General features: G+C 62.7%; 100 protein-coding genes, 1 tRNA gene and 3 pseudogenes (1 of these 104 running past the window's edge). 63 read left to right on the forward strand and 41 right to left on the reverse strand.

All coding sequences use genetic code 11. The features are described 5' to 3' along the window. Positions 1-114: 114 nt before the first annotated feature. From ACYCCG_RS18015 to pdxB, 3 genes are read left to right on the forward strand one after another with little or no spacing between them, the layout of a single operon-like run. Positions 115-312, forward strand: coding sequence for a hypothetical protein (locus ACYCCG_RS18015; RefSeq protein WP_209964602.1), 198 nt, complete (start codon positions 115-117; stop codon positions 310-312). Between the two features lie 21 nt (positions 313-333). Next, positions 334-576, forward strand: a complete 243-nt coding sequence (gene tusA, locus ACYCCG_RS18020) for a sulfurtransferase TusA (RefSeq protein ID WP_209964605.1) — start codon at positions 334-336, stop codon at positions 574-576. A gap of 60 nt (positions 577-636) precedes the next feature. Then, a complete protein-coding gene (pdxB, locus tag ACYCCG_RS18025; RefSeq protein WP_339444589.1) occupies positions 637-1,779 on the forward strand; it encodes a 4-phosphoerythronate dehydrogenase PdxB in 1,143 nt (380 codons plus the stop codon). A 114-nt stretch (positions 1,780-1,893) separates the two neighbouring features. Here pdxB and ACYCCG_RS18030 read toward each other — a convergent pair whose 3' ends face one another. Further along, the gene (locus ACYCCG_RS18030) at positions 1,894-2,067 is read right to left on the reverse strand and encodes a PA1571 family protein (protein ID WP_176684833.1); all 174 of its coding nucleotides are present in this window, start codon (positions 2,065-2,067) and stop codon (positions 1,894-1,896) included. 212 nt (positions 2,068-2,279) lie between these two features. Between ACYCCG_RS18030 and ACYCCG_RS18035 the strand changes: the two genes are divergently transcribed. The 3 genes and pseudogenes from ACYCCG_RS18035 to ACYCCG_RS18045 all read left to right on the forward strand — a co-directional run bounded on the left by ACYCCG_RS18035 (position 2,280) and on the right by ACYCCG_RS18045 (position 5,831). Beyond that, positions 2,280-4,043 carry an ABC transporter transmembrane domain-containing protein gene (locus ACYCCG_RS18035; protein ID WP_209964613.1) on the forward strand — a complete coding sequence of 588 codons (1,764 nt, stop codon included), beginning with the start codon at positions 2,280-2,282 and terminating at the stop codon, positions 4,041-4,043. Positions 4,044-4,787: 744 nt separating this feature from the next. Beyond that, positions 4,788-4,898 (forward strand): annotated as a pseudogene (locus ACYCCG_RS18040) (hypothetical protein); the annotation flags it as partial. Between the two features lie 228 nt (positions 4,899-5,126). Then, positions 5,127-5,831, forward strand: coding sequence for a methyl-accepting chemotaxis protein (locus tag ACYCCG_RS18045; RefSeq protein ID WP_370844432.1), 705 nt, complete (start codon positions 5,127-5,129; stop codon positions 5,829-5,831). A 106-nt stretch (positions 5,832-5,937) separates the two neighbouring features. Here the strand turns inward: ACYCCG_RS18045 and ACYCCG_RS18050 are convergent. Both ACYCCG_RS18050 and ACYCCG_RS18055 read right to left on the reverse strand, forming a co-directional pair. Then, positions 5,938-6,014 (reverse strand) — tRNA-Pro (locus tag ACYCCG_RS18050). 79 nt (positions 6,015-6,093) lie between these two features. Then, positions 6,094-6,315: a YgdI/YgdR family lipoprotein gene (locus ACYCCG_RS18055; protein ID WP_003248738.1), complete on the reverse strand. Its 222-nt coding sequence runs from the start codon at positions 6,313-6,315 to the stop codon at positions 6,094-6,096. 188 nt (positions 6,316-6,503) lie between these two features. Between ACYCCG_RS18055 and moaB the strand changes: the two genes are divergently transcribed. After that, a complete protein-coding gene (gene moaB, locus ACYCCG_RS18060; RefSeq protein ID WP_176684836.1) occupies positions 6,504-7,043 on the forward strand; it encodes a molybdenum cofactor biosynthesis protein B in 540 nt (179 codons plus the stop codon). A gap of 22 nt (positions 7,044-7,065) precedes the next feature. Further along, positions 7,066-8,253, forward strand: a complete 1,188-nt coding sequence (locus ACYCCG_RS18065; protein WP_459671450.1) for a molybdopterin molybdotransferase MoeA — start codon at positions 7,066-7,068, stop codon at positions 8,251-8,253. Here the strand turns inward: ACYCCG_RS18065 and ACYCCG_RS18070 are convergent. Further along, entirely contained in the window at positions 8,242-9,489 is a 1,248-nt protein-coding gene (locus ACYCCG_RS18070) for a glycosyltransferase family 4 protein (protein WP_209964619.1), read from the reverse strand. The two genes, ACYCCG_RS18065 and ACYCCG_RS18070, sit on opposite strands and share 12 nt — an antisense overlap. A gap of 256 nt (positions 9,490-9,745) precedes the next feature. Between ACYCCG_RS18070 and yegS the strand changes: the two genes are divergently transcribed. Next, complete coding sequence (gene yegS / locus ACYCCG_RS18075) at positions 9,746-10,633, forward strand: lipid kinase YegS (RefSeq protein ID WP_176684838.1); 888 nt, start codon at positions 9,746-9,748, stop codon at positions 10,631-10,633. On the opposite strand, the gene ACYCCG_RS18080 is transcribed toward yegS, so the two are convergent. The 3 genes from ACYCCG_RS18080 to ACYCCG_RS18090 all read right to left on the reverse strand — a co-directional run bounded on the left by ACYCCG_RS18080 (position 10,617) and on the right by ACYCCG_RS18090 (position 13,038). Continuing rightward, positions 10,617-11,276: a response regulator gene (locus ACYCCG_RS18080; protein ID WP_252458328.1), complete on the reverse strand. Its 660-nt coding sequence runs from the start codon at positions 11,274-11,276 to the stop codon at positions 10,617-10,619. The two genes, yegS and ACYCCG_RS18080, sit on opposite strands and share 17 nt — an antisense overlap. After that, positions 11,266-12,162, reverse strand: coding sequence for a sensor histidine kinase (locus ACYCCG_RS18085; protein ID WP_459671384.1), 897 nt, complete (start codon positions 12,160-12,162; stop codon positions 11,266-11,268). Before ACYCCG_RS18085 ends, ACYCCG_RS18080 begins: the two co-directional genes overlap by 11 nt. 366 nt (positions 12,163-12,528) lie before the next feature. Continuing rightward, entirely contained in the window at positions 12,529-13,038 is a 510-nt protein-coding gene (locus ACYCCG_RS18090; RefSeq protein WP_209964625.1) for a histidine kinase, read from the reverse strand. A 351-nt stretch (positions 13,039-13,389) separates the two neighbouring features. On the opposite strand from ACYCCG_RS18090, the gene ACYCCG_RS18095 reads away from it, so the two are divergent. Both ACYCCG_RS18095 and ACYCCG_RS18100 read left to right on the forward strand, forming a co-directional pair. Next, positions 13,390-14,325 (forward strand): chemotaxis protein CheV, encoded by a 936-nt coding sequence (locus tag ACYCCG_RS18095; RefSeq protein WP_003248753.1) that lies wholly within the window; start codon positions 13,390-13,392, stop codon positions 14,323-14,325. 55 nt (positions 14,326-14,380) lie between these two features. Further along, positions 14,381-15,184, forward strand: coding sequence for an MOSC domain-containing protein (locus ACYCCG_RS18100; RefSeq protein WP_459671386.1), 804 nt, complete (start codon positions 14,381-14,383; stop codon positions 15,182-15,184). Positions 15,185-15,286: 102 nt separating this feature from the next. Here ACYCCG_RS18100 and ACYCCG_RS18105 read toward each other — a convergent pair whose 3' ends face one another. Next, entirely contained in the window at positions 15,287-17,212 is a 1,926-nt protein-coding gene (locus ACYCCG_RS18105; protein ID WP_209964630.1) for a transglycosylase SLT domain-containing protein, read from the reverse strand. Between the two features lie 220 nt (positions 17,213-17,432). On the opposite strand from ACYCCG_RS18105, the gene ACYCCG_RS18110 reads away from it, so the two are divergent. Beyond that, positions 17,433-19,361: an ATP-binding cassette domain-containing protein gene (locus tag ACYCCG_RS18110; RefSeq protein ID WP_209964632.1), complete on the forward strand. Its 1,929-nt coding sequence runs from the start codon at positions 17,433-17,435 to the stop codon at positions 19,359-19,361. A gap of 107 nt (positions 19,362-19,468) precedes the next feature. Here the strand turns inward: ACYCCG_RS18110 and ACYCCG_RS18115 are convergent, their stop codons facing one another. After that, complete coding sequence (locus ACYCCG_RS18115) at positions 19,469-19,909, reverse strand: universal stress protein (protein WP_176684846.1); 441 nt, start codon at positions 19,907-19,909, stop codon at positions 19,469-19,471. A gap of 109 nt (positions 19,910-20,018) precedes the next feature. Here ACYCCG_RS18115 and ACYCCG_RS18120 point away from each other — a divergent pair, with 109 nt between their 5' ends. From ACYCCG_RS18120 to ACYCCG_RS18150, 7 genes are all read left to right on the forward strand, one after another. Beyond that, positions 20,019-20,456: a hypothetical protein gene (locus ACYCCG_RS18120; protein ID WP_003248762.1), complete on the forward strand. Its 438-nt coding sequence runs from the start codon at positions 20,019-20,021 to the stop codon at positions 20,454-20,456. Between the two features lie 612 nt (positions 20,457-21,068). After that, positions 21,069-23,216, forward strand: a complete 2,148-nt coding sequence (fadB, locus tag ACYCCG_RS18125) for a fatty acid oxidation complex subunit alpha FadB (protein WP_176684847.1) — start codon at positions 21,069-21,071, stop codon at positions 23,214-23,216. A gap of 31 nt (positions 23,217-23,247) precedes the next feature. Further along, complete coding sequence (gene fadA, locus ACYCCG_RS18130) at positions 23,248-24,423, forward strand: acetyl-CoA C-acyltransferase FadA (RefSeq protein ID WP_010953128.1); 1,176 nt, start codon at positions 23,248-23,250, stop codon at positions 24,421-24,423. Positions 24,424-24,499: 76 nt separating this feature from the next. After that, positions 24,500-24,751: a DUF1653 domain-containing protein gene (locus ACYCCG_RS18135; RefSeq protein ID WP_459671390.1), complete on the forward strand. Its 252-nt coding sequence runs from the start codon at positions 24,500-24,502 to the stop codon at positions 24,749-24,751. A 100-nt stretch (positions 24,752-24,851) separates the two neighbouring features. Next, the gene (gene topA / locus ACYCCG_RS18140) at positions 24,852-27,461 is read left to right on the forward strand and encodes a type I DNA topoisomerase (protein ID WP_176684848.1); all 2,610 of its coding nucleotides are present in this window, start codon (positions 24,852-24,854) and stop codon (positions 27,459-27,461) included. Positions 27,462-27,650: 189 nt separating this feature from the next. Then, positions 27,651-28,166, forward strand: coding sequence for a DUF6586 family protein (locus ACYCCG_RS18145; RefSeq protein WP_028697562.1), 516 nt, complete (start codon positions 27,651-27,653; stop codon positions 28,164-28,166). A 50-nt stretch (positions 28,167-28,216) separates the two neighbouring features. Beyond that, on the forward strand, positions 28,217-28,450 hold the full coding sequence (locus ACYCCG_RS18150; protein WP_003248777.1) for a hypothetical protein: 234 nt from the start codon (positions 28,217-28,219) through the stop codon (positions 28,448-28,450). A 50-nt stretch (positions 28,451-28,500) separates the two neighbouring features. Here the strand turns inward: ACYCCG_RS18150 and sulA are convergent, their stop codons facing one another. Both sulA and lexA read right to left on the reverse strand, forming a co-directional pair. Continuing rightward, positions 28,501-28,977, reverse strand: a complete 477-nt coding sequence (gene sulA, locus ACYCCG_RS18155) for an SOS-induced cell division inhibitor SulA (protein WP_104962209.1) — start codon at positions 28,975-28,977, stop codon at positions 28,501-28,503. A 13-nt stretch (positions 28,978-28,990) separates the two neighbouring features. Continuing rightward, positions 28,991-29,599 (reverse strand): transcriptional repressor LexA, encoded by a 609-nt coding sequence (lexA, locus tag ACYCCG_RS18160; protein WP_010953131.1) that lies wholly within the window; start codon positions 29,597-29,599, stop codon positions 28,991-28,993. A 286-nt stretch (positions 29,600-29,885) separates the two neighbouring features. Between lexA and ACYCCG_RS18165 the strand changes: the two genes are divergently transcribed. Both ACYCCG_RS18165 and nagZ read left to right on the forward strand, forming a co-directional pair. Beyond that, positions 29,886-30,593: a TetR/AcrR family transcriptional regulator gene (locus ACYCCG_RS18165; protein ID WP_003248784.1), complete on the forward strand. Its 708-nt coding sequence runs from the start codon at positions 29,886-29,888 to the stop codon at positions 30,591-30,593. A gap of 183 nt (positions 30,594-30,776) precedes the next feature. Further along, complete coding sequence (gene nagZ, locus ACYCCG_RS18170) at positions 30,777-31,775, forward strand: beta-N-acetylhexosaminidase (RefSeq protein WP_459671452.1); 999 nt, start codon at positions 30,777-30,779, stop codon at positions 31,773-31,775. Positions 31,776-32,219: 444 nt separating this feature from the next. Here nagZ and ACYCCG_RS18175 read toward each other — a convergent pair whose 3' ends face one another. Genes ACYCCG_RS18175 through mfd form a run of 3 tightly spaced genes read right to left on the reverse strand, consistent with a single transcriptional unit; the run spans position 32,220 to position 39,573 of the window. After that, a complete protein-coding gene (locus tag ACYCCG_RS18175) occupies positions 32,220-35,537 on the reverse strand; it encodes a DEAD/DEAH box helicase (protein WP_209964641.1) in 3,318 nt (1,105 codons plus the stop codon). Between the two features lie 4 nt (positions 35,538-35,541). After that, on the reverse strand, positions 35,542-36,114 hold the full coding sequence (locus ACYCCG_RS18180) for a CsiV family protein (RefSeq protein WP_209964642.1): 573 nt from the start codon (positions 36,112-36,114) through the stop codon (positions 35,542-35,544). A 9-nt stretch (positions 36,115-36,123) separates the two neighbouring features. Next, positions 36,124-39,573, reverse strand: coding sequence for a transcription-repair coupling factor (mfd, locus tag ACYCCG_RS18185; RefSeq protein ID WP_176684852.1), 3,450 nt, complete (start codon positions 39,571-39,573; stop codon positions 36,124-36,126). 167 nt (positions 39,574-39,740) lie between these two features. Between mfd and ACYCCG_RS18190 the strand changes: the two genes are divergently transcribed. The 3 genes from ACYCCG_RS18190 to sthA all read left to right on the forward strand — a co-directional run bounded on the left by ACYCCG_RS18190 (position 39,741) and on the right by sthA (position 43,981). Beyond that, complete coding sequence (locus tag ACYCCG_RS18190; protein ID WP_176684853.1) at positions 39,741-41,204, forward strand: glyceraldehyde-3-phosphate dehydrogenase; 1,464 nt, start codon at positions 39,741-39,743, stop codon at positions 41,202-41,204. Positions 41,205-41,383: 179 nt separating this feature from the next. Next, positions 41,384-42,382 (forward strand): FAD:protein FMN transferase, encoded by a 999-nt coding sequence (locus tag ACYCCG_RS18195; RefSeq protein ID WP_339444458.1) that lies wholly within the window; start codon positions 41,384-41,386, stop codon positions 42,380-42,382. A 204-nt stretch (positions 42,383-42,586) separates the two neighbouring features. Beyond that, entirely contained in the window at positions 42,587-43,981 is a 1,395-nt protein-coding gene (gene sthA / locus ACYCCG_RS18200) for a Si-specific NAD(P)(+) transhydrogenase (RefSeq protein ID WP_176684855.1), read from the forward strand. 48 nt (positions 43,982-44,029) lie between these two features. Here sthA and ACYCCG_RS18205 read toward each other — a convergent pair whose 3' ends face one another. Beyond that, the gene (locus ACYCCG_RS18205) at positions 44,030-44,746 is read right to left on the reverse strand and encodes a glycerophosphodiester phosphodiesterase family protein (RefSeq protein ID WP_176684856.1); all 717 of its coding nucleotides are present in this window, start codon (positions 44,744-44,746) and stop codon (positions 44,030-44,032) included. 31 nt (positions 44,747-44,777) lie between these two features. Further along, positions 44,778-45,362, reverse strand: coding sequence for a PilZ domain-containing protein (locus ACYCCG_RS18210; protein ID WP_209964644.1), 585 nt, complete (start codon positions 45,360-45,362; stop codon positions 44,778-44,780). A 93-nt stretch (positions 45,363-45,455) separates the two neighbouring features. On the opposite strand from ACYCCG_RS18210, the gene ACYCCG_RS18215 reads away from it, so the two are divergent. The 3 genes from ACYCCG_RS18215 to ACYCCG_RS18225 are packed head-to-tail and all read left to right on the forward strand — an operon-like array spanning position 45,456 to position 48,699. Beyond that, positions 45,456-46,706, forward strand: a complete 1,251-nt coding sequence (locus ACYCCG_RS18215) for a lipoprotein-releasing ABC transporter permease subunit (protein WP_459671398.1) — start codon at positions 45,456-45,458, stop codon at positions 46,704-46,706. A 7-nt stretch (positions 46,707-46,713) separates the two neighbouring features. Beyond that, positions 46,714-47,397, forward strand: a complete 684-nt coding sequence (lolD, locus tag ACYCCG_RS18220) for a lipoprotein-releasing ABC transporter ATP-binding protein LolD (RefSeq protein WP_172402812.1) — start codon at positions 46,714-46,716, stop codon at positions 47,395-47,397. A 60-nt stretch (positions 47,398-47,457) separates the two neighbouring features. Continuing rightward, on the forward strand, positions 47,458-48,699 hold the full coding sequence (locus ACYCCG_RS18225) for a lipoprotein-releasing ABC transporter permease subunit (RefSeq protein ID WP_026031816.1): 1,242 nt from the start codon (positions 47,458-47,460) through the stop codon (positions 48,697-48,699). A gap of 39 nt (positions 48,700-48,738) precedes the next feature. Here the strand turns inward: ACYCCG_RS18225 and cinS are convergent, their stop codons facing one another. After that, complete coding sequence (gene cinS / locus ACYCCG_RS18230) at positions 48,739-50,091, reverse strand: two-component system sensor histidine kinase CinS (RefSeq protein ID WP_176684861.1); 1,353 nt, start codon at positions 50,089-50,091, stop codon at positions 48,739-48,741. Further along, a complete protein-coding gene (cinR, locus tag ACYCCG_RS18235; protein WP_176684862.1) occupies positions 50,088-50,768 on the reverse strand; it encodes a two-component system response regulator CinR in 681 nt (226 codons plus the stop codon). Before cinR ends, cinS begins: the two co-directional genes overlap by 4 nt. A gap of 201 nt (positions 50,769-50,969) precedes the next feature. Between cinR and ACYCCG_RS18240 the strand changes: the two genes are divergently transcribed. Then, positions 50,970-51,479, forward strand: a complete 510-nt coding sequence (locus ACYCCG_RS18240) for a cupredoxin domain-containing protein (protein WP_176684863.1) — start codon at positions 50,970-50,972, stop codon at positions 51,477-51,479. Between the two features lie 68 nt (positions 51,480-51,547). Continuing rightward, the gene (gene queF, locus ACYCCG_RS18245) at positions 51,548-52,378 is read left to right on the forward strand and encodes an NADPH-dependent 7-cyano-7-deazaguanine reductase QueF (RefSeq protein WP_021785410.1); all 831 of its coding nucleotides are present in this window, start codon (positions 51,548-51,550) and stop codon (positions 52,376-52,378) included. Between the two features lie 32 nt (positions 52,379-52,410). On the opposite strand, the gene ACYCCG_RS18250 is transcribed toward queF, so the two are convergent. Then, positions 52,411-52,674 carry a DUF4404 family protein gene (locus ACYCCG_RS18250; RefSeq protein WP_003248815.1) on the reverse strand — a complete coding sequence of 88 codons (264 nt, stop codon included), beginning with the start codon at positions 52,672-52,674 and terminating at the stop codon, positions 52,411-52,413. Between the two features lie 122 nt (positions 52,675-52,796). After that, complete coding sequence (locus ACYCCG_RS18255) at positions 52,797-53,360, reverse strand: phosphonoacetaldehyde phosphonohydrolase-related protein (RefSeq protein WP_459671402.1); 564 nt, start codon at positions 53,358-53,360, stop codon at positions 52,797-52,799. Between the two features lie 201 nt (positions 53,361-53,561). Here ACYCCG_RS18255 and ACYCCG_RS18260 point away from each other — a divergent pair, with 201 nt between their 5' ends. Next, positions 53,562-54,269 carry an MlaA family lipoprotein gene (locus tag ACYCCG_RS18260; RefSeq protein ID WP_176684866.1) on the forward strand — a complete coding sequence of 236 codons (708 nt, stop codon included), beginning with the start codon at positions 53,562-53,564 and terminating at the stop codon, positions 54,267-54,269. A 34-nt stretch (positions 54,270-54,303) separates the two neighbouring features. Here ACYCCG_RS18260 and ACYCCG_RS18265 read toward each other — a convergent pair whose 3' ends face one another. Beyond that, a complete protein-coding gene (locus ACYCCG_RS18265; RefSeq protein WP_176684867.1) occupies positions 54,304-54,603 on the reverse strand; it encodes a PilZ domain-containing protein in 300 nt (99 codons plus the stop codon). A 271-nt stretch (positions 54,604-54,874) separates the two neighbouring features. Here ACYCCG_RS18265 and rssB point away from each other — a divergent pair, with 271 nt between their 5' ends. Both rssB and rssC read left to right on the forward strand, forming a co-directional pair. Beyond that, positions 54,875-56,059, forward strand: coding sequence for a two-component system response regulator RssB (gene rssB, locus ACYCCG_RS18270; RefSeq protein WP_176684868.1), 1,185 nt, complete (start codon positions 54,875-54,877; stop codon positions 56,057-56,059). After that, positions 56,056-56,538 carry an anti-sigma factor antagonist RssC gene (gene rssC / locus ACYCCG_RS18275; protein WP_176684869.1) on the forward strand — a complete coding sequence of 161 codons (483 nt, stop codon included), beginning with the start codon at positions 56,056-56,058 and terminating at the stop codon, positions 56,536-56,538. The genes rssB and rssC overlap by 4 nt, the downstream gene beginning before the upstream one ends. 148 nt (positions 56,539-56,686) lie before the next feature. On the opposite strand, the gene ACYCCG_RS18280 is transcribed toward rssC, so the two are convergent. The 3 genes from ACYCCG_RS18280 to dusA form a co-directional block, all read right to left on the reverse strand. Further along, positions 56,687-58,537 carry an alkaline phosphatase D family protein gene (locus ACYCCG_RS18280; protein ID WP_459671405.1) on the reverse strand — a complete coding sequence of 617 codons (1,851 nt, stop codon included), beginning with the start codon at positions 58,535-58,537 and terminating at the stop codon, positions 56,687-56,689. 180 nt (positions 58,538-58,717) lie between these two features. Continuing rightward, complete coding sequence (tal, locus tag ACYCCG_RS18285) at positions 58,718-59,644, reverse strand: transaldolase (protein WP_021785403.1); 927 nt, start codon at positions 59,642-59,644, stop codon at positions 58,718-58,720. Between the two features lie 156 nt (positions 59,645-59,800). Next, the gene (dusA, locus tag ACYCCG_RS18290; RefSeq protein ID WP_339534402.1) at positions 59,801-60,811 is read right to left on the reverse strand and encodes a tRNA dihydrouridine(20/20a) synthase DusA; all 1,011 of its coding nucleotides are present in this window, start codon (positions 60,809-60,811) and stop codon (positions 59,801-59,803) included. Positions 60,812-60,908: 97 nt separating this feature from the next. Between dusA and ACYCCG_RS18295 the strand changes: the two are divergent. The 3 genes and pseudogenes from ACYCCG_RS18295 to ACYCCG_RS18305 form a co-directional block, all read left to right on the forward strand. Then, positions 60,909-61,046 (forward strand): annotated as a pseudogene (locus ACYCCG_RS18295) (site-specific integrase); the annotation flags it as partial. 13 nt (positions 61,047-61,059) lie between these two features. Beyond that, positions 61,060-61,172 (forward strand): annotated as a pseudogene (locus ACYCCG_RS18300) (site-specific integrase); the annotation flags it as partial. A 125-nt stretch (positions 61,173-61,297) separates the two neighbouring features. Continuing rightward, the gene (locus ACYCCG_RS18305) at positions 61,298-61,606 is read left to right on the forward strand and encodes a chorismate mutase (RefSeq protein WP_012053142.1); all 309 of its coding nucleotides are present in this window, start codon (positions 61,298-61,300) and stop codon (positions 61,604-61,606) included. A gap of 45 nt (positions 61,607-61,651) precedes the next feature. Here the strand turns inward: ACYCCG_RS18305 and ACYCCG_RS18310 are convergent, their stop codons facing one another. Next, on the reverse strand, positions 61,652-62,269 hold the full coding sequence (locus tag ACYCCG_RS18310; protein WP_209964726.1) for a LysE family translocator: 618 nt from the start codon (positions 62,267-62,269) through the stop codon (positions 61,652-61,654). Positions 62,270-62,471: 202 nt separating this feature from the next. On the opposite strand from ACYCCG_RS18310, the gene ACYCCG_RS18315 reads away from it, so the two are divergent. Next, positions 62,472-63,035: a TetR/AcrR family transcriptional regulator gene (locus ACYCCG_RS18315; RefSeq protein ID WP_209964728.1), complete on the forward strand. Its 564-nt coding sequence runs from the start codon at positions 62,472-62,474 to the stop codon at positions 63,033-63,035. Continuing rightward, complete coding sequence (locus tag ACYCCG_RS18320; protein ID WP_339444448.1) at positions 63,032-64,006, forward strand: DMT family transporter; 975 nt, start codon at positions 63,032-63,034, stop codon at positions 64,004-64,006. The genes ACYCCG_RS18315 and ACYCCG_RS18320 overlap by 4 nt, the downstream gene beginning before the upstream one ends. A 71-nt stretch (positions 64,007-64,077) precedes the next feature. Here the strand turns inward: ACYCCG_RS18320 and ACYCCG_RS18325 are convergent, their stop codons facing one another. The 4 genes from ACYCCG_RS18325 to ACYCCG_RS18340 all read right to left on the reverse strand — a co-directional run bounded on the left by ACYCCG_RS18325 (position 64,078) and on the right by ACYCCG_RS18340 (position 67,214). Further along, the gene (locus ACYCCG_RS18325) at positions 64,078-64,917 is read right to left on the reverse strand and encodes an AraC family transcriptional regulator (protein WP_339534404.1); all 840 of its coding nucleotides are present in this window, start codon (positions 64,915-64,917) and stop codon (positions 64,078-64,080) included. A gap of 128 nt (positions 64,918-65,045) precedes the next feature. Next, positions 65,046-65,435, reverse strand: a complete 390-nt coding sequence (locus ACYCCG_RS18330; protein WP_176684880.1) for a GFA family protein — start codon at positions 65,433-65,435, stop codon at positions 65,046-65,048. Positions 65,436-65,516: 81 nt separating this feature from the next. Next, positions 65,517-66,221 (reverse strand): SDR family oxidoreductase, encoded by a 705-nt coding sequence (locus ACYCCG_RS18335; RefSeq protein WP_252459333.1) that lies wholly within the window; start codon positions 66,219-66,221, stop codon positions 65,517-65,519. Between the two features lie 99 nt (positions 66,222-66,320). Then, positions 66,321-67,214 carry a LysR substrate-binding domain-containing protein gene (locus ACYCCG_RS18340; protein WP_459671454.1) on the reverse strand — a complete coding sequence of 298 codons (894 nt, stop codon included), beginning with the start codon at positions 67,212-67,214 and terminating at the stop codon, positions 66,321-66,323. 214 nt (positions 67,215-67,428) lie between these two features. On the opposite strand from ACYCCG_RS18340, the gene ACYCCG_RS18345 reads away from it, so the two are divergent. The 10 genes from ACYCCG_RS18345 to ACYCCG_RS18390 all read left to right on the forward strand — a co-directional run bounded on the left by ACYCCG_RS18345 (position 67,429) and on the right by ACYCCG_RS18390 (position 78,525). Next, positions 67,429-67,983 (forward strand): helix-turn-helix domain-containing protein, encoded by a 555-nt coding sequence (locus ACYCCG_RS18345; RefSeq protein WP_459671409.1) that lies wholly within the window; start codon positions 67,429-67,431, stop codon positions 67,981-67,983. A gap of 27 nt (positions 67,984-68,010) precedes the next feature. Beyond that, positions 68,011-69,357 (forward strand): glutamine synthetase family protein, encoded by a 1,347-nt coding sequence (locus ACYCCG_RS18350; protein WP_459671412.1) that lies wholly within the window; start codon positions 68,011-68,013, stop codon positions 69,355-69,357. Between the two features lie 72 nt (positions 69,358-69,429). Further along, positions 69,430-70,203, forward strand: a complete 774-nt coding sequence (locus ACYCCG_RS18355) for a gamma-glutamyl-gamma-aminobutyrate hydrolase family protein (protein ID WP_209964745.1) — start codon at positions 69,430-69,432, stop codon at positions 70,201-70,203. 69 nt (positions 70,204-70,272) lie between these two features. Beyond that, positions 70,273-71,631, forward strand: coding sequence for an aspartate aminotransferase family protein (locus ACYCCG_RS18360; protein ID WP_459671415.1), 1,359 nt, complete (start codon positions 70,273-70,275; stop codon positions 71,629-71,631). 183 nt (positions 71,632-71,814) lie between these two features. After that, positions 71,815-72,369, forward strand: a complete 555-nt coding sequence (locus ACYCCG_RS18365) for a helix-turn-helix domain-containing protein (RefSeq protein WP_176684887.1) — start codon at positions 71,815-71,817, stop codon at positions 72,367-72,369. A 123-nt stretch (positions 72,370-72,492) separates the two neighbouring features. Next, on the forward strand, positions 72,493-73,008 hold the full coding sequence (locus tag ACYCCG_RS18370; RefSeq protein ID WP_176684888.1) for a ProQ/FinO family protein: 516 nt from the start codon (positions 72,493-72,495) through the stop codon (positions 73,006-73,008). A gap of 402 nt (positions 73,009-73,410) precedes the next feature. Next, positions 73,411-73,893, forward strand: a complete 483-nt coding sequence (locus ACYCCG_RS18375) for a formate dehydrogenase subunit gamma (protein WP_209964750.1) — start codon at positions 73,411-73,413, stop codon at positions 73,891-73,893. Further along, the gene (locus ACYCCG_RS18380) at positions 73,887-75,446 is read left to right on the forward strand and encodes a formate dehydrogenase beta subunit (protein WP_176684890.1); all 1,560 of its coding nucleotides are present in this window, start codon (positions 73,887-73,889) and stop codon (positions 75,444-75,446) included. The genes ACYCCG_RS18375 and ACYCCG_RS18380 overlap by 7 nt, the downstream gene beginning before the upstream one ends. Beyond that, positions 75,443-78,325 (forward strand): formate dehydrogenase subunit alpha, encoded by a 2,883-nt coding sequence (gene fdhF, locus ACYCCG_RS18385; protein WP_209964752.1) that lies wholly within the window; start codon positions 75,443-75,445, stop codon positions 78,323-78,325. Before ACYCCG_RS18380 ends, fdhF begins: the two co-directional genes overlap by 4 nt. Further along, complete coding sequence (locus ACYCCG_RS18390) at positions 78,322-78,525, forward strand: formate dehydrogenase subunit delta (RefSeq protein ID WP_021785376.1); 204 nt, start codon at positions 78,322-78,324, stop codon at positions 78,523-78,525. Before fdhF ends, ACYCCG_RS18390 begins: the two co-directional genes overlap by 4 nt. A gap of 114 nt (positions 78,526-78,639) precedes the next feature. Here the strand turns inward: ACYCCG_RS18390 and ACYCCG_RS18395 are convergent, their stop codons facing one another. Beyond that, positions 78,640-79,503: a universal stress protein gene (locus ACYCCG_RS18395; RefSeq protein ID WP_209964754.1), complete on the reverse strand. Its 864-nt coding sequence runs from the start codon at positions 79,501-79,503 to the stop codon at positions 78,640-78,642. Positions 79,504-79,657: 154 nt separating this feature from the next. Between ACYCCG_RS18395 and ACYCCG_RS18400 the strand changes: the two genes are divergently transcribed. Beyond that, on the forward strand, positions 79,658-80,275 hold the full coding sequence (locus tag ACYCCG_RS18400; RefSeq protein ID WP_003248869.1) for a MiaE family protein: 618 nt from the start codon (positions 79,658-79,660) through the stop codon (positions 80,273-80,275). Between the two features lie 22 nt (positions 80,276-80,297). Here the strand turns inward: ACYCCG_RS18400 and ACYCCG_RS18405 are convergent, their stop codons facing one another. After that, positions 80,298-80,618 carry an ElaB/YgaM/YqjD family protein gene (locus ACYCCG_RS18405; protein WP_176684893.1) on the reverse strand — a complete coding sequence of 107 codons (321 nt, stop codon included), beginning with the start codon at positions 80,616-80,618 and terminating at the stop codon, positions 80,298-80,300. Between the two features lie 127 nt (positions 80,619-80,745). On the opposite strand from ACYCCG_RS18405, the gene ACYCCG_RS18410 reads away from it, so the two are divergent. After that, the gene (locus ACYCCG_RS18410; protein ID WP_003248880.1) at positions 80,746-81,009 is read left to right on the forward strand and encodes a hypothetical protein; all 264 of its coding nucleotides are present in this window, start codon (positions 80,746-80,748) and stop codon (positions 81,007-81,009) included. 17 nt (positions 81,010-81,026) lie between these two features. Here ACYCCG_RS18410 and ACYCCG_RS18415 read toward each other — a convergent pair whose 3' ends face one another. After that, entirely contained in the window at positions 81,027-81,509 is a 483-nt protein-coding gene (locus ACYCCG_RS18415) for an LEA/WHy family protein (protein ID WP_209964757.1), read from the reverse strand. A gap of 131 nt (positions 81,510-81,640) precedes the next feature. Here ACYCCG_RS18415 and ACYCCG_RS18420 point away from each other — a divergent pair, with 131 nt between their 5' ends. Together ACYCCG_RS18420 and ACYCCG_RS18425 are read left to right on the forward strand one after the other, a co-directional pair. Further along, a complete protein-coding gene (locus ACYCCG_RS18420; RefSeq protein ID WP_209964759.1) occupies positions 81,641-82,765 on the forward strand; it encodes a sigma-70 family RNA polymerase sigma factor in 1,125 nt (374 codons plus the stop codon). A gap of 228 nt (positions 82,766-82,993) precedes the next feature. Next, positions 82,994-85,420: a TonB-dependent receptor gene (locus ACYCCG_RS18425; protein ID WP_459671456.1), complete on the forward strand. Its 2,427-nt coding sequence runs from the start codon at positions 82,994-82,996 to the stop codon at positions 85,418-85,420. 420 nt (positions 85,421-85,840) lie between these two features. Here the strand turns inward: ACYCCG_RS18425 and ACYCCG_RS18430 are convergent, their stop codons facing one another. Next, complete coding sequence (locus ACYCCG_RS18430; protein WP_209964761.1) at positions 85,841-86,731, reverse strand: LysR family transcriptional regulator; 891 nt, start codon at positions 86,729-86,731, stop codon at positions 85,841-85,843. Between the two features lie 102 nt (positions 86,732-86,833). Between ACYCCG_RS18430 and ACYCCG_RS18435 the strand changes: the two genes are divergently transcribed. From ACYCCG_RS18435 to ACYCCG_RS18460, 6 genes are all read left to right on the forward strand, one after another. After that, positions 86,834-87,913, forward strand: coding sequence for an extracellular solute-binding protein (locus ACYCCG_RS18435; protein WP_339534413.1), 1,080 nt, complete (start codon positions 86,834-86,836; stop codon positions 87,911-87,913). Between the two features lie 25 nt (positions 87,914-87,938). Continuing rightward, complete coding sequence (gene speB, locus ACYCCG_RS18440; protein ID WP_339534415.1) at positions 87,939-88,904, forward strand: agmatinase; 966 nt, start codon at positions 87,939-87,941, stop codon at positions 88,902-88,904. A 232-nt stretch (positions 88,905-89,136) separates the two neighbouring features. Beyond that, positions 89,137-89,454, forward strand: coding sequence for a hypothetical protein (locus ACYCCG_RS18445; RefSeq protein ID WP_209964766.1), 318 nt, complete (start codon positions 89,137-89,139; stop codon positions 89,452-89,454). A gap of 22 nt (positions 89,455-89,476) precedes the next feature. Then, positions 89,477-90,622: a PQQ-dependent sugar dehydrogenase gene (locus ACYCCG_RS18450; protein ID WP_459671420.1), complete on the forward strand. Its 1,146-nt coding sequence runs from the start codon at positions 89,477-89,479 to the stop codon at positions 90,620-90,622. 42 nt (positions 90,623-90,664) lie between these two features. Continuing rightward, positions 90,665-91,771 (forward strand): cell division protein ZapE, encoded by a 1,107-nt coding sequence (gene zapE / locus ACYCCG_RS18455; RefSeq protein WP_176684901.1) that lies wholly within the window; start codon positions 90,665-90,667, stop codon positions 91,769-91,771. A 13-nt stretch (positions 91,772-91,784) separates the two neighbouring features. Beyond that, the gene (locus ACYCCG_RS18460; protein ID WP_176684902.1) at positions 91,785-92,366 is read left to right on the forward strand and encodes a DinB family protein; all 582 of its coding nucleotides are present in this window, start codon (positions 91,785-91,787) and stop codon (positions 92,364-92,366) included. 75 nt (positions 92,367-92,441) lie between these two features. Here ACYCCG_RS18460 and ACYCCG_RS18465 read toward each other — a convergent pair whose 3' ends face one another. The 6 genes from ACYCCG_RS18465 to trhP form a co-directional block, all read right to left on the reverse strand. Then, entirely contained in the window at positions 92,442-93,440 is a 999-nt protein-coding gene (locus ACYCCG_RS18465; protein WP_459671422.1) for an alpha/beta fold hydrolase, read from the reverse strand. A 75-nt stretch (positions 93,441-93,515) separates the two neighbouring features. Then, positions 93,516-93,953 (reverse strand): YqaA family protein, encoded by a 438-nt coding sequence (locus ACYCCG_RS18470; protein WP_003248912.1) that lies wholly within the window; start codon positions 93,951-93,953, stop codon positions 93,516-93,518. Further along, complete coding sequence (locus ACYCCG_RS18475) at positions 93,953-94,381, reverse strand: DUF411 domain-containing protein (protein WP_176684904.1); 429 nt, start codon at positions 94,379-94,381, stop codon at positions 93,953-93,955. Before ACYCCG_RS18475 ends, ACYCCG_RS18470 begins: the two co-directional genes overlap by 1 nt. Positions 94,382-94,395: 14 nt before the next feature. After that, positions 94,396-95,280: a copper resistance protein B gene (locus ACYCCG_RS18480; RefSeq protein WP_209964776.1), complete on the reverse strand. Its 885-nt coding sequence runs from the start codon at positions 95,278-95,280 to the stop codon at positions 94,396-94,398. After that, positions 95,273-96,970, reverse strand: a complete 1,698-nt coding sequence (locus tag ACYCCG_RS18485) for a copper resistance system multicopper oxidase (protein WP_459671457.1) — start codon at positions 96,968-96,970, stop codon at positions 95,273-95,275. Before ACYCCG_RS18485 ends, ACYCCG_RS18480 begins: the two co-directional genes overlap by 8 nt. A gap of 81 nt (positions 96,971-97,051) precedes the next feature. After that, entirely contained in the window at positions 97,052-98,386 is a 1,335-nt protein-coding gene (trhP, locus tag ACYCCG_RS18490) for a prephenate-dependent tRNA uridine(34) hydroxylase TrhP (protein ID WP_401100134.1), read from the reverse strand. A 133-nt stretch (positions 98,387-98,519) separates the two neighbouring features. Here trhP and ACYCCG_RS18495 point away from each other — a divergent pair, with 133 nt between their 5' ends. Further along, a complete protein-coding gene (locus ACYCCG_RS18495; protein ID WP_209964782.1) occupies positions 98,520-99,581 on the forward strand; it encodes an AI-2E family transporter in 1,062 nt (353 codons plus the stop codon). 474 nt (positions 99,582-100,055) lie between these two features. On the opposite strand, the gene phnX is transcribed toward ACYCCG_RS18495, so the two are convergent. Together phnX and ACYCCG_RS18505 are read right to left on the reverse strand one after the other, a co-directional pair. After that, positions 100,056-100,883 carry a phosphonoacetaldehyde hydrolase gene (gene phnX, locus ACYCCG_RS18500; protein WP_209964784.1) on the reverse strand — a complete coding sequence of 276 codons (828 nt, stop codon included), beginning with the start codon at positions 100,881-100,883 and terminating at the stop codon, positions 100,056-100,058. A 34-nt stretch (positions 100,884-100,917) separates the two neighbouring features. Continuing rightward, on the reverse strand, positions 100,918-102,024 hold the full coding sequence (locus tag ACYCCG_RS18505; RefSeq protein WP_339444690.1) for a 2-aminoethylphosphonate--pyruvate transaminase: 1,107 nt from the start codon (positions 102,022-102,024) through the stop codon (positions 100,918-100,920). 112 nt (positions 102,025-102,136) lie between these two features. On the opposite strand from ACYCCG_RS18505, the gene ACYCCG_RS18510 reads away from it, so the two are divergent. From ACYCCG_RS18510 to ACYCCG_RS18530, 5 genes are all read left to right on the forward strand, one after another. Then, positions 102,137-103,000 carry a LysR substrate-binding domain-containing protein gene (locus tag ACYCCG_RS18510; protein WP_176684934.1) on the forward strand — a complete coding sequence of 288 codons (864 nt, stop codon included), beginning with the start codon at positions 102,137-102,139 and terminating at the stop codon, positions 102,998-103,000. 57 nt (positions 103,001-103,057) lie between these two features. Next, positions 103,058-104,080 carry an AraC family transcriptional regulator gene (locus tag ACYCCG_RS18515; protein WP_209964789.1) on the forward strand — a complete coding sequence of 341 codons (1,023 nt, stop codon included), beginning with the start codon at positions 103,058-103,060 and terminating at the stop codon, positions 104,078-104,080. 144 nt (positions 104,081-104,224) lie between these two features. Beyond that, positions 104,225-108,670 (forward strand): NEL-type E3 ubiquitin ligase domain-containing protein, encoded by a 4,446-nt coding sequence (locus ACYCCG_RS18520; protein WP_459671426.1) that lies wholly within the window; start codon positions 104,225-104,227, stop codon positions 108,668-108,670. A gap of 122 nt (positions 108,671-108,792) precedes the next feature. Then, complete coding sequence (locus ACYCCG_RS18525) at positions 108,793-110,439, forward strand: acyl-CoA synthetase (RefSeq protein WP_209964792.1); 1,647 nt, start codon at positions 108,793-108,795, stop codon at positions 110,437-110,439. A 13-nt stretch (positions 110,440-110,452) separates the two neighbouring features. Then, a protein-coding gene (locus ACYCCG_RS18530; RefSeq protein ID WP_021785354.1) for an SDR family NAD(P)-dependent oxidoreductase crosses the window boundary here: on the forward strand, positions 110,453-111,050 show its 5' portion. The gene runs 170 nt beyond the window's last position; only the first 598 of its 768 coding nucleotides appear in the window; it begins with the start codon at positions 110,453-110,455; its stop codon lies off the right edge, out of view.

Consider the following 111,050-nt stretch of genomic DNA (forward strand, 5'->3'; position numbering starts at 1 on the left):
GCTCCCATCATCCGGCCCCTGCGCTGCGCTCCGGGGTCCCCTCACTCCGGCCTTGCTCCCGGCAGGACCGCGCCGAAGGCCCCATCCTGGGGCCTCAGCGCTTGACGGGCATCCATGCCCGTCACCTCCCTCCGCAAGGCCTGCGTTCGGCCTCCTGAAGTCGCGAAGATCAAGATCAAGATCAAGATCAAGATCAAGATCAAGATCAAGATCAAGATCAAGATCAAGATCAAGATCAAGATCAAGATCAAGATCAAGAGCGCTGGGTTTGAAAGCCGTGCTTGGACCGCGTCGCGCTATGCGCGACAATAGCGATCATTTTCGGAGCCCCCCATGACCGATTTCACCCCCGACGCCATCCTCGATGCCACCGGCCTGAACTGCCCAGAACCCGTGATGATGCTGCACCAGCACGTACGCAACCTGGCCGCCGGTGGCCTGCTCAAGGTCATCGCCACCGACCCGTCGACCCGCCGCGACATCCCCAAGTTCTGCAACTTCCTCGGCCACGAGCTGCTGCTGCAGCAAGAGGACGCCGGCACTTTCCTGTACTGGATCCGCAAGAAAGCCGACTGAATCGCTCTGGAACACGCCCGGCGTTGCGCCTACACTGCGCTCCCCAGACAGGAGAGCGCCATGCTGATAGTTGCCGACGAGAACATCCCGCTGCTCGATGCCTTCTTCCAGGGTTTCGGTGAAATTCGCCGCTACCCCGGCCGAAGCCTCGATGCTGCCAGCGTCAAGGACGCCGATATCCTGCTGGTGCGCTCCGTGACCAAGGTCGACCGTCAGCTGCTCGAAGGCAGCCGTGTACGCTTTGTAGGCACTTGCACCATCGGCACTGATCACCTGGACCTGGATTACTTTGCAGAAGCCGGCATCCGCTGGAGCAGCGCACCTGGCTGCAATGCCCGCGGCGTGGTCGATTACGTGCTGGGCAGCCTGCTGACCCTGGCCGAGCTGGATGGCGTGGCATTGCCTGAGCGCGTGTATGGCGTTGTGGGCGCGGGTGAAGTGGGTGGTCGCCTGGTGCGGGTGCTGCACGGTCTGGGCTGGAAGGTGCTGGTGTGCGACCCGTTGCGCCAGGCCGCGGAGGGCGGCGACTACGTCAGCCTCGAAACCATCCTGCAGCAGTGCGATGTGATCAGCTTGCATACCCCGTTGCAACGCGGCGGCGAGTACCCGACCTGGCACCTGCTGGGGCAGGCGCAGCTGGCACAGTTGCGCCCAGGTGCCTGGCTGGTAAACGCCAGCCGTGGCCCGGTGGTGGACAACGTCGCCCTGCGCGAGCTGCTGCTGGACCGCGAAGACGTGCACGCAGTGCTGGATGTGTGGGAAGGGGAGCCGCAGGTGGACCTGCAGTTGGCCGACCTGTGCACCCTCGCTACGCCGCACATTGCCGGCTATAGCCTCGATGGCCGCCAGCGTGGCACGGCGCAGATCTACCAGGCGCTGTGTCGCTACCTGGGTGTGGACGAGCAGGTGCGACTGGCCGAGCTGCTCCCCAGGCCGCCGCTGGCGCAGATCGAACTGGATGCCAGCACCGACCTGTCCTGGGCCTTGGCCACCCTGTGTCGCGCCGTGTATGACCCGCGCCGCGATGATGCCGATTTCCGCCGTAGCCTGAGCGATGATCCGCAGCAGCAGCGAGCGGCGTTCGACCAGTTGCGCAAGCAATACCCGCCACGGCGCGAGATCGAGGGGCTGGCCGTACGCTTGCACGGGGAGGCGCCGCAGTTGGCGCAGTTGGTCAGTGCCCTGGGTGGGGTGTTGGTCTAAGCAAGCCTTGTCTTGATCTTGCAGGTAGGTGTGGTTACCCGTTGGGGCGGCCAAGCCCGCTGGCTGGGCCGATAAAAACCCGGCGCAAGCGCCGGGTTGCAAAAAAATCGCCGATCAACCTTTGCGTACGCGCTCGACACGGCTTTCTTCCAGAGCCTTGCAGGCCTGCTGGATCATCTGCTCGGTGATCGGCACTTCGCGCCCCTTGGCGTCGATGATCGAACCGCATACTTGCGGTTGCGGGGAGGTCTGGGGCTTCTGGTTATCATTGCCATGCTGCAAGCTCATGCACTGTCTCCTCTTCAGGTTCAAGCTCAGGGTAGCCCTGCGCCGTGACTGGCCTGTGACAGCTTCTGGGTCACGGCAGCAACAGTCCAGCAGAAACCCTGTGAAAGCTCCATAATCTGGTTAGATCGATGCGTTATAGCAACCTGCATGCAGTCTCCCGACCGGGATGAGTGGTAGGCTGCGGCTTCCCCACCCTTTGTGGTTGTGTTGTCATGCCTGAATCGGTTTCCCCGCGCCAACGCCGTGCCTTGCGCCTGGCTTGGCAGTTCGTTCGCCCTTATCGCCGGCAGGTGCTGCTGGCATTGCTGGCGCTGGTAGTCACCGCTGCCATCACCCTGTCGATGGGCCAAGGAATCCGCTTGCTGGTGGATCAAGGCTTCATGACCCGCTCCGCGCATCAGCTCAATCAGACTATCGGGCTGTTCCTGCTGCTGGTGCTGGCGCTGGCAGTGGGTACCTTCAGCCGTTTCTACCTGGTGTCGTGGATTGGCGAGCGCTGTGTGGCCGATATCCGTCGTGCCGTCTTCGACCACCTGATCGGCCTGCACCCAGGTTTTTTCGAAGACAACCGCAGCTCCGAGATCCAGTCGCGGCTGACAGCGGACACCACCTTGCTGCAATCAGTGATCGGTTCATCGCTGTCGATGTTCTTGCGCAACGCGCTGATGGTCATTGGCGGTGTGGCATTGCTGTTCATCACCAACCCCAAGCTCACCAGCATCGTGGTGGTAACGTTGCCGCTGGTGCTGGCACCGATCCTGTTGTTCGGCCGTCGGGTGCGCAGCCTGTCGCGGCAGAGCCAGGACAGGGTCGCCGATGTGGGCAGCTACGTGGCTGAGACGCTGGGGCAGATCAAGACCGTGCAGGCCTACAACCACCAGGCGCACGACCGCGAACTGTTCGCCGATACGGTCGAAGCAGCGTTTACTGTTGCCCGCAAGCGGATTACCCAGCGTGCCTGGCTGATTACCCTGGTGATCGTGCTGGTGTTGGGGGCGGTGGGGGTGATGCTGTGGGTCGGCGGCATGGATGTGATCGCCGGGCGTATCTCCGCAGGCGAGCTGGCTGCATTCGTGTTCTACAGCCTGATCGTCGGCAGCGCTTTCGGTACCCTCAGTGAGGTGATCGGCGAGCTGCAGCGGGCCGCGGGTGCCGCCGAGCGCATTGCCGAACTGTTGGCCGCGCGAAGTGCCATCCTGCCGCCCGTCGTGGCGCAGGTGCTGCCACAGCAGCGGGCGAGTGGGCGTATCGAACTGCAGCAGGTGGTGTTCGCTTACCCTTCACGGCCCACGGTGGCGGCTGTCGACGGCCTGAGCCTGACCATCGAGCCCGGCCAGACCGTCGCCCTGGTAGGCCCTTCCGGGGCAGGCAAGTCGACCCTGTTCGATTTGTTGCTACGCTTTTACGACCCCCAGCAAGGCCGCATCCTGCTTGATGGCCAGCCAGTTACCGAGCTTGATCCCGACCAGCTGCGCCGGCAGTTCGCCTTGGTAGCACAAAACCCCTCGCTGTTCCGTGGCACGGTGGAGGCCAACATTCGGTATGGCCGGCCCGAGGCGACCTTGGCTGAAGTCGAAGCAGCAGCCCGCGGCGCCCATGCCGACGAATTCATCCGGCAACTGCCCCAAGGCTACCAGACACAACTGGGGGAAGGTGGCATAGGCCTTTCCGGCGGGCAGCGTCAGCGCTTGGCGATCGCCCGGGCTTTGCTGGTCGATGCGCCGATCCTGTTGCTGGACGAAGCCACCAGTGCCCTCGATGCCCAAAGCGAATACTTGATCCAGCAAGCGCTGCCCAGCCTGATGGCCGGCCGTACCACGCTGGTGATCGCCCATCGCCTGGCCACGGTGCAGCATGCCGAGCGCATCGCGGTCATCGACCAGGGCCGGCTGGTGGCTGTGGGCACCCACCGTCAGTTGATCGAGGACAGCCCGCTGTATGCGCGGCTGGCAGCGCTGCAGTTCACCACGGGCTAGCGTGTCGTGGCTTTGTAACATTTCTGTAGTAATTGCCTGAGAAGATTTGCCTCAACTGTTGCGTAAGTGCTCGACCTGGCTGCCATTGCGTGATGGCAGCTTTTTTTTGGCCTGCCAGTAATGAGGCTGTACAGCGGCCTCAGCCTACTCCCTCTGGTTCCGAGACCCTCGATGTTGCGTAAATCCCTCAGAGTGCAAATTCTCTCGCTGCTCGGCGGCAGTGTGCTGGCGATGCTGCTGATCGCCTTGGTGTGTTTCCAGTTCCTGTCGTCCAGCGTGCGTGGCTACGCCGAGCTGGTCGACGGGCCACTGCGGGCCTCGCAATTGATTGACGAAGCCAACCTGCAGTTCAAGATCCAGGTGCAGGAATGGAAGAACGTGCTGTTGCGCGGGCGCCAGCCTGCGGAGATGGACAAGTACTGGCAGCAGTTCCAGGCCCGCGAACAGCAAGTACAACAACTGCTCGGGCAATTGATCGACAATAGCGATGCCAGGCTCAAGGCGTCGCTGCAGGAATTGCGCGACAGTCACCGCCAGTTGGGCCAGGCCTATGCGCAAGGCCGCCAGGCCTTCCTTGCGGCAGGCGGCGACCCGGTAGCGGGCGACCGGGCGGTCAAAGGCGTGGATCGTGCTGCCAGTGAGCAGATGAGCGAACTGGTGGAGCAACTGCGCGCCGATGCCCGTCAGCGTGCAGCCAGCATCAATGCCAGTGCCGAGCGTACGGTATGGTTGGGCCTGCTGGTGATGCTGGCTTCTGCGGTGCTGGTGGGGCTGCTCAGCCTGTGGCTGGTCAACCGTAGCCTGATCGAGCCGATCCGTCAGTTGATCGAGTACGTCGCGCAGCTCAGCCAGGGCTGCTTTGCGGCCCGGGTCGACAGCCGTCGGGAGGATGAGTTGGGGCGCCTGGCGCGGGCGGCCAACACCCTGCGTGACTTCCTTGCCGACACTGTCGGCCGGCTGCAGGACAACGCTCAGGAGCTGGAAGGTGCCAGCGGCCAGTTGCGCAATATTGCCGGTGACATGGCCCGCGGTACTCATGACCAGTTCCAGCGTACCGACCAAGTGGCCACGGCCATGCACGAAATGTCCGCCACTGCCCAAGAGGTCGCTCGCCACGCCGCCGAGGCTGCCCGTGCGGCCGATGACGCCGACCACAGCGCCCAGGCAGGCGAGCAGGTGATGCAGCAGACCATCGATATCATCGGGTTGGTCAACCGTGAGATTGCTGGCACGGCGACGGTAATTCGCGATCTGGAGCATGACAGCACACGTATAGGCAAAGTGCTGGAAGTGATCCGTGGCATTGCTGAACAGACCAACCTGCTGGCGCTTAACGCGGCCATCGAAGCGGCCCGTGCTGGCGAAGCCGGGCGTGGTTTTGCGGTGGTCGCCGATGAGGTGCGTAGCCTGGCCCAACGCACGGCAGCGTCGATTGCAGAGATCCACCAGATCATCGAAGCGGTACAGTCGGGGGCTGTGGAGGCGGTCAAGGCCATCGAAAGTGGCCAGCAACGTAGCCAGGAAGGGGCTGAGCAGGTCGAGCAGGCCGGGCAGATGCTGCAACGTATCACCCTGGCCGTGGAAGCGATCCGTGACATGAACCGGCAAATCGCTACAGCGGCCGAGGAGCAGACCAGCGTGGCCGAAGATATCTCGCGCAACCTGATCGAAATTACCCGCATTGCCACAGCCAACCAGGAAGCGGTCCAGCATACCGAGCAGGCGGGGCAGCGCCTGCATGGTTTGTCAGGGCAGTTGGGCGAAGTCACCTCCCGCCTGAGCGCCTGACTCGGCTTGCAGTGGTTGGAGGGGACCACGGTGGCTGAAGCTGCGCACTGAGTATTTCTCGCACACAGCAAAAAGCCCGCACATGGCGGGCTTTTTGACAAGGATTTGGTCGGAGAGACAGGATTCGAACCTGCGGCCTTCTCGTCCCGAACGAGACGCGCTACCTGGCTGCGCTACACTCCGATGAACAAAATCCTACTGCATCCCGTTTTTGCTCGCAAGCCCTTGTTGTTTAAAGGGCCATGGCCTGAACGGGGCCTGATCAGAGCTCTTTGACGGTGCGGATCTGGTCCTTGTTCAGGCGTGTGCGCTTGCCGTCGAGTTGCTCGAATTCATAGAAGCCCGAGTCTTCGTCGTAGGACGGTTTGTCGGTTGCCTGGATCTCCCGGCCATCGTTCAGGGTAATGACGGTTGGGGTCGAGCAGCCAGCGAGGGCGCCCAAGCCCAAGGCGAGCAGGAAGGCGGGTAGGGTCCGTTTGATCATCGTGTTTCTCCAAGTGCGATGGTGCTAGATGACATTTATGACGCAGGACGTTAGTGCAAGTTCACTCCAAGTGCAGCATAGCGACTAATTCGTCCCCTTGACCCAGGGCAAGGCTGATGGGGGTAGCGCCGGATAAAGGTACGCTGTGATATAACTGCGCCCATCTCATCCTGTTGTGACGGACACCCATGAAAGCCAAGGCAGATACCCCCTTCGTGGCGCTGAACATCGCCGTGCTCACGGTCAGCGACACCCGTACCTTCGACACCGACACCTCTGGCCAGATGTTCGTCGACCGCCTGAGCGCCGCCGGTCATCGCCTTGCCGAGCGTGTGCTGCTCAAGGATGACCTGTACAAGATCCGAGCCCAGGTCGCCACATGGATTGCCGATGACAGCGTGCAAGTGGTGCTGATCACGGGCGGCACAGGGTTTACCGGTCGCGACAGCACCCCCGAGGCGGTGGCCTGCCTGCTGGACAAGCAAGTGGACGGTTTTGGCGAGCTGTTCCGGCAGATTTCCGTGGCCGACATTGGCACCTCAACCGTGCAGTCGCGTGCCTTGGCCGGGCTGGCCAACGGCACGCTGGTGTGCTGCCTGCCGGGCTCGACCAACGCTGTGCGTACCGGTTGGGATGGCATCCTGGCCGAGCAGCTTGATGCCCGTCATCGCCCGTGCAACTTCGTGGCGCACCTGAAGCAGGCAGCGGCCTGCGACAGCCGTGGCTGAGGTCAGCCAAGCCCGGCCGCTGATGCCGGTGGAGCAGGCGCTGGAGCAATTGCTGGCACTGGCCGAGGCTGCGCCGATCCGCGAGATCGAAAACCTGCCGCTGGCCGAAGCCGAAGGCCGCGTGCTGGCCACCGACCTGGTGGCCTCGCTCGACCTGCCGCCTTGGCCGAACAGCGCCATGGACGGTTATGCCTTGCGCCTGGCTGACTGGCAGGGCCAGCCGCTGCCGGTCAGCCAGCGTATTTTCGCCGGCCATGCGCCCCAGCCGCTGCAACCGGGTACCTGCGCGCGGATCTTCACCGGTGCGCCTGTGCCGGAGGGGGCCGACTGCGTCGAGATGCAGGAAAACACCGAAGTACTCGAAGATGGCCGGGTGCGCTTTCTCGAAACGTTGCGCACCGAGCAGAACATACGCCCTCAAGGCCAGGAAACCCGCAAGGGCGAGCAGGTGATGAGCGCCGGTACCCGCCTCGGGCCGATCGAACTGGGCCTGGCGGCGACCTTGGGGCATGGTCGCCTGGACGTGATGCGCAAGGTGAAAGTGGCGGTGCTGTCCACCGGCGACGAACTGGTCGAGCCCGGCCTGCCGCTGGGGCCCGGGCAAATCTACAACAGCAACCGCAGGCTGCTGGTCAGCTGGTTGCAGCGGCTGGGTTGCGAAGTGGTCGATGCCGGCATCTTGCCGGATGACCTGGCGCGCACTCGCGCCTGCCTGGCTGAACTGGGTGGCGTAGACCTGATTCTGTCCACCGGAGGCGTCTCGGTGGGGGAAGCCGACTACCTCGGCGCTGCCCTGCGCGAGGCCGGCGAACTGGCGTTGTGGAAGCTGGCGATCAAACCGGGCAAGCCGCTGACCTTCGGCCACTTCCAGGGCGTGCCGGTGATCGGCTTGCCGGGCAATCCGGCCTCGACCTTGGTCACCTTCGGTCTGCTGACCAGGCCCTACCTGCTGCGTCGTCAGGGTGTAGTTGACGTCACGCCGCTACGTTTCGACGTGCCGGCTGGGTTTGACTGGCCCAAGCCTGGTACGCGCCGCGAATACCTGCGCGCGCGCATCGAGCAGGGTCGGGTGCGCATCTACAAGAACCAGAGCTCGGGTGTGCTGCGTAGCGCAGCCTGGGCCGAGGGGCTGGTGGAAGTGCGTGAAGGCAGCACGCCGAAACAGGGCGACAGCGTGCCATTCATCCCCTTCAGCGAGCTACTTGGCTGAGCGGCCCAGCCAGGCACTGGCCAGCGGCGCGGCTTCGGCCGGTGCCGCCTGGGTCAGGCGTATGTGCACATTCTCCAGTTGTTGGGCGGCCACGCTCCAGTCGTGGCGCTGGCGGGCAAACTGGCGCCCGGCAGCGCTCAATTGGCTCATGCGCCAAGGCTGGTTGAGCAGTTGGGTGATCAGCAGCGCCAGCAGATCACCGTCGTCACTGCCCAAGTAGTGCTCGCCGTTATTCACGCTCAGGCCTGAAACGCCCTTGTCGGTGGTGATCACGGGTAAGCCGGCGGCCATCGCTTCGAGGATTTTCACCTTCGAGCCACCGGCATAGCGCAGGGGGGCGAAGAACAGCGCTGAACATCGTTGCAGTTCACGCAGGTCGGGTCGGTAGCCGAACCATTCGATGCGTGGGTCGTTCCAGTGAAGTTTCCAGTTGGCCGGCATGGCATGCCCGGCAATAGCCAGACGCACCGCCGGGTTGCTCATCCACACCTTCGGCATGATGTCGTCCAGTGCCCACTCGATGGCCTCCAGATTGGCGCCATATTCGAAATTGCCGACGAACAACAGACGCTGGCTGTGCATCGCAGGTTGCACTTGCTGGTAGTAGTCACAATCCACGCCGTTGACCACCACATTCACCGGACGCCCGCTGATCTGCGCGATCAGCTCGGCATCGTGGGCGCAGACGGCCACCAGTTCGGTGGGTTGGCGCAGCACACGGTGTTCCCAGCGCCGGTAGCGCCAGCGGTCGAAGGCGTTGAGCGGGCGCAGCCACAGCGGCAGGCGGTCGTGGCAGGCACCGCCCATTACCGACTCCAGGTTGTGCTCGCTAAGCATGTAGGGCAGCCCGCGAGCCTGCAGGGCTTTTTCGAACGGCTGGAAGCTGTAACTGTGCTCGATCTGGATCACGTCCCAGGGTTCGTCCAGTAATTGCTCGAACCGGTGCCGCAGGCGAGGCGCCAGGCCATTGATGATTGCCCGCATGGGGTAGTCGATGATGGGTGAAGCGAGCAGGTTGAGTGGACTGTGCAGTGGTCTGCGGGGTAGCACGACAATGCGTTCGAGGAGTGGCTCCAGGGCCTCACGTGCTGCATCGCTGAGAGGGATTTTCGACTGCACCAGCAGGGTGATCCGGTGGCCGCGCTGCGCCAGTGCGCGCAGCAGATGGTATTGCCGGGTTTTGTGGCCGCTGGTGGTCGGCCAAGGCAGGTAGGGCAGTGTCCAGAGAATGCGCATGACCCGAAGTCCTCGCGAAAGGCTGCAGATAGCAAAACGCGCCCGTTGGCAGCAGTGGGGGAGCCACTGCCGGGCGCGTCCATGGCAATAGGGGTATCTGCTGAGCATAGCCGGGATTGCCACATGTGGAAAAAATGACCGGCAACGCGATCAGTCGCAGAAGCGCCGCTTGGCCAATGTTTTTTCCAGGGCATGCAACGATCCGGGCGGGCCAGTGGTCGAGATTTGGGTTGGTCCATTTTACGGAGATGCGCACATGCAAGGGCGCAAGGCAATGCTGGTGCTGCACGGCAAGCAGGCGATGAACGAAGAGGTGCGCAGCGCCGTGCGCGACCTGCGCGAGAGTGGCTGGGTGCTGGATGTACGGGTGACCTGGGAGGCGGGCGATGCCCAACGGCTGGTTGCCGAGGCACTGGCGGCGGGTTACAGCCATATCGTCGCCGGTGGCGGGGACGGCACGTTGCGTGATGTGGCCGAGGCCATGGGATTGGCTGCTACCAAAGCCAGCCTGACCTTGTTGCCATTGGGCACTGCCAACGATTTTGCCAAGGCCGCTGGCATTCCCCTGGAGCCGGCGTCGGCGCTGGCCTTGCTGAATGTCGCGCCACAACCCATAGACCTGGGGCAGGCTGGCGATCAGCTGTTCCTCAACATGGCCACGGGTGGCTTTGGCAGCCAGGTCACTGCCAATACCTCCGAAGACCTCAAGAAAGTGCTGGGCGCTGCCGCTTACCTGTTCACCGGATTGTCCCGCTTCAGTGAGCTTCAGGCGGCTTCGGTGGAGCTACAGGGGCCGGGTTTCCATTGGCAAGGGGATTTGCTGGCGCTGGGTATCGGCAATGGCCGCCAGGCCGGGGGCGGGCAGGTGTTGTGCCCCGAAGCCCTGGTCAACGATGGCTTGCTTGAAGTCGCCATTCTGCCTGCGCCACAGGAGATGGTGGGAGCTCTGCGTGACCTGTTGGGCGGTGACGGCCTGTTCATTCGGGCCAGGCTGCCATGGGTCGAGATCAAGAGTTCGCAAGGGTTGGACATCAACCTCGATGGCGAGCCGTTGCAGGCCGCCAACCTGCGCTTTCAGGCGAGACCGGCGGCGTTGCACCTGCACCTGCCAGCCGGGTCGCCGTTGCTCAGTCATCCAGGCTGATGATTTTTTCGCGTACGGCGAACAGCACCAGGCCGGCCACGTCGTGAATCTGCAGGCGCTTCATGATTTGCGATCGGTGAGTTTCCACGGTTTTGATCGACAGGCCAAGGCCTGCAGCGATTTCCCGGGTGGACTTGCCGCGCACGATCAGGCGCAGGATCTCAAGCTGTCGTGAAGTCAGATTATGCCGTTCGCCAGCGCTTTGCTTGCCTTGTCTGGTGTGCCGCAGCGCCTGGTTGATGACGGTGTGGGCGATGGCCGGGCTGAGGTAGCGCTCACCGTGGCGTACCGCACCCAGCGCCTGTTCCAGCTCGGTGGCGCTGGTGTCTTTGAGCAGGTAGCCGTGGGCGCCGCTTTCCAGGGCGCGCATGATCAGGTCCGGGTCGGTGTGCATGGACAGGATCAGCACTTTGCAGGTACTGCCGCTGGCCCGCAGTTGGGTGAGGGCGTCCAGGCCGCTGGTCGAACGCATGGAGATGTCCAGCAAGATGATGTCGGGCGTCAGTGTGCGTACCTGGTCGAGTAGCTGGTTGCCGTCGTCGGCTTCGCCGATCACGTCATAGCCGGGGATATCGCAGACCAGTGCGCGCACCCCGGCGCGGATCAGCGAGTGGTCATCTACCAGCAGTAGTCTACAGGTCATGGTTGGTAATACTCCTGGCGCGTTGCTGGGTGCGCGGGGACCACGGGAACATCGCTTCGATCTGCGTGCCTCGGCCAGGCTGACTGGTGATGTCGAGGCTGCCCTGCAGCGCGATTACCCGCTCCTGCATGCCGGCCAGGCCGCGCTGACCGGCCTCGGCCGGGTGCCGGGCAGGGGCGAAACCACGACCATCGTCGTGGATCGACAGCGCCAGCCCCTCAGGGGTGCGTTGCAGGCGGATGACCAGGTTGTGTGCCTGGGCGTGGCGCAGCATGTTGGTCACCGCCTCCTGGGTAATACGGAACACTGCCATGGCCACGGCTTCGTCGATGCCGCCCAGGCGCTGGTTGCACGCCAGGCTCCAGTGCACGCCGCTGCTGGCCAGGGTGCGTACCAGGTGCGCGCGCAGGCTGGCTTCCAGACCAAGGCTGGCCAACTGTCGGGGGTTGAGCAGCGCGGAAACATCGCGCACATTACCAAGGGTGTCATCCAGCGTGCTGCGCAGGGCGTCGCAGTGCCCCTGCAACTCGTCGGGCATTCGCCGCTGCAGCCACTGCAGTTGCAGCTTGGCAGCGGTGAGCAGTTGACCGATGTCGTCGTGCAGTTCCCGGCCCAGATGCTGACGCTCGTCTTCTTGCACCTTGAGCATGCGCTCGGCCAGCTCAGCCGGGCGCAGGTGGATCGACCTGGCGCCCAGGCCCAGTAGCACAGCAGCGCCCAGCGTGGCGACCAACTGCAGCACCAGCAGGCTGGCCGGGATTGTCTGGTTGGCCAGGTACAGCGCCATGTTGGCAACCAGTGAGGCCACGCACAGCCCGACCGTTGCCCAGCGCAGCACGGCGGCGCGGGAGCAGCAATGCAAAGAAGTCTTCAAGCGTGGAAACATAGGTAGGGAGGCCACTGAAGTATTGCTGATGGAGGCCTTGCACAATGCTGCTCAGAGGCTTTGGCGCAGTACTTTCGTTGTTTTTTTGAACACGTATTCTTGCCACCTTTGTTCCGGTCGCAAGCGTTTGTGGGGGCGCATATTACCACTTTGCATTGCATCGGTCGCGGCCGGGTAACGCGTTGAAACGCCTACTGGTCGGGCGCTTTCGGGTAGCAAAGTGCCACCCTTTAATCGCGCTGTACCCACTTGTGCTGTAACTAGTGCGGCAATGATTCAACGGCATGCACCGAAAGCCTGGTGAACTTTCCAAGTTCGACCATGGTCGGGTTTCAATAAAGTTGCTTAGTTGCACTTTGCGTCAGGTTAATGCGTGCGGTTAGAGGGGTTAGAGCGGGTGCCGGTTGCCGCGTCACTGTGCGGGTGAATGCAGGTGCTGCCTTCTTCATCGCAGGACGCACAGGCTGGCGCAAAGGGGGGGTGTACGACCTTGGCCAATTCACCCAGCAGCACCAGTTGCTCGCCGATGTCCAGGTTCAGCCGCCCTGTACGGCTATCGACCAGCTCCAACTGCCAGGCCAGCAAGGTCAGGCACGCCCCTATCGCGGGCAGGGCTTCACGCTGCAGGCAACCACCGTGACAGGCCGGGGCGAGCAACTGTTGCAGGGCGGTGGTGTAGTGGGCAACTTCACGCAGGCCCAGGCGCGTAGCTTGACGGGCGATAGTGTCGAGGGCGCTGCTCAGGCAACTGCAGGCATCCGGATCATTGTCTATCAGCTCCAGATGCTGCAGGCATTCCTGGGCCTGGGTCAGCAGTACCTGGGCATCCAGCAGGAAGCCCTGCAGGGCGTCATCGAACGATAAGGCAGTGTCCATCATCAAGTCCCCGCGCGTGGGGTAGGCGCAGGGGGCGGGCACGCCGAAACGATAGCTAGCAAAAGCCTGACTCCATTCATGCAATGAGAATGGCGTCACATTAATGGCTAAAGGATATCGCGAACATCAGGTTGCACCCGATTGCCGCTAAGGGTTTCCCTGATCAAGGGCTAGGGTAGGGAACTTTTGCCGTGCCCCTGATTTGCCCCGATGTGTCGGCAGTAAAGCATGATGTTAAAGTGATATCAATTATCCGCGCGGCATTTTCCCGCAGGGGTCAAGGTGTGCGTGAAGCCGCCGATACAGGGTAAATGATTTCACCTTTTTCGACTCAAGCCTGGGGGCTTTCCAATGGCTGGCATTCTCGACACGGTAGACCAACGCACGCAACTGGTGGGTGAGAACCGCCTGGAAATTCTGATGTTTCGCCTGGCCGGTCGCCAGCTGTTCGCGATCAACGTGTTCAAGGTGCAGGAAGTACTGCAACTGCCCAAGCTGACCCTGATGCCCCAGCGGCACGCCTATGTCTGCGGTGTGGTCAACCTGCGCGGGCAGACCCTGCCGGTGATCGACCTGTCCCAGGCGATCGGTATGCGCCCGCTACAGCCGGGGCCGGACAGCACCATCATCGTCACCGAGTACAACCGCTCGGTGCAGGCCTTCCTGGTGGGCGGTGTCGACCGCATCGTCAACATGAACTGGGAGTCGATCATGCCGCCGCCTTCCAGTGCCGGTCGCCAGCACTACCTGACTGCCATCACCAAGGTCGATGAGAAGCTGGTGGAAGTGATCGACGTGGAAAAAGTGCTGGCCGAAATCGTGCCCTACAACGCCCGGGTTTCTGGCGACAAGCTCGCCGACCCGGTGCTGGCCCGGGCCCGCGGCCGCGAGGTGCTGCTGGTGGACGACTCCAGTGTGGCCTTGGCGCAATTGCGCGACACCCTGTCCCAACTGGGCATGAAGCTGCATGTGGCCAGTGATGGCCTGAAGGCGCTGCGCATGCTCAAGGGCTGGGCCGATGCTGGCGAGGACGTGTGCGAGAAACTGCTGATGGTGTTCACCGATGCAGAAATGCCGGAAATGGACGGCTATCGGCTGACCACCGAGATCCGCAGCGATGCCCGCCTGCGCCAGCTCTATGTGGTACTGCACACGTCGCTGTCAGGCAGTTTCAACGAATCCATGGTGAAGAAGGTGGGTTGTGACAACTTCCTTTCCAAGTTCCAGCCTGATCGCCTTGTCGATGTGGTCAAGCAGCGCCTGTTGCTGGATACCACCGCTGCGTGAACGTTGTGCCTGCCAGGTATAAGCTTGGCTTTTGGCATGACGCGAGGCAGCAGGGATGTTTCTCAGTGAGTTGTATCGATACCCGGTGAAGTCGGGGCAGGCGCAAAGCCTGAAGGCATCACCGGTGGGGTTGCTGGGGTTGCAAGGCGACCGGCGCTGGATGGTGGTCGAGGAAGAAAACGGACGCTTTCTGACCCAGCGTGCCTGGCCACAACTTGGCCAGATCGACGCGAGCGATGACGACAGCGGCCAGTTGCTGCTGCAAGCCCCTGGACAGGCGCCGTTGCGGGTGCCTGTACCGCCAGCCGATGACGCCCTGCGCGGCGTGACGATCTGGCGCGATACCCTGCGTGTGCCGGACGCTGGCGATGCGGCGGCGGCCTGGTTGAGCGAGTTGCTGGGCAAGGCCGTACGCCTGGTGCATTGCCCGGAGCAGCGTGCGCGATACCTGCCCAATGGTTATGGCTTCAACAGTGACCGTGCGGCGTTTCCAGATGGCTTCCCCTTGCTGCTGATTGGGCAGGGCTCGCTGGATGAGCTTAATCGGCGTATTGGCCGGCCCATGTCGATGCTGCGCTTTCGGCCCAACCTGGTGGTGCACGGCGCGGAGCCGTTTGCCGAGGATGGCTGGAAGCGGGTTCGCATCGGCAGCGTGGCGTTTCGCGTGCTCAAGCCCAGTGTGCGGTGCATCTTCACGACCATCGATCCGGCTACCGGGGCGCGCGCCGCCGACCGCGAGCCGATGGCGACGCTCAAGACCTTTCGCGAGAAGGAGGGGGATGTGCTGTTCGGGCAGAACCTGGCGGTGGATGGCAGTGGGTGGCTGGAGGTGGGGATGGAAGTAGAAATCCTGGAATAGGTGTGTTGCCTGAGCCGGCCTCTTCGCGGGTGAACCCGCTCCTACAAGGTCGTTGTAGGAGCGGGTTCACCCGCGAAGAGGCCGGTACAGGCTCAACAGCAATCACATGTCATCGAAATACCGCTCATGCCAATCCACCAGCGGCTGCGGCGAATTCAGCTTTTGCCCGTAGATCACCGAATACGACAGCACGTTCTGCACATATTGGCGTGTTTCGTCGAACGGGATCGACTCTACCCACACATCGAAGCTCAGGTGCTTGGCGCCTTTGAGCCACTGGCGAACGCGCCCGGGGCCGGCGTTGTAGGCTGCCGAAGCCAGCACCCGGTTGCCGTTGAACTGGCTGTGTACCTGGCTCAGGTAGGCTGCACCCAGCTGGATGTTCTTGTCCGGGATCAGCACTTGCGCCGGTGATGTCAGCGGGATACTGAACTTGCGTGCGGTTTCCTTGGCCGTGGCCGGCATCAGCTGCATCAGGCCGCTGGCGCCCACGGGAGAGCGTGCGTCCTCCATGAAGGCGCTTTCCTGGCGAGTGATGGCGAATACCCAGCTCGAATGCAGGCCGCGAACCTTGGCTTCACGCACCAGCGTGTCGCGGTGGGCCATGGGGAAGCGGATGTCCAGGTCGTCCCAGTAGCGGGCCTGGCTGATGGTGCGGATGGCTGGAAAGTACCAGCGCAGCTCGTAGGCCAGGCGAGCCTGTGCAACCATTTCGTCACGGGTGAAGTGGCGGCTGACGTGGTACCACTCACGGCGGCCGTCGACAATCTGGCCACGGGCGTGGAATTCCAGTGCGCGCTGGATACCGGGCGTGTTACGGACCTTCTTGACCAGTTGCGGGCTCAGCAGCAGCGGCTTGTTGTTCAGCTGGTACGGTGCCTGTGCCCGGTCGGCGGCGAGAAAGCCATAGAAGTCACGCTCACGCGCTGCGGCCTTGTAAAGCAGCGGAACCTGCGGGTTGTTTGGCTGTGCCAGTTCCAGGCTGCGAGCCTGCCAGTACCTCCAGCGGCTGGTGCTGGCCAGGTCCTGGGGAAGGCGCTTGGTCAGCTCGTAGGCGTCCTCCCAGCGGCCCAGGCGCAGCAGCAGGCGAAGGCGCCATTCGCTGACGGTGTTGTCACGCAGCTCGGGGTCGTAGCGGGTCATCAGGCCGAGCGCGCGTGGGTCGTAGCGGCGTGCGAGGGTCAGGCCGATTTCGCGGGCGATGGCCACCTTTTCATCACGCGAGAAGTGCATGCGCTGGGCGTAATCGTCGAGCAGTGCCATGGCCCGCTCCGGGTTCTGCCGGGCCAGGCGGCGAAGGCCGAGGCTGACCACGTCGGACATGGCCTCGTTGACCGGGGTAAAGCGCGACGGCTGGTTGAGCAGCTCAGGCTTCTGCGCTACGTCGACCAGCAGGCGCCCCTGCGGGCGGAGGGTGGTCAGGCCCTTGGCCAGCGTGTTTGCCAGGCCGTAGTTGCGCGCCTGGGCTGCCAGCTTGGTGCGTGCCCAGCGCTTGGCTTCGGTCAACTGGCCTTCGGCTGCCCACATGCCGAACAGCGCGTCGCAGGCGGCAGGTTGCGATTTGCCGACGTTCCACAGCTTGTCGGCGGTGGCGTAACCTTCGGCGCGCAAGCCGTGGCTGAGCTGGTATTGGCCGTTGAGGCAGTCCAGTTCGGTAAAATTGAGCTTGGGGTCATAGTACTTGACGAAGGTATCCCACTCGCCACGTTCGGCCAGCCAGCGCAACCAGCGCAGCTTCATCCAGTTGGCCTGGGGCAGGTCGCCATGCTTGGCAAGAAAGCCTTCGATTTCCTGGTTGCTGGCGCTTTTCAGGCGTGCGGTGAGTTCATCGTAGGCCAGGTAGGGCGTCAGCGGGTAGTCCTTCAAGGCCTGGGCATAGCGCAGGTACGGGCCTTTGTCGCCTTTGGCCAGCGCTCGCTTGGCCTCGTCGTAGTACTGGCGTTGCAGGGTCAGGTCGGCGGCCTGCGCCACGCAGGTGGCGGCGGTAAGCAGCAGGCAGGATGCAATATGTAACAGGCGGCTGCGCATGATACGTCCGGGCAGTTGAACCATGGGGAGTGTCGGCGGAGCCAGCACTGTTGGAAGCTATTGCCTTAGCTTAGCCGTTTGCCGGCGGTGGGTGAAAGCGCTGTGCGTGTATCGGGATATTAAGTTCGACCAGATGTCGCCAGGCGTTCGCCGGTTGGCCTGGCGGATGCCGTCGGGGCCCAAGTCAGGTAGAATGCGCGCCCGATTTATGGAGACCAACATGACCCTGCTCAAATTCAGCGATGTGTCCCTCGCATTCGGCGCCATGCCGCTGCTGGACAAAGTGTCCTGGCAGATCGCTCGTGGCGAGCGGGTGTGCATCATCGGCCGCAACGGCACCGGCAAGTCGAGCATGCTGCGCCTGGTCAAGGGCGAGCAGAAGGGCGACGACGGCGAAATCTGGCGTGCCCCGGGCCTGAAGATCGGTGAGCTGCCACAGGAGCTGCCGGTGGCCGACGAGCGAACGGTGTTCGACGTCGTAGCCGCTGGTCTGGACGGCGTGGGCGAGTTGCTGGCGCAGTTCCACCACCTGAGCATGAACATCCAGGGCGATGAAGACCTGGAAAAACTCATGCACGTCCAGCATGAGCTGGAAGCCCGCGACGGCTGGCGCCTGCAGCAGGTGGTGGAAAGCACGCTCAGTCGCCTGCAACTGCCGGCCGACAAGACCCTGGCCGAGCTGTCCGGTGGCTGGCGCCGCCGCGTGCTGCTGGCCCAGGCGCTGGTGTCCGAGCCCGACCTGCTGCTGCTCGACGAACCGACCAACCACCTGGACATCGGTGCCATTGCCTGGCTCGAAGAGGCCCTGCGTGGCTTCAACGGCGCGGTATTGTTCATCACCCACGACCGTTCGTTCCTGCAGAACCTGGCCACCCGCATCCTCGAGCTGGACCGTGGCGGCCTGATCGACTGGAACGGCGACTACGCCAGCTTCCTGGTGCACAAGGAGGCCGCACTGGCCGCCGAGGAAACCGCCAACGCGCTCTTCGACAAGCGCCTGGCCCAGGAAGAAGTGTGGATTCGCCAGGGTATCAAGGCCCGCCGTACCCGCAACGAAGGCCGTGTGCGTGCACTGAAGGCCCTGCGTGTGGAGCGTGGCGAGCGCCGCGAACGACAGGGCAAGGCCAACATTCAGATCGAAGCAGCGGACAAGTCCGGCAAGCAGGTGATGGTGCTGGAAAATGTCAGCTTCCATCACCCGGACGGGCCTCTGCTGGTCAAGGACTTTTCCATGGTCCTGCAGCGGCAGGACCGCATCGGTCTGCTGGGCGCAAACGGCACTGGCAAGACCACTTTGCTCAAGATGATGCTGGGCGACCTTGAGCCTACTGCGGGCAAAGTGGAGCGTGGCACCAAGCTTGAGGTGGCTTATTTCGACCAGATGCGCCACCAGCTCGACCTGGAAAAGACCGTGATCGACAACCTGGCCGAAGGCCGTGATTTCATCGAGATCGATGGTCAGAACCGCCACGTGCTGAGCTACCTGGGCGACTTCCTGTTCAGTCCCCAGCGTGCGCGCACGCCGGTCAAGGCGCTGTCAGGTGGTGAGCGTGCGCGGCTGCTGCTGGCCAAGCTGTTCAGCAAGCCGGCCAACCTGCTGGTGCTCGACGAACCGACCAACGACCTGGACGTGGAAACCCTCGAGCTTCTGGAAGAGGTGCTGTCCAACTACAAAGGCACCGTGCTGATGGTCAGCCACGACCGGGCCTTCCTCGACAACGTCGTTACCAGCACGCTGGTGTTCGAAGGCGAGGGTAAGGTGCGTGAGTATGTGGGCGGCTACGAGGACTGGATTCGCCAGGGCGGCTCGCCGAAATTGCTGGGTGTGACCGAGAGCAAGGGCGGCAAGTCTGCGCTCAACAGCGCGGTGGTTGAGAAGGTCGAGGCCAAGCCTGAACCTGTTGTTGCGGCGGTGGTGGAAGAGCCTTCGAAGAAGAAACTCAGCTACAAGCTGCAGCGTGAGCTGGAAATGCTGCCGGGGCAGATCGACGAGCTGGAACAGCGGATGGCCGAGGCTCAGGAAGAAGTGAATGCGGCGGGCTTCTATCAGCGGCCAATTGCAGAAACTTCGGCGGTGCTGGCACAGATCGAGAAGCTGCAGGGCGAGCTGGATGTATTGGTAGAGCGCTGGGCTGAGCTGGAAGGCTGATTGGCGTTAGCCTGTTCCGGCCTCTTTGCGGGTAAACCCGCTCCTGCAGGGATCGCCATACCCTTGCAGGCGCAGGCTTGCACGCGAAGAGGCCGGTTCAGGTCGAATCAATCCTTCTTCAGCAAGCGTACCGCCAGCACGTCACACGGCGCGCCGTGCAGCACATCGTTGGCCGTGGAGCCCAGCAGCAATGCCAGGCCGTGACGACCATGGCTGCCGACCACGATCAGGTCGCAGTTCTGGTCCTTGGCCAGCTGGTGGATTTCCTGGCGCGGTTGGCCGTAGGTCAGGTGCGAGTCGCCGCGGTTGATTTCCGGGTATTTGTGGAACAGGCGGTCCATGCGCTCCTTGGCCTGGTCGAACTGCTGCTGTTGCAACTGCGACAGGTCCATCGGTACGTCACCGCCGAAAGCCATGGCCATCGGCTCGACAATATGCACCAGGGATACCTTGGCATTCGAAGGTTCTGCCAGCGCCATGGCGCGCTTGATCACCGGGTCGCACTCTTCGGTCAGGTCGACAGCGACCAACAAATGTTCGTATTTCATGAGCGGTACTCCTGACAATCGCGATAGAAGAAGTATGGTCGCTTTAGGGCGGGTCCACCGTGAAAATGGCTAACCAGCTCATTTGCAACGTTTTATGGGAACTACTGATATGACGGTATTGCTGGTGGTGTCAATCCTTGCGCTGATTCTCAGCCCGCTTTCCTGGCTGCGCAGTTCGCGCAAGCAGAGCGAGCAGATGAAGTTGCGCCTGGAGGCTCGGCGCATGGGATTGGCCATGCAGCTGGCGCCTCAGCAGTGGCCGCACTGGCTGGAAAAAGAGCCGCCAAGCCCCTGCCCGCAATATCACCGAGCCCGGCGTCGTGGGCATGAGGACAGTTTCAGCTTCTGGCAGGTCAGCCCCGGGGTGTGGTGGAATCAGTGGCGCGAGCCCTGCGAAGACCCACGCTTCATGGGCGCCTTGTCGCGTTTGCCGGCGAGTGTGTACAAGGTGGAGGCCGATGCGCGGATGATTGCCTTGTACTGGACCGAGCGCGGCGATACTGCTGTGTTGCAGGATGTTGCCTACGCCCTCGAAACCTTGGCTTGAGCTCAGCCCATATGCGCCCCTGTAGGCGAGGATTCACCTGCGAACACCGGCAGGGCCGGTGCCAAGCTCCGCGGTGCCTGCTTCGCGGGTAAACCCGCTCCTACGGGGGCGGAATCCAGCCTGGTCAATCTGTTCTATAACGACAAAGCGGCGGCTCGGCATGACCCTGAAGGGGTGGGGTGCCAAGTCGCCGCTTTGCGTTCTGCTGCGCAGAAAAGGCCAGGCAGGCCGGGTATTCATGCAAGCAAGTGCCAGTGTAGTCGCCCTGGCTCGCCGCGCAAGCGCAAAGCACTCCAGCCAATACGTGTGGTCAATCGCTGACATGAATGACCGGCGATCACTGTCATCATGTTTTGTACCCGGGCGATAGAAAATGACTGGAAAGTCGCGCTTTCGCCGTGCTCGTGAGCATTTGACAACGCCCATCTTTTCGGAGAATGTGTGCACACCCAAATCAAACGGGCGTATGAATTGAGCGTTTGTATGTCATCACGCCAAGCCATACTTCCGACTAGCGCGCTGACGGGTGTGCCTGGGGCAGGGCAGCTAGGCCTGCTTTTGCTGCAGCGATCGGCGTGTACAGTTCAGCTTCCATATCGTGGAGATCAGTTGATGATTTACGAAGGTAAAGCCATCACGGTTAAGGCTCTTGAAAGTGGCATCGTCGAGCTCAAGTTCGACCTCAAGGGTGAGTCCGTCAACAAGTTCAACCGCCTTACCCTGAGCGAGCTGCGCCAGGCCGTCGATGCCATCCAGGCCGATGCCTCGGTCAAGGGCGTGATCGTCAGCAGTGGCAAGGACGTGTTCATCGTCGGCGCCGACATCACCGAGTTCGTCGACAACTTCAAGCTGCCTGAGGCCGAGCTGGTCGCTGGCAACCTGGAAGCCAATCGCATCTTCAACGCCTTCGAAGACCTCGAAGTGCCGACCGTTGCCGCCATCAACGGCATCGCGCTGGGCGGCGGCCTGGAAATGTGCCTGGCGGCCGACTACCGGGTCATGTCCAGCAGCGCCAGGATCGGCCTGCCGGAAGTCAAGCTGGGTATCTACCCGGGCTTTGGCGGTACCGTGCGCCTGCCGCGCCTGATCGGCTCGGACAACGCCATCGAGTGGATCGCCGCCGGCAAGGAAAACCGCGCCGAAGACGCCCTGAAAGTGGGGGCCGTCGACGCCGTGGTCGCCCCTGAGCTGTTGCTGGCCGGTGCCCTCGACCTGATCAAGCGTGCCATCAGTGGCGAGCTGGACTACAAGGCCAAGCGCCAGCCGAAGCTGGAAAAGCTCAAGCTCAATGCCATCGAGCAGATGATGGCCTTCGAGACCGCCAAGGGCTTTGTCGCAGGCCAGGCCGGGCCGAACTACCCGGCCCCGGTCGAAGCGATCAAGAGCATCCAGAAAGCCGCCAACTTCGGTCGCGACAAGGCCCTGGAAGTCGAAGCCGCGGGCTTTGCCAAGCTGGCCAAGACCTCGGTCGCCGAGAGCCTGATCGGCTTGTTCCTCAACGATCAGGAACTCAAGCGCAAGGCCAAGGCGCATGACGAGATCGCCCACGACGTGAAGCAGGCCGCCGTCCTCGGCGCCGGCATCATGGGCGGCGGTATCGCCTACCAGTCGGCGGTCAAAGGTACGCCGATCCTGATGAAGGACATCCGCGAGGAAGCCATTCAACTGGGTCTGAACGAGGCCTCCAAGCTGCTCGGCAACCGCGTCGAGAAGGGCCGCCTGACCCCGGCCAAGATGGCCGAGGCCCTCAACGCCATTCGCCCGACCCTGTCTTATGGCGATTTCGCCAATGTCGACATCGTCGTCGAGGCTGTGGTCGAGAACCCGAAGGTCAAGCAAGCGGTACTGGCGGAAGTGGAAGGCCAGGTGAAGGACGATGCGATCCTCGCTTCCAACACCTCCACCATCTCCATCAACCTGCTGGCCAAGGCGCTCAAGCGTCCGGAAAACTTCGTCGGCATGCACTTCTTCAACCCGGTGCACATGATGCCGCTGGTTGAAGTGATCCGTGGCGAGAAGTCCAGTGAAGTGGCGGTTGCCACCACCGTGGCCTACGCCAAGAAAATGGGCAAGAACCCGATCGTGGTCAACGACTGCCCGGGCTTTTTGGTCAACCGTGTGCTGTTCCCGTACTTCGGCGGCTTCGCCAAGCTGGTCAGCGCCGGCGTCGATTTTGTGCGCATCGACAAGGTCATGGAAAAGTTCGGCTGGCCGATGGGCCCAGCCTACCTGATGGACGTGGTCGGCATCGACACCGGTCACCATGGCCGCGATGTGATGGCCGAAGGTTTCCCGGACCGGATGAAGGACGAGCGTCGCTCGGCCGTTGACGCGCTGTACGAGGCTAACCGCCTGGGTCAGAAGAACGGCAAGGGCTTCTACGCCTACGAAACCGACAAGCGCGGCAAGCCGAAGAAGGTTTTCGATGCCACCGTGCTCGACGTGCTCAAACCGATCGTGTTCGAGCAGCGTGAAGTGACCGATGAAGACATCATCAACTGGATGATGGTCCCGCTGTGCCTGGAGACTGTGCGCTGCCTGGAAGACGGCATCGTCGAAACCGCCGCCGAAGCCGATATGGGGCTGGTCTACGGCATTGGTTTCCCTCCCTTCCGCGGTGGTGCGCTGCGTTACATCGACTCGATCGGTGTGGCCGAATTCGTTGCCCTGGCCGATCAGTACGCCGACCTGGGGCCGCTGTACCACCCGACCGCCAAGCTGCGTGAAATGGCCAAGAACGGCCAGCGCTTCTTCAACTGAGCGGTCAACGAGCTAGAGCGAGAGATTTGATATGAGCCTGAATCCAAGAGACGTGGTGATTGTCGACTTCGGTCGCACGCCAATGGGCCGCTCCAAGGGTGGCATGCACCGCAATACCCGCGCTGAAGACATGTCGGCGCACCTGATCAGCAAACTGCTGGAACGCAACGGCAAGGTCGACCCGAAAGAAGTCGAGGATGTGATCTGGGGCTGCGTCAACCAGACCCTGGAGCAGGGCTGGAACATCGCCCGCATGGCGTCGCTGATGACCCCGATCCCGCACACCTCTGCGGCGCAGACCGTCAGCCGCCTGTGCGGTTCGTCGATGAGCGCCCTGCACACGGCTGCCCAGGCGATCATGACCGGTAACGGTGATGTGTTCGTGGTGGGTGGCGTGGAGCACATGGGCCACGTCAGCATGATGCACGGTGTCGACCCCAACCCGCACCTGTCCTTGCATGCCGCCAAGGCTTCCGGGATGATGGGCCTGACTGCGGAAATGCTCGGCAAGATGCACGGCATCACCCGTGAGCAGCAGGACCTGTTCGGCTTGCGTTCGCACCAGCTGGCCCACAAGGCCACTGTCGAAGGCAAGTTCAAGGATGAGATCATCCCGATGCAGGGCTACGACGAAAACGGCTTCCTGAAGGTGTTCGATTTCGACGAAACCATTCGCCCGGAAACCACCCTCGAAGGCCTGGCGTCGCTCAAGCCTGCGTTCAACCCGAAAGGCGGTACTGTCACTGCCGGTACCTCGTCGCAGATTACCGACGGCGCATCGTGCATGATCGTGATGTCCGGCCAGCGTGCGATGGACCTGGGTATCCAGCCATTGGCGGTGATCCGTTCGATGGCAGTGGCCGGTGTCGACCCGGCAATCATGGGCTATGGCCCGGTGCCGTCGACCCAGAAAGCCCTCAAGCGTGCCGGTCTGACCATGGCTGACATCGACTTCATCGAGCTCAATGAAGCCTTCGCTGCACAGGCCCTGCCAGTGCTGAAAGACTTGAAAGTGCTCGACAAGATGGATGAGAAGGTTAACCTGCACGGCGGCGCGATTGCCTTGGGCCACCCGTTCGGTTGCTCCGGGGCGCGGATTTCCGGCACCCTGCTCAACGTCATGAAGCAAAATGGCGGTACGCTGGGTGTTGCGACCATGTGCGTCGGCCTGGGCCAAGGTATCACCACTGTCTTCGAACGCGTCTGATCGCGTAGCGGGACAGCAACCGGGGCCTTGTGCCCCGGTTTTGTTTTTTCAGGTTTTATTCAAGAGGGTGTGCAACATGCAGATACAACCAGGCGTCTACCGGCATTCCAAAGGGCCTGAGTACCGTGTCTTCAGTGTTGCGCGGCACTCCGAAACCGAAGAGTGGATGGTGTTCTACCAATGCCTGTATGGTGATTACAGCTTCTGGGTACGCCCCCTTTCGATGTTCGAGGAGTCCGTAGAAGTTGACGGCGAGCAGGTGCCACGCTTTGCTTTGGTCAAGGCCGAAGAGGGGCTGCCCGGGTTGCTGGGCAAGTCGCACGACTGATCGTCCGAGCTTGACCTCACACTTTTGCCACTATATATAGCGGTGCCGCGTCTGGCACTTGGCGCGTTTTTTATCTTCAGATTCAGGAATACTCCGATCCATGGGCAAATCGCTGGTCATTGTGGAATCCCCGGCCAAGGCCAAGACCATCAACAAGTACCTGGGCAACCAGTACGTGGTGAAGTCGAGTATCGGCCATATCCGAGACCTCCCCACCAGCGGTTCGGCCAGCGCGAGCAAAGAGCCGGCCGCCAAGCGTGGCAAGGCTGCGGGTGAGGCGCCGGCGCTTTCGCCGAAAGAAAAGGCTCGCCGCCAGCTGGTGGCGCGCATGGGCGTCGACCCCGACCATGGCTGGAAGGCCAAGTACGAGATCCTGCCTGGCAAGGAAAAGGTGATCGAAGAGCTGCGCCGCCTGGCCAAGGATGCCGACACCATCTATCTCGCAACCGACTTGGACCGCGAAGGTGAAGCCATTGCCTGGCACCTGCGCGAGGCCATCGGGGGTGACGACACCCGCTACAAGCGCGTGGTGTTCAACGAAATTACCAAGAAGGCCATTCAGGAGGCCTTCTCGCAGCCGGGCGAACTGGACATCGATCGGGTCAACGCTCAGCAGGCGCGGCGTTTCCTCGACCGCGTGGTCGGTTACATGGTTTCGCCGCTGCTGTGGGCCAAGATTGCCCGCGGCCTGTCCGCTGGCCGTGTGCAGTCGGTAGCGGTAAAGCTGGTGGTGGAGCGTGAGCGCGAGATCCGCGCGTTCATCCCGGAAGAGTACTGGGAAATCCACGCCGACCTCGGCACCGCCAAGAACGCCAAGGTGCGTTTCGAAGTGGCGCGCGAGAAGGGCGAGGCCTTCAAGCCGCTGAACGAAGCGCAGGCCATGGCGGCGCTGGATAAGCTCAAGGCTTCCAGCTACAGCGTGGTCAAGCGCGAAGACCGTCCGACCAGCAGCAAGCCATCGGCACCGTTCATTACTTCCACCTTGCAGCAAGCGGCCAGTAACCGCCTGGGCTTCGGTGTGAAGAAAACCATGATGATGGCCCAGCGCTTGTACGAAGCCGGTTACATCACCTACATGCGTACCGACTCGACCAACCTGTCGGCTGACGCCCTGGAGATGGCCCGCAGCTACATCGAGCGGGAGTTCGGCAAGCAGTACCTGCCGGAGGCACCACTGGTTTACGGCAGCAAGGAGGGCGCCCAGGAGGCACACGAAGCGATTCGACCTTCTGACGTGAATACCCACCCGACCAAGCTCAGCGGCATGGAGCGTGATGCCGAGCGCCTGTACGAGCTGATCTGGCGCCAGTTCCTGGCTTGCCAGATGCCGCCAGCGCAGTACCTGTCCACCAGCGTCACCGTCGCGGCCGGCGATTTCGAGCTGCGTGCCAAGGGCCGCATCCTCAAGTTCGACGGCTACACCCGTGTGCTGCCCCAGCAGAGCAAGCCGGGCGAAGACGACGTGCTGCCAGAAATGGTTCAGGGTGAAGCGCTTAAACTGATCCAGATCGACCCGAGCCAGCACTTCACCAAGCCGCCGGCGCGCTTCACCGAAGCCAGCCTGGTCAAGGAAATGGAAAAGCGCGGCATTGGCCGCCCATCGACCTACGCGGCGATCATTTCCACCATCCAGGACCGTGGCTATGTGACGCTGCACAACCGCCGCTTCTACTCCGAGAAGATGGGCGACATCGTCACCGAGCGCCTGTCGGAGAGCTTCTCCAACCTGATGGACTATGGCTTTACTGCCGTCATGGAAGAGAACCTCGACGACGTGGCCCAGGGCGAGCGTGACTGGAAGAACGTGCTCGACGAGTTCTACGGCGACTTCAGCAAAAAGCTGCAGACTGCCGAGTCCAGTGAAGACGGCATGCGTGCCAACCAGCCGACCATGACCAACATTCCGTGCAAGGAATGTGGCCGGCCGATGATGATTCGCACCGCCTCTACAGGCGTGTTCCTGGGTTGCTCTGGCTACAGCCTGCCGCCGAAAGAGCGCTGCAAGGCTACCGTCAACCTGGTGCCGGGCGACGAGATTGCTGCTGACGACGAGGGCGAGTCGGAATCGCGCGTGCTGCTGGGCAAGCACCGTTGCCCGATCTGCGCCACGGCGATGGACGCCTACCTGCTGGACGAGAAGCACAAGCTGCACATCTGCGGTAACAACCCGGATTGTGTAGGTTACGAGATCGAGGAAGGCAACTACCGCATCAAGGGCTACGAAGGGCCGAGCCTTGAGTGCGACAAGTGCGGTAGCGAGATGCAATTGAAGACCGGCCGTTTCGGCAAGTTCTTCGGCTGCACCAACCCGGCGTGCAAGAACACCCGCAAGCTGCTCAAGAGCGGCGAGGCGGCGCCGCCGAAGATGGACAAGGTAGACATGCCGGAGCTCAAGTGCGAGAAGGTCGACGATACCTACGTGCTGCGCGACGGTGCTTCGGGGCTGTTCCTGGCTGCCAGCCAGTTCCCCAAGAACCGCGAAACCCGTGCGCCACTGGTGCTGGAGATTGTGCCGCACAAGCATGAGATCGACCCGAAGTACCACTTCCTGTGCGATGCGCCGCAGAAAGACCCGGATGGCCGCCCGGCGGTGATCCGCTACAGCCGCAAGACCAAGGAGCAGTACGTGCAGTCCGAGGTCGATGGCAAGCCGACCGGTTGGAAGGCGTTCTACGACGGCAATGCCTGGAAGGTTGAAGACAAGCGCTGATCCATCGGTGCTGTGATATGGGGCCGCTTTGCGCCCCTTCGCGGGCTTGCCCGCTCCCACAGGTATCGCGCCGCCCTTGAATGTGGCGCTGTACTGGTGGGAGTGGGCAAGCCCGCGAAGGGGCGCAAAGCGGCCCCAATCATTTATGATGCAGATATCCGCCTTGTAGCCTTATGGGAGGGCACTGAAATGGCCCAGGAACTCTACACCCGCACCAACCAGAAACTGTTCTTCGCCGGCCTCGCCCTCGAGTCCATGGCCAAGGCTGAACAAAGCCAGGCCATGAATGCCCAAGGCTTGGTTCAGGCTGAACGCGAGTCGGCGCTGTTCCACCTGTATGGTGCTCTGTTGGGGCTGTGCCATGAAATCGGGGGCTTCTACCGCCTGCCGGTTGTCGCAACGGTGGAGCAGGCCCTGGCCGACGATGCCCTGAACGGTATAACCATCCCGGAAGTGGCCGAGTTGCTGGAACTGGCCCGCCAGCGTGAAACCTGGCTGGCGCAAATGCTCGGTGCTTATGCCGATTTGTTCCGACCACCGGTCGCTAGAAAAGCGCCGAAAACCGACGTTACCCAACCACTGATTCAGGCCGTCAATCTTGATGAGCCTGAGCATCCAGCACTCTCGCGTGCCGAGCTGGAAAGCTGGCGAAATGACCTCAAAAGTCTGGTGAGACGTTTCCGTGACGCGTTGAGTGAGTGCTGATAGCCGCAACGGCTGGTACAATAATCGCCTTTCGCGGAGAACTGCCATTTATGTCTACGTCTTTTCTGGAAATTGTCGAGTTGCCTGATGGCCGCATCGAACTTCGTCGCGCCGAGGATGAGGGCTCTCTGGTAACCCTGGATTTCTCGGAAGACGCCAAGGTGTTCCTGCAGGGTCAGCATGTGGAAGTGGCCAAGGCCATGCTCAGTGTGGGCGTGCAGATGGCCGGTCGCCTGATGGATGGCGAGCTTGAGCGTGATGAAGGGCCGCGTGTGCTGCACTGAGTGTGCAGCAGCGTATCAGGCTATTTGAAGTGACAGGCAAAGCCTGAACATCAGCCGAGGCGGATGTTCAGGCTTTGTGCGTTTCCGGCACTGGCTGCACGTAGCAGTTGCTGGCGTGCAGTGGCGTTGACGTTGCCCAGCCAGCTCACCACGGTGTGGCTGAGGCCCAGGCGCAAGGCCTCACAGGCCAGCTGCAGCGCGCTTTGATTGCTGCGGGGTTGCAGCAGCAGAATACGTTCACGGTTGAGCCCGGCATCGCGCAGCCAGGCCTGGGTCAGGCTTGGCGGCGGGGCGATCAGGGTCAGCCAGCGGGCCTCGTCCTCTTCGCTCAGCTCGCGCAGCACCGGCGCCAGCAGGCTTTGGCAGTGGCCAGGGGCGCCGCGCAGCGACAGTTCGCTGAACAGTTCGGGCTGGCTGCTCTTGCGCGCTGGCTCCCTGGCTTTCAGGCCTGGCAGCACGGGCTGTGCGAGGAATGCTTCGAACAGGGGCAACTGGGCTTGCTCGGGTGCGTGAATGAACTGCTGCATGACGCCTCCTGGATCAGCGGCGAATGACGCCGACGCTCAAGCCCTCGATCACCAGTTCCTGTTCTTTCAGGTCGACTTCGATGGGGGCGAATTCGGGGTTTTCGGCAAGCAGCCAGACTTTGCTGCCTTCGCGCTTGAAGCGCTTGACGGTGACTTCGTCGCCGATACGCGCCACCACGATCTGGCCGTTGCGGGCCTCACGGCAGGTGTGCACCGCCAGCAGGTCACCGTCGAAGATGCCGACGTCCTTCATGCTCATGCCGTGTACGCGCAGCAAATAATCGGCTTGGGGGTGGAAGAAGGCAGGGTTGATGTTGCAGGATTGCTCGATGTGCTGTTCTGCAAGGATCGGCGCACCGGCAGCTACCCGGCCGATGATGGGCAGGCCGGCTTCTTCGGCCTTGGCTTCCAGGCCAGGGATGCGGATGCCGCGGGAAGCGCCCGGCGTCATTTCGATCGCGCCCTTGCGGGCAAGGGCCTTGAGGTGCTCCTCGGCGGCATTGGGCGACTTGAAGCCCAGCTCCTGAGCAATCTCCGCGCGGGTGGGCGGGAAGCCGTTGTCTTCCAGGCAGCGCTTGATGAACGCGAGAATTTCGGCTTGGCGTGGCGTCAGTTTCAACATGGTAAGCGCTCTGTCTTTTTGTACAGTGACTGGGATTATATACAGTGTCAGGCCCGCTGCAAGCTCCAAGCTGCAAGAAAGGGCGAAACGGCAGTCCTCCCATGCTTTTCAGTCACCCCTGGACGCGATTTTGCGATATCCGGCCGGTGTTGCTGTCACATCGCGCTTGCAGCTTCCAGCTTGCACCTTTTAAATGGCGACCGCCCAGTCACCGAGCCTTGACAGAAGCAGGGCTGAAACGTATGTTTCAAACACCTGTTTGTCTGGCGGAGTAGTCGGAGTAGTCATGGCCCAATCGGAAACCGTTGAACGCATTCTCGACGCTGCCGAGCAGCTGTTCGCGGAAAGGGGGTTCGCCGAAACCTCGTTGCGGCTGATTACCAGCAAGGCCGGGGTCAACCTGGCGGCAGTCAACTATCATTTCGGCTCCAAGAAGGCGCTGATCCAGGCCGTTTTCTCGCGTTTCCTTGGCCCATTCTGCGCCAGTCTCGAGCGTGAGCTGGAGCGCCGCCAGGCCAAGCCGGAGCAAAAGCCCAGCCTCGAAGAACTGCTGGAAATGCTCGTAGAGCAGGCGCTGGCCGTGCAACCGCGTAGCAACAACGACCTGTCGATCTTCATGCGCCTGCTGGGTCTGGCGTTCAGCCAGAGCCAAGGGCACCTGCGGCGCTATCTGGAAGACATGTACGGCAAAGTGTTCCGCCGCTACATGCTGTTGGTGAACGAGGCAGCGCCACGCATTCCGCCACTGGAACTGTTCTGGCGTGTGCACTTCATGCTGGGTGCCGCGGCCTTCAGCATGTCCGGTATCAAAGCCCTGCGGGCGATTGCCGAGACCGACTTCGGCATCAACACTTCGATCGAGCAGGTGATGCGCCTGATGGTGCCGTTCCTGGCGGCAGGCATGCGCGCTGACAGCGGTGTGACCGACGAGGCGATGGCCACTGCGCAGCTGCGCCCGCGAACAAAGACCAGCTCGGCTACCGCCAAGGCCTGAAGGCTGGGCGTGGCAGGGCGCTTCCGCTAAGCTAGCGCCCATGCCCGATCTACTTCACATTCCCCTTGCTGACCAGTGCCTGTGTGGCTTCGCTTGTGGCCAACGGCATGTGTCTGCCGGTGTCTGCTGCCCCCCGGTGGGCTGCTCTCTGTCTTCCATGAAGGATTACCCATGACTGTCAGCCTGCAAGGCTCCCTGATGGTGGATATCGCCGGTAAATGGCTGACCGCCGAAGACCGTCAACTGCTGCGCCAGCCCGAAGTGGCTGGCCTGATCATCTTTGCCCGCAATATCGACAGCCCGCGCCAGGTGCGCGAACTGTGCGCGTCCATCCGCGCCATTCGCCCCGATCTGATCCTGGCAGTGGACCAGGAAGGCGGGCGCGTACAGCGTCTGCGCCAGGGCTTTGTTCGCCTGCCGGCCATGCGTGCGCTGGCCGATAACGACAATGCCGAATACCTGGCTGAGCAGTGCGGCTGGCTGATGGCGACCGAGGTACTGGCGGTTGGCCTGGACCTCAGCTTCGCTCCTGTGCTCGACCTGGACCACCAGCGTAGCGCCGTGGTGGGCAGCCGCGCGTTCGAGAGTGACCCGCTGCGTGCAACGCAACTGGCTGGCGCGTTCATCCGTGGCATGAATGCGGCGGGTATGGCCGCCTGTGGCAAGCATTTCCCGGGGCATGGCTGGGCCGAAGCCGATTCGCACGTGGCTATCCCCACCGATGAGCGCAGCCTGGAACAACTGCGCCAGGCCGACCTGGTGCCGTTTACCCGCCTGAGTGGGCAGCTTGCGGCAGTGATGCCGGCGCATGTCATCTACCCGCAGGTCGACAACCAGCCAGCCGGCTTCTCGCGGCGTTGGTTGCAGGACATCCTGCGTGGCGAGCTGGGCTTTTACGGGGTGATCTTCAGTGATGACCTGTCGATGGCCGGTGCGCATGTGGTGGGCGATGCGGCCAGCCGTATCGAAGCGGCGCTGAGCGCCGGCTGTGATATGGGCCTGGTGTGCAATGACCGGGCGGCGGCGGAGCTGGCGCTGAGTGCGGCGCAGCGGTTGAAGGTCAAACCGTCGCCGCGGATTGCGCGGATGCGCGGGCAAGGTTTTGCGCGGACCGATTATCGCCAGCAGCCGCGCTGGCAGGAGGCGTTGGGGGCGTTGAAGGAAGCTCAGCTGGTCGATTGACTGCGCGGGCCTGTTCGCTGCCACCAGTCGGGTTTGCCCGCGAATACGGTGGCAGCGGCAACGGTGAACGACGGGTGGAAATTGGCCAGCAGGCCTGGCCCTTTCGCGGGTAAACCCGCTCCTACGACGGCCTGCGTCCAACCTCCGATGTGTGCCCACCACCCATTGCGTTGTAGGAGCGGGTTTACCCGCGAATACGGTAGCGGCGGCAACGGTGAACGACGGGTGGAAATTGGCCAGCAGGCCCGGCCCTTTCGCGGGTAAACCCGCTCCTACGACGGCCTGCGTCCAGCCTCCGATGTGTGCCCACCACCCATTGCGTTGTAGGAGCGGGTTTACCCGCGAATACGGTAGCGGCGGCAACGGTGAGCGGCAGGTGGAGATTGGTCAGCAGTCCCGGCCCATTCGCGGGTGAACCCGCTCCTACGCTGTATCCCCTTTGGCCTACCGCCCGCGTTTTCCAGGCAATGGCGCAAACAGGGCCTCGATTTCTTCATCGCCAAGCCGCCATTGCCCAGCCTGCCCGCCGTCCAGCAGGCTGGCTGCCAGTGCTGCCTTTTCCTGCTGCAGCAGCTGGATCTTCTCTTCCACCGTACCCCGGGTAATCAACTTGAACACGAACACCGGCTTGTCCTGGCCGATGCGGTAGGCACGATCGGTAGCCTGGTTTTCGCTGGCCGGGTTCCACCAGGGGTCGAAGTGGATCACGGTGTCCGCTGCCGTCAGGTTCAAGCCAACGCCCCCCGCTTTGAGGCTGATCAGGAACACTTCGCTGTTACCTTGCTGGAACTGCTGCACTGGCGTGCGACGGTCGCGAGTGTCACCGGTCAGCAGGCTGTAGCGGATCTTGCGCTTCTCGAGTTCCTGCTCGATCAGCGCCAGCATCGAGGTGAACTGTGAGAACAGCAACACCCGGCGCCCTTCGCTGAGCAGTTCTTCGAGCATTTCCAGCAGCGCCCCCAGCTTGCCCTTGTCGGCTTGGTTGCCTTTGCTTTCTACCCCCTTGACCAGGCGCAGGTCGCAGCACACCTGGCGCAGCTTGAGCAACGCGTCGAGGATCACGATCTGGCTGCGTGCGGCGCCATTGCGGGCGATTTCATCGCGGACTTTCTGGTCCATGGCCACTCGCACGGCCTCGTAGGTATCGCGCTGTGCATCACTGAGCTCGACCCAGTGCACCATCTCGGTCTTGGCCGGTAGCTCGGTGGCCACCTGCTCTTTGGTGCGACGCAGCAGGAACGGCCGGATGCGGCTGGCCAGGTGGGTCATGCGCTCGCTGTCACCGTGGCGTTCGATCGGGTTGCGGTAATCCTGATTGAAGCGCTTCAGGTCGCCCAGCCAGCCAGGCATCAGGAAGTGGAAGATCGACCACAGTTCGCCCAGGTTGTTTTCCATCGGCGTGCCGGTCAGGCACAGGCGCTGGCCGGCCTGTAGCTCGCAGACGGCGAGGGCGGCCTTGCTGCTACTGCTCTTGATGTTTTGCGCCTCGTCCAGTATCAGCATGTGCCAGGCCTGGGGGCGCAACTGTTCGAGGTCGCGTGGCATCAGGGCGTAAGTGGTCAGGACCAGGTCGTACTCATGGAGCTTGGTGAAGTACTTGCTGCGCCCCGGCCCATGCAGTGCCAGGACGCGCAGGTCGGGCGCGAAGCGCTGGGCTTCGTCCAGCCAGTTGGGTATGAGGCTGGTTGGCATGACCACCAGGGCCGGTGTACTCAGGCGCCCGGATTGTTTCTCCAGCAGCAGATGGGCCAAGGCCTGCAGGGTCTTGCCCAGGCCCATGTCGTCGCCGAGGATGCCGCCGGTACCCATCTCGCGCAGGGCCTGCAGCCAGTTCAGGCCTTGCTGCTGATAGGGGCGCAAGCTGGCCTGCAGCCCGGTGGGCGGTTCTACCTGCAGGTCGCGGGCATCGCGCAGGCGGCGACCCAGATCGCGTACATGCTCGCCACCTTCCCAGTGCAGGGGCAGGCCTTCGATTTCGTTCAGGCGCGCGGCGTCGGCGCGCTCCATGCGCAGGGACGGGCCTGCCGTGTCCTCATGCAAGTAGAGCTCGCCCAGGGTGCCCATGACGGCCTTGATGCGGCCGTAAGGCAGGGCGACGCGCAAAGCGGGGGCATCGAGACGGCCGCGGTTGAGGTCGATCAGCAGGTGTTCATCGTCACTGCGCCGGGCCAGTTCGCTAGGGCGTAGCAGCTCCGGGCTGCTGCGCAACAGTTGCAACACGATCGGCAGCAGGCTGTGGCGCTGGCCATCGACCACGATGCCTAGTTCCAGGTCGAACCATTCATGGCCGGGCGCTTCGTTGATGGTCGCATACCAGTCGTCCACCTCCTGCAGGTTGAAGGCGAAGTCGCGGTGAATGTCGATGTCCCAGCCGGCTTCGCGCAGGCGCGGCAGGCCTTCGCGGGCAAAGTGCAGCCAGGCTTCGTCGTCCGGCAACTGGTACATTTCGCCGGCGCTGTCGGGTAGGGCCTTGCTCTGGCGTGTGGCGGGTTTGAAACCGAAATCGCGCAGCATCTGGCGCAGCGCCTGCTCGGCTTGAGTCTGGCGGCGAATGCGCTGGCTGGTGCTGCCCGCCAGGCGGGTCAGCGGCTTTTCGTCGGTGCCGCTGGCCTGCAAGCCGTCATAATCGAACGCCAGTGCGGCGCGATGTTGCATTTGCCGCTGCATGCGACCGGTTTTTGGCATGTAGGCGGTGTATTCAAGGCTGCCGAGAGCAAGAAGGGGCTTTGGCTGGATGTTATCGAGCAGTTGCTCTTGCACTTGCGTCGGGGTCGGCACCTTGTGGCTGAGGGCATTGAGCTTGTGGCTCAAGGGTACGACAAGGTGTTCCGGTACATCGGGTGCGATGGTCAGCTGAACGGCGACGTGCGGATCCAGGCTGTGTTCGACCTTGCCCACTTCACGGGTCAGCAGGTTCAAGTAGTAAAGCGGCAGCAGCGGGATGACGCAGCGCAGCGTCTCTTCGCCGCTGTACCACCGCCCCCGGTAGTTTCCGTTGTCCAGGCGTACCCAGCGAAACTCGGCATGGCGCACCGGGCCTTCGTGAAGCAGGGGGAAGTCGGTATCGAAGAACATTCGCCCGGTTTCGAGGGCGCGCTGGAACAACTCGCCACCTTCGTGGCCCTTCAGTCTGTAGCCGCGATCCTGGCCGCCACCCTGATTCAGGGCCGAGAGCAGACGCAGAATGCGGGTGTCTTCGTCTGTTACGAAGCGCGGTGGCTCGTAGAGAAAATCGTAAAGTGACTGGACGCGGCTGAAGCGGATGCCATCCTCCGTACGCGTGCCCTTGCGGACAAGCAGGGCGCAGCCGGCATCGTCGGTGAGCTGGAGCTGATAGCACACCATGCGTCCACGCTTGTCTTCGGTAGCGTCGGCTTTGGGCGGGGCCTGCTCCAGGCCGCTCAACCAGTGCTGCAGTTCGGCGGACAAGGTGCCCGGGTTGGCTTGCGTTACCTCACTGTTGGAAAAGCGGTCGCTCACGCAGAAAAGTGCAGCGGCGCAATGCTTGCAGTTGTGTCGTACCGGGCAATCGCATTCGCCGCGCACATGGCACCGGCCGGCCGCAACGTGCAACTCGATGTGTTGCCGGTAGTGGTTGTTGCCGCTTCCCTGGCAATTGGCCGTTATGCTCTGCCCATGAATGCCTTCCAGTTCGACCCTGCCTTCCTCGGCATAGCGCTCACCGCGCTGCAGGGTAGCCTTGCTGAATGATTGAATCCAGTTCGGATAGGCGTTCACCATCTCGGCAGCATCGTGCTTCATGGGCTTACTGCTCCATCATCTCCGGGGCCATCACCGGCATTTTCGGCGTGCCCGGTGGTGTCACCTTCAGCAGCACTGCCAGGTGCCCACCGTCGAGAAAGGTCAGCTGGCCGCCCTTGACGTTGCTGTTGCTCTGCCTGAACTGCTCGCTTTGCAGCACGTTGCCGTTGCCATCCAGCTGGTTGACCCAGAAGTTGGCCTCGACTGTGATGAAGCGGCCTTCAGCGATGCTCAGGTTGCCTTCGATAGGGAAGTGCCCGAACTGTTCGGTGCCTTCGCCCACGGCGATGCGGCTGGGTTCGCTGCCCACCTGCTGCTGCCAGGCTTTGTGCATGAGCACGGTGTAGTCGGCGGTGGCTGCCAGGCGGGTGGCTTCATCTTCCAGTGCCAGGCGGTGCTCGGCGTCTTTGCTCAGGCGTGGGGCGCCAGCGCTCCAGTCTTCGGGGGCGAACGGGCTGGTGAAGGCGGGCACGCTGTTCTGCCGCACCAGAATCATTTCTACCTGATACAGGCCTTCGCCGAAGGCAGCCGGGGCGAACAGCGCCAGCAGCAGGGTCAGGCAACGGATGGCACGCATGGGTCTTCCTTAGGCAGGCTGTGGGGTCAGGCGCTCGAACAGCGCCTCCAGGGTATTGAAACGTTCGTCGGGGCGCTCCATCGGTACCAGGAAGCGGAACTGGGTAGCGCCTTCGAACTTGTAACGTTTGGGCTGGCCCTGGATCAGCTTGATCAGGGTCAGTGGGTCGACCGGGGTTTCGGCTTCGAACTCGAGCTTGCCACCGTTGGGCCCCGCATCGACTTTCTTGATGCCGAGCTTTTCCGCGTGCAGCTTGAGCGACGTCAGGCGCATCAGGTTCTTGGTCGGCTCCGGCAGCAAGCCGAAGCGGTCGATCATCTCGACCTGCAGGTCCTTGAGGCCTTCCTCGTCGGCAGCCGAGGCAATGCGTTTGTACAGGATCAGGCGCGCATGCACGTCAGGCAGGTAGTCTTCGGGGATCAGTGCCGGCAGGCGCAGGTTGATCTCCGGGCCGCCGCCCAGTGGCTGCTCAAGGTTCGGCTGGGTACCTTTACGGATTGCCTTGACCGCACGCTCGAGCATTTCCATGTACAGGGTGAAGCCCACCGCCTGGATCTGCCCGCTCTGGCCTTCGCCCAGCAGCTCGCCGGCCCCGCGGATTTCCAGGTCGTTGGTGGCCAGCACGAAGCCTGCGCCCAGGTCTTGCGTGTTGGCGATTGCCTCCAGGCGCTTTTCGGCGTCGGCGCTGACCTTCTGACGGGTAGGTGTGAGCAGGTAGGCGTAAGCCTGGTGGTGGCTGCGGCCAACCCGGCCACGCAGCTGGTGCAGCTGGGCCAGGCCGAACTTGTCGGCGCGCTCGATGACGATGGTGTTGGCGCTGGGCACGTCGATACCGGTTTCGATAATGGTCGAGGCCACCAGCACGTTGAAGCGCTTGTGGTAGAAATCGCTCATCACCTGTTCCAGCTCGCGTTCGCGCATTTGCCCGTGGCCGATGCCGATGCGTGCCTCAGGCACCAGTTCGGCAAGGTCGGCGGCGCATTTTTCGATGGTTTTCACATCGTTGTGCAGGTAGTACACCTGGCCACCGCGCAACAGTTCGCGCAGCAGCGCCTCCTTGACCGTGCTCTTGTTCTGCTCCATGACGAAGGTGCGCACCGACAGGCGGCGTGCTGGCGGTGTGGCGATGATCGACAGGTCGCGCATGCCCGCCACCGCCATGTTCAGCGTGCGCGGAATCGGCGTGGCAGTCAGGGTGAGGATGTCGACCTCACTGCGCAGCGCCTTCAATTGTTCTTTCTGGCGCACGCCAAAGCGGTGCTCTTCATCGATGATGGCCAGGCCCAGGTCTTTGAAACGCACGTCGTCCTGCAACAGCTTGTGGGTGCCGATAAGGATGTCGATCTTGCCTTCGGCAAGGTCCGCGGCGGCGGCGGCCACTTCCTTGGCCGACTTGAAGCGGCTCATCACTTCCACGGTCACGGGCCAGTCGGCAAAGCGGTCGCGGAAGCTGTTGTAATGCTGCTGGGCAAGCAGGGTGGTGGGCACCAGTACGGCCACTTGACGGCCACTGTGCACGGCGATGAACGCTGCGCGCATGGCCACTTCGGTCTTGCCGAAGCCCACGTCGCCGCAGACCAGGCGGTCCATTGGCTTGGGTGCCAGCATATCGGCGCGCACGGCCTCGATGGCGGCCTGCTGATCCGGGGTTTCCTCGAACGGGAAGCCGGCGCTGAAGGTGGCGTAGTCGACGGACGGGTCGGCAAACGCGTAGCCCTTGCGTGCGGCGCGGCGAGCATAGATGTCGAGCAGTTCGGCGGCCACGTCGCGGACCTGTTCGGCGGCCTTGCGCTTGGCCTTCTGCCAGGCCTCCGAACCCAACCGGTGCAGCGGTGCCAGGGCGTCGTCGCTGCCGGTGTAGCGGGCGATCAGGTGCAGGTTGGCCACCGGCACATACAGCTTGGCGTTTTCGGCGTATTCCAGCGTCAGGAATTCGGCGGCCTGGCCGTCGATTTCCAGGGTGGCCAGGCCCAGGTAGCGGCCGACGCCATGGTCGATGTGCACCACCGGCGCACCTTCGCGCAGCTCGGTGAGGTTCTTGATGACCGCGTCGTTGGCGGTTTCGCCGCGCTTGTCACGGCGCCGGCGCTGCATCACCCGCTGGCCGAACAGTGGGCTTTCGGCAATCAGGGCCAGGCCTGGGTCGTCCAGCAGCAGGCCGTCGTCCAGCGGGGCGATGGTGATCGCCAGGCGCTCGGCACCGGTAATGAAATCGTCCCAGCCTTCGACGGTCTGTGGGCGCAGCTTCAGCCGTTCGAGCAGCTCCAGCAGCACTTCACGACGGCCTGCTGATTCGGCAGTGAACAGTACGCGGCCGGGGAACTGGTCGAGGAAGTTGGCCAGCTCGGCCAGCGGCTGGTTGGCCTTGGCCTCGATGGCCAGGTTGGGCAGGGCGCGCGCCGGGAAGCGCTCGCGGCCCGCGCCAGGGTCGAGCGCTTCGCTGCTGACCACCACCCGGGGCCACTGCTTGAGCTGGGCGAAGCAATCTTCCACCGGCAGGAACAGCTCGGCCGGCGGCAACAGCGGCCGGCTGAGGTCGCCGCGGCGGTCTTCATAACGCCCGCGCACGTCGTTCCAGAAGTGCTCGGCGGCCTGTTCCACACCGGGTAGCGAGAACACCTGGGTGTCGGTCGGCAGGTAGTCGAACAGGGTCGAGGTTTCTTCGAAGAACAGCGGCAGGTAGTACTCGATACCGGCGGGGATGATGCCGCTGGCCAGGTCCTGGAAGATTGCACTGCGGCGGAAGTCGACGTCGAAGCGCTCGCGAAAGCGTGCCTTGAAGCGGGTCACTTCTTCCTTCTGCATCGGGAATTCGCGTGCTGGCAGCAGGCGCACCGAATCCACCTTGTCGATCGAGCGCTGGGTCTCGGGGTCGAAGGTGCGCAGCGTCTCGATCTCGTTATCGAACAGGTCGATGCGGTAGGGCAGTTTGCTGCCCATCGGGAACAGGTCGATCAGCGCGCCGCGCACGGCGAACTCGCCATGCTCGTAGACGGTGTCGACGCAACGATAACCGCTGGCCTCCAGGCGCGTGCGCATCTGCTCCACGTCGATGGTCTGGCCCACATCCAGCACCAGGCTGCTGCCCAGCAGAAAACGCGTGGGTGCCAGGCGGTGCAGGGCGGTGGTGATCGGCACCACGAGGATGCCGTGGCTCAGCTCCGGCAAGCGGTACAGGCTGGCGATGCGCTGGGAGATGATGTCCTGGTGCGGCGAGAACAGGTCGTAGGGGAGGGTTTCCCAATCGGGGAACGGCAGCACGGGCAGGTCCGGGGCAAAGAAGCGCAGCTCCTGCTCCAGACGGTCGGCGGCCTGGCTGTCGGCCGTCAGCAGCAGGGTGAAGCGGCCAGCGCTGCTGGCGGCTTCGGCGATGGCAAGGCTGAGGGCGGCACCGGGCAGGTTGCCCCAGGTTTGTTTGCCGGCCGTGGCCGACATTTGCGGTAGGCGCAGAACTGACACGGGAGATTGCACTCCAAGCGTTGCGGCAAAGAGACCGATTGTACCGGTGACAGTGCCGGCTGTCAGGCTCGAAAGGGCATGAGCACTGGCTTGCGTCGCTGCGACAGGCACTCATTGCCGGTTCCGCGTTGGGGCGTCATAATGTAGCCCCTTTTTTCTGTCCCTACATGTGGAAGGTTCCCGTGACTCAGAAGCCCGACCAGTGTCTTGGTGAGTGGATTGATCGTGAAGCCCTGGCTGAAGCGATGATCCCGCTTATCGGTCAGCTCTACCGCAATAACAACGTGGTGAGCTCGATTTATGGCCGCAGCCTGATCAACCGTTCGGTTATCTCGATCCTCAAGGCGCACCGCTTTGCGCGCCACCGCCAAACCGACGAAACCGAACTGTCCGTCCACGAGACATTCCCCCTGCTCAAGGCCATGAGCGAGCTGAAACTGGGCGCCGCATCGGTCGACCTGGGCAAGCTGGCCAACAAGTTCAAGCAGGAAGGCAATGGCCGCACTGCCGAGCAGTTCGTCCGTGAAGAGCTGGCCGACGTGGTTGGCCAGCAGAACGCGTCGGCGCGCAAAGGCACCGACGTTGTCCTGTACGGTTTCGGTCGCATCGGCCGCCTGCTGGCGCGCATCCTGATCGAGAAGACCGGTGGTGGTGACGGCCTGCGTCTGCGTGCCATCGTCGTGCGCAAGGGCGCCGAAAACGACCTCGTCAAGCGTGCCAGCCTGCTGCGCCGTGACTCGGTGCACGGTCCGTTCGATGGCACCATCACCATCGACGAAGCCAACAACACCATCACTGCCAACGGCAACCTGATCCAGGTTATCTACGCCAAGAACCCGAGCGAAGTCGACTACACCCAGTACGGCATCGACAATGCGCTTATCGTCGACAACACCGGTGTCTGGCGTGACGCCGACGGCCTGGGCCAGCACCTGGCCTGCCCGGGTGCTGCCCGCGTGATCCTCACCGCGCCTGGCAAGGGCGCGCTGAAGAACATCGTGCACGGAATCAACCACGGTGACATCACTGCCGATGACAAGATCATCTCGGCGGCCTCCTGCACCACCAACGCCATCGTGCCGGTGCTCAAGGCCATCAACGATCAGTACGGCATCGTCAACGGCCACGTCGAAACCGTTCACTCGTTCACCAACGACCAGAACCTGATCGACAACTTCCACAAGGGCAGCCGCCGTGGCCGTGCCGCGCCGCTGAACATGGTAATCACCGAAACCGGCGCCGCCACCGCTGCTGCCAAGGCACTGCCAGTGCTGAAGGGCAAGCTGACCGGCAACGCCATTCGTGTCCCGACGCCGAACGTTTCGATGGCCATCCTGAACCTGAACCTGGAAAAGGCCACCACCCGCGACGAGATCAACGAGTACCTGCGCCAGACCGCCATGCACTCGGAGCTGCACAAGCAGATTGACTACGTGGCTTCGCAGGAAGTGGTTTCAACCGACTTCGTGGGCTCGCGCCACGCCGGTGTGGTTGACGCAGAGGCGACCATCGCCAACGACAACCGCGTTGTTCTGTACGTCTGGTACGACAACGAATTCGGTTATAGCTGCCAGGTGGTTCGTGTGATGGAAGACATGGCCGGTGTGAACCCGCCAGCGTTTCCACGCTGATTCGCTTGTAAGGCAATGAAAAAACGGGAACCTTCGGGTTCCCTTTTTTTTTATTCTGAATGTGTGTTGTCAGTGCTGGCCCTTTCGCGGGTAAACCCGCTCCTACAGGATTATCACTGCCCCTGTAGGAGCGGGTTTACCCGCGAAGAGGCCAGCACCGGCAACCGAGAAACCCTACTGTGCGCACAGCCCTACTGTTCATTCTGCTGCTACTCACCGCCTGCAATCAGGGCCCCACCCTGGAGCGCCTGGGTGGCCCGACCATGGGCAGCAGCTACAGCATCCAGTACGTCCGCGAGCCTGGTGGTCCGGTGCCAGCTCAGGTGCAGAGGGCGGTTGAAACCATCCTGCATGACATCGACCACCACTACTCGACCTACCGCGGCGATTCCATCGTCAGCCAGTTCAACCGGTTACCCGCCGGCCAGTGCCTGGCCCTGCCGCCCGATATGCTCGAATTGGTCAGCCTCGGCCAGCACCTTGCCGAACAGAGCGATGGCGCTTTCGATCTCACGGTGGAGCCTTTGCTCGACCTGTGGGGCTTCGGCCCTCAGGCCCGTCACGAGCAGGTGCCCGAACCACAGGCACTGGCCCAGGTACGCCGGCGTGTGGGTTACCAGCACCTGCGCGTCAAAGGTCGAGCCCTGTGCAAGGATGCCCCGGTGCAGCTCGACTTCAACAGCATCGTCGCCGGCCATGCTGTCGACTTGATCGCTGCGCGCCTGCAGGCCATGGGTGTCAGCAGTTTTGTTGCCGAGGTCACTGGCGAGTTGAAGGCGGTTGGCCGCAAGCCTGACGGCAGCCCTTGGCGCATTGCCCTGGAACTGCCCCGCGAAGACCGGCAGGTCGCCCGCCAGATCATCCCGGTCAATAGCCTTTCAGTATCAACCTCGGGTGACTATCGGCACTATTTCGAGCAGAATGGCCGGCGCTATTCGCACACCTTCGATGCCCGCCTCGGGCGACCGGTCGAGCATGACCTGGCGGCCGTCACGGTGCTGGACGCCTCAGCACTGCAGGCCGACGGCTATTCGACGCTGCTGCTCATCCTGGGGCCGCAGCGAGGCTGGGATTTTGCCGTGGCGCATGACCTGGCGGCGGTTTTGGTGACTCGGGCGGAGGGTGGCTTCGTCTCCCGAGCTACGCCCGCGTTCGAACGGGCAGTGAAAGGCCAGTGAAAGCACAAGCAGGGATGATTGCCGCCAGGGAATGGGTGAAGCATATGTAGTGCGGGCGAAATTGGCCTACGACGCGACCAAGGGTTAATGTGCGCGGCGTTCAGGGTTGATTAGACTGCACCCGAATTTTCTCATGGCGCCCCGGCGGCATGATCGTGCCCCGCGAGCGACCGTGGCTTGCGGGCCAGTTCTGAAGGAGTACGCATGGCTGTCTACAACTACGACGTAGTGGTGCTGGGTTCCGGCCCGGCCGGTGAAGGCGCGGCAATGAACGCCGCCAAAGCAGGGCGCAAGGTAGCGATGGTCGATGACCGTCGCCAGGTCGGTGGCAACTGCACCCATCTGGGTACCATTCCGTCCAAGGCACTGCGTCACTCGGTGCGGCAGATCATGCAGTTCAACACCAACCCGATGTTTCGTGCCATCGGTGAGCCACGCTGGTTCTCGTTCCCGGACGTGCTGAAAAGCGCCGAGAAGGTCATCGCCAAGCAGGTGGCATCGCGCACTGGCTACTATGCCCGTAACCGCGTCGACGTGTTCTTCGGCACCGGCAGCTTCGCCGACGAGCAAACCGTGGAAGTGGTGTGCCCGAACGGGGTGGTCGAGAAACTCAACGCCAAGCACATCATCATCGCGACTGGTTCGCGCCCCTACCGCCCGGCCGACATCGACTTCCACCACCCGCGCGTCTACGACAGCGACACCATCCTCAGCCTCAGCCATACCCCGCGCAAGCTGATCGTGTACGGTGCCGGCGTGATCGGTTGCGAATACGCTTCGATCTTCAGTGGCCTGGGCGTATTGGTCGAGCTGGTCGACAACCGTGGCCAACTGCTGAGCTTCCTCGATTCGGAAATTTCCCAGGCACTGAGCTACCACTTCAGCAACAACAACATCACCGTGCGTCACAACGAAGAGTATGAGCGCGTCGAAGGTTTGGATAACGGGGTGATCCTGCACCTCAAGTCGGGCAAGAAGATCAAGGCCGACGCCTTGCTGTGGTGCAACGGTCGTACCGGCAACACCGACAAGCTGGGCCTGGAAAACATCGGCATCAAGGTGAACAGTCGCGGCCAGATCGAGGTCGACGAGGCCTACCGCACCGCCGTGCCGAACATCTATGGCGCCGGTGACGTGATCGGCTGGCCAAGCCTGGCCAGCGCGGCCCATGACCAGGGTCGGTCGGCCGCTGGCAGCATTGTCGACAATGGCAGCTGGCGCTTCGTCAACGACGTGCCGACCGGTATCTACACCATTCCGGAGATCAGCTCGATCGGCAAGAACGAGCAGGAACTGACCCAAGCCAAGGTACCGTACGAAGTGGGCAAGGCCTTCTTCAAGGGCATGGCGCGTGCGCAGATCGCCGGCGAGCCGCAGGGTATGCTGAAGATCCTGTTCCACCGCGAAACCCTGGAAATCCTCGGCGTGCATTGCTTCGGCTACCAGGCTTCGGAAATTGTCCACATTGGCCAGGCGATCATGAACCAGCCAGGTGAGCACAACAACCTGAAGTACTTCGTCAACACCACGTTCAACTACCCGACCATGGCCGAAGCCTATCGGGTAGCTGCCTATGACGGCCTGAACCGGCTTTTTTGAGCGGCTCCGACCGGTGGCCTGAGCCGGTCGGAGAGACCGATTTCAACCCTACCCGAGGGTGGTCTTGGCCAAACCGGGAAAGTCTGTAATCAGGCTGTCCACACCAAAGTCAGCCAGCCGGCGCATCAGTGCCGGCTCGTTGACCGTCCACACCGACACATGCAAACCCTGGCCCTGTGCTTTGAGCAGGCGCTCGGGGGTGCACAGTGTCCAGTTCAATGCCAGCAGCTCGCAGCCATAGTTATGTGCCACCTTCAGCGGGTCGAGCCAGGCGTATTCGGCCACCAGCCCGCGCTTCACGTCTGGCACCAGTTCCAGGGCGGCGCCCAGTACTTCGCGTGAACTGGAGGTGATGGTCACCTTGTCCAGCAGGCCATATTGCTGGGCCAGTTCACGGATCGCCAGGACAGTGGTAGCCGCACGGGTGCGCGAGGCGCTTTTCACTTCCAGCTGCCAGTGCTCGAACGGGCATTTTTTGAACAGCTCTTCCAGTTTCGGGATCGGGCAGGGCTGCACATGGCCCGGGCCGCCTTTGCGGGCATCGATCATGACCAGTTCGGCGGCCGGGTGCTCGACTACTTTGCCGCGCCGGCCAGTGGTGCGCTTGAGGGTGGGGTCGTGGATGACCATCAGTTCGTTGTCGGATGACAGGTGCAGGTCCAGCTCGCAGCGGGTCACGCCATGTGCCAGGCATTGCTGAAAGCTTTTCAGGGTGTTCTCGGGTGCTTCGCCCTTGGCGCCGCGATGGCCGTAGATCAGGGTCACGTTCGTTCCTTCAAATCAGGGAAAAATTGGCTCAGGAGGCGGGGTCGTTCAGTTCCAGCTGCTGGCGCCGTTGTTGTTGCTGGCGCTGCAGGATGTAACGGGCCAGCAGTTGTCGTTGGGCGTCGGTCATGTCGATGAACTCGGTGCCGACCTCGAAGCCGCCCTCCGGGCGAGGGTCGCAATGGCTGACTCTGCCGCGCAGCAGCAGGCCATGGGCGCGCGGCATCAGCACCATTTTCACTTTCACCCGGGTACCGGGGGCAATCGGTGTGGCTTGGGCGGATTCGATGCCGCCTTCGGAAATGACCACCGGTAGTGGCTCGCCGACTTCGCCAAGCAGGGTTTGCGCAACCACCGCGCTGAGCAAGTCGAGGCGCTTGCTCTGTGCTCGCAGGAAGGCGGCGAGGGTGCGGTCCTTGTCGCTCAGCTGGCGCAACAGGTGTTGCGACTCGAAGTCGGACAGGTGCAGCTCGCTGAGCAGGTTGAATAACGGCGAATCATCTTGCAACACATCTGGCTCGAGGGCTTCGGCCGCGCTAAGGGGGCTTATTTGAAGTGCGATCCGATCTTCGATGCGGTAGTATTCGCGGCGATCTTCTTCGTCTAATGTCGTCATGGCGAACCCAAGGTAGCGGCGGTGGTCCGAGTGTAAAGCCGCCGTAGGCGCCTCGCCACAAGGACGTTCCCTTTCATCCGAACAAGCCCCGACATGTTCAGACCTCTTTTCGCATTCATCGGCACGCGTTATACCCGTGCCAAACGTCGCAATCACTTCGTCTCGTTCATTTCCTTGACCTCGATGATCGGCCTCGCCCTGGGCGTGGTGGTGATGATCGTGGTGCTGTCGGTGATGAACGGTTTCGACCACGAGATGCGCACCCGCGTGTTGGGCATGATTCCCCATGCCACGCTGGAGAGCGGCCAGCCCATTGCCGACTGGCAGGCCCTTGCCCAACAAGTAAAGCAGAATCCGCAGGTGGTAGCGGTTGCGCCGTTCACCCAGATGCAGGGCCTGCTGACCCATGATGGCAAGGTGCAGAAGGTGCTGCTCAATGGCATCGACCCCGCTCGCGAGCGCGAGGTGTCGATCATCGACAACTTCGTCCAGCAAGGCCGCCTTGACCAGTTGGCACCGGGCGAGTGGGGCATCATGATCGGTGACAAGGCGGCGGCCAAGCTGGGCGTTGCCATCGGCGACAAGCTCACCTTCGTCGCCCCCGAGGTCAGCGTGACTCCTGCCGGCATGTTCCCGCGCATGAAGCGCTTCACCGTGGTCGGCACCTTCCACGTTGGCGCGGGCGAGATCGATGGCTATCTGGGCCTGACCAATATCAGCGACCTGTCCCGCCTGCACCGCTGGAAGCCCGACCAGGTCCAGGGCCTGCGCCTGAAGTTCGACGACCTGTTCCAGGCGCCGCGCGTAGCCTGGAGCATCGCCCAGCAACTGGGCGACCAGGAATTCTATAGCCGTGACTGGACCCGTACCCACGGCAACCTGTACCAGGCGATCCGTATGGAAAAGGCCATGATCGGCCTGCTGTTGCTGCTGATCGTGGCGGTGGCAGCGTTCAACATCATTTCCACCCTGGTGATGGTGGTGAACGACAAGCGCGGCGACATCGCCATCCTGCGTACCCTGGGCGCCACGCCCGGGCAGATCATGCTCATCTTCATGGTTCAGGGCACGGTGATCGGGGTGATCGGTACCCTGATCGGCGCCGTGGTCGGGATCTTCACGGCGCTGAACGTGAGCGCGGCGATCGCTGGCATCGAGAAACTGATCGGGCACAAGTTCCTCAACGCCGACGTGTACTTCATCGATTACCTGCCGTCGCAGATCCTGGCCCAGGACGTGTACATGGTCTGCGGTGCGGCACTGGTCCTGAGTTTCTTCGCCACCCTGTACCCGGCCTGGCGTGCGGCCCGCACCCAGCCTGCAGAGGCGCTACGTTATGAGTGAGTCGCGCATGAGTGATAAAGCCGTTCTGAGTTGCCGCAACCTGGGCAAGTCCTACGACGAGGGCCCGGAGTCGGTGCAGGTACTGTCCGGGCTCAACCTGGAGCTGCAGGCCGGTGAGCGGGTGGCCATCGTCGGCAGTTCCGGCTCTGGCAAGAGTACCTTGCTCAACCTGCTGGGCGGCCTCGACCGGCCGACCCAAGGCAGCGTATGGCTGGCTGGCGAAGAGCTGTCGGCACTGGGCGAGCGGGCCCGTGGCCTGCTGCGCAACCGTGAGTTGGGCTTTGTCTACCAGTTTCACCACCTGCTGCCGGAATTCACCGCCATCGAGAACGTGTGCATGCCGCTGCTGATCGGCCGAACGCCCATCCCCGAGGCCCGGGAGCGTGCCGAGGCGCTGCTCAAGCGGGTAGGCCTGGGCCACCGCTTGAACCACAAGCCGGCCGAGCTGTCCGGCGGCGAGCGCCAGCGCGTGGCGATTGCCCGGGCGCTGGTCAATCGCCCCGGCCTGGTGATGCTCGACGAGCCGACCGGCAACCTCGACCACCATACCGCCCAGGGCATCCAGGAGCTGATGCAGGAGCTGTCCGGTGCCTCGCGCACGGCATTCCTGGTGGTCACCCACGACCTCAACCTGGCGCGGCAGATGGACCGTGTGTTGAAGCTCGACGATGGCCACCTGGTGGCCATCTGATCGACTGCCGGGGTGGCAGGTGCTGCCCCGTTTTCCTGTTTTCATTGGGTGATTTCGTACATGTTCAGACCCTTGCCCATCTTTATCGGCGCGCGCTACACCCGAGCCAAGCGTCGCAACCACTTCATTTCGTTCATCTCGATGACTTCGATGATCGGCCTGTCGCTGGGCGTGCTGGCGATGATCGTGGTGCTGTCGGTGATGAACGGCTTCCAGCGCGAAATGAGCTCGCGCATTCTCGGGCTGGTGCCGCATGCCGCCATCCTTGGCGTGCAGCCGCTGGACGATTGGCACAAGGTGGCCGATGCAGCCATGAAGAACCCGGCGGTGATGGCAGTGGCGCCGATTACCGAGATGGAAGGCATGCTGTCGTACAAGGGCGCCATGCAGCCGATCCAGGTCGGGGGTATCGACCCGGCCGAGGAGGGCAAGGTTTCCATCGTTGGCCAGCACATCGTCCAAGGCCGCCTGCAGGGCTTGCAACCAGGTGAGTTCGGCGTGGTCATCGGCGAGCTGACCGCACGCCGTTTCCGTCTGAATACCGGCGACAAGCTGACCTTGATCGTGCCGGAAATCAGCAAGGAACCGGGTGGCATCACCCCGCGCATGCAGCGCCTCACCGTGGTTGGCATCTTCAAGGTCGGCGCCGAGCTGGATGGGTCGCAGGCCTATATCCATGTTGCGGATGCCGCCGAGATGCAACGCTGGGCGCCAGGCCAGGTGCAAGGTGTGCGGCTGAAGCTGCACGACCTGTATGCCGCTCCGCAGGTGTCCAAAGCGATTGCTGCCGGGCTTGGTGACGCCTACCGCGCCGATGACTGGTCGCATACCCAGGGCAGCCTGTTCAGCGCCATGAAGATGGAAAAGACCATGATCGGTCTGCTGCTGATGATGATCATCGCGGTGGCGGCGTTCAATATCATCGCCACCCTGGTGATGGTGGTGAACGACAAGGGGCCGGACATTGCCATCCTGCGTACCTTGGGTGCCACGCCGGCGCAGATCATGGGTACGTTCATGGTCCAGGGCAGCCTGATCGGCATTGTCGGCACGCTGATTGGTGGCGTACTGGGCGTGATTGCGGCGTTCAATGTCAGTCAGATTGTCGGTTGGCTGGAGCGGGTGAGCGGGCAGCACATCTTCACGTCGGATGTGTATTTCGTCAGCAGCTTGCCGTCGCAGTTACAGTGGGGGGATGTGGCGATCATCTGCACCGCCGGCCTGGTGATGAGTTTCCTGGCGACCATTTACCCGGCCTACCGGGCGTCGCAGGTGCAGCCGGCGATTGGCCTGGCGGTTTGATGCTTGCCTGAGATCCTGGGGGCGTAAAGCGCCCCAGGGTTACCGATCTTGAGTGAAGTCGATCACGAATCGGGTCCACCCACCCTCGCACTCCGCCCGTATGCACCCGCCATGGGCCTGCACGATCGACCGGGTAATCGCCAAGCCCAGCCCTGCATGCTCGCTGCTGCCTTCCCGCCGAGCCGGGTCCACCCGGTAGAACCGGTCAAACAGCCGCGGTAGCGCCGCCGGGTCGATAGCCAGCCCGGTATTGGCCACGTTGATCGTCGGTCCCGGCCCCAAGGTTACCTTTATCTGTCCTCCTGCCGGCGTGAAGCGCATGGCGTTGTCCAGCAGGTTGGACAGCGCCCGGCGCAGCATATGCTGGTCACCGAGCAGCACGGCTTCACCCTCGCGCAGCATTTGCACGTCGCTGTCTTCGGCCAGCGGCGCATAGTACTCCAGCAGCGCATCCACCTCGTCATGCAGCGCCAAAGGCGCGTGGCCCGGTACCAGCAGGCCGTGGTCGGCCTTGGCCAGAAACAGCATGTCGTTGATCATCTGCGCCATCCATTGCAGTTCTTCCAGGTTGCCATGCAGCGCCTCGCGGTATTCTTCGAGGCTGCGTGGGCGGGTGAGGGTGACCTGGGTGTGGGTCAGCAGGTTGGACAGCGGCGTACGTAACTCGTGGGCGATATCGGCCGAAAACGCTGACAGGCGCTGGAAGGCATCGTCCAGGCGCTGCAGCATCGCGTTCATGCTGCTGGCCAGTTCGGCCAGTTCTTCGGGCATCTGCGCCACCGGCAGACGGGTGGTGAGGGAGCGCGCTGACACGCTGGCGGCCACCTGGCCCATCTGCCGCAATGGTCGCAGGCCGCTGCGGGCGGCCCAGGCACCCAGTAGTGCGGTGGTTAGCGCCGACAGGCCGACCGTCAGCCATATCAGCCGTTGCATGCCTTGGAGGAAGTGCTGGTGGTGGGTGATGTCGAGGTACAGGGTCAGTCGCGGCGACTGCATGGCGCTCTGCATCAGGGGTACGGACAGGCTGCGGTAGTCGATGCCTGGCGCATGCAGGGTGGCCAGCCCGGTGGCCTGCGCTGCAAGCGGCAGCCCGCTGCGGCTTTCGAACCAGGTAACGCCATTGCTGGCGCTGATACGCAGGGCCAGGTCTGCCTGGTGACTCAGTTCATCGTGCAGGGCAGGCAGGCGGGCCTGGAGTTCATCAGCCGTGCTGACGCCAGCCAGTTGCGTACGGAACAATGACAGGCGCGAGTCCAGCAGTTGTTGGTCGAGCTCGATGAAGTGCTGCTCGCTGGCCCGGCTGAATAACAGGCCGGCGCCCAGCGAGACGGTGGCGGTGCAGGCGGCGAACAGCAGGGCCAGGCGGCTGCCGAGGGAAATCCGGCGCATCACTCGGTGCGCTCTTCAAGTACGTAACCCATGCCGCGTACGGTGTGGATCAGCTTGTTGGGGTGCGGGTCGTCGATCTTCAGGCGCAGGCGGCGGATGGCCACTTCGATCACGTTGGTGTCGCTGTCGAAGTTCATGTCCCATACCTGCGAGGCGATCAGCGATTTTGGCAGCACCTCGCCCTGGCGGCGCAGCAGCAGTTCAAGGAGTGAAAACTCCTTGGCGGTCAGGTCGATGCGCAGCCCGGCACGCTCGGCACGGCGGCGGATCAGGTCCAGACGCAGGTCGGCCAGGCACAGGGTGGTGTCCTGGCTCGGGCTGGTGCCTCGGCGCAGCAGGCTGCGTACCCGGGCCAGCAGTTCGGAAAAGGCGAACGGCTTGACCAGATAATCGTCGGCGCCCAGTTCCAGACCATGCACACGATCCTCGACGGCGTCGCGGGCGGTCAGGAACAGCACTGGGGTATCCAGGCCAGCCTGGCGCACGGCCTGAAGGATCTGCCAGCCGTCGCGGCCGGGCAGCATCACGTCGAGGATCAGCAGGTCGTGGTCGCCAGTCAGGGCGAGGAACTGGCCGGTCTCGCCATCGGTAGCCAACTCGGTGGCAAAGCCGGCCTCGCTCAGGCCTTGGCTCAGGTACTGGCCGGTGCGGGCCTGGTCTTCGACGATCAGCAGTTTCATGCACTGTCCATAATCTGAAAGTTAGCGTAGCCAATGGGCGTTGTTTTACCCTGCTAGCACAGGAGCAATGTGATGGCTGAAATGATACGTGACGATGTGCCCGCTCGCCCAAGCTGACAAAGTTGTAATGTGCCTGTCAGGTAGCTGCCAGTCGCCCCCGGCTAACGTGGCTTCATCCCGATTGTGTAACCCGGAGTCATCATGAAACACCTGCTCATTGCCGCCACCCTTGCCCTGGGTAGCCTGCCGGCTGTTGCTGGCCAGGCGCAGACCTTCGCCTTTGGCGAGCCTGCCCCGGCGGCCAAGGCCACCCGTACGGTCAACGTGGTGCTCAAGGACATCGCCTTCGAGCCCAAAAGCCTGCAGGTAAAAGCCGGCGAGACGGTGCGCTTCGTGCTGGTCAACGAGGGCAAACTGCCGCACGAATTCAACCTGGGCGACAAGGCCATGCATGCCGAACACCAGAAGGAAATGGTCGCCATGCAAGGCAAGATGTTCACCCAGGCCATGAACCACGAAGGCATGGATCACGGCAAGATGATGAACCACGGTGACGGCCATGGTCACGGGGCTGGCAATACCGTGCTGGTCATGCCCGGCCAGCGCGCCGAGCTGACCTGGACCTTCCGTCAGTCGGCACCCATCGAGTTTGCCTGCAACGTGCCGGGGCATTACCAGGCGGGTATGGTCGGGGCATTGACCATTGAGTGACTGGCCCTGCAAGGCGGGGTGCAAAACCGTTAGACTAGAGGTAAATCCGAACCTCTAGGTCAGTTTCCATGCATCCCGCTGCCGAACATTCCCCGCTGGGCAAGTCCAGCGAATACATCGCCACCTACTCCCCGGAACAGCTGTTCCCGATCCCGCGCACTGCCAAGTGGGCCGAGCTGGGCGTCACTGCACAGACGTTGCCCTGGCAGGGTGTGGATTACTGGAACTGCTTCGAGCTGAGCTGGCTGCTGCCTTCGGGCAAGCCGGTGGTGGCGATCGGCGAGTTCGCCATCCCGGCTGACTCGCCAAACATCATCGAGTCCAAGTCATTCAAGCTGTACCTCAACTCGCTGAACCAGACGGTGTTCGCCTCGCTGGGCGAGTTGCAGGCATGCCTGCAAAAAGACCTGTCCGCCGCTGCCGGCAAGCCGGTGGGGGTGAAGGTTCGCACGTTGGCCGAGGTTGAAGCCCAGGGTGTGGTGGCTTTACCGGGGCAGTGCATCGATGCACTGGACGTGGCCATCAGCAACTACGAGCAGCCGCAGCCAGAACTGTTGCGCTGCAACCCGGAGCGGGTGGTGGAAGAAACCCTGCACAGCCATCTGCTGAAGTCCAACTGCCCGGTCACCGGCCAGCCGGATTGGGGCAGCGTGGTGGTCGAGTACAAGGGCAGGGCGCTGGACCACGCCAGCCTGCTGACCTATCTGATCAGCTTCCGCCAGCATGCCGACTTCCATGAGCAGTGTGTGGAGCGGATTTACCTGGACTTGAAGAATCTGCTGCAGCCGGAGCACCTGACGGTCTATGCGCGCTATGTGCGCCGCGGTGGGCTGGACATCAACCCGTACCGCAGCACCGGGGCGATCAGCCCGGATAACAAGCGCCTGGTTCGGCAGTAATACAGGGGGGCCGCTTTGCGGCCCCCGTTATTTCAGATCCCCATGCTGTGCAGCGAGTTGGCAATGCTGCGCAGGGTGGCTGTGAGGTCGGGGTGGTCGGCCTCGAAGCGTTCGATCGCAAGGTTCACGCCGTCCACCAGGTTGTTGTCTGGCGTGGCTTCTTCAAGTTTCAGTTGCGCCTCGATCTGGCGCGCCTCTTCGTGCAGGGCAGCCAGCTCTTCTTCCGAAAGCGGTACGTTGCGGTCCAGTTGCTCGCGCAAGCTGTTCAGGCGCTCTTGCAATTCGCGGGCAGGCATTGGTTATTCTCCATCAATGGCTTGGCAAGCCATGGACCTCGGCGACGTGGCAAAGGTTCTGGCCTGTCTTCAGGGTAATCTACCTGCTGCCGATTTGCATGATCCGCGTCAAGGCTGCTGTATCAGGGTTTTTCACCCTTGCGTCGGCGCTGGGCGATGTCCTGCAGGCAGGTGTCCAGCGCTTCCAGATGGTCGATCACCGAGTGCACGCCCAGGCTGAACAGCGCCAGCGTCGCCTTGCTGCGTGCCAGATCCTGCTCTTGCGGGCCCAGGGCTTGCCATTGTGCAGACGTGCGGTCGCATAACGGGCTGCAGGCGGCCAGGCCTATCGTCCACAAGCCGGCGTTAAGGCCAGACTGCAGCAGGCGCGGGTCGCCGCTGACCAATACGCAGCCATCCAGGCGCTCGCTGTCCAGCGCCATCAGTGCCTGCCAGCAAGCGTTTGGCGCTGGCCAGGGCGCGCCGTTGACCGCATGCCCTGGGAGCCAGTCGGGCAGCACATGGGCCAGGTGCTCGCTTTGCGTGGTATTGAGGTCATCCAGCCAGATGCACGGCACTTGGCGCTGACGCAGGCTGGCAAGCGTGGCCAGGGCGCCGGGGGCGGGGGAGGGAGCGCCATTGGCGGCCTGCACCAGGCAGCCGCGCAAGCCGAACAGTACAGCAGTGAAGGCAGGCGCAGTGTCCATGGCAACTTCCCCCAAATAGTTCGCAGGCTATGCGTTGATTGTTACCGTCCTGTGACACCGCCCGCTGTGCAACAGTTGTTCACAAAATATTGAGCAAAAATGTGTAAGGCTGTTTATCAGCCCGCAAGTCTCTATACTGCCGCCTTGATAGCAGCGCGACCTGTTGCGCTTGCGGCCGAGAAATTCGATGGAGAAACATCTATGCGTAGGATCGGTGCCAGTGTGATCGAACGAGTCACCCAGGCCTGTGTCTGCGCCAGCATGCTGCTGGCGCCCGTGGCTGCCACCCAGGCCGCCACCGAGGAAGATCCCTGGGAAGCGGTCAACCGCCCGATCTTCCGCTTCAACGATACCCTCGACACCTATGCCCTCAAACCATTGGCCAAGGGCTACCAGGCGGTCACTCCCCAGTTCCTCGAAGATGGCATCCACAACATCTTTCGCAACCTGGGTGACGTGACCAACCTGGCCAACAACGTGTTGCAACTCAAGCCGCATGCGGCGGGCGTGGATACGGCGCGGTTGATCGTCAACACCACCTTCGGCCTGGGTGGTTTCTTCGATGTGGGTACCAAGATGGGCCTGCAGCGCAACGACGAGGACTTTGGCCAGACCCTGGGCTACTGGGGGGTGCCGAGCGGGCCGTATGTGGTCATCCCGCTGCTGGGCCCAAGCACTGTGCGTGACGGCGTGGCCAAGTACCCGGACACCTACACCAAACCCTATCGCTATATCGACCACGTGCCTACGCGCAACTCGATCTTTGCGCTGGACGTGATCGACACCCGCGCCAGCCTGCTCTCGGCCGAAAAGCTGATTCAGGGTGACAAGTACATCTTCATTCGTAACGCCTACCTGCAGAACCGCGAGTTCAAGGTGAAGGATGGCGAGGTCGAAGACGACTTCTGACTTGTGAACCCGGGGCCGCAACGCGGTCCCTTGTTCAATGCATGGCCAGAATCCTCAGCCCGAATTTCTGCTGCCCGCCCGGCTGGTCGGCGATCCATACCACTTCGGTACTGGCATGCAACCCCTTCAGTGCCGGATGGTCGGAGTCGATCCGTACCTCAATGCGATCACCCACCAGAAAGCGCTGCGGCGCCTGCACCTGCATGCCGCCGCTGGACAGGTCCAGGCACACCGCCGTAATCACCTGGCCTTCGTGCAAAAGGCTGATCTCGGTGTCGATGCGCATACGAATGAAGTCGCGTTTCTCGCTGTGGCTGGAGGGCGTGTGAGGCATGCTGCATCCTTCCCGTCGGGTTGCGCTGGTCGACTTTCTTATAACTCCCGGTGATTTGCCCTGTAAAGAGCAGCGAGGTCGACCCCAGCATGCTTGAAACCCCTGCCGGATGGGAGTACCGTCTGCGCCTTACAAGGTACCTCTGAACAGTTGCCGGGCAGGTGTTCTTGTCCTACAACTCAAGTAGAGTGTGACCATTAAGAATCCCCGTAGCTGGCCGTCTGCCTTGCCGACACCGCTGCACCAACCTAAATCGGCGCCGTTCGCCCACATGCAGAAAACCAGTGCAACGCTGCTGATCATCGATGACGACGACGTGGTCCGTGCCAGCCTCGCCGCCTACCTTGAAGACAGTGGTTTCAGCGTCCTCCAGGCCGGTAATGGCCAGCAGGGGCTTCAGGTCTTCGAAGAACACCAGCCCGACCTCGTGATCTGCGATCTGCGCATGCCGCAGATGGGCGGCCTCGAACTGATTCGTCAGGTCAGCGAGCGTGCGCCGCAGTTGCCGGTGATCGTGGTGTCCGGTGCCGGCGTCATGAGTGATGCGGTGGAAGCGTTGCGCCTGGGCGCCGCCGACTACCTCATCAAGCCGCTGGAAGACCTGGCCGTACTCGAGCATTCGGTGCGCCGCGCCCTCGACCGCTCGCGCCTTGTGCTGGAAAACCAGCGCTACCGCGACAAGCTCGAAGCCGCCAACCGCGAACTGGAGGCCAGCCTGCACCTGCTGCAGGAAGACCAGACCGCCGGTCGCCAGGTGCAGATGAACATGTTGCCCGAAAGCCCCTGGGTAGCCGGCGAGTTTGCTTTCGAGCACCAGATCATCCCGTCGCTGTATCTGTCGGGTGACTTTGCCGATTACTTCCGCGTGGACGAACGGCGTATTGCCTTCTACCTCGCCGATGTTTCCGGGCATGGTGCATCATCAGCGTTCGTCACCGTCCTGCTGAAGTTCATGACCACGCGGCTGTTGTTCGAATTCAAGCGTGGCGGCAAGATGCGCGAGTTCAAACCTTCGCAGGTGCTTAGCCATATCAACCGTGGGTTGATCAACTGCAAGCTGGGCAAGCATGTGACCATGGTGGGTGGGGTGATCGACGAAGACACCGGCCTGCTGACCTACGCCGTTGGCGGCCATCTGCCGCTGCCGGTGCTGTACACCCCCGAGCACACCCGCTACCTGGAAGGCCGCGGCCTGCCGGTGGGGCTGTTCGATGAGGCCAGCTACCAGGACCTGGTGGTGGAACTGCCCCCGCAGTTCAGCCTCAGCCTGATGTCCGATGGCATTCTGGACCTTTTGCCGGGTGATACGCTCAAAGATAAAGAAGCCGCCTTGCCGGAGATCGTCAAGGCAGCAGGTGGCAGTCTGGATGGGCTGCGTCAACGATTTGGATTGGCTACGCTTGGGGAGATGCCGGATGATATCGCCCTATTGGTGTTGAGCAGGAACCTTCAATGAGTACCGGTAGAATTCAGTTCGCCGAGCAGAGCGGTACCTTCGTACTGAAATTCGTTGGTGAAGTGCGCCTGACCCTGTGTTCGGCGCTGGATGCGACGATCGAGAAGATTTTCACTGCGCTGAACTTCTCGGCGATTGTCATCGACCTGACTGAAACCGAGAGTATCGACAGCACCACACTGGGCCTGCTGGCGAAGCTGTCGATCCTGTCGCGGCAGAAGGTAGGCCTGCTGCCGACCGTGGTGACTACCAATCCAGACATTTCACGGTTGCTGCAGTCGATGGGCTTCGATCAGGTGTTCAACATCGTCGATCGGCCAATTCCATGCCCCGAATGCCTGACCGACCTGCCGTCGCAGGACCAGAGTGAAGATGTGGTGCGTTCCAAAGTGCTGGAGGCGCACAAGATCCTCATGGGCCTGAATGACTCCAACCGCGAAGCCTTCCATGACCTGGTCAATGCGCTTGAGCGGGGGTGATCTATAGCCTGTGCTGGCCTCTTCGCGGGTAAACCCGCTCCTACGACGGCCTGCGCCCAAACACCAATGTGTGTCCACCCCCAATCAGGTGTAGGAGCGGGTTTACCCGCGAAGAGGCCGGCACAGGCTGTAAAAACTCTGAATCTCACTACTCCCGGTTTCTAAACTCTGTAGCCTCACCCCCGCCCGCATCCAGCTGATACACCCGCGCCGGCCGCCCCTGTTCATCGAAAAACACCTGTCCCAGCCCGGCACCATTCCACAACCGTTCCCCCGCCTTGCTATGGTTCGGCGTGCGCGGCACCACTTCCATCTCCCGCCGCTTGGTAAACCAGTTCAGGGGTGAACGCGGCGCGTACAGCCAGCGGTTGAGCCGGTCGAGTACATCCAGCAAACGCCGGGGGAACTCGTTCTTGATCCCGCTACTGGTCACCTGCCACAAGTGCGGGCTGCGCTGGCGGTGGCGAATCAGCACCTCATACACGAACGAGTAATGCACATCCCCCGACAGCACCACGTAGTGCCCCGGTGTGCGCGAGTGGCGGAAGATATTGAGGATGACCTGTGCTGCACCGCGGTGGGCCATCCAGTTCTCGGCATCCACCAGCAGCGGGTAGCCCAGCCAGCTGAACACCTTCTGCACCGTTTCAATCAGCTTCACCCCGAAAATCGGCGCAGGTGACACGATGACCGCCGAGGGATGATCGAGCAGTGCTTGCTGCAATTCACTCAGCGCTTCCCAGTCCAGCAGGCCGGACGGCTTGGCCAGGTTGCTTTCGCTGCGCCAGCGCCGCGTACGGGTGTCCAGGACCAGCAGCGGTGGTTCTGTAGGCAGGCTGAACTGCCAACCCTGGAAGCGCAGCAGCTCGCCAATCAGCTCATCCTGGTTCTGGCGGGTCAGCACCTGGCACTGTTTGATCAGCGGATTGCAATCGTCCGGGTTGTTGCCCCAGGCCTGGCAGAGCAGGTAGCCGAGCAAGGCGTTGCCAATGATCCTTCGCGAAAATGGGTGGCCGTAGGCCGTTTCCTCCCACTGCGCCGAGAGGTTCCAGTCGTCGGTGATGTCGTGGTCGTCGAAGATCATCAGGCAGGGCAGGTGGGCCATCACCCGTGCCACCTGACCTAGATTGTCGGCAAACCCCTGAATCAGCGGCAGCTCATGCCGGTATCGGGCTTGATGCTCGTCGCTGAGCCCGCTGGGGATGCCCAGATCCACCAGCTGCCAAGGCACCGGCGACCACACCAACAGGTACATGGCCATGACTTCGGCCAAGGTCACCAAGTGGTTGTCGGCGTTGCTGGACGAGAAGATCGGCTTGCGCTTGCCGCCGAAAAAACGCTCCCGCAGGGTATCGTTGCGCTCCAGCGCCGGCAGCAGGTCGGCGCGGTGGTAGTAGCTGGCCGGGTGCTGGTACAGCGCCTGACTGTCGGCTACCACCGCACCCTCCAGTTGCTCGTCGAACAGGCCCAGGCGCGCGATCAGGCCATGGATGGCGCGCAGCATCGGGCCGGCGACGTCGTCGGCATATACCTGGTCGCCGGTCATCAGCAGAACGGCGGGGCGATCTTCTGGTCTTGTAGAGGCCTGTAGCAGGCGGTCGGCGCACAGCAGGCCGTCGGCAGCAGGGTGGTGTGGCTTGCGGCAGGAGCCGTGCAGCAAATGGTCGAGGCGCTCACGCAGCACCAGGCTCGGGCGTGGGTTGCCGGGGTAAAGCAGGTGTGGGGCCCAGTCGGCGATACCCTGGCCGTTGATCAGCAGGTCGTAGTCGAGCAGCTGGTTGCAGGGCAGGGGGCTGGCGAATCGGATGTCCAGCAGGTGAGCGTGGGCGTGCCGGCCTATCGGCACCACCTGGCAATCGACTTGGGCCGTGCTTGCCAGGCAGACGAATTCGGGCTGCAGCGGTTGGGTAGTGACCAGCCAGATGGCCAGACGCTGGGGTTCCAGGCGGCGCAGTACCGGGCCAGCGAGTACGAGGGGCAACGGGTTAGGGGAGGTCATCGACAGCTCGGGTGGCTATGGCGGCCTGTTCGTGGGCAAGCCCGCCCTTACATCGATCGGTGTAGGAGCGGGCTTGTCCGCGAGCAGGCCCGAGAATTCAATACACAGCTAAGGCGTGGCAAAACAAAACGGGCGGAAAATACTGAACACTTCCCGCCCGTCGGGCAAACCCGAACTGTATCAGGCCTTTTCAGCCATCAACTTCTCCAGCTTTTCCTGGTCCCGCGCAAACTGGCGGATACCTTCGGCCAGTTTCTCGGTGCCCATGGCGTCTTCGTTCATCGCCCAGCGGAACTGGCTTTCGTTCAGGTGCTGCTTGGCTTCACCGGCGTTGCCCGGTTTCAGCACCTGCGGCAACTCACCTTGGTCATCACTGAGCTGCTGCAGCAGCTCGGGGCTGATGGTCAGGCGGTCGCAGCCGGCCAGTTGTTCGATCTGGCCGATATTGCGGAAGCTGGCGCCCATGACCACGGTGTTGTAACCATTGGCCTTGTAGTAGTTGTAGATGCGCGTGACCGACTGCACGCCCGGGTCCTCGGCGCCCACGTATTCCTGGCCGGTGCTCTTCTTGTACCAGTCGTAGATACGGCCCACGAACGGCGAAATCAAAAACACCCCGGCATCGGCGCAAGCCTGGGCCTGGGCGAAGGAGAACAGCAGGGTCAGGTTGGTCTGGATGCCTTCCTTCTCCAGCTTCTCGGCGGCGCGAATGCCTTCCCAGGTGGAGGCCAGCTTGATCAGCACACGCTCTTTCGGCACTCCGGCCGCCTCGTACAGGGCGATCAGCTGACGAGCCTTGTTCAGCAGGGCTGGCTCATCGAACGACAGGCGTGCATCCACCTCGGTGGAGATACGCCCCGGGATGACCTTGAGAATGCCCGAGCCCACGGCCACCGCAAACTTGTCGCAGGCCAGGTCGACATCACCCTTGGCGTCGGCCTTCACCTGTTTCAGCAGATCGGCGTAACCCGGGATGGCAGCAGCCTTTAACAGCAGCGACGGATTGGTGGTGGCATCGACCGGCTTCAGGCGGGTGATGGCGTCCAGGTCCCCGGTGTCGGCGACCACGGTGGTGAACTGCTTGAGTTGTTCCAGCTTGGAGGTCATGGGCGTGCTCTGTCCTGTGCATTTACTCGACATTACCCGAGCCCCGGCAGCCGCTCAAGGGCCGCCGAAACCCTGCGGACCCGCTGGTCCGCACAGGGCTGTGCGAAAGGTGAAGATTCGAGTCGCAAGCAAGCCCGAGGTTCCCTCCTTCTGAGGTCACCGCCCCTGCAACAACTCCACGGCCTGGTCAAACACCGCCAAGGGTTCAGCCGCCTTGTGAATGTCTGCCGACAGCAACTGGCGGAAGCGCCGCGCCCCTTTGAATCCTTGGGCCAGCCCCAGAATATGCCGGGTAACGTGGTGCATCGCACCGCCACTTTCCATATGCGCCACGATGTAAGGCCGCAGCTGCGCCAATGCCTCGCTACGGCTGACCACCGGCGCATCGCTGCCAAACAGTTGCTGGTCCACCTCGGCCAGCAGATAAGGGTTGTGATACGCCTCGCGCCCCAGCATCACGCCATCGAAGGTTTCAAGGTGCGCCTGGCACTCGTCCAGGGTCTTGATCCCGCCATTGAGCACGATCTCCAGGTCCGGGAAGTCCCTCTTCAACTGCGCTGCGATGTCATAGCGCAGCGGCGGGATCTCGCGGTTCTCTTTCGGCGACAGCCCTTCCAGAATCGCGATGCGGGCATGCACGGTAAAACTCCGGCAGCCGGCCTCACGCACCTGGCCGACGAAATCGCTCAATTCGGCGTAGCTGTCACGGCCGTTGATACCAATGCGGTGCTTCACCGTCACAGGCGTCGATACGGCGTCACGCATGGCCTTCACGCAGTCGGCCACCAGCGCCGGGTGAGCCATCAGGCACGCGCCGATCATGTTGTTCTGCACCCGGTCACTCGGGCAGCCAACGTTGAGGTTGACCTCATCGTAGCCCGCTTCTTCAGCCAGGCGCGCACACGCGGCCAGGTCGGCCGGCACACTGCCACCCAGTTGCAGGGCCAGCGGGTGCTCAGAGGCATCGTGGCGCAGGAAACGGTGGGCGTCGTTGTGCAGCAGGGCACCGGTGGTGACCATTTCGGTGTAGAGCAGGGTTTGCCTGGAGAGCAGGCGCAGGAAGAACCTGCAGTGCCTGTCGGTCCAGTCCATCATCGGCGCAACGCTGAAGCGGCGTGAGGGCTCAGGGCGCGTAGTCTGTGGCGTTGAAGCGTTTTCTAGGGACATTCTGGTCTACGCATTTATGTACCATTTTCGATGGGCGTGCTGGGTTAGACGGTGGTGAGATGTATCACCGCCATTCACGCTCGTACCACCGGAGATCATGGCAACGATCAGAGCAAGGAAAAAGGCCGATTCGACGGTTAGCTATACCGTCCAGATCCGCCTCAAGAAAAAGGGTGTCCTAGTCTACCAAAGGTCCCAGACATTCGCCCGCCAGCAGGCGGCCCAAGCCTGGGCGACAGATGGTTGGCGTGGCGGATCTGCATTTTCGCGATCTGCGCCACGAAGGTGTGAGCAGGTTATTCGAAATGGACTGGGTATCCTGCGTGTATCAAGGGTTTCAGGTCATCGTGACGGGCACTCCTGCGGCGTTACACCCCCTCGGTAGAGCGTGAAGCAGACCTAGCATAGAAGCTACACTGCATGACCCGATCACCATCCACAGCCTGCTCCAATCCGTCGCAGGCTCATGAAAAGGAAGTCAAGCAAATGGATGTACCTTGCACCTCTCTGGACGAAGTCCGTCAACGGATCGATGAAATCGACCGCAGCCTCGTTTCGCTTCTCGCCAAACGTGGAAGGCTCGTGACGCAAGCAGCCGGCTTCAAGAAAACCACCGATGATGTGCGTGCGCCTGCTCGGGTCGAGCAAGTGATCAAGAAGGTTCGTGAGATGGCTGACGAAACCGGTGCCTCGGCTGAGGTGGTGGAGCAGGTCTATCGGGCGATGATTTCGGCCTTCATCGCTGAGGAACTGAACACCCATGCGAAGCTGGCCGACGAGGCTTCAGCATCGTGATGAAGCGCGGGGTTCATACGCAGCCCCGCCGCTTTCTCCTGCTTGCTATCTCTGGCTCAACGCCGCAATCGAAACGCCAGAGGCGACGAAGGTGAGGCCTGCGCCCACGTTCAGCCCATTCACCAGCCGTGGCCGCCGGTACAGGTAGCGAGACAGCCCCGTGGCGAAAATGCCCATCAAGGCAAACCCCAATGCCGTGAGTGCAGCGAACCACACGCCGTAAACCATCATCTGCACACTGACCGACCCGCGTGCGGGGTCGACGAATTGGGGAATGAACGCCAGCACGAACAAACCTGGCTTGGGGTTGAGCGCAGCCGACAGCAGACCGGTCAGAAAAATGCTGGACAGAGATTGCCTGGACGCCGGCTGAAAGCTTATCAGGCTACGAGCGCGCAGAACCTTGATCCCTAGCCAGAGCAGATAGCCGGCACCAATGAGCTTGATCACCCAAAATGCGAGCACTGAGGTTTGCATCAGTAGGGTCAAGCCTAACGAAGCGGCTGCAACGTGAAACAGAATGCCTGCGCCTGATGCCATGCCGGATACGGCCGCTGCGACTTTACCCTGGCTGAGACCGCGGCCAATGGCCAACAAGTTGTCAGGGCCCGGTGCCAGCACCAACAGCACGCAGGCGGCGGTGTAGGCGAACCACACGTTCATGGGAAACACAGCTCTCTCCTTAAGCCTGATGAAGCATCCATCCTGACGGTGGAATCAGCCCAGCGCTACCAAAAATGCCGACGTCCTACGTTTTACTGCTGCGGTCTATGTCGTAGCGGCCATGCTTCAGGTCGTATCTGGATGCACCTGAATCTTACCGGTCAGTATAGTCAACTCCGTACCTTTGCCGGAGTGCCTTGAATTGGACAACACCCGTGAGCGCTTGATTGATGCCGCGCTGAAGCTGTTTCTGTCGCAAGGTGTGTACGTCACCGGGGTAACGGCCATTGCCGCGATGGCGGGCGTTACCAAAATGACGCTCTACAGCCATTTTCCCTCCAAGGATGCGCTGATAGTGGCGTGCCTTGAGGAGCGTGACCGACGCTGGCGTGAAGAGGTAGCGCGCACCCTGGCTGGGCATCCTGATCCGGTCAGTGGCATGCTCGCCTTTTTCGATTTGTATGAACGCTTTCTTTTGAAAGATAGCGAGCGCGGGTGCCTGTTCGTTAACAGTGCGGCTGAGTTCCCCCAGTTTAGCCACCCCGTGCATTTGGCGGTGAGCCGGCATAAGCAAGGGATACGCGAAAACCTTGCTGCCTTGGCCATGAGCGCCGGTATAAACGATCCTGACGGCGTTGCCCAAGGGTTGTTTATCTTGCTGGAGGGCAGTTTTGTCAGCGGTGCGATGGGCCAGGACATGCGGGTATTCGACACTGCCCGGCAAATAGCTCATTGCTGGATCCAGCGGCAGGAGCAGAGCGTATGACCCTGGGTTTGTTAGCGGCCATTGCCGCCACCTTTTCCTGGTCGCTGCTCTATATCTTTCCGGGGTTGGTCGGCGACTACAGCCTTTTTGACCTGGCGGTGGTGAGCTATGCCTTTGCCGGGTTAGGTAGCCTGCTGGTGCTGTTCGTTTACCGCAGCGAAGTGCGGCAATTGCGACTGAGTGACTGGGCCTGTGCCGCACTGCTGGGCTTCTTGGGATACATTGGCTACTTCTTCCTGATCACCACTGCGGTTTTGGCAGCCGGGCCGGTGATCCCTCCGGTGATGATGGGCTCAGTACCGATCGTGCTCGCGATTGCCGGCAACATGCGCAGCGCCAGCGTGCCTTGGCGTGCCATTGCCGGGCCACTGTTGGTGGCGGCCCTGGGCATCAGCCTGGTCAATCTGAGCGTGTTTGATGCTAGCCGTGCGTCGGTAGTGCTCCCGACCGCGTCGTTACTGCTTGGGTTGCTTGCATCGTTGCTGGCAATCGCATTCTGGACCGGTTTTGGCCTGTTGAATGAAAGTGCGTTGGCTCGACGGCCAAGCATGTCTCCCATGTTGTGGTCAGCCATGTTGATCTTCATGTGCAGCGTCGAAATGCTGGCGTTCATCCCGGTTGGGCTGTACTTGAAACTGTCTCATTTCGCTAGCCATCCGAGCGGTTTGGCAGGTACTCAGGCGCTGATCCTCTGTGGGCTGATTCAGGGGTTAGGGGCCACCCTTGCAGGTGCCTGGGCATGGTCAATCGCAACGCGGCGTCTTCCGCTGGCGCTGAGCGGGCAATTGATCGCCAGCGGGACCATTTATGCAACTACGATGGGCCTGCTCATCAACCAACGCTGGCCGTCTCCTATGGAAGCGCTTGGTACAGCCTTGTTGTTCGTAGGGGTGGTGTGGGCTATTCACGCCTTTTATCGCAAGCAAACACGCCTCCAGACGCATGGCGAGGCACCCAGGGTACGTATCTGATCCCCGGCCCGGTTGCCCTGCCATGCGCCTGGGCCGGCCGAGTTGGCTACGCCCGCTACCCATGGCCCAGCCTACTTCAGCGGCACGTAGATGTCCGTTTGCCATTGCTCCAGTGGTGTTTCCGGGTAGGCGCTCAGGTAATGAAAGAACAACGGATGATCACGCAGTTCTTCGTTGCTCGATGGCAGCCAGTCACGATAAAGCGGGTAGATGGTTTCGCCAATGTAGTCAGGCGAGCCGGTATGTCGAATCACGGCACAACGCCCTGCCGGTATAACCCGTTCTTGCACGCCGAAATCGTTGGGCTGCACCGCCTCTTCTATCTCGCCGCACACGGCAAAGCGAAAGGCGTGGGCCGGGGTGGTGTCGGGGTTGTCGTAGGGGATACCGAAAGTACGGCTGCCGGCCACAGGCGACTGGCCGCTTTGCATGCGCCATTGGCGAAAACGGGCGACGCTTTCGCTGACCAGGCCGGGCGGCCCCTGGTGTTCGAGCGCGGCCACGCGGGTTTCGGCGAAATGCACGATACGGATCTGTATGGTGATACTCCTGGATCGGTGAGGAACATTGAATACCGCACTCCAGGCCTGCCAGTTCGGCGCCTTGGCGAACGCGCTCGGCGCCATGCCGAAGGCGCGCCTGAACGCTCTGGCAAAGGCTTCGGGGCTTTCGAAGCCGGCGCCGAATGCGGCCTCCAGTATGGGCGTCGCGGGCGAGGCGACCAGTTGATGCGCTGCGCGTCGAAGCCTCATCAGTTGCACATACCGTGAAACCGGAACACCCATGTAAGCCGTGAACTGCCGGTGGAAGTGAAACGCCGAGAAGTTGGCGATGCGGCTCAAGGCGTTCACCGACAGGTCACCTTCGAGGTGGCTGTCGATGTAGGCAAGCACGGTTTCGAACCGTTTCATGTAGCTTGGGTTGTGCTGTGAGTCAGTCAACGAACGGAATCTCTGGAAGGTGCGGTGAGCGCTAGCATCCGTTGTTCAGGCACTGAGGTGCCTAGCCGTGATTGCTCTATTGGTCCTGCGCTGGGTGATCAGTCAGGGTTGCAGGGTGAGTACCAAGGGGCAGCAGCGTCGACGTGAACATGTTTCTGCTTCCTGGGCAGGAACGGCGTATCAAGCGTTCCCAGCGCTATCGAAATCCAGTCGGCAAACTCACCCTGGGCGCGTGACCAGAACAAGGTCGAGCCGCACTCCGTGCAGAACTCGCGCGTAACCGTCGGTGATGAAGAGAAGGCCTTGATGCTGGCAGCGCCGCGCAGTATGCGCAGCATGCTGCGCGGAATGCTGCCGTACGAAGCGAATGCGGCGCCGTGACTTTTGCGGCACTGGCTGCAGTGGCAGTGGCTCACTGCCTTGGGTGGGGTGAGTAACAGGTAAGAGACTGCTGCGCACAAGCAGCTTCCTTGGTATGTCTCTGTCATTGGCGCTTCCGTGCAGGTGGGAAAACGCCAGCGTAAACGCCTTGGCCTGATCAGTCGACTGGCCTGCAGGCCGACAGACAATCAAACGCTACGTGTCACGCCGCCATCGACCTTGATGTTCTGCCCGGTGATGTAGGCAGCGCCTTCGCTGGCGAGAAACGCAATGGTGGCGGCGATTTCCTCGCGGGTGCCATAGCGTTTGAGTGGCACGCTGTCGCGGCGCTGTTCGGTGGCTGGCAGGCTGTCGATCCAGCCGGGGAGGACGTTGTTGATCCTCACGTTGTCCCCGGCGAATTGGTCGGCGAAGATTTTGGTGAATGCGGCCAGGCCCGAGCGGAACACTGCAGACGTCGGGAACAGCTCAATCGGCTCGAACGCCCAGGCGGTGGAAATGTTGATGATCACGCCCCCTTTCTGGCGCTGCATGTAGGGCGTCACCAGGCGCGTCGGGCGGATGACATTGAGCAGATAGGTGTCCATGCCCTTGTGCCAGTCTTCGTCGCTGATTTCCAGGATTGGCGCGCGCGGACCATGGCCGGCGCTATTGACCAGCACGTCGATGCGCCCCCACTTTTCCACCACGGCATCGACCAGGCGTTTCAGGTCCTCAACCGACTGGTTGCTGCCGGTTACACCTATACCGCCAAGTTCGGCAGCCAGTGCTTCGCCCTTGCCCGAGGAGGAAAGGATGCCAACCTTGAACCCGTCAGCGGCCAGGCGCTGTGCCGCTGCCGCGCCCATGCCACTGCCACCTGCTGTGATGATCGCAACTTTTTCTACTGACATGCTGCCTCCGTAACGCGAATGGATGATTGCCTTTAAGCACTAAAATTAGCAGCAGAAGTGGCGGCGAGGGAGACAGCTAAACTTTACTGATGCAGTAGATTAACTATTGCCTGTTTGTTGCTTGAACCAGCGCCGGACAATGCCTAGCGACTCCGGCTGCTGCATCTTTCGTGGCCACACAAGATAGAACGCCTTATCGAGCCTGAGCTGCTGAGCGAAGACCTGGGTCAACCTGCCGGCGACGATGTCATCACTGACGAACGCCAGGCTTGCCAACGCAATACCCTGACCACTGATGGCCGCATCGATGGCCAATGAGGTCTGATTGAAGCGCAGGTTTTTGGCAGTCGCTTGCCCGTGCTGCGGGAACAGTTGTGCGAGGTACCGAGGCCAGAAATCATGGGCATCGTGAAGCAGGGTGAACGCTTGAAGCTGCTCGAAGATGGCGGGGGCTTTGCCGGCTTCGAACAACGTTGGGCTGGCCACGGCGACGATACGGTCGTCCATCAACAGTTCGCTGTTCAAACCCGCACCGAAGTCGGGTTTGCCATAGCGGACTGCGATATCCACGCCGTCAGTATTGAAGTGGGACAGCCGATCTGTGGCCAGTACACGTAAATCGATGTCCGGATGGCTTTGCGCAAAGCTGCCCAGCCGGGGAATGAGCCATTTGGAGGCAAAGGTCGGTGTCACGCTGACCGTCAGGTGAGCCGCCTGTGGCCGCAGCAGGCGGGTTGCTTCGTCGATCATCGCCAAGGCACTGCGAATGCTGCCGCTGTAGCCCAGCCCCGCATCGGTCAGTGCCAGACCTCGGGGCAGGCGCTCGAACAAACGAAGGTCCAGGCTCGCTTCCAGCCCGCGTATCTGCTGTGCCACTGCCGCCTGGGTCACCCCCAGCTCTTCGGCGGCCAGGCGGAAATTCAGGTGGCGGGCAACCACTTCGAACACACGTAGCGCATTGAGCGAGGGCAAATCAGGGAAACCGTTTGGCATGGCGATGGACGTGGTCGGGCTGGAGGAATTCACCCACGAGGCTACTCGCCGAGCGCCTGTAAAGAAACCCGCGCCACCGCAGTCAATCCGGCACGCGGCGCAGCAAGCCCTCTGTTGGCGGCTGCACATTTCCATCGTTTGGCTTGACGCGTGAAAATTTTCATGTAAATTTTCATGAAAAATAAGTCTAAAAATTTCACGGCAGTCCGAAACGATGAAGATGCACGAAGAGGTTGAAGCCCTCGCGATCCTTATTCACGACCTGCGCAAATTCAAGAACCTGACCTTGAGTGAACTGGCCGAGCGCATCAACCGTTCGGTGGGCTTCCTCTCCCAGGTCGAACGCGGCGTTTCGCGCCCGACCGTGGCAGACCTCACCGCTATCAGCGAAGCGCTCGGCGTATCAACCGCGTACTTCTACAACCTGAGCAAGCCCCGCAGCATTGGTTGGGTCACGCGTCCCCACGAGCGGCGCACGCTGTACCTGGAGTCGGGCATCACCGACGTGCTGGCTTCGCCGACCATCACAGGCGCCTTCGCCATGCTCGACAGCCATCTCGAGCCGGGCGCCACCAGTGGGGAGGCGTACTTGAGCGACCGTTCCGAGCAGGGCTGTTTCGTGCTCGAGGGCGAACTCACGGTGTGGCTGGACCAGGGCGATGCCGTGACCCTGCAGGCCAACGACTGCTTCCAGCTGCAACCCCATGCGCCGTTCCGTTACGCCAACCTGACGGATAGAACCACCCGTGTGCTCTGGGTCTTCAATTGAATTCGTTCACCTCACAAGGATAAGAAGATGAGTGTCATCTTTCCGGATCTGCTGGCTGAAGTGCGCTCGTTCCGAGCAGAACACCCGGCAATTCGCTATGTCGACCTGATTGCGCTGGACATCCCCGGGCACTTCTACGGCAAGCGCTACCCCATGGAGATGCTGGAGAAAGTCGCAGCCGGTGCGCCACTGAAGCTGCCGCAGAACTGCGTGCTGCTGGGTACCCAGGGTGGCCTTTACCCGATTGGGGACTATTGCTTCGCCGACGGCGACCCGGATGCCGCCCGGCGCCTGGTGCCGGGTACACTGAAGCCGGTGCGCTGGGAAAAGGAAGTGATCGCCCAGATGCTGATCACGTCCGACGGCACTGCAAAGCCGATCGAGTTCGAGCCCCGTGAAGTGCTGGCGCGTGTGCTTCAGCGTCTGGCCAAACGTGGCATCCGCCCGGTGGTGGCGTTCGAACTGGAGTTCTACCTGTTCGACCGCAAGCTTGACAACGGCCTGCCACAGTATCCGCGCGACACGGCAACCGGGGATGAAGACGATCAGCCGAACATGCACATCGAGCGGCTGTCGCGCTTCTCGTCGGTCCTGCACGAGATGGTCGACGGCGCCAACGAGCAGGGCGTACCGGCGAACGTCATCACCGCAGAGCTGGGCCCAGGCCAGTTCGAGATCAACTTCTCGCACAGCGACGATGCCCTAAGTGCAGCGGACTGGTCGGCACTGTTCTGCCGCAGTACCCGCGGTATCGCGATGAAGCACGGCTACCGTGCCAGCTTCATGAGCAAACCCTACCTGGACGCGCCAGGCAGCGGCATGCATGTACACGTCAGCCTGTACGACGCCGCCGGCAATAACATCCTGGCGGGAAGCGAACAGCGCAAGCTGCGCCATGCGGTGGCAGGCTGCCTGGAACTGCTGCCGCACTGCATGCCGATCTTTGCCCCCAACCACAATGCCTACCGACGTTATGGCGCCATGGTCAACGCGGCGAGCAAGGCCAGCTGGGGGTTCGAAGACCGTGACGCGTGCATCCGCATCCCCGAGTCCGACCCGCGCAACCTGCGCATCGAGCACCGCCTCGCTGGTGCCGACGCCAACCCGTATCTGGTACTGGCGGCCATTTTGACCGGGATGGAGCACGGCCTGGACCGCGGCGTGGAGCCCATCGCCCCGCTGAACGACAACCGCCAGAGCGGCATCGACTTCCCCAAGGATGCCCTCAGCGCCCTGGCCGCCATGCGTCACCACCCAGTGGTCAACGAAGGCCTGGGCAGCGAGTTCGTGATGGTCTATTGCGAAAACAAATACCAGGAGCAGCTGGACTTCATGCACCACATCGATGCCCGCGAATACCGCTGGTTCCTGTAGGTGCAGCGACGCTGCACCCTCCCTTTCTACCGTTTCAATACAACGCGCAATATGGATTTGCCGGAGGAAGATATGCCACGTGTGCCCGTGATTGGCATTACCGCATGCACCAGCATGATTGGGCTGCATGCAACCCAGACCATCAGCGAAAAATACGCGCGCGCGGCAGCCAAGGCAGCGTGTGGGCTGCCCATCGTCATTCCCAGCCTCGGTGAGCTGATGGACAGCGCCGATATTCTCGAAGTGGTGGATGGGCTGATCTTCACCGGTTCGCCGTCCAACATCGAACCGTACCACTACAACGGGCCGGCCAGTGCTGCGGGCACCCATCATGACCCTCTGCGCGATGCCACCACGTTGCCGCTGATGCGCGCGGCCATCGCCGCCGGCGTACCGATACTCGGCATTTGCCGTGGCTTCCAGGAAATGAACGTGGCGCTGGGTGGCACCCTGCATCAGAAGGTCCACGAGACCGGCATGTTCATGGACCACCGCGAAGGCAAGGGTGAGCCTCTCGACAAGCAATATGGGCCGCGCCACACCCTGCATGTAGAGCCTGGCGGCATGCTCGACCGCATGGGCCTGCCGGCGATATTCGACGTCAATTCCATCCATGGCCAAGGCATCGACGTATTGGCCCCCGGGCTGAGGGTGGAAGCGCTGGCACCCGATGGCCTGGTGGAAGCGGTTTCGGTCGAGAACAGCAAGGGTTTTGCCCTGGCCGTGCAATGGCACCCCGAGTTCCAGGTCATGGATAACCCACATTACCTGGCCATCTTCCAGTCCTTTGGCAAGGCCTGCCGGCATCGCTCGGTCCTGCGTCAGAGGCTGTTGCTGTCTGCCTGAGCAGCGACCTTTCCCACCTGTAAAAAGTACCCTCGCAGCACGGCTGCGCAACTTGATGGAGTGAAGTCAATGAGTGAACAGAATTCGCAGACCCTCGCCTGGCAAACAATGAGCCGCGACCATCACCTGGCCCCGTTCAGCGATGTCAGGCAACTGGCCGAGAAAGGCCCGCGCATCATCACCTCGGCCAAGGGTGTGTACCTGTGGGACAGCGAGGGCAACAAGATTCTCGATGGCATGGCCGGCCTGTGGTGCGTGGCAGTCGGGTATGGCCGCGATGAGCTGGCCGAGGTCGCCAGCCAGCAGATGAAGCAGTTGCCTTACTACAACCTGTTCTTCCAGACCGCGCACCCGCCCGCGCTGGAGCTGGCCAAGGCCATCGCCGAGGTGGCCCCGCAAGGCATGAACCACGTGTTCTTCACCGGCTCCGGCTCCGAAGGCAACGACACCGTGCTGCGCATGGTCCGCCATTACTGGGCACTGAAGGGCCAGAACAACAAGAAGGTTATCATTGGCCGTATCAACGGCTACCACGGCTCTACCGTGGCGGGCGCGGCCTTGGGCGGCATGAGTGGCATGCACCAGCAGGGCGGGGTGATCCCGGATGTCGTGCACATCCCGCAGCCATACTGGTTTGGCGAAGGCGGCGATATGGCCGAGGCTGACTTCGGCGTGTGGGCGGCCGAGCAACTGGAGAAGAAGATTCTCGAAGTTGGCGTGGACAACGTTGCCGCCTTCATTGCCGAGCCGATCCAGGGCGCCGGTGGCGTGATCATTCCGCCGCAGACCTATTGGCCGAAGATCAAGGAAATCCTGGCCAGGCACGACATCCTCTTCGTCGCCGACGAAGTGATCTGCGGGTTCGGCCGTACCGGTGAGTGGTTCGGCACCGATTACTACGACCTCAAGCCTGACCTGATGACCATCGCCAAGGGCCTGACCTCTGGTTACATCCCCATGGGCGGGGTGATCGTGCGTGACGAGGTGGCCAAGGTCATCAGCGAAGGCGGCGACTTCAACCACGGGTTTACCTATTCCGGCCACCCGGTGGCGGCAGCGGTAGGCCTGGAGAACCTGCGGATCCTGCGTGACGAGCAGATCATCCAGCAGGTGCACGATAAAACCGCGCCTTATCTGCAACAACGCCTGCGCGAACTGGCCGACCATCCGCTGGTAGGCGAAGTGCGCGGCCTGGGCATGCTCGGGGCGATCGAGTTGGTGAAAGACAAGGCCACCCGGGCCCGTCATGAAGGCAAAGGTGTCGGCATGATCTGTCGCCAGCACTGCTTCGACAACGGCCTGATCATGCGCGCGGTGGGCGACACCATGATCATCGCGCCACCGCTGGTGATCAGTGTCGAAGAGATCGACGAGCTGGTGGAGAAAGCCCGCAAGTGCCTGGACCTGACCTATGAGGCTGTTCGGTAAGGGCAGAGCGCTTGGTTAGCTGTTCTCAGCACCTGTGAGATCGAGCGCCGCCCGCGCGGTGCTCGATCGGTGCCTCAATCGTACATCTCACCTCAGGCACCTCCCGCAAAGCATTTTGCTTTGTGAAATGAATCCTGTACTTTTCCGGGCATCCATTTCCCGTCTGAAAGTCGCGATTCAACCATGAAAGTGCACGAAGAAATCGAAGGCCTGGCAGTACTGATTCGCGACCTGCGCAAGTTCAAGGGCCTGACGCTGGGCGAACTGGCACAGCGCATTGGCCGTTCGGTGGGCTTTCTGTCCCAGGTCGAACGCGGCGTATCACGCCCGACCGTGGCCGATCTCACAGCCATCAGCGAAGAGCTGGGTGTATCGACAGCCTACTTCTACAAGCTGGACAAACCCCGCGAGCTCGACTGGGTGACCCGCCCGCACGAGCGTCGCACGCTGCACCTGGCGGGAGGCATCACCGATGTGCTGGCATCGCCCTCGATAACGGGCGCGTTCTCCATGCTCGATAGCCATTTGCAGCCGGGGGCCAGCAGTGGCGAGGAGTACCTGGACGACAGCTCGGAGCAGGGCTGCTTCGTGCTCGAAGGCGAACTGACCGTGTGGGTGGGCGATGCTGAGCCGGTCACGCTGCACGCCAATGACAGTTTTCAGCTGCAACCCCACGCCCGTTTTCGTTACGCCAACCTGACCGACAAGCCCACACGCGTGCTTTGGGTGTTCAGCTGAGGGCCTTCGCACTGGCATGTACGTTGTGCCTCGGCTAGCCGGGAAAGTTGGCCTGCAAGCAATGTGCAGGCTGCATGGGGTATCCTTGCACCACGCAATCAACTTCGAAGCAGTGAATGAACAATGGGTTTTGAACAACTAGCTGAGCTACGAGACCGCCTGCGGGCGGAAAAAGGGCAGGTAAAGGCCGATAGCGCGAAACCGCCCAAGCGCAAGTCGCCCCCGCAGGCGAAGCCGCGTGAGATGGACCCGGCGGTGGCAGCGATCTGGCCCCTGCAGAAGCATTTTCCCTTGGCTTTCCCGGTCAACCCGGCCCCCAAGGTGCCGCTCAAGGAGGGCATCTTCAAGGATGCCGAGCAACACCTGGAGCTGCTTGGGTTGACCCGCGAACAGCTCAAGCTGGGCATTTCCACGTGGTGCCGGGGCGCTCGATACTGGGCGAGCATGGTGGAGAATGCTCCGCGCCTTGACTTGAACGGTCAGGCCGCGGGTACTGTGACCGCCGCTCAGGCGCTGCATGCCAAGCAGCAAGCTGCGCGGCAACGCAGCCAGGACCGACGCAATCGCGCGAAGTCAAAGGCCCAGGCCCAGGCTCCGGCACCCGCCGCCGACACCGCGGCGGTGCAGTCCACCGACTGAATTCAGTCGCGTTCTGTCCCGTAGCCACGCTGGATGGCAGCCCATTGCCGGGGCTGCCGTCTGGCAGGCCCGGCAATGGGCCAGGTCCGGTTTCGAGTACTTGGCGCCATGCAACGATGGTTTCAAGACACACCTGACCGGCAAGTCGCGGCATAGGATGCCGGGGCGCAAATACGTGCGTCGGTTTCAGAATGCGCCTGGTCGCTCGTATACAACCCCTCGGCGCCACAAGTGCCATGCTAGCAGGATGCCCAAGGGTCAGTGCGCGCAGACGTGCGGCCGTGGGCGAGGAGGCCGCCAGTACCACGCAACTGTGACGTGGACGGTGCGCCGCAGCAGAACACGCCGGAAACCTGCCCTTTCAACCATTCAGGCAGGGTCCGTGATGCCGAGGTCCGCTGTATGCCTGATGAATTGCTCCACCTGCCTGTGATCCAGCGTATTCTGGACCGCGACAAGGACACCCCAGGTGCCCTGTTGCCGATCCTGCATGCCGTCCAGCACGAGATTGGTTACATCCCTGATGCCTCGGTCCCCGAGATCGCCCATGCGCTCAACCTCAGCCTGGCTGAAGTGCGTGGGGTTATCAGTTTTTATCACGACTTCCGCACCGCGCCGCCCGCTCGTCACACCCTGCGCCTGTGCCGTGCCGAGTCGTGCCAGAGCCGTGGCGCTGAAGCCCTGGCCGCGCAGTTGCGTGAACAGTTGGCACTGGACGACCACGGCACCAGCGCTGACGGGGCCATCAGCCTGCGCCCGGTGTACTGCCTGGGTGCCTGTGCCTGCTCGCCAGCGCTGGAGCTGGACGGCCAGGTGCACGCGCGCCTCACCCCTGAGCGCCTGCGGGACTTGGTCAACGGTTGCCAGGAGGACTCAGCATGCTGAAGCTGTATATTCCCTGTGATTCGGTTGCCCGCGCCGTGGGTGCCGATCAGGTTGCCGAGGCCCTGCTGCGCGAGGCCGAGCGCCGCCAGTTGCCGCTGGACATCCAGCGTACCAGCTCGCGCGGGCTTTACTGGCTGGAGCCGCTGATCGAGTGCGACAGTGCACAAGGGCGCCTGGGTTTCGGTCCGGTTACGCCACACGATGTGCCGTCACTGCTTGATGCCCTGGCGGGCGAACCCGGTGGCCACTCGCTGGCACTGGGGCCGGTCGAAGAAATACCCTATCTCAAGACCCAGCAACGCCTGCTGTTCGCTCGCGCTGGCATTACCCGGCCATTGTCGCTGGACGACTATCGTGCCAATGGCGGGTTCGCGGGCCTCGAGGCTGCCGTTGCGCTGGACGGTGCCGAAGTGGTTGCCGCAGTACTCGATTCCGGGCTGCGTGGCCGTGGTGGTGCGGCGTTCCCGGCCGGCATCAAGTGGCGCACCGTGCGTGACGCTGGTGCCGGGCAGAAGTACGTGGTGTGCAACGCCGACGAGGGTGACTCGGGCACGTTCGCTGATCGCATGCTGATGGAGGGCGACCCCTTCCTGCTGATCGAGGGCATGATCATTGCCGGCCTCGCCGTGGGTGCCGACAAGGGCTACATCTATGTGCGCTCGGAGTATCCCGACGCCATCCGGGTACTCGACCAGGCCTTCGCCATCGCGCGTGACGCTGGCTACCTGGGGGCTGACGTAGCCGGCAGCGGCCAGGCGTTCGACCTGGAAGTACGGGTGGGCGCCGGCGCCTATATTTGCGGCGAAGAAACCGCGCTGCTCGAATCCATCGAAGGCAAGCGTGGCATCGTCCGCGCCAAGCCACCGCTGCCTGCACTGCAAGGGCTGTTCGGCCTGCCAACGCTGGTGCACAACGTGCTTACCCTGGCCTCGGTGCCCATCATTCTGGCCAAGGGTGCAGCATTCTATCGCGATTTCGGCATGGGCCGCTCGCTGGGCACCATGCCGTTCCAGCTGGCCGGCAACATTCGCCAGGGTGGCCTGGTAGAGCGCGCGTTCGGCCTGACCCTGCGCGAGCTGGTGGAAGGCTATGGCGGTGGCACGGCCAGTGGCCGCCCGCTGAAGGCTGCGCAGGTCGGTGGCCCGCTTGGTGCCTGGGTACCCCCCAGCCATTTCGACACCCCATTGGACTATGAAGCGTTTGCTGCCGTGGGCGCGATGCTCGGCCACGGCGGTGTGGTGGTGGCCGACGATACGCTGAACATGGCCAGCATGGCGCGTTTCGCCCTGCAGTTCTGTGCCGAGGAGTCCTGCGGCAAGTGCACCCCGTGCCGCATTGGCTCCACCCGGGGTATGGAAGTGGTTGACCGGCTGATCGCCAGCAGCGACATCACCGAGCGCCACGACCAGGCGCTGTTGCTGCGCGATCTGTGCGACACCCTGCAGTACGGTTCGCTGTGTGCCATGGGCGGTATGACTGCCTATCCGGTGGCCAGCGCGCTCAAGTACTTCCCCGCCGATTTTGGGCTGACCACCACGGAGGCCGCACAGTGATCAATTTCTTCGACCCCGCTTCTGATAAAAGCAGCGACCTCGGCACCCCGGCCCGCGAAAGCGAAGTGCAGGTCAGCCTGAGCATCGACGGCCGCGCCATCAGCGTGCCGGCTGGCACCTCGGTCATGCGCGCCGCCGCCATGCTGGGCACCAGCATCCCCAAACTGTGCGCCACCGACAGCCTCGAAGCCTTCGGCTCCTGCCGCATGTGCATGGTGGAAATCGAAGGCATGCGCGGCTACCCGGCATCCTGCACCACGCCAGTCAGCGAAGGCATGGTGGTGCGCACCGAAACCCCGCGTCTGGCCGGCCTGCGTCGCAACGTGATGGAGCTGTACATTTCCGACCACCCGCTGGACTGCCTGACCTGTTCGGCCAACGGCAACTGCGAGCTGCAGACCGTGGCCGGCCAGGTGGGCTTGCGTGAGGTGCGCTACGGCTATGACGGCGCCAACCACCTGGACGAGAAAAAAGACGTTTCCAACCCGTATTTCGACTACGAGCCAAGCAAGTGCATCGTCTGCAGCCGCTGTGTGCGCGCCTGCGAGGACATCCAGGGTACGTTCGCCCTGACCATTACCGGGCGTGGTTTCGAATCGCGGGTGGCGGCAGCGGGGGGCGAAAACTTCCTTGCTTCCGAATGCGTGTCGTGCGGCGCCTGCGTGCAGGCCTGTCCGACCGCGACCCTCACGGAAAAGAGCCTGGTGCAGCTGGGCCAGCCTGAGCGTTCGGTCATTACCACCTGCGCCTACTGCGGCGTTGGCTGCTCGTTCCGCGCCGAAATCAAGGGTGACCAGCTGGTGCGCATGGTCCCGGACAAGAACGGTGGCGCCAACCACGGCCACGCCTGCGTCAAGGGCCGCTTTGCCTGGGGCTACGCCACCCACCCGGACCGCATCACCAAACCGATGATCCGCAAGCGCCTGGAAGACCCGTGGCAGGAAGTCAGCTGGGACGAGGCCGTGACCTATGCTGCCAGCGAGTTCCGCCGCATTCAGCTCAAGTACGGGCGCGACTCCATCGGCGGCATCACCTCCAGCCGTTGTACCAACGAAGAAGCCTATCTGGTGCAGAAACTGGTGCGCACGGCGTTCGGTAACAACAACGTCGACACCTGCGCACGAGTATGCCATTCGCCCACCGGTTATGGCCTGAAGCAGACCCTGGGTGAGTCAGCCGGCACGCAAAGCTTCGACTCGGTGATGCAGGCCGACGTTGTGCTGGTGATCGGCGCCAACCCCACCGACGCCCACCCGGTGTTCGGCTCGCAACTCAAGCGCCGCCTGCGCCAGGGGGCGCGGCTGATCGTGATCGACCCACGGCGCATCGACCTGGTCGACTCGCCGCACGCCCGCGCCGACCTGCACCTGCAACTGCGCCCGGGCACCAACGTGGCCATGCTCAACGCCCTGGCCCACGTGATCGTCACCGAGGGCCTGCTGGCCCAACGCTTCATCGATGCCCGCTGCGAAACCGAAGACTTCGCCCGTTGGCGCGACTTCGTCAGCCTGCCAGAAAACGCCCCCGAGGTGCTCGGCCCGGTTTGTGGTGTGCCCGCTGAGCAGATCCGCGCTGCGGCCCGGCTGTATGCCACCGGCGGCAACGCGGCAATCTACTACGGCCTGGGCGTGACCGAGCACAGCCAAGGCAGCACCGCAGTGATGGGCATTGCCAACCTGGCCATGGCCACTGGCAACATCGGCCGAGAAGGGGTAGGGGTGAACCCGCTGCGCGGGCAGAACAACGTGCAGGGCTCGTGCGACATGGGGTCGTTCCCCCACGAGCTGCCCGGCTACCGGCATGTCTCCAACGAGGGCGTGCGCGCCGAGTTCGAACAGGCCTGGGGCGTGACCCTGCAGCCCGACCCGGGTCTGCGCATTCCCAACATGTTCGAAGCGGCGCTGGATGGCAGCTTCAAGGCGCTGTACTGCCAGGGTGAGGACATCGCCCAGAGCGACCCCAACACCCAGCACGTCACGGCGGCCTTGCTCGCCATGGAGTGCGTGGTGGTGCAGGACATCTTCCTCAACGAAACTGCCAAGTTCGCCCATGTGTTCCTGCCGGGCAGTTCGTTCCTGGAAAAGGACGGCACCTTCACCAACGCCGAGCGGCGTATTTCGCGGGTGCGCAAGGTCATGGAGCCGCTGGCCGGCAAGGCCGACTGGGAAGCTACCGTGGCCCTGGCCAACGCCCTGGGCTACCCGATGAACTACCGCCACCCTTCCGAGATCATGGACGAGATCGCCCGCCTGACGCCGACCTTCCGTCGTGTCAGCTACGCTGAAATCGACCGTCATGGCAGCCTGCAGTGGCCGTGCAACGACGCCGCGCCAGACGGCACGCCGACCATGCACATCGACCAGTTCGTGCGTGGCAAGGGCCGCTTCATGCTCACCGGCTATGTGCCCACCGACGAAAAGGTCAACAACCGCTACCCGTTGCTGTTGACCACCGGGCGCATTCTCAGCCAGTACAACGTCGGCGCCCAGACCCGGCGTACCGGCAACGTCGCCTGGCATGACGCCGACCGCCTGGAAATCCACCCGACCGACGCTGAAAGCCGTGGTATCCACGACGGTGACTGGGTCGGTATCGGCAGCCGCGCCGGGCAGACTGTGCTGCGTGCCAAGGTCAGTGCGCGCGTGGCGCCGGGCGTGGTGTACACCACCTTCCACTTCCCGGAGTCGGGGGCCAACGTGATCACCACCGACAACTCCGACTGGGCCACCAACTGCCCCGAGTACAAGGTGACGGCAGTGGAAGTGGTGAAAGTGTTCCAGCCATCGCAATGGCAAAAGCGCTATCAGGACTTCAGTGATGAACAGCAGCGCCTGCTGAAAGAGCGCCGTACTGCGGAGAAAGCCGAGGTTCGCCGATGAGCAGCGAAAACCTGGTCAAGATGGCCAACCAGATTGCCCATTACTTCGACAGCGAGCCAGACCGGGCGCTGGCGGTGCAAGGGGTGCGGCAGCATATGAAGAGCTTCTGGACGCCGGCGATGCTCCGGCAGTTGGCAGAGTGGAACGAGGCCCACGCGGGGGAGGGGCTTGACCCAAAAGTGCGGGAGGCGTTGGTCTAGATTCCCAGGCGGCAACGGAACCTTGGGGGCGGGTTTGCCTGCGAATGTGGCGTTGAAATCAATGACGCATTCGCGGGTGAACCCGCTCCTACAAGGGGCCTGCATGTTGCATACTTAGCCGCGGGCCAGCTCCGCCAGGTGGGCGATGGCTTCCTCGCTCTTGAGCACCAGCACATCACCCTGCAGCGCATCCAGCACCACTTCCGAGGTATTACCGATCAACGCCCCGGAAATCCCTGTGCGGCACACCGTGCCTATCACTGTCACCACTGCATCGAGCTTCTGTTCGGTATGTGGAATCAACACATCCGCCGGCCCTTCGGCCACATGCAGGCACTCTTCGCTGATGCCGTATTCGATCTGGAACGCCTTGCACGCTTCACGGTAGCGCTTTTCGATCGTATCGCTCAGCTGGTACGTCGGGTCCGCCGCTGACAGCATCGGCGAGGGGTGGGCGCTGATGACATGCAGTTCTCCCTTGGCCAGTTTGGCAATCTCGAAGCCGTGGTCGATGATGCTGGCATGCAGGCGGCGGTGGTCTTCGTCCTGGTTGCCCACGTCCACCGCCGCCAGGATCTTGCCCCCGGTCCACGGCCGCTCGCTCTTGACCATCAGCACGGCACACGGGCATTGGCGCAGCAGCTTCCAGTCGCTGGGGGTAAGCAGGGCCTTTTTCAGCGGGTTGTCCGGACGGTGATCCTTGATCACCAGTTCGCAGCCTTCGGCCTGCTGTACATGGATGATGGTGTCGTGCAGGTTGTCGCGCCAGCCCTCTTCATGGGTGACATTGTCGAAGCCGTCATCATGCAACTGGCTGCTCAGCAGGCTCAGCAGCGCACTGTGATCATGCCGTTTGTCGCACATCAGCAAGTGCAGGCGTGCGCCGGTGATGCCAGCGATCAGCTTGGCCCGCGTAAGCGCCCGGCTATGGGCGTGTGTGGGGTCGAGGACGACGAGGATGCTGCGGACGGCTTGCATGGGCGTTAACTCCCTTCGATGATGGCGACCAGTGCCTGACTATAGTCGGCGCTTTCCCCTCCAGCGCTTGATGTACATCAAGCATAGTCACTGGCGTCGCCAGCCGCCGCCGGTATAATCGCCGACCCTGCCTGTTCTGTGTGGTTGCACGCTTATGTCCCTGATCCCCGAAATCGACGCCTTTCTTGGCTGCCCGACGCCAGACGCCTGGATCGAAGCGGCGCTCGCCGACCAGGAAACCCTGCTGATCGACCACAAGAACTGCGAGTTCAAGGCCGCCAGCACGGCCTTGAGCCTGATCGCCAAGTACAACACTCACCTTGATCTGATCAACATGATGTCGCGCCTGGCCCGCGAGGAGCTGGTGCATCACGAACAGGTGTTACGCCTCATGAAGCGTCGCGGTGTGCCGTTGCGCCCGGTGTCGGCGGGGCGTTATGCGTCAGGGTTGCGCCGGCTGGTGCGCGCCCACGAGCCGGTCAAGCTGGTGGATACGCTGGTGGTGGGGGCGTTCATCGAGGCGCGCAGCTGTGAACGTTTTGCCGCGCTGGTGCCGCATCTGGATGAAGAACTGGGCCGCTTCTACCACGGGCTGCTGAAAAGCGAAGCGCGCCACTACCAGGGCTACCTGAAACTGGCGCACAACTACGGAGACGAGGCGGACATCGCCCGCCGCGTCGAGCTGGTGCGCGCTGCGGAAATGGAGCTGATCCAGTCACCAGACCAGGAACTGCGCTTCCACAGCGGCATCCCGCAGGCTTTGGCCGCCTGATGTGCACCAGGCGGCGCAGGCCTTAATGGCGCCGACCCAGCAACAGCCCCACTACCAGCCCGAGGCCGGCGGAAATGGCAACGGTTTGCCAGGGGTGGCCGCCGATGTAGTCCTGGGTGGCGTCCACCACCGGTTGCGCCTTGCTGCGCACGTTGCTGGCCGCCTGGCGAGCCTGACGAAGTTTCAGGCTTACCTGGGCGCGCAGCGTCTCTGCTTCTTCGCCGACCAGGGCGGCACTGTCGTTCAGCAGTTTTTCCGATTCTTCTATCAGCGATTGCAGTTCGCTGAATACCTGGTCCTTGATCTGATCGCTGTCCGTCAGCGTGGCGTTTTTCCGGGCCATGAACTCGTCCTCGTCAATGGGAGTGTGAACAATGGATGCCGCCACGTCGGGAAAGTTGCGGCGGCTTTCCGATGATGGGTTGCCTGGGTGTAAGATAGCGGCCATTTTCAAACCTGCAGGTAACTTCATGAGTTTCAATCTGGCCAACATGAGCTTCGAGGAACGGGCGCAGATCGAGGCAGAGAAGGCCCGGCTGTTCGAGATGTGGCAGAACAACCTGGGCAAAGCCAAGGGCGAAGCCGCCCGGCTGATTGCCGAAAAGCCACGGCGCAAGGGCAAATGGGCCGAGTGGGTGCGCGCCGAACTGGACGGCATGACGCCGCCTGAATACGCCAGCATGGTGCGCAGCGAAGTCAACAAGCTGATGGCCGCAGCCAGCGCCAACCGCTGAGCACTCCCGCTTGGCGCTTACCAGTAGGTGCCCTTGGGCAGGTCCAGCCTGCCTTCATCGGTAAAGCGCACGGTCCCCAGCGGCCCGCCGGCCAGTTTGCCGCGCAGCTTGTAGGGCAGCCCCTGCAGCGAATCCAGCTTGCCCAGCCCATAGGCCTGGCGAAGGAAGGAAAACGCCGTGATGCTGACCGGCACCACGATCACCGCTTCGTCGTAACGGCCAATGTGCCCCTGCTGGTCGCTGACCCCGGCGGCCAGCGGCTGGCCGTTCACTTCCAGGTTCAAGGCGATGCCGTTGTAATCGATCGGCGCCTCATTGGGGTTTTGCACCCGCATTTTCACCGCCATGCGCAGTTCCAGCTCCTGCCCGGGCAGTGGTTCGATGCCGATCACGCTGATGTTCACCGGGTCACGTGGCTGGAACAGCGCACAGGCCGCCAGGCCACAGGCCAGCAGCAGGACCAGGAACAGACGGGTATAGCGGTACAGACAGGCAGTCATGGGCTGTGACCTTGCCGGAGTGGAGCTGGCAGTGTGGCAAATGCGCGTCGACGTTGAAAGTATCGGTTGATATGAAAGATACTGTTTCTCATTAACGCCCGATAACCTCTCTTACTGGCTGTTCCCCAATCATGCTGACTTCACCCATGTCGGGCCTGCTGGCAAGTTTCCAGGAGCACTACGACGACCTGCTGCAGTTTCTGACGCGACGCATGAGCGACCGCCAGCGCGCGGCCGACGTGGCGCAGGAAACCTACCTGAAGCTGGTGAACATCGACGAGCAGGCAGTGCCTGTGTTGCACGCGCGCAGTTTCATCTTCCGCGTGGCCGGCAACCTGGCAATTGACGCCTTGCGCCGTGAGCAACGCATCGCCGCCAGCCACGACGACAGCGACGGAGCCTGTGAGGTGGCCTGCCCGGCGCCAGCACCCGAGGCGGCGTTGCTGGCCCGTGAGCGCTTGCAGATTCTTGACCAGGCGCTGTTGCAGTTACCGGACAATGCCCGCCAGGCGCTGTTGCTCAACCGTGTCGAGGGCCTGACCCAGAAGCAGGTCGCTCAACGCCTGGGGGTTTCCGAGAGCATGGTGGCGAAGTACATCGGCCAGGCCCTGCGCCATTGCCGCGGCCGACTGAAACAGGCGGGTGTGGCGGCATCGGTGGTATTGCTGGTCGCCGCGGTGGCGGGTTGGCAGCAAGCCCCGATGCTGCTGGCCGATTATCACACCGCCGTGGGCGAGCGGCAGGTCATTACCCTGACAGATGGCACACGGGTGACGCTGAACAGCGCCAGTGCCTTGAGCGTGGCGTTCAACGAGCATGAGCGGCGTGTGGTACTCGATGCGGGTGAGGCACTGTTCGAGACCGCCGATGATTCACGACCGTTTGTGGTCGATACGGCCGGTGCGCGGGTGCAGGGCAATGCCGCCACCTTCAGCGTGCAGCGCGATGGCCACGTCGTGTTGGCTCGCGGTGAAGCCAGGGTGGGTGAACATCAACTGGCGGTGGCGGCCGATGCCGTCACGCAGATGGCCTGGCAGCGGGGCAAGCTGATCTTCAACGGCAAGCCGCTGGGGCAGGTGCTGACGGAGCTTGAGCGTTACCGGCATGGGCGCATTGTGTTGTCCGACAGCAAGCTGGCTGCGATGGAGGTGAGCGGGGTGTTCGACCTGGATGAACCTGAGGCCCTGTTGCGGACGTTGGAGCAGCGGTATGGCCTGAAGGTGACCTACCTGCCGTGGTTGGCCGTAGTGCATTGATGAGCTTGTACCGTCCTCTTGGCGGGCAAGCCCGTTCCTGCACAGGTCGCACGATATTCAGGCGGGCGCAGTCGTTGTAGGAGCGGGCTTGCCCGCGAAGAGGCCGGACAGAAATAAAAATATTTTTCATTTGGCACTGCAAGTTCCTGCAAGCCAGATCGTCGTAGTGAGACTGATCAGCAACCCATTCTCATTTACGACTTGTCAGGAAGCTCATTCGTGCCTCTGATGCTCAAGCCCTTGCACCGCCGTCGCGGTTCTTTTCACCATGCCTTGATGTCTTGCAGTGCCTTGGCCTTGTTGTTCGGTCCCCTGCACGCAGGGGCCGCGACGACCGCCGAACAGACCCAGATGCAAGCTCGCCAGGTCCAGCTCGACCTGCCAGCCCAACCACTGGACCAGGCGCTGACCACCTTCGCCGACCAGGCCGGCCTGCACCTGCTGTACACCACGGGCGATGTCGCCGGCCAGGTCAGCCCGGCGTTGCAGGGTAACTACAGTGTCGAGCAGGCCCTGCAGCAGTTGCTGGCCGGCAGCGGCATGAGCTGGCAGTTCAGCGAGGCTCGCACCGTCACCCTGCGCAAGGCCGAGGCCGCGCCGCAGGCGGTCAACCTCAAGCCGATCGAAGTCAGCGTAGCCTCGCGCACCAGCACCGCCATCAGCGAAATCCCCGGGACCGTCTGGGTGGTCGAGCAGCAGCAATTGCGCGAGCAGATCGACAGCGGCGTCAGCCTGAAGGAAGCCATCGGCAAGCTGGTGCCGGGCCTTGACCTGGCGCCGGAAGGGCGCACCAATTACGGCCAGAACATGCGCGGGCGCAACGTGCTGGTGATGATCGACGGGGTCAGCCAGAACAGCTCACGCGGCCTGTCGCGCCAGTTCGACAGCATTTCGCCGTTCAACGTCGAGCGCGTCGAAGTGCTGTCTGGCGCCAGCGCCATCTACGGCGGTGGTGCCACCGGCGGCATCATCAACATCGTGACCAAGAAGGGCGAATCCGGCCCGGCGCGCTTCGAGACCCAGCTGGGGGCCAGCAGCGGTTTCAACAACAGCGACGACCTGGCTACGCGCTTCGCCCAGTCGGTCAGCGGCGGCAACGAGCGGGTCAATGCCCGGTTGGGCGTTTCCGGTGAGCAGAACGAAGCCTTCTACGATGGTGCTGGCGACCAGATCTTCATCGACAACACCCAGACCGACCTGCAGTACAACCGCACCATCGACGTACTCGGTACCTTGGGCCTGCAGCTGAACGACCAGCAGAGCCTCGACCTGTTGGCCCAGTACTACGACTCGGGAAACCACGGCAGCACGGGTATCTACTTCCCCAACCTGAACTACAACGCGCCATCCGACCTGGAAGACGCCGAGCTGCGCAGCGGTTATTCATCGGACCTGGAGCCGCGTACGCGGCGCCTGCTGCTCAATGCCAATTACCACCACACCGACGTGCTGGGCCAGGACTTCTACCTGCAGGCCTCGTACCGCAAGGAAGACGACAACTTCTACCCGTTCCCGTACTACAACCGTGCCACACCCACCGGCTCGCGCGGGGTGTACTTTGCCGCCTCGCAGCAGAACTTCGAGGTCACCAGCCTCAAGGGCCTGTTTGCCAAACAGTGGGATACGCTGAAGCTGACCTACGGCGTTGATCTGGATCGTGAGCGCTTCAACGCCGAGCAGACCACCTTCAACGCCCAGACCTCGTCCGAGTCGGGTGGCCTGGAGCTGGAAAAAGAAAGCAAGGCCGCACGCTACCCCAGCTACCGGGTGGATGGTGTGTCGGTGTATGCCCAGCTGGACTGGCATGCCACCGACAACCTGACATTGTCCGGTGGTGCCCGGCGGCAGCAGATGGACGTTGATGTCAGCGACTTCAAGGGTGTGCCAGGTGGCAGTAACGACTATCAGGTCAACCTGTTCAACGTCGGTGCCATCTACGACTTCAAGAACGGCCACCAGGTGTGGAGCAACTATGGCGAAGGCTTCGACCTGCCTGACCCGGCCAAGTACTACGGCAAGCCGGGCCTGAGCGTGGCCGATAACCCGTTGGCGGGTATCAAGAGCCGCCAGGTGGAATTGGGCTGGCGCTATGCCGACCTGGACTGGGATGCACAGGCAGCGCTGTACTACATCTGGTCGGACAAGATCATCAACGTCGATTCGCAAACGCTGACCATCGATGTGGAAGATCAGAAAAGCCGCGACTTCGGCTTTGAAGGAGCACTGACCCGGCACTTCCAGACCGGCTGGGAAGCTGGCGGCACATTGCACATGACACGCTCCGAGGAAGAGGCCACCGACGGCGGCTGGATCAAGCGCGATGCCCGTTATGCTTCGTTGTCCAAGGCCACCGCGTTCGTCGGCTGGAAGGCCGATGGGCGCAGTGCGCGGTTGCAGGCCAACCATGCCTTCAGCCTGAAGGACGATGCCGATCACGAGATTGATGGCTACACCACCTTCGACCTGCTGGGCAGCCAGGACACCGGTTTCGGCACCTTCAGTGCCGGTATCCAGAACTTGCTGGACAAGCAGTACAGCACGGTATGGGGACAGCGTGCGACGTTGTTCTATTCGCCGACCTACGGGCCGGCCTACCTGTATGACTACCAGGGGCGTGGGCGGACCTACACGCTGAGCTGGAGCATGGCTTACTGATTGTGGTGGCCTGAACGGGCCTGTTCGCGGGTAAACCCGCTTGCTCCTACCACAGCGCCGTCTTCAGACGTTGTGAGCCCCTGTAGGAGCGGGTTTACCCGCGAATACGGTGGTGGCGGCGACGGTGAACGGCAGGTTGAAATTGGCCAGCAGGGCCGGCCTCTTCGCGGGTAAACCCGCTCCTACACGACGGCCTGTGCCCAGCCACCGACCTGTGTCCACCCCCGATCCGGCGTAGGAGCGGGTTTACCCGCGAATACGGTAGCGGCGGCAACGGTGAACGCCTGGTGGAAATTGGCCAGCAGGGCCGGCCTCTTCGCGGGTAAACCCGCTCCTACACGACGGTGCCTGTGCCCAGCCACCGACAGGTGTCCACCTCCGATCCGGCGTAGGAGCGGGTTTACCCGCGAAGGGGCCGGTTCAGGCAAACGCCGCCAGCAAATCCTGCGCAAATACATGGGCTGCCTCGCCAACCCCCTGTGCCCGGTGCCGGGCCAGGGTAAACGGCACCTCAAAATCAAGCGCAGGGTCCAGCGCCCATAACAGTCCTTCGGCCTCCCAGGCCTGTGCACAATGGCATGGCAAGTAGCCAATATGCCGCCCAGACAGCATGAACGTCAGCACGCTTTCGATCTGCTCCGCCACTGCCGTGCTGCGTCTGCTCTGGAACGGTTCGCCCCCTTTGAGAAAACGGTACGGATGGCGCACTTGGTCCATGTCCAGCAACCGCTCAAGCCCAACATCCGTTTCGCCGTACAGCACATGCCCCCTGCCGCAATACAGCCGCTGCCGCTCCGCGAACAAGGGCTGGTAATCAAATGCCGCCTGGTTGCCGGAAAAGTAGCTGATGGCATAGTCCAGCCGCTGCTCCAGCAACAGCCGTTCCAGCTCCGCCGGCGGTGCACTGACTAGCTCCAGTTGCACCGATTCCTCTCGCCTGCGAAATGCCGCAATGGCCGCCGCCAGTTTCAGGCTCACCGCCTTGTCCTGATTTTCCGCCATGCCGATGCGCACAGTTCCCAGCAGCCGCCCGGCAACGCCGTTGGCCTGCTGGCGAAACTGCTCGATGTTCAGCAGTAGCCCACGCGCCGCGTCCAATAGCAGTTCACCTTTTTCCGTCAGGCGAAAACCACCTTTGCCGCGGCTGCACAGGCGGTAACCCAAGCGTGCCTCCAGTTGCGCCATGCGCTGGCTGATGGTGGGCTGGCTCAGGCCCAGCACGCCTTGAGCGGCGCTGAAGCCACCTGCCTCGACTACAGTGACGAACAGCCGCAGCAGGTGCAGGTCGGGATCGTGCACTTGTCCCAGCATTACATTGCTCCTGGTGAATGTCAGCTTTTCAAACTTGCCATTGGTGCAATGTAACCCGGCTGGCATGCTCGCGGCATCCACCCATTTACCGAGGTGTCCGCCATGCGTCGATCGTTGTGCCTTTTGTCTCTGGTTCTGGCCCTGCCGCTGCAGGCCGAAGAAAAGGTCGTCAACCTCTACAGTTGGGCCGATTACGTTGCCCCGCAAACCCTGCAGCGCTTCGAACGGGAAACCGGCTACAAGGTGCGTTACGACACCTTTGACACCCCCGAGGTACTGGAAACCAAGCTGCTGACTGGTGGTAGCGGCTATGACGTGGTGGTGCCGTCATCCACCGTGCTGGCCCGGGCGCTCAAGGCCAATGCCCTGCAACCGCTGGATGCTCAGGCCATGCCTGGCTACGGCAACCTCGACAAGGACCTGCTGGGCAAACTGGCCGAGGTTGACCCCGGCAACCGCCATGCTGTGCCGTACACCTGGGGCACGCTGGGCCTGGGGGTAAATGTGGAGGCGGTACGCCAGCGCCTTGGCGATGTACCGCTGGACAGCCTCGACCTGTTGTTCAAGCCCGAGTACGCCGCCCGCCTGAAGGGTTGCGGCATCGCTATACCCGACTCGCCCCAGGAGGTGATCGGCGTAGCCCTGAACTACCTGGGCAAGGACCCTTACAGCCAGAACAAGGGTGATCTGGCCGCCGTGCAGAACCTGCTCAGCCAGTTGCAGCCGTCGATCAGCTACGTCGCCAACGGCCGGCAGATCAACGATCTGGCCAATGGCAGCGTGTGCCTGGCGCTGACCTACAACGGTGATGCAGCGATGGCCGCCGACCAGGCCCGTCGTGCCGGCAAGCCGTTCGAGGTGATCTACCGCATCCCCCGCGAAGGCACGCTGGTATGGCAGGACAACCTGGTCATCCCCAAGGACGCCCCACACCCCGAGGCCGCCCGGGCGTTCATCGCCTTCATGCTCAAGCCAGAGTCGGTGGCAGCGCTGACCAACACGCTGTTCTTCGCCAACGCCAACCAGGCTGCCACACCGCTGGTGGACGAAGCGGTGCGCAACGACCCGGATATCTATCCGTCGGCCGAGGTGCGTCAGCGCCTGTATGCCGACCGCAGCATGGCCCTGGCCGACCTGCGCCAACGCAACCGTCTGTGGACCGCCTTCCGCAGCCGGCAGTAGCCCATGACAATCAAGGAGCCCGACCGTGGACCAAGCCGCAAGCAACGACCAGGCAATTACCCGCGATAGCCTGTATGGGACCGCCGCAGAAAGCACCTACGCCGGTGTTGTCAGTTTTTCCCGCCGCCGCTACAGCCGCGACTTGCGCGGTGTGGATGTGGTGGTCAGCGGTGTGCCGTTCGACACGGCCACCAGTAACCGCCCCGGCGCGCGCTTCGGCCCGCGGGCGATCCGTACTGCCTCGGTCCAGCAGGCCTGGGCCCGCCACTGGCCGTGGGCGTTCGACCCGTTCGACCACCTGGCGGTGATCGACTATGGTGACTGCCCCTTCGACAGCGGCACGCCGCAGTCGGTACCGGACAGCATCGAGGCCCATGCCGAGCATATTCTGCAGGCGGGTTGCGCCATGCTCACCCTCGGTGGCGATCACTTCATCAGCTACCCGCTGCTCAAGGCTCACGCCCGCCGCCATGGCCCGCTGGCGCTGATCCATTTCGATGCGCACAGTGACACTTGGCCGGACGAGGCGGGCAAGCGCATCGACCACGGCACCATGTTCTGGCATGCCGCCCGCGAAGGCCTGGTTGACCCGGCCCACTCGGTGCAGATTGGCCTGCGCACGACCAATGACGACAGCCAGGGTTTTGCCATTCTCGATGCTCGGCAGGTGCACCGCCAGGGCACAGAGGCGGTGATTGCGGCGATTCGCCAGCGGGTGGGCGAGCGGCCGGTGTACCTGACCTTCGACATCGACTGCCTCGATCCGGCCTACGCGCCCGGTACCGGAACACCGGTGTGTGGCGGGCTGAGCACGGTGCAAGCGCTGGAGATTCTGGGGGGGCTGCGTGGCATCAACCTGGTAGGCATGGACTTGGTGGAAGTGGCGCCAGCCTATGACCATGCCGATATCACCGCGTTGGCCGGGGCAACCCTGGCCATGGAGATGCTGTGCCTGTATGCGGCGCGGCACAAGGTGGACAACGGCCAGTAGATTTTGCGGCCATTCGCGGGCAAGCCCGCTCCCACACGTGTCTCACAGGCCAGAAATCTGTGGGTGACCGTGGGAGCGGGCGCGCCCGCGAATGGCTGCAAAGCAGCCCTCCGAGGCCCATACTGAAACATCAGGAATCATCTCCACCCGCATTCACACTTTTGCCGCGAACCCCTCGCGCCTTAGGCTATCAAATCCACCAGGCGCGGCATTTTCGTACAGGAGGTGAAGCATGACCCCGACATTGCCCATCCTGGCCCTCGGCCTGGCCTTGTGCCTGCCCGCGCACGCGGCGGCGCAGCAGCCCGTGCCACGTGCTGCCGGCAACAACAACCCTTACAACAGCCCGATCCAGCGGGCCAACCCCAACAGCCGTCAAGGCAGCATGCCGCCTGCGCCACCGGTACGTGGCCCATCCACCGCCCCGTACCAGCGCCCACCCACCCTGGACAATCGTGGCATCGGCAATGGCGACAACCTGCGCCGCCAGCAGCAAACCCCGAACCTGGAACCCACCCGGCCACCGCGCGACAACCCACGTGCGCCTTAAGCCCACTTGAAAGGAATCCGGCATGCTACGAACACCCTGGCTGGCCAGCCTGACGGCCGCCGCGCTATTGCCCTTGTGGGCGCATGCGGCGGCCGAACAGCGGTTTCCCAGCGAAGAAGGTACCTTGACCGTCAGCACGCTTGCCGATGGCCTGCGCAATCCCTGGGCACTGGCCTTCCTGCCCGGCGGCAAGGACATGCTGGTGACCGAGCGCGCCGGCAACCTGCGGCTGGTCAATGCCGAAGGCAAGGTCGGCCCGTCGATCAGCGGTGTACCCAAGGTCTGGGCCGAGGGCCAGGGCGGCTTGCTGGATGTGGCGCTGTCACCGGAGTTCGGCAAGGACCGCACCGTCTACCTGTCCTACGCCGAGGAGGGCAGTGACGGCAAGGCCGGAACTGCGGTCGGCCGCGGGCAGCTGTCCGAAGACCGCGCCCGGCTGGAGAACTTCACCGTGATCTTTCGCCAGCAGCCCAAGCTGTCGGTGGGTAACCACTTCGGCTCGCGGCTGGTGTTCGACCGCGACGGCTACCTGTTCATCGCCCTGGGCGAGAACAACCAACGCCCCACTGCCCAGGACCTGGACAAGTTGCAAGGCAAGGTCGTGCGTATTCTGCCGGACGGCGAAGTGCCCAAAGACAACCCCTACGTCGGCAAGGACAACGTGCGCCCGGAGATCTGGTCATACGGCCACCGTAATCAGCAAGGTGCCGCGCTCAACCCCTGGACCGGCCAGCTGTGGACCCATGAACACGGCCCGCGCGGGGGGGATGAAATCAACATTCCAAAGCCTGGCAAGAACTATGGCTGGCCGATTGCGACCCACGGCATCAACTACTCGCTGCTGCCCATCCCCGAGGCCAAGGGCGAGCATGTGGACGGCATGGTCGACCCGCACCATGTCTGGGAAAAGTCACCGGGTATCAGCGGCATGGCGTTCTACGACAGCCCGGCGTTCAAGGCCTGGGACCACAATCTGTTCATCGGTGCGTTGGCCACTCAGGAATTGATCCGCTTGCAACTGGACGGCGACAAGGTGGTGCATGAAGAGCGGTTGCTCGGTGACCTGAAGGCGCGTATCCGTGATGTGCGGCTGGGGCCGGATGGGTACCTGTATGTACTGACGGAAGACAAGGATGGCGCGCTACTCAAGGTCGGCCTGACCGACTGACGCGCTCCTGCACCGAGGGTGGCAGTCGGGTAGAATGCGGCCATGGCCATCGACCCCCAAACCCTCTACCAGCAAGCCCTGAGCACTCAGGGCTACGTTGCTGACCCCGCCCAGGCCCGCGTCGTCGAGGCCTTGCAAGGCTGCTTCCAGTCCCTCGAGCAGGGCCGCCCCACCCAGGGCCTCTACCTCTGGGGCCCGGTCGGGCGCGGCAAGACCTGGCTGATGGATCAGTTCCACCAGTGTCTGCGCATACCGAGCCGGCGCCAGCACTTCCACCACTTCATGGCCTGGGTGCATCAGCGCCTGTTTCAGCTCAACGGCACCGCCGACCCGCTGCTGGCCCTGGCGGCAGAGCTGGCGCGGCAAATCCGCGTGCTGTGCTTCGACGAACTGTTCGTCAACGACATCGGTGATGCGATCATCCTCGGCCGCCTGTTCCAGGTATTGTTCGATCAGGGTGTGGTGATCGTCGCCACCTCCAACCAGCCACCCGAGCAGCTCTACCGCGATGGCTTCAACCGCGAGCGGTTCCTGCCGGCCATCGCTGCCATTGGTCGTCACATGCAGGTACTGCCAGTAGTGGGCGAGCAGGATCACCGCCTGCACCCCGGTGAAGCGCGGCAGCGCTATTGGGTAGCCGAGGCGGAGCAGGCCAGCCAGTTGGGCAAGGTGTTTCGCCAGCTCAGCCCTGAAGATACCGGCACTGATCAGCCTTTGGTTATTGGCTCAAGGCACATTCAAGTCGTGCGGCGCAGTGAGCAGGCTATCTGGTGTCGTTTCACCGATCTGTGCGATCAACCCCTGGCGGCCATGGAGTTCATGGCCTTGTGTGACCGTTTTTCCTCGATTCTGGTATCCGGCATTCCGGCGCTGGGCGGGGAGCAGCGGGCGGGGCGTATTGCCCGTGGCACCGAAGATGGCGCGGCGAGGGTAGTGGCGGGCGACCGTGAACTGCCTGCGCTGTCGCCCAAGGACGATGCGGTTCGCCGTTTCATCGCCCTGGTCGACGAATGCTATGACCGCCGGGTGGCGTTGTACCTGGAGGCACAGGTGCCGCTCGATGCGCTCTACACTCAAGGTTATCTGGCGTTCCCGTACCAGCGTACCCTGAGCCGGCTGCGGGAGATGCAACTGCAACGCTTCGCCTGAAAAGGAGCCGACCATGCAGCCGTTATCGCATCATCTGCTGACCCAGGCCTATAACAATGGCTGGGCCAATCACCGCCTGTACAAGGCCTGCCTGCAACTGACCCAGGACGAGTTCGTCGCCCCGCGTTGCAGCTTCTTCCCGTCGATCAAGGCCACCCTCAACCATTTGCTGACGGTGGATTGGTTCTACCTGCATATGCTGGAGTGCGAGCAGCGCGGCGAGCAGCCCGATGCCGACGGCGAACGCTTTTTCGACCCGGAACAGCCGTTTGCCACCTGTACCGACCTGCATGCCGAGCAGGCCCAGGCTGACCACCGTTTGATCGCCTACTGCCGGGGGCTGAGTGATGGCGACCTGGGCCGCTATGTGAGCGTCGTGCGGCCTGATCGGGTGCAACGCGAGCAGCGGCTGCGTTTGCTGGCGCATCTGTTCGAACATCAGGTGCATCACCGTGGGCAGGTGCACGCGATGCTCAGTGATACAGCGGTCAGGCCGCCGCAGCTGGATGAGTTTTTCTGCGAGGAAGAGGCCGAGTTGCGGGCGGGCGACTTTGCCGAGCTGGGCTGGACAGAAGCGCTGGTCTGGAACGTGTAGAGGAACCCTGTGGCAGCAGCGGGCTTGCGCAAAATTCCAAAGCCTGTGCGCTCCCACGGGGGACCAATCATTGGCTCACTTGCCCAGCCATTCGACCAGGGTGCGATTGAACCGCACCGGTTCCTCGATTTGCGGCGCATGCCCCATGCCTTCGAAGGTGATCAGCTCACCTTTGGGTATCAGCTCGGCCACCTGCGGCCCCAACTCTGCATACTTGCCCAGCTTGGCCTTCAACTCCGGCGGCGCGATATCGCTGCCGATGGCCGTGGTGTCCTTGTCGCCGATCAGCAGCAGGGTCGGCATCTGCAGGTGCTTGAACTCATGGTACACCGGCTGGGTAAAGATCATGTCGTAGATCAGTGCCGAGTTCCACGCCACCGCTTCATGCCCGGGCCCTTTGTTCAGGCCCACCAGCATCTGCACCCAGCGTTCGTATTCAGGCTTCCAGCGCCCGACGTAATAGGTTTTGCGTTCATAGGCGCGTACGCCTTCGGCATCCAGCTTGAGCTCGCGGGCATACCACTGGTCCACGGTGCGGTAGGGCACGCCGAGGGCTTTCCAGTCTTCCAGACCGATCGGGTTGACCATTGCCAGGCGTTCCACCTGCTGGGGGTACATCAGCGCATAGCGGGTGGCGAGCATGCCGCCGGTGGAGTGACCGAGCACAATGGTTTGCTTCACACCCAGCCGTTCGAGCAGGGCATGGGTGTTGTCGGCCAGTTGCTGAAAGCTGTACTGGTAATGCGCCGGCTTGCTCGACGTACAGAAACCGACCTGGTCGGGGGCGATGACCCGGTAGCCGGCCTTGCTCAGGGCGTCGATGGTGGTTTCCCAGGTGGCGGCGCAGAAGTTCTTGCCGTGCATCAGCACCACGCTGTGGCCATTGGCCTGGCCTTGGGCGGGCACGTCCATGTAGCCCATCTGCAGGGCCTGGCCTTGGGAGGTGAAGTCGAAATGCTTGAGTGGGTGCGGGTAGCTGAAGCCTTCGAGCTGGGGGCCGTAGGTCGGCGACTCGGCAGCGATGGCCGAACTGCTGGCAAGGCAGGCCAGGGCAAGGGCGGATGCGCGCAGCATGGGGGTACTCCGTGTAGGGCCGGGTTGATTGGGGCGACTGTAACAGCCAGTGGACCACGCGAAACCTGAAAGGTGTTACCAGGCGTGAAACCAGCCTAGGGTAATCATCGCAAGCACTGCATAGCGGCCAGCCTTGGCCAGGGTCACCAGCAACAGGAAGCGCCAGAACGGCTCACGCATGATCCCGGCGATCAGCGTCAGCGGGTCGCCGATTACCGGCATCCAGCTGAGCAGCAGCGACCATTGCCCCCAGCGTTGGTAGCGCTGCTGCGCACGCGCCAGCTGGGCAGCGCTGAAAGGAAACCAGCGTTTGTCGCGCAGGTGCTCGATGGCCCGGCCCAGCAGCCAGTTGACCACCGAGCCGAGCACGTTGCCCAGGGTGGCTACCAGCAGCAGGATGGCCCATGCCTCGGGCTGGCGCAGTAACAGACCGACCAGCACGGCCTCTGATTGCAGCGGTAGCAGGGTGGCGGCACCAAAGGCGCTGAGAAACAGCGCCCCCAGGCTGAGCATCAGTAGTTGGCGACCACGGTGTCCTGGCCATTCTGGGTCACCCCGATGACCTGGTAGGCATCCTTGTGGTCACCCATCTCCATGCCGGGCGAGCCCATGGGCATGCCCGGTACCGCCAGGCCCTTGAGGTCGTTGCGCTTGGCCAGCAGGCGCACCTGCTCGGCCGGCACGTGGCCTTCGACAAACTTGCCGTCGATCACCCCGGTGTGGCACGACGCCAGGCGCGGCGCCACGCCCAGGCGTTGCTTGACGGCGCTCATGTTTGGCTCGACGTGGTCATTGACGATAAAACCGTTGTCACGCAGGTGACTGATCCAGGCCTTGCAGCAGCCGCAGTTGGGATCGCGGTAGACGTCGATGGTCTCGGCGGCCTGGGCCAGGCCGGTGACGGCCAGCAGGCTCAGGGTCAGCAGGTGTTTGCGCAGCATGGTGAAGCACTCCTTTAAAAACGCAGGCGGATACCGGCGACCAGGCGGGTCTGGCCCAGGTCTTCGCCGTCTTCGCGGGCCTGGCTGGCACGCGAGCCGTGCAGGCGGTTGAAACTGAGCCCTACGTAGGGGGCGAAGCCGCGCGTGATCTCGTAGCGCAAGCGCAGGCCCACCTCGCTGTCGGCCAGCCCCGCGCCTTGCTCGCGCCCGGCGTCGTTGCGCCCGTAGAGGTTGGCCTCCAGGGTCGGCTCCAGTATCCAGCGGTTGGTCAGCAGCATAGCGTAAGCGGCTTCCAGACGCAGCGCGGTCTGTTGCCGTTCGCCTGCATAGGCGGTGGCTTGCAGCTCCAGGCCATACAACGGTGTGCCCTGGATGCCGAGGGCGGCCCAGGTTTGGCCACTGGCAGGCTTGAAGTCCTGGCGTACGCCGGCCACCAGTTCCCACCACGGGCTCACGGCATGGCCCCACAGCGCCTGCAGCTCGGCCTTGTGGGTCTTGCCCTGTTCGCGTTCGCCTTCGGTGCGCAGCCACAAGCGGTCGATATCGCCGCCGACCCAGGCGGTGGCGTTCCAGTTCAGGGCGCTGCTGCTCTCGAAATTCTGGTATTCGAGCTTGTCCACGATCACTGCCCAGTTCAGCGCCCGGTCATGCACCTGGTGCCCTGGCAATGGCGGGAATGCGGCGCGGCGGTCGGCGTCGGTGATGGCAGGCAGGGGTGTGCGAGGCTGGCTGAGGGAAGGCTGGCCATGGCCCATGCTTTCATGGTTCATGGGCATGGCCTGATGGCCCATCTGGCCGTGGTTCGTGTGTTCGAAACCCGCGGCCATCGCCCGTTCACTGGCGAGCAAGGTCAGTAGCGTCACGCCTGCCACGATGCTGCGGTTGCGGGTGTCATTCATCGACGCGTACCTCGCGGAGCATGCCGCTCTCCATGTGGTAGAGCAAGTGGCAGTGGTAGGCCCAGCGGCCCAGCGCGTCGGCGGTCACCCGGTAGGCGCGTCGGCTGCCGGGCGGGATGTCGACGGTGTGCTTGCGCACCAGGAACTGGCCATGCTCGTCTTCCAGGTCGCTCCACATGCCGTGCAGGTGGATGGGGTGGGTCATCATGGTGTCGTTGACCAGGGTGATGCGCACGCGCTCCCCGTAGGTCAGCCGCAGCGGTTCGGCGTCGCTGAACTTGATGCCGTCGAACGACCAGGCGAAGCGCTCCATATGGCCGGTCAGGTGCAGCTCGATGTCACGCGATGGCGGGCGGCCGTCCGGGTCGGGGTAGGGGCTGCGCAGGTCGGCGTAGGTCAGCACGCGGCGACCATTGTCACGCAGGCCTATGCCAGGGTCGGCCAGGTTGGGGCGCGGTGCCATGGTCTGCATGTCCACCAGCGGGTTGCCGGTTTCACTGACCGGGTGTTGCTGCATGGCCGGCATGGCGGCGTGGCTCATGCCGGCCATGTTGCCGTGGTCCATGCCCGTCATGGCATCCATGCTGCCGTGGCCCATGTCGTCCATGCTCAGCACCGGGCGCGGGTCGGGGGCTGGCACCGGTGCCTGCAGCCCGGCCGCACGGGCCAGGGTGCCGCGGGCGAAGCCGGTGCGGTCCATGCTCTGGGCGAACAGGGTGTAGGCGGGTTGGTCACCCACGGTCACCAACACGTCGTAGGTCTCTGCCACGGCAATGCGCAGTTCATCCACGCTCACGGGGGTCACCGGCAAACCGTCGGCGGCGATCACCGTCAGCTTCAGCCCAGGGATGCGGAAGTCGAAATAGGTCATGGCTGAGGCGTTGATCAGCCGCAGGCGCACGGTTTCGCCTGGCTGAAACAGGCAGGTGAAGTTGCCTTGCGGTGGTTGGCCGTTGAGCAGGTAGGTGTAGGTGGCGGCGCTGATATCCGCGAGGTCGGTTGGGCTCATGCGCATGCGCGCCCAGGCCGTGCGTTCGGCGACGGTGGGGCTCCAGCCGTTTTCGGCCACGTCCTCGATGAAATCGCCAACCGTGCGCTTGTGGAAGTTGTACGCGTCGGACTGCTTTTTCAGCGTCGCCATCAGTTGCTCCGGCGCCTGGTCTGACCAGTCGCTGAACAGCAGCACATGATCGCGCTGGTAGCGGTGCGTTTCGGGCTCGCGTGGCTCGATCACGATTGCCCCGTATACCCCGGCTTGCTCCTGCAGCCCCGAATGGCTGTGGTACCAGTAGGTGCCGCTCTGGCGCAGGGTGAACTGGTACAGGTAGTCGCCGCCGGGCTCGATGCCAGCGAAGCTCAGGCCAGGCACGCCGTCCATGTTGGCTGGCAGGATGATGCCGTGCCAGTGGATCGAGGTGTCCTGCGCCAGTCGGTTGCGCACGCGCAACGTCACAGTGTCACCTTCGCGCCAGCGCAGTAGCGGGCCGGGCAGGCTGTTGTTGACGGTCAGTGCGGTACGCGGCCGGCCTGTGATGTTGACCGGGGTCTGGCCAATGAACAGCTCGAAATGCTGGCCGGCCAGGTCTCGGCCTTCGGCGGCCTGGGCCAGCGGGCGCCACAGCCCCAGGCCCGCCAGCGTGCTGGCGGCGCCCAGGCCTTTGACAAACGTACGGCGGGAGGGGTTGCGCAACATGGCGTGGCCTCATGCAAAAGAGCCACGATGTTCGCTGCCGCCGGCTGTCAGGTAGCTGAGGTGCACATTACAGTGTTGTCAGCTTGTTGCTTCGTCGATGCGGAGGTCGCGCATCAGCAGGCCGTAGTCGAGGGCAACCTGTTCCGGGATCGGCAGATACACCACATGGCCATCGCCCGGTGCGACCTCGATGGCGTGCTGCTGACGGTTGCACAGGCGGTGCAGGTCGAAGTGGTAGTTACCGCGCGGGGTCATCAGCTCCAGATGGTCGCCCACGGCGAAGCGGTTCTTCACCTTGACCTCGGCCAGGCCGTCGACGCGCACGCCGGTCAGTTCGCCAACGAATTGCTGGCGCTCGGACACCGAGTTGCCGCGCTGGTAGTTCTGGTACTCGTCGTGCACGTGGCGGCGCAGGAAACCTTCGGTGTAACCGCGTTGCGCCAGGGATTCGAGGTTGCCCATCAGGGCGCGGTCGAATGGCCGCCCGGCCACCGCGTCGTCGATCGCCTGGCGATACGACTGCACCGCGCGGGCACAGTAGAAGTGCGATTTGGTGCGGCCCTCGATCTTCAGCGAATGCACACCCATCAAGGCCAGGCGCTCGACGTGCTGGATGGCGCGCAGGTCCTTGGCGTTCATGATGTAGGTGCCGTGTTCATCCTCGAACGCTGGCATTTCAGTGCCGGGGCGGTTGCTTTCCTGTAGCAGGAACACTTGGTCTGTGGGTGCACCCAGGCCCAGGGTGGGCTGCACTTGGCGCACGATGTCACCGGTGGCGTTCTCGGTGGCCGGCGTGGCGTCGTATTTCCAGCGGCAGGCATTGGTGCAGGTGCCCTGGTTGGCGTCACGCTTGTTGAGGTAGCCCGACAGCAGGCAACGGCCGGAATAGGCCATGCACAGGGCGCCGTGCACGAACACTTCCAGCTCCATGCCCGGCACCTGCTGGCGGATTTCCTCGATTTCGTCCAGCGACAGCTCCCGCGACAGGATCACCCGGCTCAGGCCAAGTTGCTGCCAGAACTGCACGCTGGCCCAGTTGACGGTGTTGGCCTGCACCGACAGGTGCACCGGCATCTGTGGGAAGTGCTGGCGCACCAGCATGATCAGGCCGGGGTCGGACATGATCAGCGCGTCCGGGGCCATCTCGATCACGGGTGCCAGGTCCTTGAGGAAGGTCTTGAGCTTGGCATTGTGCGGGGCGATGTTGACCACCACGTAGAAGCGCTTGCCCAGGGCATGCGCCTCCTCGATCCCCAGCGCCAGGTTGGCGTGATCGAACGCGTTGTTGCGCACCCGCAAGCTGTAACGTGGCTGGCCGGCGTAGACCGCATCGGCGCCGTAGGCAAACGCGTAGCGCATGGTCTTGAGGGTGCCGGCGGGGGCCAGCAGTTCGGGCTTGGCAGTAGGGTTCATGTGCGCACCGGGGCAAAAAGGCGGCGATGCTAGGGGGGATGGACAGGGTGCGTATTGATTTGCGTCAAGTGAGCGCGGCACTTTTGTCCAGATGGCGTGCACTAATCACTCATACGCCATTCGAGGAACTGCGATGAACGAAACCGCGCTACAGAACAAAGCCCTGGCAGTACTTTTGGCGCTGGTGACCATTGCCTTCTTCTGGATTCTGCTGCCGTATTACGGCGCAATCTTCTGGGCGGTGATCCTCGGCATCCTGTTCGCCCCGCTGCAGCGTAACTTGCTGATCCGCTGCGGGCGTCGGCGTAACCTTGCCGCAATCACCTCCACGCTGGTGTGCCTGCTTGTGGCGATCCTGCCGGTGATCATCACCAGCGCGCTGCTGGTACAAGAGGGCGCCACGCTGTACCAGCGCATCGAAAGCGGGCAACTGGACATCGCCGGTTACGTCGAGCGCGGCAAGGACATGCTCCCGGCATTCGCCCAGCGTGGCCTGGACAACATGGGCATGGGTAACCTCGACGGGTTGCGTGACAAGATCACCAAGTGGGCAACCCAGGGTAGCCAGGTATTGGCCAGCCAGGCGTTCAGCTTTGGCCAGGGCACGTTCGAGTTCCTGATCAGTTTCGGCATCATGATGTACCTGCTGTTCTTTTTCCTGCGTGATGGCCCGGACGTCGCGCGCCGGGTGCGCATGGCCGTACCGCTGCCCGAACACCAGAAGCGTCGTTTGCAGTTGAAGTTCAATCGTGTGGTGAGGGCGACGGTGAAGGGCAACGTGCTGGTGGCCATTACCCAAGGTGCGTTGGGTGGCTTTATTTTCTGGGTGCTGGACATCCCGAGTGCGCTGGTGTGGGCGGTGCTGATGGCATTTCTGTCGCTGCTGCCGGCGGTGGGCGCGGGCATCATCTGGGCGCCGGTGGCGGCGTATTTCCTGCTGACCGGGGCGATACTGCCAGGGGTGGTGCTTACCGCGTTCGGGGTGCTGGTGATCGGCCTGGTGGATAATGTGTTGCGGCCCATCCTGGTGGGCAAGGATACCCGCATGCCGGACTACCTGATCCTGGTGTCGACCCTTGGCGGGCTGGCGGTGTTCGGCCTCAACGGCTTCGTGATCGGCCCGTTGATCGCGGCGCTGTTCGTCTCCAGTTGGGCGATCTTTGCCGCGACCAAGCCGCAGATGCAATTGCCGTAATAGCGTTCTAGCTCAGGTTTGTCGGTCGTAGGAGCGGGTTTACCCGCGAATAGGCCGGGCCTGCTGGCCAATTTCCACCCGCCGTTCACCGTTGCCGCTGCTACCGTATTCGCGGGTAAACCCGCTCCTACGCCGGATCGGGGGTGGACACAGGTCGGTGGTTGGGCACAGGCCGCGTGTAGGAGCGGGCTCACCCGCGAATAGGCCGGGCCTGCTGGCCAATTTCCACCAGGCGTTCACCGTTGCCGCTGCTACCGTATTCGCGGGTAAACCCGCTCCTACGCCGGATCGGGGGTGGACACAGGTCGGTGGTTGGGCACAGGCCGCGTGTAGGAGCGGGTTCACCCGCGAAAGGGCCGGGCCTGCTGGCCAATTTCCACCCGCCGTTCACCGTTGCTGCCGCCACCGCATTCGCGGGTAAACCCGCTCCTACACAGATTGGTGGCGGACACACATACAGAGAAACCGCAGGTGTCAGAAGGCTTGCGGCATCTCGCCCTTGGCCAGGCGTCGGTTGATGTCGGCAATCACTTCGGGCAGATCGTTGATGGTGTCGATCAGGTAGTGTGGGCGGGAGCCGGCAAACAGTGCATGGATGCGCTGGCGCTCGCTTTCCAGTTTTTCGGCACTCAGCGCTCGGAAGCCTTCCCAGGTCAGGCCCAGGGCATTGCCCGAGCAGACCAGCGCCACGGTCCACATGCCGGCACGGCGGCCTTCAAGAATGCCTGGCACGGTGTCGTCCACCTTCACGCAGGCCGCTACATCGTCAATCCCCAGCGCAATCACGTTGGCCAACGCCTGGGCCGGCCATGGGCGGCCGTTCGGGGTTTCATCGGTGGCCACTACATGGTCGGCTATGTAGCCGTTCTGCGCCGCCAGTTCCACCACCTTGTCCATCACCACTTTCGGGTAGCCCGAGCACGAGCCGATCTTCAGGCCGTCCTGGCGTAGACCGGTGAGGGTGTCCAGCGCACCGGGGATCAGCGCCGAGTGCACGGCGATCTTCTCGATCTGCAGCGGCATGAAGCGGTTGTAGATGGCGGTGACGTCATCATCGGTCGGGGTGCGGCCGAACACCTTGCGGTAGCGCTCGGCAATCTCCGGTACGTCGCACAGGGTGCGGATATGGTCCCATTTGCCCATGCCCATCGGGCCTCGGGCTTCCTCGATGGACACCTGCACGTCGAACTCGGCAAAGGCCTCGACAAAGATCTGGGTGGGGGCGAATGAGCCGAAGTCGACCACGGTGCCAGCCCAGTCGAGGATGGCCGCTTGCAGTTGGGTGGGGTTGTTGTAGTTCATGTGCGCAAGTTCCTGAGTAGGGGTGGGCAAAGCGTCAGATGTCCAGCACTTCCATTTCCCGCAGCACGTCGGCCACGGCGTTCACGGCGGCCTGCATGCCGTCCGCCCCGACCACACCGATACAGCCGACGCGGAAGGTTTCGACCTGGGTCAGCTTGCCCGGGTAGAGAATGAATCCCTTGGCCTTGACCCGCTCGTAGAAGTCCTTGAACTGGTAGCGGGCATCGGTGGGGGCGTGGAAGGTGACGATGATCGGCGCCTGGATTTCGGCGGGCAGAAAACTGCGCAGGCCGATGGCTGCCATGCCGTCGAGCAGCGTCTTGCAGTTGTCTGCGTAGCGCTGGTGGCGGGCCGGAAGGCCACCTTCCTCGTTGTATTGCTGCAGTGCTTCGTGCAGGGCCGCGACAACGTGGGTAGGCGGGGTGAAGCGCCATTGCCCGGTCTTGGCCATGTAGGCGTGCTGGTCGTGCAGGTCCATGGCCAGCGAGTGGGCGTTGCCTTCGGCGGCCGCCAGGGCGTTTTTTTCGGCGAAGACGAAGCCCATGCCGGGTACGCCTTCCAGGCACTTGCCGGAGGCTGCGATCAGCGCTTCGAAGGGGATTTCGCGGGCATCGATCGGCAATGCTCCGAACGAGCTCATGGCATCGATGATCAGGCGCTTGCTATGGCGTTTGATCACCTGGGCGATCTCGGGCAGCGGGTTGAGGATGCCGGTGCTGGTTTCGCAGTGGATCAGCGCCACATGGGTGATGGCCGGGTCTTCGGCCAGCAGCCGGTCGACGTCGGCGGCCGTGGTCGGCTGGTCTTCGGCCGTTTCGAAGGTGCTGTAGGTGCGGCCCAGCACTTTGCAGATCTTCGCCAGGCGCTGGCCGTACGCGCCGTTGATCAGTACCAGAACCTTGCCATCGCGTGGCACCAAGGTGCCGATGGCCGCTTCCACGGCGAAGGTGCCGCTGCCTTGCAGGGGAACGCAGTGGTGGCTGCTGGCGCCGTCGATGATGGCCAGCAGTTGTTCGCAGACGCTGGCAGTCAATTGGTTGAAGTCACGGTCCCAGGAGCCCCAGTCCACCAGCATGGCTTGGCGGGTGCGGATTGATGTGGTCAGGGGACCTGGGGTCAGCAGAATCGGGGCGTTGCTCATTCCGTTATTCCTCGCAAGCGGTGGGCTGAAACTACGGGGCCTAGGTTGCAATTCGCGCTGCCATCAATCAAATTGTTTGTTGTTATCCCAGCTATAAGTCAGGCCGATAAATATGAACCTGTTCCAGCTACGCGCCTTCGACGCCGTGGCCCGTGAGGGCAGCTTTACCCGTGCTGCCGAGCGCCTGTTCATCAGCCAGCCGGCGGTGACCGGGCACGTCAAGGCCCTGGAAGAGCACTACCAGATCACCTTGCTGCGGCGTACCGCACGGCGCGTGGAACTGACCGAAGAGGGCACGCGCCTGGCGGCCATCACCCGCGCCATGTTCGGCCTGGCCGAAGAAGCGCAGGCCATGCTCGAGGCCAACCGCCAGTTGCTGACCGGGCGCCTGGAGGTAGCCGCCGACGGCCCGCACCGGGTCATGCCTATGCTGGCGCTGCTGCGTGAACGGTACCCAGGCGTCACCGTCAACTTGCGCCTGGGCAATGCTCAGGAGACCTTGGCTGCGCTGCTTGGCGAGCATGCCGACGTGGCGGTGCTGACCGAAATCGAGCCGCGCAAGGGGCTGCATCTGCAAACGCTCTGTGAGTCGCGCCTGTGTGCGTTGTTACCCGTGGGGCATGCCTGGGCTAGCGAGCGGGAGGACTTGCCGTTGGCCGCGCTGCACCAACAGATCATGGTGCTGCGCGAACCCAGCTCCACCACGCGGCGCACCTTCGACAAAGCCTGTATCAAGGCGGGGGTGCAACCGCGCGTACTGCTGGAGTTGGACAGCCGGGAGGCAGTAACCGAGGCAGTGGCCTCGCAACTGGGGATTGGCGTTGTTTCTTCCACTGAAGTGGCCAATGATCCCCGGGTGGTGGCACGGCCCTTAGCCGGCGAGGGCCTTGTCAACCAACACGTGATCGGCTGCCTGGAGCGTCGTCGCGAACTGCGCCTGATTCAGGCATTCCTGAGTCTGGCCGCGGGGCTGTGATGGCTGTTTGCTGCGGGGCACCCTAATATGGCCGGCAATCAGCCGACAGGACCGTCGATGAGCGACAAAGACACCATTTCCATGCAACTGGTGCGCGAAGCGCTGTTGCAGACCTGCCCTGCCGGTGAGCCTGACAGTGGCTTGCTGGCCAGGGCGGGCATCGCCGTTGAACAACTGCACCTGCCAGAGGCAAGGGTCAGTGCCGAATCCTATGCCCGCCTGTGGCGCTTGCTGGCCCGGCGCTGCAACGACGAATTTTTCGCGATGGACCCGCGCGGTCTGTGCAGCGGCAGCCTGGCGTTCATGTGCCGTGCCAGCATGGGCCAACCGACCCTGGGCGCAGGCCTGGAAACCTCGCTGGCATTTCTGTCGCTGATGCTTCAAGACATGCAGCCCAGCCTGGTGCGCCAGGAAGGCCTGGCCGAAATTGTCATCAATGAACCGCGTGACGAACCGCGCCGCGCGTTCACCTATTTCACGTTCTGGATGATCGTGCATGGTGTGGCTTGCTGGCTGGCCGGGCGGCGCATCCCGATTCTGAGCATCGATCTGCGTTGTGCCGAACCCCCCTTTTGCGACGACTACCGGGTCATGTTTTCGGAGAACCTGCATTTTGAGCGTCCACGCACACGCATGATCATTGCTTCGCAATGCCTCGACTTGCCCCTGCGCCGCAGCGAGGAGGAGTTGCAGCGTTTTCTGGCCGAAGCGCCGGGCAATATCCTGGTCAAGTACCGTGACCCGGCCAGCCTCGGGCGGCGTATCCGCACCGACCTGTTGCGCCTGGCCCCTGAGCAATGGCCTGATGCTGACAGCCTGGCCCGGCAGCTGTGCCTGTCGCCATCGACCCTGCGGCGGCGCCTGGCAGAAGAGGGGCAGAACTACCAGGGCTTGAAGGACAGCGTACGACGGGAGCTGGCGATCGCCTGGCTAAGCCAGGAAGACGTGGCCATGGGCGAGCTTGCCGAGCGCTTGGGGTTTGCCGACAGCAGCTCGTTCTATAAGGCATTTCGCAAGTGGTTCGGCTGCAACCCAGGGCATTATCGGGCATTGATCCAGGCGCGAGGGGCTGGGCACTGAAGGGCGAACACTTCCCGCTGTAGTGCATTACCGCGCGGGCCCAGAAGGCTTACCGAGCAGGCGCCGATCGAACCCGTTCCCCCTGCATCCTGGTCCGGCATTTGAACAACATGGTTGGCTTCGCCAATAGCTGTGGAACCCACCATGAACATCAACGCTACTGCCCATGACCCATTCATAGGTGCCCGATTACCTGAGTGGCTCAAACGCGCGTCAAGGGGCCAGATCAACACACTGCGCACCACGCTGAACGCGCACCATGCCAACCAGGCACGCTTGAGTGGCCTGACGCTCGAGCTACTGCCGCTCCAGCAGTTTGCCGAGAAACACCTGGCGGCTTTGCTGGATGCACCGTTGCCGGACGGGCAGGTATTTGCCCAGCTCGAATGGCTGCGGGTCGCGCCGCGCTTCGGCACATTGCCAGGTACCTTGCAACAGACATACGCATACAGCCAGACGCGTGAAAATGGGTTACTGCGGCTGATGCGCAACTTTGCTGCGAACACCCGCTACTACGAGGGCACGGGGTTGGTTTTGCCAGGCAGCGATAAACCATTGAATGCATCGCTGGAGGCATTGATTACCGCCTGTCGTGATCTGGACGTTGGTCAGCGCTATCAGGACGCGTTGCAACGGGTCTTCCAGCCAGCGACCCAGGCGATGCTGGCTGAAGACAAACGTTCGGGGTTGAAGCTGGCGACCGAACTAGCGGCTTTGCAGGGAAACATAAGCGTCGATGTGCAGCTTGCCTTGCGTGAGGTGGTGGACCACGGTCAGGAGAAGCGACAACAAGGGCTCGAATGCAAACCCATGCTGCTGAGGGCAATAGGGCAACCTGTGGTCGATGGCTTGCTGATCCACCTGCATGACAAGGCGGGAAATGAACGGGGCATCGTACTTTACCTGCCTGGTGATCCCCGGCAGGCATTGCGGTTCTTCGACAATGCCCCCTCCATGAACAATACCGTGGCGATGTTGTTGCAAGATCCGGGTTACTGGCAGTACTTCACGCAGCTCATCAGCCTTGAGCACCGTGCAGGTTTTGTCAGTACCCTTGGCAAGCGCTTGAAAGACAAGGTGCCGGACCTGGAGCTTGAGGGTGAAACACCTGGAGGGGGGATCTTCACGCAACTGGCTACTCGGCAAGTGCAACAGGTCAAGGAAGATGCCCGGTTGCTGCTGGTACCGACCGCTGACGCTGATAGCCGGGCGGTAAGCGCCAGGCACGCTGAGTGGAAGGCGGCAGGTCTGGACCTGGTAAACCTCGCCGGCCTTTTCATCCCGGCTGTGGGGGGCGTGCTGCTGGGTCAGGTGGTTACCCAGACTTGCGCTGAAGTGTTCGAAGGGGCAAGGGACTGGTCGAAGGGGCACCAACACGAAGCGCTGCAGCATCTGCTGGGGGTCGCCGAAACCTTGGCGGCCACCGCGGCGACGGTGGCGGGTGTCAGTTTTGTGCGCAGTGCGTTTGTCGCGAGCCTGGAGCCGGTAAGCCTTGGGAACGGGCAGGGTCGCCTGTGGCAGTTCAACGCCAGGAATTATCGATCATTGCCGGACCCTATCGATCTGCTCGGAGAGGGACGCAATGGCGAGACAGGCCACCGCGGGGTCCGTATCGATGGACGCTACTTCGAAGTGCATCAGCCTGTCGCCGATGGCCCCTATCGCCTGCGCCATGCTGCGAGTGAGGGCGGCTACGGGCCGGTCGTGCTGCACAACGGTGAGCGTGGCTGGCAGTTGATGCGTGAGCAACCACTAAGCTGGCAGGCGCCTGCTCGCATGCTGGATGCATTATGGCCACAGCATCCCCCTGTCGACGCGCATCAGGCCGAGCAGATAATGCGGGTGGCAGGTATCGATGAAGACCTGTTACGCGGCGTTCTCGTGGAGAATCGCCCGGCTCCGGTGAGCCTTGGTCAAACCTTGCGTGCTTTCCAGGCGCATGCGCGCATTCAAACGTTTTTCGAGCGTGTTCGGCTGAAGGCGTTGATGCCAGCGGACAGTGAACTGCTGGCCTGGTGTGAAGCAAGGCCTGGCGTGGGCGCCGGACTGGAGCAGATGCAGGTGCATGAGGCCGGGTTGCGGCCGCCATTGTTTGCCCACCTGACAGAGCAGTCACTTGCAGCAGACCCGCTGAGCATGTTGGTCAAGCGGGACTTCCCGGGTTTGCCTTCGGCCTACATAAATGAAGTAACCGGCCAAGCGCATGAGCTTGAGCACCAAATGGCGCGGGTCGAGCGGCGGCTGCCATTGCCGTGCGCGAACAACGCCCGTTCGCTCTTGCGTCTGGCTCGCCTGAGCCGGGGGCTGGCGGGATTGTATCTGAGCACAGCGTACAGTGATGTCACCGGCGAGTTGGCCCTTGCGTTGCTGGATAGCTTCGAACTCGAGCAACTTGACCTCGACTTGCGTGACGGCGGGTTGGAGGGGCGGTCTATCAGGCGCCTCGGTAGCGGCGGGCAAACCGAAGCAAAAAGAATAGTGGTCCGGCATGAAGGCAGGTTTCTGATCTACAACGGGTCAGGTGTGCCACACGAGCTTATCGCTGACGAGCCTGGATGTATCTTCGAGGCGCTATTTACCGCACTTACGTCGGAGCAGCGGGCAGCGATGCAACTGGTGGGCAGCGCGGCGGCGAGCCAACTGCGCGAGAAGCTTCTGGCGCGATTACCCGCTTCCCATTGGGATATCGCGCGCATGCTCGGCTGGCCAGAGGAGCAGCCCTGGCTCAATCCAGGGCGTCGCATGGATGATGGGCGCGTGGGATACCCGCTAAGTGGCCGCCCTGGCGCTGCACCCAGAGATGAGCGGGTGATCATTCGTGACCAGCTACGGTCGCTTTATCCTGGCCTGGACGAGGCAGCGCTCGATTTAGAGCTGGCGCGTGTGCAGCAAGGTTCGCAGCCAGTCTTCGAGCGCCTGGTCGAACTGCAGGAAGCACATGACCAACTGGTGCTATACCTGAATCGCTGGGTCGGTGCCGAGTTGCAGCAAGGTCGGCAAGCCGCCCGCAGGTTGGCGGCCGACAGCATCCTGCGAGCCTGGCGACTGCAGGGCGAGCCTGTTTCGGTCGGCGGAGGGCAAACACAAGGGCAGCGCTTGTCGATGAGTGGTTTGAGTCTGCGCACACTGCCGGCACTACCGCCGCACATCGATTTCCATCGCATTACCCTGCTGAGCGTGACCGACACCCTGATCACTGACATTCCGGCCGACTTCCTTCGCCCGTTCACTGCCTTGACGCACCTGAACCTCAACAACAACGCGTTGATGCGTCTACCAACAGGCATTGCCTATTTACCGAATATTCAATCGCTTCGGTTGGCGCATAACGAGATACGCCTCGATGCCCAGGCGATCGGCGTTGTGCATGGTTTGTCCAACCTTGCGCATCTTGATCTCAGTCATAACCGGCTGGAAGCGCTGGACATGAGTTTCCACCAACTTTCTCGGCTGACAAGTCTGAACCTGCGTCATTGTCGCCTGGGTAGTTGGCCGCGTCGCCTGGAACTCTGTGGTCTACTCGAGCGTGCTGACCTGCGCAACAACCAACTCCGCGAAGTGCCCACCGAGATTCAGCTGATGCCTTATGCATTTCGACGCGCCATCCTGATAGAGGACAACCCCTTGTCGGTCATGCAGCAACGAAGGTTGTATGCACTCGATGTGATCGAAGAACACCGGCACTCGCCTGAGCAGTTGGGGTCAGTTGACCTGGTCAGGGCCCGTACGCGTTGGGTAGGCCATACGGATGCGACGGTTCGGGCCGAGCGGGAGGACATGTGGCTGCGGTTGCTGGAGCAAGCGGGTAGCAGCGGGTTGTTCAGGTTGTTGGCTCGCCTGGAAATGACAGCGGACTGCAGCGAAGCGGGTGAAGGGCGGGATGCGCTGGTTGACGGCGTATGGACACTGCTGGGTGCGCTGGACGGCGACCCGGTGCTGTGCCGGCGGATCTTTGAGCGGGCCGGCCTGCCGCTGTCATGTTCGGACGCCGTTGCCAGCCATTTCAGTGCATTGCAGGTATTGGTAAGGCAGGCGCAGGCCGAAGCCGCCGCAGTCAACCCTGAACGCAGGGGCGAGTTGCTTGAGCTGGGCAGGCAACTGTTCCGGCTGGATCAACTGGAAGGGATAGCCTACCGGGATGGCCGGCAGCGTCTGGCTGCCAGTGAACATGTTGACCAGTTGGCATTGGGGTTGGCTTACAGGGTGCAACTTCGTAGCCGTTTGCGGTTGCCCAACCAGCCGCATGCCATGCGCTATCCCGATGCTGTCGCGCTGACACAGGCCCAGGTAGAGGATGCATTCCTGCGGGTTACGCGCGCGCAGACCATCGAGGGCCTGACCGATAGCCTGAGCCAGCGCGCGTTCTGGCGCCGATACCTGCGCCAGCAGCATGACCAAATGTTCGATGCCCTCAGTGCGGATTACACTCGACGCACGCTTGAGCTGCAGGCTCAACGTCCTGTCTTGGCGCCGGCGGCCTTCGAGCAGCGACTACGGCGGCTGCAGGAACAGCAGGTCCTTGATGTCGAGCGCCTGGTCGCAGGGCTCACCCAGTCCTATCTGCGTGCAGCCGAGCGCGCAGAGGGGTGATGGGCGGCGGCCAAACCAGTCATCCAGATTGACAGCTTTGGCCATTGCCGCCGCGCATGAGCGGCGCGAACATCGTCGGACCGATGCTTCAACTCCAAAAACAAGAAACCAGGAGTCCGATGATGCGCGATTACGCCGAGGCCGCTCGTACGTTTGCCCATGACCAGGCCGTTGTGGCGGCATTGCACGGCAACCTTGAAGCCCTTAATGCCTGTGTCGAATGCTGTGACCGGCATGCCGGTGACGGCAAGCTGGCGCTGATTCATGAGGACCGCGATGGCAACAGCGCGCGTTATAGCTTCGATCAGCTTCAGGCGCAGGCTGCCCGGTTCGCCAATGTGCTAAGGGCGCAGGGGGTAGGCGCCGGAGACCGGGTTGCCGGCTTGATGCCGCGCACCCCCGAATTGCTGGTGACCATCCTCGCTACCTGGCGCCTCGGGGCGGTTTACCAGCCCTTGTTCACCGCGTTCGGCCCCAAGGCCATCGAGCACCGGCTTGAGCAATCCCATGCCCGAGTGGTGGTCACCGATAGCCACAACCGCGCCAAGCTGGACGAGGTGCACGCCTGTCCGACCATCATCACTGTCAAGGCCCGCAGTGGTGAGCTGGACTTCCAGCAATGCCTGGAGCGCGCAGCGGATGTATGCGAGCCGGTGATGCGCTCAGGCAACGATCCGTTCCTGCTGATGTTCACCTCTGGAACCACTGGCCCGGCAAAACCCCTGGAAGTGCCACTGCGTGCGATTGTCGCGTTTCAGGGCTACATGCGTGATGCCATCGAGCTGCTGCCCGAGGACAACTTCTGGAACCTGGCCGACCCGGGTTGGGCTTACGGCTTGTATTACGCCGTTACCGGTCCGTTGTCGCTGGGGCACGCCACCACGTTCTACGATGGCCCGTTCAGTGTCGAGAGCTGCGCCCGGGTGATCGACAAGCTGGGTATCACCAACCTGGCCGGCTCGCCCACCGCGTATCGCTTGCTGATTGCGGCGGGCAAAGATTTCTCGGCACCGATCAAGGGCCGCCTGCGGGTGGTCAGCAGTGCCGGCGAACCGCTTAACCCCGAGGTGATCCGCTGGTTCGCCGACGAGCTGGGCGTGACCATTCACGATCACTACGGCCAGACCGAACTGGGCATGGTGCTGTGCAACCACCATGGCCTGCAGCACCCGGTGCACCTGGGCTCAGCCGGCTATGCCATCCCCGGCCACCGCATCGTGGTGCTGGACGAGCAAGGCAACGAACTGCCAGCCGGCCAGCCAGGCATCCTCGCCGTTGACCGCGAGCAGTCGCCGCTGTGCTGGTTCGGTGGTTACCACGGTCTGCCGACCAAAGCTTTCGTCGGCAAGTACTACCTCAGCGGCGACACTGTCGAGCTGAACCTGGATGGCAGCATCAGCTTCGTTGGCCGCAGCGACGACGTGATCACCACCTCCGGTTACCGGGTGGGTCCGTTCGATGTGGAAAGCGCGTTGATCGAGCACCCGGCGGTGATCGAGGCAGCGGTGATCGGCAAGCCAGACCCGGAGCGCACCGAGCTGATCAAGGCGTTCGTGGTATTGGCCAGTGGCTATGCCGGCAGCGTCGAGCTGGAAGAAACCTTGCGCCAGCACGTACGCCAGCGCCTCTACGCACATGCTTACCCCAGGGAAATCGAATTCGTCAGCGAGCTGCCCAAGACCCCGAGCGGCAAGCTGCAACGCTTCATCCTGCGTAACCAGGAAGTCGCCAAACAACAAGCGCACCAGGCCACCCCTGTCAGCGTCTGAAAGGAAAGTACTCATGCACATCGCCAATAAACATTTCATCGTCAGCGGCGCCGCTTCCGGGCTGGGTGCCGCGACTGCACAGATGCTGGTCGAGGCTGGCGCCAAGGTCATGCTGGTCGACCTCAATGCCCCGGCTGTCGAAGCCAAAGCCCGCGAGCTGGGCGACAACGCCCGTTTCGCCGTGGCGGATATCAGTGACGAGCAGGCGGCCCAGTCGGCTGTCGATGCAGCTGTCAGCGCCTTTGGCAGCTTGCATGGGTTGGTCAATTGTGCCGGCATCGTCGGTGCCGAGAAGGTACTGGGCAAGCAGGGCCCGCATGGCCTGGCCAGCTTCGCCAAGGTCATCAACGTCAACCTGATCGGCAGCTTCAACCTGTTGCGTCTGGCTGCGGCGGCCATGGCCGAAGGGGCTGCCGATGAGAGCGGCGAGCGTGGGGTCATCATCAACACGGCCTCCATTGCCGCCTATGACGGCCAGATTGGCCAGGCCGCCTACGCTGCCTCCAAGGGGGCCATTGCCAGCCTGACCTTGCCGGCCGCGCGCGAACTGGCGCGCTTCGGCATCCGTGTGATGACCATCGCCCCGGGCATCTTTGAAACCCCTATGATGG

Source organism: Pseudomonas sp. VEM90 (assembly GCF_054611535.1).

What these genes read in the sequence shown, in the direction of transcription:
- ACYCCG_RS18510 (WP_176684934.1), top strand. Translation starts at nt 102,137, where the DNA reads ATGAACCTGTTCCAGCTACGCGCCTTCGACGCCGTGGCCCGTGAGGGC.
- ACYCCG_RS18045 (WP_370844432.1), top strand. Translation starts at nt 5,127, where the DNA reads ATGTCCGCCACTGCCCAAGAGGTCGCTCGCCACGCCGCCGAGGCTGCC.
- phnX (WP_209964784.1), bottom strand. Translation starts at nt 100,883, where the DNA reads ATGAACTACAACAACCCCACCCAACTGCAAGCGGCCATCCTCGACTGG.
- ACYCCG_RS18355 (WP_209964745.1), top strand. Translation starts at nt 69,430, where the DNA reads ATGCCACGTGTGCCCGTGATTGGCATTACCGCATGCACCAGCATGATT.
- rssC (WP_176684869.1), top strand. Translation starts at nt 56,056, where the DNA reads ATGAGTACCGGTAGAATTCAGTTCGCCGAGCAGAGCGGTACCTTCGTA.
- ACYCCG_RS18400 (WP_003248869.1), top strand. Translation starts at nt 79,658, where the DNA reads ATGTCCCTGATCCCCGAAATCGACGCCTTTCTTGGCTGCCCGACGCCA.
- ACYCCG_RS18415 (WP_209964757.1), bottom strand. Translation starts at nt 81,509, where the DNA reads ATGACTGCCTGTCTGTACCGCTATACCCGTCTGTTCCTGGTCCTGCTG.
- zapE (WP_176684901.1), top strand. Translation starts at nt 90,665, where the DNA reads ATGGCCATCGACCCCCAAACCCTCTACCAGCAAGCCCTGAGCACTCAG.
- ACYCCG_RS18115 (WP_176684846.1), bottom strand. Translation starts at nt 19,909, where the DNA reads ATGAAATACGAACATTTGTTGGTCGCTGTCGACCTGACCGAAGAGTGC.
- ACYCCG_RS18095 (WP_003248753.1), top strand. Translation starts at nt 13,390, where the DNA reads ATGGCTGGCATTCTCGACACGGTAGACCAACGCACGCAACTGGTGGGT.
- ACYCCG_RS18305 (WP_012053142.1), top strand. Translation starts at nt 61,298, where the DNA reads ATGGATGTACCTTGCACCTCTCTGGACGAAGTCCGTCAACGGATCGAT.
- ACYCCG_RS18100 (WP_459671386.1), top strand. Translation starts at nt 14,381, where the DNA reads ATGTTTCTCAGTGAGTTGTATCGATACCCGGTGAAGTCGGGGCAGGCG.
- ACYCCG_RS18210 (WP_209964644.1), bottom strand. Translation starts at nt 45,362, where the DNA reads ATGACGACATTAGACGAAGAAGATCGCCGCGAATACTACCGCATCGAA.
- ACYCCG_RS18320 (WP_339444448.1), top strand. Translation starts at nt 63,032, where the DNA reads ATGACCCTGGGTTTGTTAGCGGCCATTGCCGCCACCTTTTCCTGGTCG.
- tusA (WP_209964605.1), top strand. Translation starts at nt 334, where the DNA reads ATGACCGATTTCACCCCCGACGCCATCCTCGATGCCACCGGCCTGAAC.
- ACYCCG_RS18150 (WP_003248777.1), top strand. Translation starts at nt 28,217, where the DNA reads ATGTCTACGTCTTTTCTGGAAATTGTCGAGTTGCCTGATGGCCGCATC.
- ACYCCG_RS18360 (WP_459671415.1), top strand. Translation starts at nt 70,273, where the DNA reads ATGAGTGAACAGAATTCGCAGACCCTCGCCTGGCAAACAATGAGCCGC.
- ACYCCG_RS18370 (WP_176684888.1), top strand. Translation starts at nt 72,493, where the DNA reads ATGGGTTTTGAACAACTAGCTGAGCTACGAGACCGCCTGCGGGCGGAA.
- ACYCCG_RS18480 (WP_209964776.1), bottom strand. Translation starts at nt 95,280, where the DNA reads ATGAATGACACCCGCAACCGCAGCATCGTGGCAGGCGTGACGCTACTG.
- ACYCCG_RS18450 (WP_459671420.1), top strand. Translation starts at nt 89,477, where the DNA reads ATGCTACGAACACCCTGGCTGGCCAGCCTGACGGCCGCCGCGCTATTG.
- ACYCCG_RS18105 (WP_209964630.1), bottom strand. Translation starts at nt 17,212, where the DNA reads ATGCGCAGCCGCCTGTTACATATTGCATCCTGCCTGCTGCTTACCGCC.
- ACYCCG_RS18335 (WP_252459333.1), bottom strand. Translation starts at nt 66,221, where the DNA reads ATGTCAGTAGAAAAAGTTGCGATCATCACAGCAGGTGGCAGTGGCATG.
- ACYCCG_RS18065 (WP_459671450.1), top strand. Translation starts at nt 7,066, where the DNA reads ATGCCGGTGGAGCAGGCGCTGGAGCAATTGCTGGCACTGGCCGAGGCT.
- sulA (WP_104962209.1), bottom strand. Translation starts at nt 28,977, where the DNA reads ATGCAGCAGTTCATTCACGCACCCGAGCAAGCCCAGTTGCCCCTGTTC.
- ACYCCG_RS18215 (WP_459671398.1), top strand. Translation starts at nt 45,456, where the DNA reads ATGTTCAGACCTCTTTTCGCATTCATCGGCACGCGTTATACCCGTGCC.
- ACYCCG_RS18365 (WP_176684887.1), top strand. Translation starts at nt 71,815, where the DNA reads ATGAAAGTGCACGAAGAAATCGAAGGCCTGGCAGTACTGATTCGCGAC.
- ACYCCG_RS18495 (WP_209964782.1), top strand. Translation starts at nt 98,520, where the DNA reads ATGAACGAAACCGCGCTACAGAACAAAGCCCTGGCAGTACTTTTGGCG.
- ACYCCG_RS18030 (WP_176684833.1), bottom strand. Translation starts at nt 2,067, where the DNA reads ATGAGCTTGCAGCATGGCAATGATAACCAGAAGCCCCAGACCTCCCCG.
- ACYCCG_RS18090 (WP_209964625.1), bottom strand. Translation starts at nt 13,038, where the DNA reads ATGGACACTGCCTTATCGTTCGATGACGCCCTGCAGGGCTTCCTGCTG.
- moaB (WP_176684836.1), top strand. Translation starts at nt 6,504, where the DNA reads ATGAAAGCCAAGGCAGATACCCCCTTCGTGGCGCTGAACATCGCCGTG.
- ACYCCG_RS18420 (WP_209964759.1), top strand. Translation starts at nt 81,641, where the DNA reads ATGCTGACTTCACCCATGTCGGGCCTGCTGGCAAGTTTCCAGGAGCAC.
- trhP (WP_401100134.1), bottom strand. Translation starts at nt 98,386, where the DNA reads ATGAACCCTACTGCCAAGCCCGAACTGCTGGCCCCCGCCGGCACCCTC.
- ACYCCG_RS18470 (WP_003248912.1), bottom strand. Translation starts at nt 93,953, where the DNA reads ATGCTCAGCCTGGGGGCGCTGTTTCTCAGCGCCTTTGGTGCCGCCACC.
- ACYCCG_RS18035 (WP_209964613.1), top strand. Translation starts at nt 2,280, where the DNA reads ATGCCTGAATCGGTTTCCCCGCGCCAACGCCGTGCCTTGCGCCTGGCT.
- ACYCCG_RS18260 (WP_176684866.1), top strand. Translation starts at nt 53,562, where the DNA reads ATGCGTAGGATCGGTGCCAGTGTGATCGAACGAGTCACCCAGGCCTGT.
- ACYCCG_RS18465 (WP_459671422.1), bottom strand. Translation starts at nt 93,440, where the DNA reads ATGCTGCGCGCATCCGCCCTTGCCCTGGCCTGCCTTGCCAGCAGTTCG.
- ACYCCG_RS18345 (WP_459671409.1), top strand. Translation starts at nt 67,429, where the DNA reads ATGAAGATGCACGAAGAGGTTGAAGCCCTCGCGATCCTTATTCACGAC.
- ACYCCG_RS18240 (WP_176684863.1), top strand. Translation starts at nt 50,970, where the DNA reads ATGAAACACCTGCTCATTGCCGCCACCCTTGCCCTGGGTAGCCTGCCG.
- fadA (WP_010953128.1), top strand. Translation starts at nt 23,248, where the DNA reads ATGAGCCTGAATCCAAGAGACGTGGTGATTGTCGACTTCGGTCGCACG.
- ACYCCG_RS18435 (WP_339534413.1), top strand. Translation starts at nt 86,834, where the DNA reads ATGCGTCGATCGTTGTGCCTTTTGTCTCTGGTTCTGGCCCTGCCGCTG.
- dusA (WP_339534402.1), bottom strand. Translation starts at nt 60,811, where the DNA reads ATGTCCCTAGAAAACGCTTCAACGCCACAGACTACGCGCCCTGAGCCC.
- ACYCCG_RS18350 (WP_459671412.1), top strand. Translation starts at nt 68,011, where the DNA reads ATGAGTGTCATCTTTCCGGATCTGCTGGCTGAAGTGCGCTCGTTCCGA.
- ACYCCG_RS18165 (WP_003248784.1), top strand. Translation starts at nt 29,886, where the DNA reads ATGGCCCAATCGGAAACCGTTGAACGCATTCTCGACGCTGCCGAGCAG.
- ACYCCG_RS18325 (WP_339534404.1), bottom strand. Translation starts at nt 64,917, where the DNA reads ATGAAACGGTTCGAAACCGTGCTTGCCTACATCGACAGCCACCTCGAA.
- ACYCCG_RS18405 (WP_176684893.1), bottom strand. Translation starts at nt 80,618, where the DNA reads ATGGCCCGGAAAAACGCCACGCTGACGGACAGCGATCAGATCAAGGAC.
- ACYCCG_RS18175 (WP_209964641.1), bottom strand. Translation starts at nt 35,537, where the DNA reads ATGAAGCACGATGCTGCCGAGATGGTGAACGCCTATCCGAACTGGATT.
- ACYCCG_RS18015 (WP_209964602.1), top strand. Translation starts at nt 115, where the DNA reads ATGCCCGTCACCTCCCTCCGCAAGGCCTGCGTTCGGCCTCCTGAAGTC.
- ACYCCG_RS18255 (WP_459671402.1), bottom strand. Translation starts at nt 53,360, where the DNA reads ATGGACACTGCGCCTGCCTTCACTGCTGTACTGTTCGGCTTGCGCGGC.
- ACYCCG_RS18390 (WP_021785376.1), top strand. Translation starts at nt 78,322, where the DNA reads ATGAGCAGCGAAAACCTGGTCAAGATGGCCAACCAGATTGCCCATTAC.
- ACYCCG_RS18280 (WP_459671405.1), bottom strand. Translation starts at nt 58,537, where the DNA reads ATGACCTCCCCTAACCCGTTGCCCCTCGTACTCGCTGGCCCGGTACTG.
- ACYCCG_RS18425 (WP_459671456.1), top strand. Translation starts at nt 82,994, where the DNA reads ATGCTCAAGCCCTTGCACCGCCGTCGCGGTTCTTTTCACCATGCCTTG.
- ACYCCG_RS18395 (WP_209964754.1), bottom strand. Translation starts at nt 79,503, where the DNA reads ATGCAAGCCGTCCGCAGCATCCTCGTCGTCCTCGACCCCACACACGCC.
- lolD (WP_172402812.1), top strand. Translation starts at nt 46,714, where the DNA reads ATGAGTGATAAAGCCGTTCTGAGTTGCCGCAACCTGGGCAAGTCCTAC.
- fadB (WP_176684847.1), top strand. Translation starts at nt 21,069, where the DNA reads ATGATTTACGAAGGTAAAGCCATCACGGTTAAGGCTCTTGAAAGTGGC.
- ACYCCG_RS18330 (WP_176684880.1), bottom strand. Translation starts at nt 65,435, where the DNA reads ATGACAGAGACATACCAAGGAAGCTGCTTGTGCGCAGCAGTCTCTTAC.
- ACYCCG_RS18080 (WP_252458328.1), bottom strand. Translation starts at nt 11,276, where the DNA reads ATGACCTGTAGACTACTGCTGGTAGATGACCACTCGCTGATCCGCGCC.
- ACYCCG_RS18340 (WP_459671454.1), bottom strand. Translation starts at nt 67,214, where the DNA reads ATGCCAAACGGTTTCCCTGATTTGCCCTCGCTCAATGCGCTACGTGTG.
- ACYCCG_RS18310 (WP_209964726.1), bottom strand. Translation starts at nt 62,269, where the DNA reads ATGAACGTGTGGTTCGCCTACACCGCCGCCTGCGTGCTGTTGGTGCTG.
- ACYCCG_RS18520 (WP_459671426.1), top strand. Translation starts at nt 104,225, where the DNA reads ATGAACATCAACGCTACTGCCCATGACCCATTCATAGGTGCCCGATTA.
- ACYCCG_RS18055 (WP_003248738.1), bottom strand. Translation starts at nt 6,315, where the DNA reads ATGATCAAACGGACCCTACCCGCCTTCCTGCTCGCCTTGGGCTTGGGC.
- ACYCCG_RS18190 (WP_176684853.1), top strand. Translation starts at nt 39,741, where the DNA reads ATGTGGAAGGTTCCCGTGACTCAGAAGCCCGACCAGTGTCTTGGTGAG.
- ACYCCG_RS18380 (WP_176684890.1), top strand. Translation starts at nt 73,887, where the DNA reads ATGCTGAAGCTGTATATTCCCTGTGATTCGGTTGCCCGCGCCGTGGGT.
- lexA (WP_010953131.1), bottom strand. Translation starts at nt 29,599, where the DNA reads ATGTTGAAACTGACGCCACGCCAAGCCGAAATTCTCGCGTTCATCAAG.
- tal (WP_021785403.1), bottom strand. Translation starts at nt 59,644, where the DNA reads ATGACCTCCAAGCTGGAACAACTCAAGCAGTTCACCACCGTGGTCGCC.
- ACYCCG_RS18525 (WP_209964792.1), top strand. Translation starts at nt 108,793, where the DNA reads ATGCGCGATTACGCCGAGGCCGCTCGTACGTTTGCCCATGACCAGGCC.
- ACYCCG_RS18225 (WP_026031816.1), top strand. Translation starts at nt 47,458, where the DNA reads ATGTTCAGACCCTTGCCCATCTTTATCGGCGCGCGCTACACCCGAGCC.
- ACYCCG_RS18460 (WP_176684902.1), top strand. Translation starts at nt 91,785, where the DNA reads ATGCAGCCGTTATCGCATCATCTGCTGACCCAGGCCTATAACAATGGC.
- ACYCCG_RS18250 (WP_003248815.1), bottom strand. Translation starts at nt 52,674, where the DNA reads ATGCCTGCCCGCGAATTGCAAGAGCGCCTGAACAGCTTGCGCGAGCAA.
- pdxB (WP_339444589.1), top strand. Translation starts at nt 637, where the DNA reads ATGCTGATAGTTGCCGACGAGAACATCCCGCTGCTCGATGCCTTCTTC.
- ACYCCG_RS18180 (WP_209964642.1), bottom strand. Translation starts at nt 36,114, where the DNA reads ATGCGTGCCATCCGTTGCCTGACCCTGCTGCTGGCGCTGTTCGCCCCG.
- ACYCCG_RS18145 (WP_028697562.1), top strand. Translation starts at nt 27,651, where the DNA reads ATGGCCCAGGAACTCTACACCCGCACCAACCAGAAACTGTTCTTCGCC.
- ACYCCG_RS18410 (WP_003248880.1), top strand. Translation starts at nt 80,746, where the DNA reads ATGAGTTTCAATCTGGCCAACATGAGCTTCGAGGAACGGGCGCAGATC.
- ACYCCG_RS18265 (WP_176684867.1), bottom strand. Translation starts at nt 54,603, where the DNA reads ATGCCTCACACGCCCTCCAGCCACAGCGAGAAACGCGACTTCATTCGT.
- ACYCCG_RS18375 (WP_209964750.1), top strand. Translation starts at nt 73,411, where the DNA reads ATGCCTGATGAATTGCTCCACCTGCCTGTGATCCAGCGTATTCTGGAC.
- ACYCCG_RS18135 (WP_459671390.1), top strand. Translation starts at nt 24,500, where the DNA reads ATGCAGATACAACCAGGCGTCTACCGGCATTCCAAAGGGCCTGAGTAC.
- ACYCCG_RS18475 (WP_176684904.1), bottom strand. Translation starts at nt 94,381, where the DNA reads ATGCTGCGCAAACACCTGCTGACCCTGAGCCTGCTGGCCGTCACCGGC.
- queF (WP_021785410.1), top strand. Translation starts at nt 51,548, where the DNA reads ATGCATCCCGCTGCCGAACATTCCCCGCTGGGCAAGTCCAGCGAATAC.
- ACYCCG_RS18515 (WP_209964789.1), top strand. Translation starts at nt 103,058, where the DNA reads ATGAGCGACAAAGACACCATTTCCATGCAACTGGTGCGCGAAGCGCTG.
- sthA (WP_176684855.1), top strand. Translation starts at nt 42,587, where the DNA reads ATGGCTGTCTACAACTACGACGTAGTGGTGCTGGGTTCCGGCCCGGCC.
- ACYCCG_RS18445 (WP_209964766.1), top strand. Translation starts at nt 89,137, where the DNA reads ATGACCCCGACATTGCCCATCCTGGCCCTCGGCCTGGCCTTGTGCCTG.
- ACYCCG_RS18070 (WP_209964619.1), bottom strand. Translation starts at nt 9,489, where the DNA reads ATGCGCATTCTCTGGACACTGCCCTACCTGCCTTGGCCGACCACCAGC.
- rssB (WP_176684868.1), top strand. Translation starts at nt 54,875, where the DNA reads ATGCAGAAAACCAGTGCAACGCTGCTGATCATCGATGACGACGACGTG.
- ACYCCG_RS18505 (WP_339444690.1), bottom strand. Translation starts at nt 102,024, where the DNA reads ATGAGCAACGCCCCGATTCTGCTGACCCCAGGTCCCCTGACCACATCA.
- cinR (WP_176684862.1), bottom strand. Translation starts at nt 50,768, where the DNA reads ATGAAACTGCTGATCGTCGAAGACCAGGCCCGCACCGGCCAGTACCTG.
- ACYCCG_RS18085 (WP_459671384.1), bottom strand. Translation starts at nt 12,162, where the DNA reads ATGTTTCCACGCTTGAAGACTTCTTTGCATTGCTGCTCCCGCGCCGCC.
- ACYCCG_RS18120 (WP_003248762.1), top strand. Translation starts at nt 20,019, where the DNA reads ATGACGGTATTGCTGGTGGTGTCAATCCTTGCGCTGATTCTCAGCCCG.
- ACYCCG_RS18430 (WP_209964761.1), bottom strand. Translation starts at nt 86,731, where the DNA reads ATGCTGGGACAAGTGCACGATCCCGACCTGCACCTGCTGCGGCTGTTC.
- yegS (WP_176684838.1), top strand. Translation starts at nt 9,746, where the DNA reads ATGCAAGGGCGCAAGGCAATGCTGGTGCTGCACGGCAAGCAGGCGATG.
- ACYCCG_RS18110 (WP_209964632.1), top strand. Translation starts at nt 17,433, where the DNA reads ATGACCCTGCTCAAATTCAGCGATGTGTCCCTCGCATTCGGCGCCATG.
- topA (WP_176684848.1), top strand. Translation starts at nt 24,852, where the DNA reads ATGGGCAAATCGCTGGTCATTGTGGAATCCCCGGCCAAGGCCAAGACC.